Raw genomic sequence first — 111,384 nt, forward strand, 5'->3', positions numbered from 1 at the left:
GCCTGCAGGTCGGTGCGCATGTCGGCGATCGCGAAGAGGATCGACTGCTTCTCCGCCAGCGGCTCCCCGAACGCGACGCGCTCGTGCACGTACTGCACGGCCTTGTCGAGCGCTGCCTGCGCACCGCCGATCGAGCACGCCGCGATGTTGAGGCGTCCGCCGTTGAGCGCCGACATCGCGATCGCGAAGCCGCGGCCCTCGTCGCCGAGCATCGCGGACGCCGGCACCCGCACGCCGTCCATGATCACGGGACGGGTGGGCTGCGCGTGCCACCCCATCTTCTTCTCCGGGGCGCCGAAGCTCAGGTTCTCCGCGTCGCCGGGGACGAGGAAGGCGCTGATGCCCCGGGCTCCCGGCTCGCCGGTCCGCGCCATGACGACGTATACCGCGGCCTCACCGGCTCCGGAGATGAACTGCTTCACCCCGGTCAGCACGTACTCGTCGCCCTCGCGGACGGCGCTGGTCGCGATGTTCGCCGCGTCGGATCCGGCTCCCGGCTCCGTGAGGCAGTAGCCGCCGAACTCCTGCATGGCGGTCAGCGACGGTAGCCAGCGCGACCGCTGCTCGTCGTCGCCGTAGGTGTCGATCATCCACACCACCATGTTGTGGATGGAGATGTAGGCGGCCACGGCGGGGTCGGCCTTGGCGAGCTCCTCGAAGATGGCGACGGTGTCGACGCGGGTGAGCCCCGTGCCGCCGAACTCCTCGCTCACGTAGATCCCGCCGAGGCCGAGTTCGCCACCGCGCTGGAGCGACTCCCGCGGGAACAGGTGCTTCTCGTCGCGTTCGGCGGCGAACGGAGCGAGCTCCGCATCGGCGAACTCCCGCACGGCGTCGAGGATCGCCTCGCGCTCCTCGTCGGTGGTGGTGACAGTGGTCATGGTCATCGCGTGTCCTTAGTGCATGGTGGGGATCACGAAGCTCGCGCCCTCGCGGATCCCCGACGGCCAGCGGCTCGTCACGGTCTTGGTCTTCGTGTAGAAGCGGAAGGCGTCGGCGCCGTGCTGGTTGAGGTCGCCGAAGCCGCTGCGCTTCCAGCCGCCGAACGTGTAGTAGGCGATCGGCACCGGGATGGGCACGTTCACGCCCACCATCCCGACCTCCACCCGAGCGGCGAAGTCGCGGGCGGCATCGCCGTCGCGCGTGAAGATGGCGACGCCGTTGCCGTATTCGTGCACGGAGGCCATGCGCAGCGCCTCCTCGTAGTCGGCGGCGCGGGCGATCACGAGCACCGGGCCGAAGATCTCCTCACGGTAGATCGCCATGTCGGTGGTCACGTGGTCGAACAGGGTCGGTCCGAGGTAGAAGCCCTCCTCGTGACCGGGGACCGTGAACCCGCGGCCGTCCGCGAGCACTGTCGCCCCTTCGTCGATCCCCTGCTGGATGTAGCCCTCGACCCGCTCGACCGCGGCACTCGTGACGAGGGGGCCGTAGTCGACGTCCTCCGCCTGGGACGGCCCGACGCGCAGCTGGGCGACACGTTCGGTGAGCTTGGCGGCGAGGGCGTCCGCCGTCTCCTCGCCGACCGGGACCGCGACGGAGATGGCCATGCACCGTTCCCCCGCGGAGCCGTAGCCGGCACCGATGAGGGCGTCGACGGCCTGGTCGAGGTCGGCGTCGGGCATCACGATCATGTGGTTCTTCGCGCCGCCGAAGCACTGCGCCCGCTTGCCGTGAGCGGCCGCGGTGGCGTAGATGTACTCGGCGATGGGCGTGGAGCCCACGAAGCCGACCGCACGGATCCGGTCGTCGGTGAGCAGCGTGTCCACCGCCTCCTTGTCTCCGTGCACGACGTTGAGGACACCGGCGGGCAGGCCCGCCTCGAGGAACAGCTCGGCGAGGCGCACGGGCACGGAGGGATCGCGCTCGCTCGGCTTGAGCACCACGGCGTTGCCGGCGGCGAGGGCGGGGCCGGCCTTCCACAGCGGGATCATGGCGGGGAAGTTGAAGGGCGTGATCGCCGCGACGACCCCGAGCGGCTGCCGCATCGAGTACACGTCGATGCCCGCCCCGGCCCCGGTGGAGTACTCGCCCTTGAGCAGGTGCGGAGCCCCGGCGGAGAACTCGATGACCTCGAGACCCCGCTGGATGTCACCCTTGGCGTCGTCGACGGTCTTGCCGTGCTCGCTCGCGAGGAGTTCGGCGAGCGAGGTCATCTCCTGCTGCACGAGGTCGAGGAACCGCAGGAGGACGCGGGCGCGCTTCTGCGGGTTGGTCGCCGCCCACGCGGCCTGGGCCTGCTCGGCGTTCCCGATGACGCGGCGCACCTCCTCCGCGGATGCGAGCGGCACCCGGGCCTGCACGGCGCCGGTGCTCGGATCGAAGACGTCGGCGAAGCGGCCGTCTTCCGGGGTGACATGCGTTCCGCCCACGAAGTGCGGGATAGTACGGGTCATTGTGCGACATCCCTCCGTGCCCTCTTTGGCACATCGGCGAGTTTACTCCGACGACCGTGAAAATACGAGGACGTCCTTGTATCTCTCGTCGTCGGGCAGACGAGTGGCCGCACGGCGCCGTTCGCCCCTCGTTCACCCGCTGGCCACCTGGGCCGATTACAACTGCAGATGCACGGCACAGACTCAGACCGGATCGGGTAGTCGCGTCTCCCGTGCACACGGTGAGCACTCTCGCTCCCGAGACCCCCGCCGAATCGGGTCGGCGGGGGTCTTCTTCTTCCCTTCGAACCCAGCCCGACAGCAGCGGTGGGAGCGTGGGGGCATGGGACGACGACACGAGCTTCCGGCCCGCTTCGGGGTGGACTTCGCGGTACGGACGGCGCGGCTGCACGGCGTGAGCCGCGGTCGATTGCGCGGATCCGACCGGACACTTCTTCAGCCACGAGACCGCGGCCTCGATCTGGGGAGGCCCGCTACCGCTCGCCTTCGACGACCGCGGGAGCGTCGCGACGGCGGACGACCTCGCCCTCCACGTCAGCGCGTCCGGCGGGATCCCGATCCCTCGCGCCCGCGGCGTGACCGGACACCGCACGCTGTCCAGCCTCACCTCGATCCGTTATCGGGACGGCCTCCGGGTGACCTCCCCCGCCGCGACCTGGGTCTCCCTCGGCACGCTGCCGCTCGCGGACCTGGTGGCGCTCGGCGACTACTTCTGCCGACGCTGGAGGCCGGGGGTCGGGCGGCCGGATGTCGCGAGGCAGCCCTGGGCGACGATCGATGAGCTGCGGGAGATGCTGGCGGCATCCGGCCCGGATCTGGAGCCAATCGCGCGACTCGAAGGCGAACTAGAATCGACCAGGCGCCGCGACCCTGGCGCCGTCGCCCCGCGTCCGCACCCCGACGCCGCTCACCCCGAGGACCGCACCATGTCCGCATCCGCCCCTGTGTCCGAACCCGTCACCGTCTCCATCCGCCGCGAGGTCGACCCGGAGCGCATCGCCGAGGCCACCGCGTGGGTGCAGACCGGGGTGAACCTCGCGACGAAGTACCCGGGCTTCCTCGGCTCCGGCTGGGTCCGTGCCGGCGAGGACTCCCAGGTCTGGCACATGCTCTACCGCTTCGCGAGCGAGGACGCGCTCACCGCGTGGGAGCAGTCCGGAGAACGCGCCTGGTGGCTGTCGATGGGCCAGGGCTTCGTCCGCAGCGAGAGGTCCAAGCGCCGCTCGGGTATCGAGGGCTGGTTCGACGAGCCGTCCACCGGCTCCATCCCCGTCGTCGACCCGGACGGCACGACCAGCACCGTGACCGTCGCCCCCGCGCCGCCGCGGTGGAAGCAGGCCGTCTCGATCTGGCTCGGCTTCTTCCCCGTGAACCTCGCGTTCACCTACGCCATGAGCCCGGTGCCGGGATGGGACGTCGTTCCGCTGTGGCTCCGCGTGCTCATCACCACCCTCGTGCTCACGCCGATCATGACGTACTGGGTTCTGCCGTTCGTCACGCGCTCCCTGCGGAACTGGCTCGCCCGCTAGCGGAACCGCCTTCTCAGGAGCCGGACTCCGACCCCGGGGTGACGCCCTTCTTCGCCGGTGCCACGAGCGAGAGCGGATCGGCGATGTCCTCCAGTGACTTCCCGGCCGCACTGACGCCGAAGACACCACACACGACGCCGCCGAACATCATGATCGCCGCACCGAGCACGTACCCCCAGAACAGCGGACCGCGGTCGCCCGACTCCGCGCTCGCACCGATCAGCGCGCCGTAGAGCACCGGAGCGACCGCGCCGACGAGCTGCCCGATGGAGAAGACGTAGGAGATCACCTGGCTGCGCAGCTCGAGCGGGAAGATCTCGCTCACGGTCAGGTACGCGGCCGATGCTCCGGCCGAGGCGAAGAAGAACGACGCGCACCAGAACGCCGTGTGCGTGCCCGCATTCAGCACACCCGCGTTGAAGAGGAAGGCGCTGACGAGCAGGATCAGACCCGCGAGCACATAGGTGCCGAACAGCATCCGCCGACGACCCCACGTGTCGAAGAAGTGGCCGAGGATGAGGGCGCCCGCGAGGTTGCCGACCGCGAAGACGATGAAGTACTGCGATGCGGACGCCGGCGGGGTGTCGTAGAAGTTCTCCAGCACGAGCGCGTACGTGAAGAAGATCGCGTTGTAGAGGAAGGACTGCGTCACCATCATCGTGATGCCGACGAGCGTGCGCCGCGGGTACTTCTTGAACAGCACCTTCGCGATCACGAGGAGCGGGACGCTGCCGTACTCCTTGACCGTGATGGCTTTGCTCTCGTCCACGGGCTCGATCGACTTGCCCTCCTTGCGGATGCGCTCCTCGATCTCGTCGACGTTGCGCTCCGCCTCCTCCTCGCGGCCGTGCGTCATCTGCCAGCGGGGGCTCTCCGGGATGTGCCGCCGCAGCCAGATGATGAGGATGCCGAGGATCGGACCGACGAAGAAGCTCAGCCGCCAGCCGATGTCGGCGGGGAGGAGGTCGGTGTTGAGGAAGAACATGTTGGCCACGGCACCGAGCGCCGCGCCACCCCAGTAGGTGCCGTTGATGGCGATGTCGACGCGGCCGCGGTACTTCGCGGGGATGATCTCGTCGATGGCCGAGTTGATCGCCGCGTACTCACCGCCGATGCCCGCGCCGGCGACGAAGCGCCAGATGTAGAAGAACCAGGGGGCGAACGCGAGACCGGCGACGGCCGACCCGACGAGGTACACCCCGAGCGAGAGCAGGAAGAGGTTCTTGCGGCCGAGGCGGTCGGCGAGGCGGCCGAACACGAGGGCGCCGAACACCTGGCCGAGCAGGTAGCAGGTGCCGGCGAGGCCGACCTCGGCGGGACCCATCCCCAGCGTCTGCGCGTAGCCGTTGGCCGCGACGATCTGCACCTCGAGGCCGTCGAGGATCCAGGAGAACCCGAGTCCGACGACGATCATCCAGTGGAAGCGCGACCAGGGGAGCCGGTCCATGCGCGCGGGGACGAGCGACCGGACCTCCTTGACGGTGACGTCGGACGCGGACATGGGGCCTCCTTCTCGCGGGACATGCTTTCGTCCCGGATCCGGTTTACTCCTCCCGGGAATCCGCTGCATCCGCTTGACCCGGGGGCCGTCGGCACGCTACTGCTCCGAATCGCGCGAATGGCTCCATCCCGCGGTGAGATGGAGCCATTCAGGCGATTCGAACGGAGGGGTCAGCCGGCCACGTGCCGCTCCTCGGGGCCGTCGTAGTGGGACAGCGGACGGATCAGGGCGTTCGCGCCGGCCTGCTCGATGACGTGGGCCGTCCATCCCGTCACCCGCGCCGCGACGAACAGCGGCGTGAAGGTGAGCGTGTCGAAGCCGATGAGGCTGTACGCGGGGCCGGACGGGTAGTCGAGGTTCGGGTGGATGCCCTTGCGCTCGACGAACTGCGACTCCAGCGCGTCGTACAGCTCGGCGACGTCCTCCCGGCCGTAGTGCGCGACGAGGGTGTCCAGCGCGGCCTTCATGGTCGGCACCCGCGAGTCGCCGTTCTTGTAGACGCGGTGTCCGAAGCCCATGATCTTGCGCTTCTCCGCGAGAGCCTTGTCGAGCCAGGTCTCGACGGCGTCCGCCGATCCGATCTCCTTGAAGATGTGCAGCACGGCCTCGTTCGCCCCGCCGTGCAGCGGGCCCTTGAGCGCACCGATGGCCCCGACCACAGCCGAGTAGATGTCGCTGAGGGTCGAGGTGATGACCCGGGCGGTGAAGGTCGAGGCGTTGAAGGAGTGCTCGGCGTAGAGGATCATCGACCGGTTGAAGGCGTCGACCACGACGTCGTCGGCCTCTTCCCCGAACGTCATCCAGAGGAAGTTCGCCGAGTAGTCGAGGTCGTCGCGCGGAGGGATGAGCTCCTGGCCACGACGGCGACGCTGACCGTAGGCGACGATGGCCGGCAGCGCCGCGAACAGGCGGATGCTGCGCGCCAGGTTCTGCTCCGGGCTGCCACCGGCGTCGAGCACCGAGCCGCCGGCCTCGGGGTCCGATGTGCCGATCAGGCTGACCGCGGTGCGCACCTCGTCCATCGGATGCGCCTCGAGCGGCACGAGATCGATCGCGGCCTTGACGTTGTCGGCCAGGGCGCGGTGCTTGCGCTCCTCCAGCCGGAACGCGGCGAGCTCGTCGCCCGTCGGCAGCTCCCCGTTCCACAGCAGGTACGCCACCGCCTCGAAGGACTGCGTGTCTGCGAGCTCCTGCACGGGATAGCCGCGGTAGAGCAGGCTGTTCGTCTCGGGGTTGACCTTCGAGATCGCGGTCGTGTCGACGACGACGCCCGCGAGGCCCTTCTTGATGTCCGGCTCGGTCATGGTCACTCCTTCGTAACGGTGAAGTTGAAGACGCCGGAGTCGAAACGGTTGTACGACTCGTAGTCGATCAGCTCGTAGAGGTCGGCGCGGTGCTGCATCTCGCCGAGCTTCGAGGTCAGGTGCCCCTCGTCGTTCAGCGTATCGAGCGCACGGCCCGCGGCCCCCATCGAGATGCGCAGCAGCGACACCGGCCAGATCACCATCCGCACCCCGGCGTCGCGGAGACTGTCGACGGAGAACAGCTCGCTCTTGCCGAACTCGGTCATGTTCGCGAGGATCGGCACGTCCAGCGCCGCGGCCATGGCCTCGAACTCGCCGATCGTGCGCATCGCCTCGGGGAAGATCGCATCGGCTCCCGCGTCGACGAGCGCCTGGGCCCGGTCGATCGCCACGTCCAGCCCCTCGATCGCCCGGATGTCGGTGCGCGCCATGATCAGGAAGTTCTCGTCACGGCGGGCGTCGGCGGCTGCGCGGATGCGCTTGATCGCGGTGTCCTCGTCGACCACGGCCTTGCCGTCGAGGTGTCCGCAGCGCTTGGGGTTGATCTGGTCCTCGATGTGAGTGCCGGCGAGACCGGCGTCCTCGAGCTCCTGGATCGTGCGGGCGACGTTCATCGGCTCGCCGAAACCGGTGTCGGCGTCGACGATCGCGGGGAGGTCGGTCATCCGGGCGATCTGCTTCGCGCGCCCGGCGACCTCGGTCAGCGTGGTGAGGCCGATGTCGGGCAGGCCGAGGTCGGCGGCGAGCACGGCGCCCGAGATGTAGACACCCTCGAACCCCTTCTGCTCGATCAGTCGGGCGCTCAGGGGGTTGAACGCGCCGGGGAAGCGCAGCAGCTCCCCGGAGGCGAGCCGGTCCCGGAACAGGCGCCGCTTCTCGGCCGGCGTCGTGGTGGAGTACAGCATCAGTTGCTCCCCTTCGATCGGTGTTCACAACTCAGGAGACCGGCGGGGGAAAGTGCCGTGTAGGCGGTCAGCCGACGCGTTCCGCGCCGATTCTCCTGAGTTATGAACGGCGTGGGCATCAGAACAGACCGGCGGGCGCCGCGGCGTCGTCGAGCAGACCCGGCTTCGCGACGATCGAGAGCTCGGCGACCTCGGCGGCCGTGAGCTCGGGCAGGCGCTGCACGAGCTCCAGGAACCGCTCGATCTCAGCGGCCTCGAGCACGGGCTCCGCGAGCAGGCGGAACTTGGCGATGTAGTTCTCCCGTGCGAACGGGCGCGCACCGAGCGGGTGGGCGTCGGCGACGGCGATCTCGTCCACCACGGTCGAGCCGTCGGTGAGGCGGATCTCGACGCGGCCGCCGAAGGCCTTCTCGTCCGGGTCCTCCGAGTGGTAGCGGCGCGTCCACTCCGCGTCCTCGGCCGTGGTGATCTTGTGCCACAGGGCGACCGTGTCGGCCCGGCCGGCGCGCTCCGGCGTGTAGGAGTCGACGTGGTGCCAGCCGCCGTCCTGCAGCGCCACCGCGAAGATGTACGGGATCGAGTGGTCGAGCGTCTCGCGGGAGGCCGTCGGGTCGTACTTCTGCGGGTCGTTCGCACCCGAGCCGATCACGTAGTGCGTGTGGTGGCTGGTGTGCAGCACGATCGAGGCGATGTTCGCGGGGTCGCGGAGCGCCGGGTTCGCCGTGCCGAGCTTGCGGGCGAGGTCGATCCACGCCTGCGCCTGATACTCCGCGGAGTGCTCCTTCGTGTACGAGTCGAGGATCGCGCGCTTGGGTTCGCCCGCAGCGGGCAGCGGCACCTCGTAGGCGGCGTCCTTGCCGTCGAGCATCCAGGCGATCACGCCGTCCTCACCTTCGTAGATCGGCGCGGGGCTGGTCTGTCCGCGCATCGCCCGGTCGACCGCCTCGACGGCCATCTTCCCGGCGAAGGCCGGGGCGTGCGCCTTCCACGTGGAGATCTCGCCCTTGCGGCTCTGCCGGGTGGCGGTCGTGGTGTGCAGCGCCTGGCCGACCGCCTGGTAGATCGTCTCGACGTCGAGGCCGAGGAGGGTGCCGATGCCGGCGGCGGCGGACGGGCCGAGGTGCGCGACGTGGTCGATCTTGTGCTTGTGCAGGCAGATCGCGCGCACCAGGTCCATCTGGATCTCGTAGCCGGTGGCGATGCCGCGCACGAGCGCGCTGCCGTCCTTGCCGGTGTGCTGCGCGACCGCGAGGATCGGCGGGATGTTGTCGCCCGGGTGCGAGTACTCGGCGGCGAGGAACGTGTCGTGGTAGTCGAGCTCGCGCACGGCCACGCCGTTCGCCCAGGCCGCCCACTCCGGGCTGGTGCGGCGGTCGAGCGGTGTTCCGAAGAGGTTGGCGCCGGCACCACCGGTGGACACGGGGTGGCTGAACGCCTGCGCGCGGGCTGCGACGATCGGCGCACGGGCGAGGGAGGCCGCGGCGACGGACGCGTTGTCGATGATGCGGTTGATGATCATGTCGACGACGGGCTGCTCGACCTCGACCTGGTCGACCGCGACCTCGGCGATCTTCCAGGCGAGCTGGTCCTCACGGACGAGGTTCTCGGAGCTGGCGTGCACGCGGACGTGGTGGGTGACGGTCATGAGTGTCCTTCGCTGTCGGGGAGGGAGTCGAGGATGCCGGTGAGCGCGTTGTGCAGGTGCACATGCGTGGCATGGGCGGCGAGGTCGCCGTCGCGGGCGGCGAGCGCCTCGGCGATCGCGCGGTGCTCGGCCGCGGAGGCGGCGAGCCGCGCGGGCTTGTCACGGGCCATGCGCCGCACGCGCACGAGGTGGGTGCGGACGGTGCGCAGCGCCGCGGCGATGTAGTCGTTGGCGACGGCGTCGTCGAGGGCCGCATCGAACCGCGCGATCAGCGCGTAGTAGGCGTCGCGGCCCTCCGCCCTGGTGAGATCCACGTGCGCGAACTCCGCGGCGAGCGCGGCGAACCGGTCGGCGTCGCCCCGGACGGCCGCGAGGCGGGCGGAGGTCTCCTCCAGCGCGCGGCGGATCTCGAACAGGGACCGGATGTCGTCGGCGTCGAGGTCGGCGACCACGGTGACGCGGGGCGACTGCTGCACGACCAGGCCGTCGGCGGCCAGGCGACGCAGCGCCTCCCGCAGCGGGGTCCGGCTCACGCCGAGGCGCTCGGCCTGCTCCACCTCGCCGAGCACGAAACCGGCCGGCAGCTCCCCGGACTGGATGCCGTCCAGGAGCGCCGCATAGGCGCGATCACCCATGGACGTGCGCTCGACCGGGAGGACCATATCGCCAGTGTATACATAAATGGCCCCCAGCAGGCTACCTGTCTCATTCAGGCGGTGCATTCGTATACATAATCTCCGCCCAGCCGTTCCCCCATCCGGGCACAGCTTCGGAGACCGCCGGGGACACGCCGCACGGCGGGGCCGCGGGGCGGCGTGTCGGCCCTGGAGTCCGAAGTTGTGCCCGCGGAGACGCCGCTCAGGCCGCGGGGCGGGGCTCGCCGAGCTTGACCACGACCACGCCGGCGAGCACGAGCACGCCACCGACGGCCTGCAGCGGGCCGGGGAGCTGGCCGAGCAGAAGCCAGCCGAAGAGGAGGGCGGCCACGACCTCCGCGAGCGCGACGAACGAGGCGAGCCGCGAGCCGAGCATCCGTGTCGAGACGATGCCGAGCACGTACGCGAGGGCCGTCGCGATCACGCCGATCGCAAGGACCGGCACGAACCACGGCACCGCGCCGAAGCGGTAGTCGACGTCGGAGGTCGTCCACGCGAAGGGCAGCACCCCGACGAGCGCGGCGAGACTCAGGCCGACGGCACCGAGCAGCAACCCGCTCCCCGCGAGCGCGATCGGCGGTATGCCGGTGTCGGCCCGGGCGGACAGCACGAAGTAGCTCGCGGCCCCCACCATCGCACCGAGCGCCCAGAGCACCCCGGGCACGTTCACCTGCGCGCCGGTGACGATGTCGAGCATGAGGACGAGTCCGACGAAGGCGATGGCCGCACCGAGGATGCTGCGCCGCGTGGGACGCTCTCCCCGACGCAGCCAGAGCCAGAGGAGCACCGCGACCGGGGCGGTGTACTCGATGAGCAGAGCGATCCCGACGTCCATCACCGCGACAGCCTGGAAGTAGCAGAGCTGGGTGGCTGCGACGGCGAGCAGGCCATAGGCGGCGACCATCCCCGCGTTCTGCCGGAGCGCACGCCACCGTCCCCGCAGCGCGAGAAGAGTGGGGACGAGCAGCACGAGCGCCGCGACCCACACCCGCACGGTGACGGCGGCACCCGGCGTCCACCCCGCATCGATGAGTCCGCGCGCCCAGGCCCCGGAGGACCCGAACGCGAAAGCGGCGGCGATCGCGAGCGGGAGGCCGAGACGCACACTCGCCCGTGTGCTTATCGTGTCATCAGCCACGGTGCTCATGGGAGATGACGGTACGCCGACGGGAGTAAGCTGTCAACATGGTCTTCACCGATGACACCGAGGACGCACTCCGAGCGGCGGTCTGGCTCGCGAACTCGTCGGAAGAACCGGACACCCTCGTGGACATCGACGACGAGAAGGCCTTCCTGAAGGTGTTTCCGTACACGGGGCGGGTCGACAGGGACACGGTGGAACTCGACGACCTCCGCGCTCTGCGCCCGCGGCTCCGTGCCATGCTGCTGGCTCCGCGCGACGAGATGGCCGCGCACGTGAACGCCGCTCTCGCGGAGGTGCGTCTGACCCCGCGGCTCATCCGTCACGACGCGCTGGACTGGCACCTGCACGGCCTCGCCGATGAGCGCCCGCTGGCCGAACGCGTGCTCGTGGAGACGGCGATGGCTCTGATCGACGTCATCCGCACGGACGAGGGCTCTCGCCTCACCGTCTGCGCGGACGAGACCTGCCAGGCGATCGCGCTCGACCTCTCCCGCAACCGCTCCAAACGGTACTGCTCCACGAGCTGCGCCAACCGGAATGCCGTGGCCGCCTACCGCGCCCGTCGCGCCGCCCGCTGACCGCGGCACCCACCACGCTCGGAGGCCGCCCTCTCCGAGCGGGATCTGATGCCGCCCGCTCTTCACAAACGATTATCGATTAGTGTAATGTCGCGAGCGGCCCTCCCTCATGCATCAGGAAAGGATCAACGATGATCAAGGCCCGAGTCCTCCCCCTCGCCGGCATCGCGGCGGTATCCGCCCTCGCCATCGCCGGCTGCTCGACCACCGCCGGTGACGACGGCGGCGATGCCGGCGGCGACGTCACCGTCCGCATGCTCGTGAACGTCACCCCGAACCTGACCGAGGAGTTCTGGAACGACCTCGTCGCCCCGTTCGAGGACGCCAACCCGAACATCGACGTCGTCATCCAGAACCCGGGTGCCGAGGGGGTCGAAGCCGCCGTGCCGCGTCTGCTGGCCGCCGGTGACGCTCCCGACGTCGTGCAGTCCATCGCCCCGACGACCAAGCTCGCTCCCGAGCTCGTCGACCTCTCGCAGTACGAATGGGCGTCGTCCGGTCCGCTCGCCGACCAGTACTCGATCGACGGCAAGAACTACATGGCCGGCATCGGCGTGCAGCTGCAGAGCCTCTTCTTCTACAACAAGACCGCCTTCGAGGAGGCCGGGATCACGGAGCTGCCGACGACCGTCGACGAGCTCACGGACGCCCTCGGGAAGCTCAAGGACGCAGGGTGGACCCCCGTCCAGACCGGCGGTGACTGGATGACCAGCCACACGCTGCAGGCGCTCGGACTGCCGACCATCATCGCCGACGACCCGGAGTGGTTCCAGGACATCTCGACGGGCGACGTCACGTTCAGCGAGACCTACGGCGACGCGGTCGAGACCTACGCGGACTGGGTGTCCGAGGGGTACATCCCCGGCGACGCCCTGGGCATCAAGTACCCGGATGCCGAGCAGGCCTTCCTCTCCGGCAAGACCGCGGTGTACTCGATGGGCAGCTGGTTCGCCGGCACCCAGGCGAAGGCGACGGACTCGGCCGACATCGGCGTCTTCCGCGCCCCCGCGATGAGCGCCGACGAGCAGCCCGCTATGGGCGCCAACATCGCCAGTCCCTACTCGATCCTCAAGGCGAGCAAGAACCAGGATGCTGCGGCGAAGCTCATCGAGTTCCTCACCACCGACCAGACCGCCGTGAGCGACCAGCTCGCTGTCGACGGCAACTTCCGCGACGGCTACGAGTACGACATGACGCCGCTCGGCGAGGAGCTGCTGCAGATCGTCGCCGACACCCCCGCCGAGGCCTACACGCCCACCGGCGGTGGCTACGGCGAGCGCACCCTCCCCGACGGTTACGCAGGCGAGATCAACACCCAGACCCAGGCCCTCCTCGGCGGCGCGCCCGCCGACCAGGTGCTGCAGGCCATGGACGACTGGTTCGCCGCGAACGCCGGCTGACCCTCGAGGAGCCGGGGACACATCGTCCCCGGCTCCTCCCCGGCGCTGCTCCAGCGCCCTCCCCGCTTACGCGCCACCGAGAACGAGAGTGCCGCCATGACCCCGCCCACCACGACCGCGCCGCCCCCGGCCGCGGCCACCTCCCCGACAGGACCATCGACGCCGATGAGCTCGACCCCCGCCCCGCGCCGCCGCACCGCGCTGCAGCAGTGGCGGAACCGGATCCCCGGCATCCTCATGGGAGGCCCGGCGGTCGCCGTGTTCCTGGCGATGTTCGTCATACCGATGATCCTCGCGGCGGTGCTCAGCTTCACCGACTGGAACGGGTACAGCCTCAATTTCACCTTCGTCGGCTGGGACAACTACATCAAGGCGTTCCGCAGCCCGCGCTCGATACAGGCCGCGATCTTCACGGGCATCATCGCCGTGGTCGGCACGATCCTCTGCAACGCCATCGGCCTCGCGATCGCCGCCCTCATCTCCGGGCCCGGCCACTCGAACACGATCCTGCGGACGGTCTTCTTCTACCCGTACGTGATCAGCGCCCTCATCATCGGCTTCCTGTGGTCGGCGATGCTCTCCCCCACCGGCGCCGTCAACGGTCTGCTCAGCACGCTCGGCCTCCCGGCGATGCCGTTCCTCACCGACCCGACCTTCGCCAAGGCGAGCGTGATCTTCACGATCGTGTGGTCGCACTTCGGCTTCAACATGATCCTGTTCCTCGCCGGCATCAAGTCGGTCCCGGCGGAGTACTACGAGGCGGCGACGGTGGACGGCGCCACGCGGTGGCAGCAGTTCCGCTCCATCACGCTGCCGCTCATCGCCCCCGTCTTCACCGTGAACCTCGTGCTCACGCTCGTCGGGCTCCTCAAGGCGTATGACGTGGTGCTGTCGCTCACCGACGGCGGGCCTGCCGGCTCGACGCAGACCATCGTCTACCAGATCCTCAAGGACTCCTTCGCGAACTCGGCCCTCGGCTTCGGCGCCGCGCAGTCCATGATCCTCCTCATCGTCACCGCGGTCGTCGGCCTCGCCGTCACCCTGGTGCGACGCCGCGCCGAGCAGAAGGCGACCGACTGATGAAGCAGACCCGCAACCGCCCGGCCCTCGCCGTCAGCGCGATCCGGTGGATCGTCCTCGGCGTCGTCGCGACCACGATGCTGATCCCGATGTACACGATGCTGATCAACGCCTTCAAACCGCAGGCCGACATCATCGAGAACCCCCTGCTGATCACTCCGCAGATGTTCACGTTCGACTACCTGTGGGCCGCGATCACGAGCAGCAAGTTCAACGTGATCGCCGCGTACGGCATCACGCTGCTGTTCGTCGTGCTGGTGAACCTGTGCTGCATCGCCCTCGCCGCGCCCGTCGCCTACGTGATCGCGCGCGGACGGTCGAAGTGGCACCTGGGACTCCTGCTGCTCTTCGTCTCCGGGCTCTTCATCCCGGGCCAGGTGACGCTGATCCCTGTGGTCTTCGTGCTGCGGGTGCTCGGGCTCATCAACACGATCCCCGGGTTCATCCTCTTCGAGACCGCGGCGACCCTGCCGGTGACGATCTTCCTGTTCACCGCCTACCTCCGTAGCGTGCCCCGCGACATCGACGAGGCGGCGTCCCTGGACGGCGCCGGTCCCATCCGCGCATTCTGGGCGTGCATCTTCCCGATCATGAAGCCCGTGGTCGCGACGGTCGTGGTGCTCAACTCGATCGGGGTGTGGAACGACTTCGTGAGTCCGCAGATCATCCTCGGGCCGAGCTCCGGGATCTACACGGTGACCACCGGGGTGTATGCGGCGGTCGGACAGTTCTCCACCGACTACACGCAGGTGTTCCCGACCCTCCTGCTGGCCGTGCTGCCCGCGATGGTGTTCTTCATCGTGATGCAGCGCCACATCATCGGCGGCCTGGTCGCCGGAGCGACGAAGGGATGACCGTGCCGGAGACCCCGCTCACCCGTCCGCTGCGCACGATCCCGGCATGGGCCGTGCTGCAGCGCCGGCTCTTCGCCGAGGTCGAGGAGGCCCGCCGCCTCTTCCGCGACCGCTACACGCTGCCGGACGGCCGCCTCCGCGGCGTCGCCGAGTTCATCGACCGCGACGGCGTGGACGACCTGTACGAGCCGTTCTTCAACTGGCCCGCGTTCTACCTGCTCGGCGGCCCCGACGAGGTCCTCGCCGACGCCAAGCGGCACTGGGAGGGCGTGACCGTGCAGCTGGCCGAGGCGGGCATGCTCGCCGAGGAGTACGACAACGGCTACGACTGGTTCCACCAGGGCGAGTCGCTGCTCTTCCTCGCCGGCATCTGCGCCGCCGACCCGGCCGACACCGCGTTCGCCGCGCGCGCCGCCCGGTTCGCGGCCCTCTTCACCGACCCCGCGAAGGGCAACTACGACGCCGAGCGCAACATGATCCGCTCACCGCACAATGGTGCCCTCGGGGCCCGCGAGGGGCTCGACGAGAAGATCGTGCCGTACACGGCCGACCGGGACGAGATGCGCCCCTACGGCCTGCCGCTGCACGGTGTGGACGGGATCGCCTCGTGGGAAGACCTCGCCGATCCCGCGCACGCCCAGCGCATGGCGGAGGAGATGCAGCGCCGCGCGGCCGGTGACATCGCCGTGAACCTCGCCGCGACCTCCCTCGCCGCGAACCGCTGGCTCTACGACGGCCACGAGGAGGCGGCCGCGTGGATCCGCCGGTACGTCGACGGCTGGCGCGCGCGGGCGGACGGCGGGCTGCTCCCCGACAACGTCGGCCCGGACGGCACCGTCGGCTCCCTCCACGACGGCCGCTGGTGGGGCGGGCACTACGGCTGGGCCTGGCCGCACGGGCTGCACTCGGTCGGCATGAGCGCCCTGATCGGTGCCCTCAACCACGCGCTCGTCACAGGCGACGACGCCGCCCTCGACCTCGTGCGCACCATGCTCGACACGGTGCTCGCCGAGGCGCGCAGCGGCAGCGTCGCGGAGTCCACCTACAGCCTGCGCGGCGGGTGGATGGCCCGGCTCGGCGCCGCCGCCACCGAGCCGGCTCTGCTCGTCCCCTACCGCCACGGCGCGGACGGCTGGTTCGACTACGGGCCCCTGCAACTCGACCTCCCGCTGTGGCTCTGGTGGTGGTCGCGACGGGCGTCTGACCGGGAGCGGCTGGAGACGGCGATCGCCGGTCTCCCCGACTCCACCGACCTCGTCGCGCCGTTCCGCGACAAGGAGGAGGCGGGCCACGAGGCCGGCTGGTTCGCGTATCTCTCCGGCGACCTCCCGGAGTACCCGGTGCGGGCATTGGAGATGGCGCTCGGCCAGGTGGCGCGCCGTGCCGCGATGATGCTCGCCGACGACCGCGACCCCGACGCCGCGCACCTGCACTTCTGGCAGCGCGTGAACCCCGTCGTGACCGAGGTGCTGACCCAGCTCGTCGGCGGAGCGCCGCAGGTGCTCTACAACGGCGGACTCGGTTTCACGGCTCTGCGCTACGAGGATGTGGACCGCGCGCGACCCGGGCTCCCGGAGGACGTCGCCGCGCTCGTGCACCGCCTCGACGACCACGGCATCGGCGTGCAGCTCGTGAACACCTCCGCCGTGCACACCCGCACCGTGCGGCTGCGCGGCGGGCGCTTCGGGCTCGACCGGATCGTCCAGGTGACCGCCACCGGGGAGGAGCCCGGCTTCTGGCCCGGAGCGTCGGGCACCTACACGGCCCCGGACGCCCCGCTCGTCACGACGACCCTCGATGTCGACGACGACCTCGTGGTGACCCTGCCCCCGGCGCACACCGCCGACCTCGACCTCACCATCGCGCGTGCGACCGGCTCGCCGCGCCACCTGTTCCCTGAAGGAGACGCATGAGCGCCGATCTGATCCGACCCGACTTCGCCCTGCCCGTCCGGGGTGGGGCCTACGAGCGGCCCTCGCGCGAGGTGGTCGACTCCTTCGGCGCGATCTCCTCCGCCACCGCGTGCGCCAAGCTGCACGGGCTCGGGATCCGCCGCAGCTACATCGACGGGCCGGAGCCGCTGAGCCTCGGTCAGCGCGTGGTCGGCTCGGCGCTGACGCTGCAGTTCATGCCGCAGCGCGAGGACATGGCCTCCGGCGACGGTCAGGAGTACGCCGAGCGGCACACCGCCCTGTGGCACGTGCTCGAGGCCGTGCAGCCCGGCGACGTGCTGGTGATCCAGGCCTACGGCAGCCGCTTCTCCGGGTGCATCGGCGACATCCTGGCGCGTTACTTCGCACGCAAGGGCGGGGCGGGGATCGTCGTGGACGGCCGCATCCGCGACGCCGGCCGCATCCGCGAGCTCGGCATCCCGGTGTGGTCGACGGGCACGACCCCGCACTACGCCTCGCAGTCGGAGCTCGTGCCGTGGGCGTACGACGTGCCGGTCGCGGTGGGCGGTGCGCTGTGCATGCCGGGCGACCTCGTGGTCGCCGACGACGACGGCCCCGTCGTGGTGCCGCAGGCGATGGCGCCGCAGGTCGTGGACGACGCGCGCGATCATGAGGAGTGGGAGGTGTTCAGCCGCCGCCGCCTCGACGAGGGCGCGCGCCTGAGCGACTACTACCCGCTGACCCCCGACAGCCGCGAGGAGTACGAGGCATGGCGTTCCGTCCAGAGCTCCGTCCGCTGAACCCCGCCGTCGCCGCGCGCGACGACGTCGGACTCGGTTGCGCGCCGATCGGCAACCTCTTCGCCCCCGTGGCGGACGCCGACGCGGTGGCCACCGTGCATGCGGCGCTCGCCCGGGACGTGCGGTTCTTCGACACCGCGCCCCTGTACGGGTCGGGTGAGAGCGAACGGAAGCTCGGCCTCGCCCTCCGCGACGTCCCGCGCGACGACTACGTGATCGCGACGAAGGTCGGCCGGGTGCTCGTCGATGCGGACGGCCGGCCGGTCTCGGGAGCCGCGAGCGGGCACGACTCGGTCGTCGATCTCAGCAGGGACGGCGTGCGGAGGAGCCTCGACGGCAGCCTCGCCCGGCTGGGCGTCGATCGCGTGGACGTGCTCCATCTGCACGACCCCCTGGACGTGGAGGCGGCGTTCGCGACAGCACTCCCGGCGCTCGTCGAGTTGCGCGACGAAGGAGTGGTGCGCGCGATCAGTGTGGGCCTCGGGCGACTCGACCCCCTGGAGCGCTACGTCGCCGAGGCGCCGCTCGACGTGGTGATGGAGGCCGGACGACTCACTCTGCTCGACCGCACCGCCCTGGACCGGCTGCTGCCGACCGCGGCGGCCCGCGGCATCGGGGTGCTCGCGGCCGCCGTGTTCAACTCCGGCATCCTCGTCGACCCGGTCGGCTCCCCGTTCTTCGAGTACAAGCCCGCACCACCGGAGCTCCGGGAGCGGGCGCTGCGGTTGCAGGCCGTGTGCGCCTCGTACGACGTGCGCCTCGCGGATGCCGCGGTGCAGTTCCCGCTGCGGCACGGCGCGGACGCCGTGGTCGTCGGGGCACGGACGCCCGCGGAGGTGGACGCGTTCGTGGACGGCCTCGACGCCGAGCTGCCCGCCGCGCTGTGGGACACCCTCGACGCGGAGGCCGCGTGATCGCGCGGCGCAGGAGCTGACGTGCGGATCGTCGACACCCACGTGCACGTCTGGGACGCGGATGCCGTGCCGATCCCGTGGTTCCGCGACGATCTCGGCCTTCCCCGCCACGCCGCGGCCACAGACCTCGGGCGGGAGCTGACGGACGCCGGCGTCTCCTCCGCCATCGCCGTGCAAGCAGCGGACTCGGTGGCCGAGGCGGAATGGCTGACGGCGACGGCCGCCCGGGACCCGTACCTGCGGCGCGTGGTGCTGCAGTACACCCCCGCGCCGGGACGGGCCGCCGGCGCCACCGCAGTCGCGTTCTCCCCCGCCGTGGTCGGCGTGCGCGCCGCGGTGCCGCAGTACGCCGCTGACCTGTCCGATGTGGACGGCCTCGACGCCCTCGCGGAGCACCTGGGCGCGACCGCCCGCACCCTCGAACTGCTCATCCGCCCGGAGCAGCTTCCCGCCGTGGCCGCCCTCTCCCGACGGCACCCCGGCACCGCGGTCGTCCTCTGCCACCTCGGCCTCGGCGCCCGGACGGCCGATGCCGCGTGGCTCTCCGCCCTCGCCGAGGCCGCGTCGGCTCCGGGCGTGTCGGCGAAGGTGTCCGGGCTCGACCTCGCGGCGCGCGGGGCGGAGGAGTCGCGGGAACTGCTGCGCTCCGCATTCACCCTCTTCGGCCCGGACCGGCTGATGTTCGGCAGCGACTGGCCGATGTCCACGCGGACCACGACCTACGCAGAGGTGCTCGCCGCGACCCGGCGGGCCCTTCCTCCCCTGTCCCCTTCCGAGGCCCGAGCGTTCTGGTCCGGCACTGCCGACCGCCTCTCCCCCTTCACGGCCTAGCCCCCCGTCGCAGATCCTCACCGCGTCGCAGGGACTCCGGTCACCCGTGCGGCCTCGGTGCGAAACTGCGACCCCGCGCAGGGACTCCGCAGCCCCGTCGCGGATCCTCACCGTGTCGCAGGGGCTCCGGCCAGCCGTGCGACCCCGGTGCGAAACTGCGAACTCGCGCGGGGGTCAGTCGAGGAGGGTGCCGGCGGCGTGGGCGCGGAACAGGGAGGACGCGGCCTCTTCGTCACCGGCGTCCAGCGTGTCGAGCAGGCCCTTGTGCCAGTCCGCGACCTCGTGCCAGTCCCCCGTGAAGGTGGGGTCGCCGAGCACGTGCATGACGCGCAGGCTCGGCTCCAGGAGGTCCCACATGCGGGGGAGGTACACGTTGCCGCTGGCCTCGATCACCGCACGGTGGAAGGTGAAGTCGAGCTCGCGGAACCGGGCGAGGTCCTCCGCCTCGGCCGCCTCGTGCATCTGTGCGATGAGGCCGACGAGCTCGGCCCGGCGAGCCGGGTCGAGCGCTCCGCAGGCCAGCCGTCCGGCCAGCCCCTCCAGCTCGACGCGCGCGACCTTGGCCTGCGCCGCCTCCTCCGCGGAGTAGCTCGCGACGAAGTTGCCCTGATGGCGCACGTGCGACACGAGACCCTCGTGGGCGAGCCGCTTGAGGGCGTCGCGCACGGGCGCCTGGCTCACCTGCATCTGCCGGGCGAGCTGCGACTCCACGAGCTGCTCTCCGGGAGCCAGCGTGGAGTCCTTGATCATCGCCTTGATGAGCGCGTAGATCTGATCAGACAGCAGTCCGCGCTGCAGTCCGGCCGTGCCGAGAGCATCCGTCATGACCATCAGTCTACGTCCATTATCGACTATCGCTAATGGACGCGGCCGTGCGCCAGGCATCCGCGATGAGGGCGGATCCGCGGGGCGTCGGGTGCACCCCGTCCGGCGCGAGCTCGACGACCGGATGCTCCTCCGCGGCCGCCGTGAAGACATCGTGAAGGGGCACGAACGCCGCCCCGTGTTCCGCGGCGAGAGCCCGCACGGCCGCCCGTTTCCCGTCGAGGTCGTCGAGCCACGCGCGCTGTTCCTCCGTCACCGGGAGGAAGTACGGCTCCATGAGGATCAGTCGCGGGGCGTGCGTCGCCACCGCTCGGGCGAGGAGGTCGCCGAGCGTCGCTTCGAAGTCCTCGGCTGGGGTCGGGTCGTCGCTGTCGAAGCGTCGCCACATGTCGTTCACGCCGACGTACACGGTCAGCAGCTCCGGCGCCGTCGGCAGCAGCTCCGCGTCCCACCGGGCGGCGATGTCGCGGGCGCGGTCCCCGGCGATCCCGAGGTTGCGGACCGTGGCTCCCGCCGCCTGCAGCTCGGGCGCGAGGAGCGACACGTAGCCATCGCCGAAGGACCCGGGGTCGGAGCGATCGCGCCCCGCGTCGGTGATCGAGTCTCCGATGAAGGTCACCCGCATCGTGGCACGTCCTGTTCGTCGTTCTTGAGCTTGGGTCGCACCGAGATCGGGAGCTCGACGCTCGCGCCAGCGTACGTCACGGTGAGCGTGTGGTGCGGGCGCACCTTGCTGCTGTCGAAGCCGCTGACCATGTCCGCCGTCACCTGCTGCGTGGTGCGGGAGCCGTCGCTCCAGTCCACCCCCAGCAGCATTCCGGTCACGTCGAGCTCCTCGCCGCGCACGTAGCGGGTCTTCGGGTCTGCCTCGGGGGCCCAGCAGATGCCGGTCACCGTCGCGGGCGGCGGCGTCGGCCGCACGGCCAGGGTGTTCGTCTTGCCGTAGTGGTAGACGTTGAAGAAGCCGTCGGCACCGATGCGGAGGTTCTCCCTGGCGTCGACCATGTTCCACACGGTCACGTCGTCCACCCGGAGCACGATGCGGGTGCCACCGTCCTCGGCGACGGTCCCGAACTCGATGCGGTGCGTGGATCCCGGCTCGATGACCGTGTTGGGGATGCTGTCGAGCATGGTCTGGCCCGGGGTCCAGCTCTGGAACTCGATCACGTCCTCCTTGATCACCGCGAGGTAGCCGGTGTTGGAGTTCTGCCAGGCGGGGAGCCCGGTCTGATCGGAGCGCGCCTGGAAGCCGTACCAGCCGCCGTCGAAGGCACCGAACTCCGCCTCGAACTGCAGCAGGGTGTCGCCGAAGCGCTCGGCCTCGTAGCCGTGCACGCCCTGGCCGCTGATCACGACGCCGGTGTCGTCCACGGCGATGTGGTCGGACTGACTCCAGTTCGCCCCGTCCTTCAGCTGGCCGTCGAGGCGGGTGGTCGGGTACTCGGCATCGTCCACCGTGATGGTGACCGTGTCGCTGAGGCTCGGGTCGGCGACCGAGGTCGCGGTGATCGTCGCGGTTCCGGCCGTGACCCCCGCGATCCGGCCGCCGGAGACCGTGGCGACCTCCGGCGCATCGGTCGTCCAGGTGACCCGGGCGTCGCTGGCGTCCTCCGGGGCGACCGTGGCCGCGACGGACCGCCGCTCCCCCACGGTCAGTCCCACGGCGTCGGCATCCAGGCTCACGCCCGTGACCGGAACACCGGAGAGCGAGAACCCGATGTCGTCGAAGTCGAGCGAGGCGTAGTTCTCCACGTAGAACCCGACCCGACCGGCCTTGCCGGGCCCGGGGTCGGCGCCTTCCAGCGCGATCGCCCCGTTCACGGAGATCCGGATCTGCCCGTCCTGCACCGCGATGCGGACGTGCGACGTCTCCCCGGGGGTCAGGCCCTGCGCCGCCGGCACGACCTTCTCGGCGACGACCTTCCAGGCGTCGTCGAAGATCGTCCAGGTCGGACCGGCCGCGGCCTGACGGAAGCGGATGTAGCCGCCGCCCTTGCCGTTGCGGTCGTAGACGATCAGTCCCGCGTTGGCGGGGGTCGTCGCCGGGGCCGTGACGTCGAAGTCGAGCACGAACTCCGTGAAGTCCCGCGGCAGGATGCTGTTGGCGCCCTTGAGGATGCGGTACACCTTGTCGCCCGATGCATCCACCTGAATGGAGCGGTTCGGGTCGGTCGGCCAGCCGTTCGCCCCCGACTCGAAGTCGGTGAAGTGCAGCACGCCGTCGCCCTCCTCGACGATCACCTCGATGGTCGCGGTCTTGGTGGCATCGGCCTTCGCCGTCGCCGTGACCGTGGTCGTGCCGGGGCCCATGCCGAGCACCACGCCCTTGTCGTTCACGGTGGCGACGGCGGCATCGGCCGAGGCGTAGGTCACCGCGGCGTCGTCGGCGTTCCACGGCAGCGGCACGGCGCGCACGCGCACCTCGTCGCCCGCGTCGATCGTGAGCGTGTCGCTGTCGAACGCGATGCCCTCGAGCGGGATGGTCTGCGGCTGCTGCGTCTGCCCGATCGCGCCGTCGACCCCGATCTCGCCGAAGGCGATGGCCTCGAAGCCGGGGATCTGGTCGAACACGGCCGCATCGGCCTTCAGCGTGTAGTCGCCGTTCGCGGCGTCCACGAAGCCGGGGTCGGCGTCGGCCACCCAGTTGTCCTCGTAGTTCAGGAGGTTCTTCCCGTCCTTCGCGCCGTGTTCGTTGACGCCGGCCATCCGGGCCCGGTTCGGGTTCCACACGACGTTCTCGGCGAAGGTGCTGTGGTTCGGGAAGTGGTGGTCGTCCTCGAAGAAGTGCGCGAGCTCGGGATACTTGGTCAGGTACGGCGTGCCCACGAAGTCGTTGTTGTCGGCGAACACCTTCTCCCAGGCCGGCATGTAGTCGCGGTCGACGACGTTGCCCTCCTGGTCGCCCATCCACTGCTCGTAGTTGTCGTACGGGGCGTACGCGTCGACGAAGACGTTGTTGCGCGCCTCGATGTAGTCGGCCGAGCCGCTCTTGATCGCGCCGTTGCCCATGTTCACGAACACGTTCTTCTCGATCGTGAGGTCCCACGTGAAGTTGTCGGCGTAGATGCCCTCGACGCCCGCCATGCCGACGCCGATGTCGTGGAAGTAGTTCTCACGGAACACGTGGCCGCGCTGCTGCGGGGTCTTACCGGAGTTCATGTAGATCGCACCGAGGTCGTGGAACTGCTTGCAGACGTCGTACACCTCGTTGCGCTCGAACAGGTGGTCGTTGCCGTGCACGATGATCCCGGGGTGGGGAGCGTCGTGGATCTCGTTGTCCCTGGCGATGTTGCCGACGCCGTCGAACATCACACCGGGGTTGTAGGCCTTGTGGTAGTAGGCGAAGTCGGCGATCTCGGAATTCTCGACCCGGTTGCGGCCGGGTTCGAGCGTCGTCTTGTCGCCGCCCTGGAGCACCACGCCGACGCCGCCGACGTGCGTGAGCCGGCTGTCGGTGACGGCGTGGTCGCGGCCGCCGCGGTTCACCGGGATGCCGTCGTAGGTGTAGCGCCCCGGCGAGTTGATGAGCACGCCGCCGTCGGTGAAGTTGCGGATGTCGCTGTGCGAGATCGTCACGTGCGAGCCGCCGAGGATCACGGCGGCCGTCGCGCGTCCGTACTCCATCACGAGGTCGTCGAAGTTCACATATGAGGCGCCGTCGGCGCGCAGCATCGGCTCGTCGAGGGTCGTCACCGTCACGGCGCCGCGACCCGACGTGAACGCGGCGTTGGGGATGAGGTACAGCTTCCCGGCGTCGCGGTCGATGTAGTACTCGCCGGGGGCGTCGAGCTCCTCCAGCAGGTTCTGCGCGAAGTGGAAGTCGGGGAACCAGCTCTTCATGATCCCGGACATCTCGCCGTAGCGGAGGGTGATGGTCTTCGCGTCGGTGTCGATGCTCTCGATCTTGTTGTACGACCACTCCCAGCTGTAGCCGAAGATGCCGTCCAGCCACACGTCCTCGGCCTGGGTCCAGTACTTCGGGCGGTCGTAGCCGTAGCTGAACGTGCCGCCGCGCTCCTGCAGGTCGGCGTCGTTGCGGTCGGGCCCGGCGTCGACGATGTCGCCCATCTGCACGGTCGGGGTGGCCGCGTCGGCGTTGGGCCACCGCGCGAGCGTCATGCCCTGGCCGTCGATGAACAGCTCCATGGGCGGCGTGGTGCTGACGTCGTTGGCCTTCCAGTAGCCGTGGCGGCTGAGCTGGCCGTAGTCGGTGATGCCGAGGTCGGCGAGGTCGATCCCGACCACGCGATCGCGGGCAGCCGGGTCGATGATGCGGTCGGTCACCGCCGCGTCGTCGACCGCGGCGAACTGGTCGCGCGGCAGCTCGCGACCGCCGGTGAGGGTGGCAGTCTCCCCCGGGTACGAGCGGTAGGTGATGGGGGCGTCGGCAGTGCCCGAGTCCTGCGCGCCGATCTCGAACGACGCCGAGCGGGGGTACGTGCCCTCCCGGAGGTACACCGTGAGGCCGTCGTTCGGGAGCGCGGAATCCGCCTTCAGCGCGCGGATCCGGTCGCGGGCGCCTTCCAGCGTCGCGAGGGGGTCGTCGATCGTGCCGGAGGCCGCGTCGTCACCTCCCGGCGCGAGGTAGAGGGCGTCATCGTCCGCGGCCGCAGCCGCCGACGGGATCGCCGCGCCGAGGGCGGATCCGAACACCGCCGCCAGGGTCAGGCTTGCCAGTACACGCTTCATCGCGTCTCCGAACTGTCGCTTCCCGCACGGCCGATGCGCGCGGCGCCGCGGGAGCGGCTGCTCCGACCGTAGCCAATCGATAATCGACTAGCAAGGATCGATACTGATCGTTTCGGATCGGCGATGTGTCAGAACGCCCGCCCCACACTGAGCAGTACGCCTAGTGATCCCGAGCCGCGAGGAGGGAGGTCGGGATGTGCCCGACCGCGAGGACGACCGCGGCCAGCGCGATCCACGGATTCTGCAGCCAAGCCGCTGTGCCGAGGAAGGCGGCCACCGGCGCGAGGGCCATCGGGACCGGGATGCCGAGGACGGTGTCGAACAGCGCCGACGCGGGCCGGCCGCGACGCAGGTAGCGGATCCAGAGGGCCCCGTACGCGAGCACCGCCAGCGCCACCGGCACCGCCCACCCCCACGCGATTGCGCCGGTCGCCGTGATCGCCGGGACCGTCATGCAGAGCGCCTGCCCTGCCCTCTCGAACACGAGGAGCACACGGGGCACCGCCGGGCTTTCGAGCTTCGGCCTCGGCGGGAAGGGGATCAGCAGCAGGTTCGGCAGGAAGATCGCGAGACTCACCGCCAGGCCGAGCAGTGAGAACCCCATGTCGTGATCGTACCGAGGGCTCCCTCCGAAGGAGTCAGTTCACAAAACAAACACTTTCCACCACTTTCTGACTATTGCGCTCTCCAGTTGACGTCGCTGTAATCTGCCGGAAATACTGAGGAAGCCCGAGACCGCACCGCGAGAGTGCGGACACATCACCCCAGGCCAAGGATGACCTAGATGACAGAACAGACCATTTCCTCACAGATAGGAACAGGTCGCCGGCCCCGTCGCCTCTCGGACGGGATGTTCGCGCTCCTCCTCACGGCTCCCGGCCTCGCGCTCCTCGCCGCCGTCGTCGTGTACCCGCTGATCACGGCCCTCATCACCGCGTTCTACAAGCAGAGCCTCGTCGAGCCCGGCCGCGAGTTCGTCGGCTTCCAGAACATCGTCGACGTGCTCACCGGTGAGTTCTTCCCGCTCCTCACCCAGACGCTCGTCTTCACCCTCGGCACGACCATCGCGCCGTTCGTGATCGGCTTCGGCCTCGCCCTCGCCCTGAACACGCGCATCCGCGGCGCCAAGGTGCTCCGCGGCCTCATGCTCATCCCGTGGCTGATCCCCGGCGTGGTCGTGTCGTTCCTCTGGATGTGGATCTTCAACGCCAACTACGGCGTGCTCAACGCGGCCCTGGAGACCGTGGGCCTCATCGACTCCCCGCAGGCGTGGCTCGCGAACCCCACCACCGCCATGATCGCCGTGATCGTCGCGAAGACCTGGCAGTCGTTCCCCTGGATGATGGTCATGCTCCTCGCGGGCCTGCAGACCGTGCCGATCGAGCTGCACGAGGCCGCCGAGATCGACGGCGCCGGCACCATCCGCCGCTTCTTCTCCATCACGGTCCCGCAGATGAGCGGCATCATCGGCCTCGTGATCCTGCTGGAGTTCATCTGGAACTTCCAGCACTTCGACATCATCTACGTCCTCACCGGCGGCGGTCCCGCCGGCTCCACCCAGACGTTCGCGACCGCCGTGTACGAGACCGCGTTCGACGGTTTCGACCTCGGCCACGCCGGGGCGATCGGCCTGCTCTGGATGATCCTGCTGATGGCGCTCGTCGTCGTCTACGTCCGCCTGTCCGAGAAGGGAGAGAAGCGATGACCGCCGTGCTGACCGAAGAGACGGTGGCCGCCGTCTCCGCCCCACCCGCCGCGCCCCGCCGTCGGCGCCACCGCGCCGACCGCCGCGCCTCCACCGTGAGCGCCTGGATCGCCGTCGTCGTCTTCGGCGGGTTCGCCCTGCTACCCGTGTACTGGCTGCTCGCGACCTCGCTCACCCCCCGCACGGAGGTGTTCAGCTACCCGCCGAAGCTGTTCCCCACCGAGATCACGTTCGAGGCCTACGCCGCCCTCGCGAACAACCCGGCCCTGTTCGGCTACCTCCGCAACAGCATCGTCGTCTCCGTCATCACCGCGATCCTCTCGGTCCTCGTGTCGGCGTACATGGGCTACGCGTTCTCGAAGTTCCGCTATCGCGGCCGCCGCAGCCTCATGTACTTCGTGCTGGCGTCGCAGATGTTCCCGCAGGCGCTGCTGCTCATCACCCTCTATGCGGTGTTCTCGGCATACGGCCTGCTCAACACCTACACGGCGCTCGTGCTGTCGTTCACGACGTTCACGCTGCCGCTGTGCGTGTGGATGCTGAAAGGCTTCTTCGACACGATCCCGGACGAGCTCATCGAGGCCGCCCGCGTCGACGGCGCCTCCCGCATGCGCATCATCCACTCGATCGTGCTGCCCCTGGCCGCGCCCGGGCTCATCGCCGCGGGGTTGTTCGCGTTCGTCCGCGGCTGGAACGACTTCATCTTCGCCCTCACGCTCGCCGGCCCCGACAAGCAGACCCTGCCGCCGGGACTCGTCAACACGTTCATCGGCGAGGCGTCCACCGCCTGGCCGGAACTCATGGCGGCTTCGCTGGTGGTCTCGCTCCCCGTGGCCATCGCGTTCATCGCCCTGCAGCGCTTCCTCGTCGGCGGGCTCACCGCCGGCGCGGTCAAGGGCTGACCCGCACCACCCCTCATCCGCAGTCCCTCGAAGAAGAGAGAGCACCCCCATGTCCGAGAACACCACCGTCTCCCGTCGCCAGCTCCTGCAGTTCGCCGGGCTCGGCGCCGCCGGCCTCCTCCTCGCCGGTTGCATGCCGAGCGGCGGCGGCAACGGCAGTCCGTCCTCCTCCCCCGGCGCCGGGCTCGGCACCGGCGACTTCACCGCCACCGACTTCTCCTTCTCCAGCTGGTCGCTGACCGAGGAGGCCGCCGCCCCGGCGACCCGCGCGCTGCTCGACGGCTACAAGAAGACCAACGACGTCGGCATCACCGAGGTCTCCTTCCCCTACAACGAGTACTTCAAGCAGCTCATGCTGCAGGTGCGCGGCGGGCAGTTCACCGGCGCCGCGCACGTCGACGTCGCCTGGCTCGCCTCGCTGGCCGCGCTCGGCAAGCTGGAGGACGTCTCGGCACTCACGAAGGGCCGCGGCTACACCGCGTCGAGCCTGGAGGCCACGCAGCTCGACGGGAAGCAGTACGCGTTCCCGTGGACCATCGGCGCGATCGGGCTCATCACCAACTCCGAGCTCCTGAAGAAGGCGGGGATCTCCACGTTCCCGACCACCGTCGACGACTTCGAGGCGGCGCTGAAGAAGCTCAAGGCCCTCGGCGGCGGCCTCATCCCCTACGCCGCCTCGACCAAGGCCGCCCAGCTCAAGGACGTTCTCATCTGGATGCAGACGTTCGGCAGCGACCTCGTCAAGGACGGCAAGGTGACGATCGGCGACGACGCGAGCATCGAAGCGGTCACCTGGTACAAGTCGCTGTACGACCAGGGGCTCATCGCCGCCGACGTCGACCGCTTCGACGCCCGCTCGCTGTTCTCCCAGGGCCGCGCCGCCATCTACGACGACGCCCCCGTGGGCCGCGCGTCCGTCACGAAGGACTCGCCGGATCCGGACCTCGCCTCCAAGCTCGTGCCCGAGTCCCGCCCCGTGCTGAAGAAGGGCGACACCCCGCGCGCCCTCGTCTGGGGCGGCGCGATCGCCATCGTCGGCGGCGGAGCTGGCGACAGCACGCGCACGGCCGCGGACTTCGGCCAGTGGGCCACGAGCGACCTGAAGGCGGTGCTCGGCGACTACGAGCTGCGCGGACTGCCGCCCGTGACCGAGGAGGCGCAGGCCTCGAAGGAAGTGGCGTCCGACGCGTTCGGCTCGCGCTTCGCCGAGAAGATCACGGCGACCGCGACCACCAACCCGTTCTGGCAGTACCCGCAGTACGCCCAGATCGAGACCGTGATCGCCGACCGCGTGCAGGCCGTCCTCGTGGGACAGCAGAGCGCGAAGGACGCGATGGCGCAGGCCGGCGACCAGGCGCAGAAGCTGCTGGGCTGAGGAGCATCGCCATGACCCTCCGCTGGAAGGCCGGCGCCACCGCTGCCGCCGCCCTCACCGCACTCGTCCTCGCCGCGCCGGCTCCGGCCGCCGCCGCGACCCCCGACGTCGAGACCGTGCCCGTCACGGTCGACAGCTCCAACCAGTCCGGCTGGTGGAACCCGCTCGTCGTCGACGGCGACGAGACGTACTTCGCCTACAACGTGCCCGGTTCGGTGGCGACGAAGCACCAGGTGAACCTGGCCGTCCGCGCCGCCGACGGCACGTGGACATCGGGCTGCCTGCGCCTGGCGACCGGGGCCTGCGCGGAGTATGCGGACGACAACGGCCACAACCAGCCGTCGATCGCGATCGACGGCGACGGGTACATCCACGCGTTCGTCTCCATGCACCACGAGCCGTGGAAGTACTTCCGCTCCACCGTGCCCTACGACGCGACCTCGCTCGTCGACGTGAGCGCCGAGATGCCCGACGCCGGCGCCGCGATCTCCTACCCGGTCACCGCGCAGGGCGCCGACGGCGACATCTGGCTCATGGTGCGGGTGGGCGCCGACCCGCAGGCCCGCCGCGACGGGGTGCTGTACCACTACGACCCCGCCGCCGGGACGTGGAGCCGGGAGACCACGATCGCCGCGGCCGTGAACCACTCCTTCTACCCGGACGACCTCGAGGTCGACGCGGACGGCAAGGTGCACGTGCTGTGGGAGTGGGGTCCGTGGCCCGCCGATCCCTACCGTCACCTCGGTTCGTACGCGGTTTACGACCCGGCCACGGGCGGCTTCCGCGACGTCGCCGGGCAGGCGCTGCCGACCCCGATCCGCCCGGACACCCCCGGCGCCGTCGTGTGGCGCGGCTACGAGCCCGGCGAGACCATCGGCGACGCCGTGCCGGCAGTGCAGACCGCGAAGATGGCCTTCGCCGACGGCGAGCTCGTGGGCGTGACCTACCGGTACGCGGATGAGACGGAGAACGCCTTCGACGTGCGATGGGCGACCTGGACCGGCTCGGCCTGGACGAGTGAGACCCTCGTGGACACGGACGCCCTGGGTGGCGGCGTGCAGACCATCGCCGCCCTCGACACGACGACCGCGGGCGGTGAGACCCGCGTCTACGCCGTGGTGTCGGTGCAGGACTGCGGCATCACCCGCAGTCAGACGGTGCTGCTGACCGCCGGAGCTTCCGGATGGACCGCCGACACCGTGGGCGACCCCGTCGTGGGCCAGCAGCGGCTCCGCGCGGCGACCCGCGCCGACGGCACCGACGTCGTCTACCTCAGCGCCCCCACTGTTCCCGGCGGCGGGACGCTGCGGCACGCCGAGATCCCGCGCGACGGCCAGGCCGGCACCACCAGCCTCTCCGCCATCGTCGCCTCCCTCCGCGGCGATGCCGGCGGCGAGAACCTGGCGCTCGGCGGCACCGCGACCGCCTCGTCCCAGCTCCGCGCCGACACCGGCCCGGAGAAGGCCATTGACGGCGGGTGCACGGATGCGAGCCGGTGGATCTCGGCGGCCTCCGACACCCAGCCGACCATCACGGTCGCGTGGGACGAGGCCGCGCCGCTCGACGTCGTCCGGGTGCGCAGCGGCTACACCGTCGGGCCGCCGCAGACGTCGGTGCTGCGCGACTTCACCGTGCAGGTCCGGACCGCCGGCGGCTGGGTCACTGTCGGCACCATCACCGGCAACACGAAGACGACGGTCGTCGTCGACGCCCAGGGACGGACCGCCGACGCCGTGCGACTCCTCATCACCGACCCGTCCGACTCCGCCACCGACGTCGTCCGCGTCTACGAGATCGAAGCGATCGCCGCGCGCTGAGCGGCACCACCACCCCTCCCGAAAGGAACCCATCCCCATGCGCACCCAGACCGTCGAAGCCGACATCATCGTCGTCGGCGGCGGCCTCGCCGGAGTGAGCGCCGCCGTCGCGGCCGCCCGCCTCGGCCGACGTACCGTGCTGATCAACAACCGGCCGGTACTCGGCGGCAACTCCTCGTCGGAGGTGAGGGTCTGGGTGTGCGGAGCGACCGCCCACGGCAACCAGCGGTGGGCGCGGGAGACCGGGATCATCGGCGAGATGTACCGGGAGAACCAGTTCCGCAACCCCGAGGGCAACCCCGTGTACTGGGACGACGTGGTGCTCGACATCGTGCGCCGCGAGCCCAACCTCACGCTGTTCCTCAACACGGAGGTGCTCGAGGCCGAGGCCACCGGACCCGACGACGCCCGTCGGGTCCGGTCGGTCACCGGCTGGACGATGGGCTCCGAGATCCGCACGGTCTTCCGCGGGCCCCTGTTCCTGGACTGCACGGGCGACGGGCTGGTCGGCCGTCTCGTCGGCGCCCGGCACCGGCTGGGCAAGGAGAGCCGCAGCGAGTTCGGTGAGGACTGGGCGCCCGAGCAGCCCGTGCGCGAGTTCCTCGGCTCGACGCTCCTCTTCTATACGAAGGATCTCGGGCACCCGGTGAAGTACGTCGCGCCGGAGAGCGCGAAGGACATCTCGACCACCCCGATCCCCTCGTCGCGCATCATCCGCAGCGGCGACAGCGGCGCGCACTACTGGTGGATCGAGTGGGGCGGCACGCTCGACATCGTCGACGACAACGAGGCGATCCGTGATGAGCTGCGGGCAGTGATCCTCGGCATCTGGGACCACATCAAGAACTCCGGCGAGTTCGACGCCGACAACCTGACGCTGGAATGGATCGGCAACATCCCCGGCAAGCGCGAGTACCGCCGCTTCATCGGCGACTACACGCTGCGCCAGCAGGACATCCTGGAGCAGACGTCGTTCGACGACGGCATCGCGTTCGGCGGCTGGTCCATCGACCTGCATCCCGCCGAGGGCATGTACGCGACGGGGGCGGGCGCGGTGCAGCGCTTCTCGGACGGCGTCTTCGAGATCCCGTTCCGCTCGCTCTACTCCGTCAACGTCGACAACCTGCTGATGGCGGGCCGCGACATCTCGGCCACGCACATCGCGTTCGGCGCTGCCAGGGTGATGGCGACATGCGCCGCGATGGGCGAGGCCGCGGGCACCGCCGCCGCCCTCTGCTACGCCCACGACGCCACGCCCCGGGCGCTGTACGAGAACCACCGTGCGGAACTCCGGCAGACGCTGCTGCGCGCCGACGCCTCCCTCATCGGCGTGGCGAACGAGGATCCCTCCGACCTCGCCCGCACCGCCGCCGTCACCGCGTCCAGCACCCTGCGCACGATCGGCACCCCGGAGAGCACCGTGGCCGCGGCGACCCCGCACACCCTGACGGACGACCTCGGCATCGTCGTCCCCGTGCACCCGCGCCTCGACACGACCGAGCTGCTGCTCGGCGCCGAGTCCGACACGCAGGTCACGGTGGAGGTCTGGTCCACGGGCCGTCCGCAGAACATCGTGCCCGCGGTGCTCGAGCACCGCACCGTGATCGACGTCCCCGCCGGTGGTCCGTCCTGGGTGCGGGCGGAGACGCCTTTCGCCCCCAAGGACCCGCAGAACGCGATCATCGTGCTCCGCGCGAACCCGCAGGTGCAGGTGCAGCTCGCCGACGAGCTCCCGCCCGGAGTGCTCACCCTCGTGCACCGGGTCGACAACGACGACCGGAACGTGCAGGTCGACCGCGACGGTCTCCTCGTGCAGTGGCCGACCAAGCCGCTGCGCGGACGGGTGCCCGCGTTCCGCACGAGCCCGGACTCCGAGGCGGTCGCGCCGGAGCGCGCCGTCTCCGGCTACAACCGTCCGTTCGGTGGACCGCACCTGTGGGCGTCCGCTCCGGAGGCGAAGGGCCCGCAGTGGCTGCGCCTGGACTGGGAGCAGCCGATCACGGCATCCGAGATCCGTCTCGTGTTCGACGACGACGTGGACCTGGAGCTCAACACCCTGCATCACCACCGCAGCCCCGACGAGGTGCTGCCCCAGCTCGTGCGCGACTATCGCGTCGAGGTGCAGCCGGAGGGCTCGGACGAGTGGCGCACCGTGGCCGAGGAGCGCGACAACCGCCATCGCCTGCGGGTGCATCCGCTGCCGGCGGACCTCGGCGCCTTCACGGCCGCCCGCCTCGTGGTGGAGCGGACGAACGGCGTCGCGGAGGCACGCGTGATCGCGTTCCGAGTGCAATCGTGACGGAGCGCGCTAACGTGAAGGGCATCCGTCGTCCCGGCGGAGACCGTCGTCCCTCCAGGAGGCCGCAGGTGACCACCTCGCCCGGCGGCCGCGTGCTCCCCGTCGCGCGGGCCACCCGCACGGGGCTCATCGCGCTCGCGGTGCCGCATCTGGAGGAGCCGTACTTCGCGGAGCTCGGCTCGCGCATCGTCCGCGGTGCCGACGACCGGGGCCTGGCGGTGCTCATCGTGCAGACCGAGGGCGACCACGGCCGCGAGATCGACGTCGCCAACGGCGTCGGCCTGCCACCGATCGACGGGCTCATCCACATCCCGCGCTCGCTCACGGTCGCCGACCTCACCCGCCGCACCTCCCCCGGGCCGCTCGTGCTGCTCGGCGAGCACATCCAGGTGAGCCCGTTCACGCACGTGACGATCGACAACCGGGCCGCCGCCTACACGGCCACCGAGCACCTGCTCGCGGTCGGCTGCCGCCGCATCGGATTCGTCGGACGCCGCGACGCCCGCCCCTCGGATGCCGCCGACCGTCGGCACGCCGGGTACCTGGAGGCCCTGGCCGCCGCCGGCATCCCGGCCGACCCCGCCCTCACCGCGCAGGTCGACGCCTTCACGGCGGAGGAGGGTGAGCGCGTCGCCGGGGCGATGGCCGCCGCGGTCCCCGACCTCGACGGCATCGTCTGCTCGAACGACTCCGTCGCCCTCGGTGCGCTGGCCGCCCTTCAGGCCCAGGGACGGAGCGTGCCGGGTGACGTCGCCGTCGTCGGCATCGACGACATCCGGGCCGCGCGCTTCGCCGTCCCCGCCCTCAGCACCATCGCTCCCGACCACGCCCGCCTCGTGGACGCCGCGTTCACGGAGCTCGAACGGCAGATCGCCGCGCCGCCGGGAGCGGATCTCCCGGTGCGGCACGTGACGGTCGGCGCCCGGCTCATCCCGCGGGCGAGCACGGCCCGATGACGGCGGCGGACTCAGTCCGCAAGGGCCGTCGCGAGCGCACGCTCGTCGCCGCCGTCGCGCGGCGCGACGTGCAGGGTGCCGACGTGCGCGGCGAGCAGCTCCCGCGCGCCGTCGTCGAGGCCGTCGTCGGTGACGAGGCGGTCGATGTCGCTGAGGTCGGCCACGGTCGTGAGCCCGACCACGCCCCAGCGGGTGTGCTCCGCGAGGACGACGACCTCCCGGCCCGCGGCCATGAGCGCCCGGTTGGTCTCGGCCTCCAGCAGGTTCATGGTCGTGATGCCGGCCTGCTCGTCGAGCCCGTGGGCGTCGAGGAACACGAGGTCGCAGTGCAGGTGCTCGAGGGCGCGGACGGCGACCGGCCCGACGAGCGCCTGGGAGGGCGTGCGCACGCCCCCGGTGAGCACGACCGTCTGCGTGTACGGAGCGTCGGCGCGGTCCGGCGGCGAGAACAGGTCGGAGACCGGCAGAGCGTTCGTGACGATCGTGAGCTCCGGGACGCGCACGAGCTCCCTCGCGAGCGCCAGGGCCGTGGGTCCGCCGGAGATGCCGACCGCCATGCCCGGCTCGACGAGGCCCGCGGCCGCCGCGACGATCGCCCGCCGTTCCGCCGAGGCCGCCGGAGCCGGAACCAGACGCTGGAGGCCCCGCGCCCGCACGCCGCCACGGATGCGCTCGACCGCGCCCTCCTCGGCCAGCTGATCGACGTCGCGCCGCACCGTCATCTCGCTCACCTGCAGCGTGGCCGCGAGCTCGCCGATGGACGCAGTGCCGCGATCGCGGGTCAGGGCGAGGATGCGCTCGCGTCGTTCCGTGACCAGCACGCGGTCTCCTTCCGATGGAGCCTCCAGTCTGCCACGCACCCCCGCCCGCCCCACTCCCGGAACAGGATCCCTCAGCCCGCATGACCTTCCCCGAGCCTTACGCCACCTGGTTCCCCGATGCCGCGTTCGACGGCAGCTACGGCCGCACCGAAGCCGACCTCCGCGCCGTCCGCCCCGTGCCCGCGCCGCCCGGTTTCGCCGACCGCTGGCGGCGCTGGCGGCGCGAGGCCGCCGCGGTGGACGCGGCCCCCGTGGTCCTCTCCACCTCCGAGGAGCAGGGCCGTCGGGTGTCCGTCGTCGAGCATGCCGGCGTCGACGGCGTGCGACTGCGGGCCTGGGTGGTCGAGCCCCTCGACGGCCCTCCCCGCGCGGGCGTCGTGCACGGCCACGGCTACGGGGGTCGCGACGCGGTCGATCTCGCCCGGGTGCCGGACGACGTCGCGGCGATCTATCCCGTGGCCCGCGGGCTCGGCGTGCTGAACGCGGGGATCGGAGCGCCCGAGCCCACCCCCGAGCACGTGCTCGCGGGCATCGACGATCCGGAGCGCTACGTGCTCGGCCTCTGCGCCCGTGACCTGTGGCTGGCGGCGGACGTCCTCGTCTCGGTCGTCGGCGCGCTTCCTCTCTACTACGTCGGGGAGAGCTTCGGCGGCGGCATCGGCGCGCTCGCCCTGCCGTGGGACGACCGGTTCGTGGGGGCCACCCTCATCGTGCCGAGCTTCGGCCAGTACGACGAACGGCTGGCGGTGCCGTGCCTGGGGAGCGGGGAGACCGTGCGTCAGCACGTCCTGCGGCATCCCGAGGCCCGCGAGGTGCTGCGCTGGTTCGACTCCTCGACCGCGATCGGCTTCACGGAGGTGCCGGTCCGGGTGGAGGCGGCCCTGTGGGACCAGTACGTGCCGCCGCAGGGGCAGTTCGCGGTCGCCGCCGGGGCGCGCGACCTCGACCTCGCGGTCCTTCCCGCCGGTCACGCCGAGTACCCGGGGTCGGCGGACGTGACGGCGGGCGCCATCCGCGGCGGGCGCGAGCAGCTGGAACGGGTGCTCGGCGGCTGACGGCCATCGCGCGCGCGGCCTGCTCCGCGCAGGAGAGCACTGGACGCAACCTGTCATAACAGGTACAGTGAGCTTGTCATTACAGGTTGCGCGACGACGCAGCACCCGTTTCGAGGAGCATGGATGCCCGAGTACCAGACCCCGCCGATCTCCCCGAGGGCGATCGCCTTCGACGCCGAGAAGCTCACCCTCTCCCCCGAAGGCCCCACGCTGACCCGGCGGATGTCCGACCTCGAGGGCCTGTTCCGCGACCGCGACGCCTGGGCGGCCGCCGCCGCGGGCGAGGACCCGATCGTCTACACGGTCGTCAGCTCCCCGGTCCCCGAGATCGAGCGCGAGCTGCCCCAGTCGATCACCACGATCATGCCCGGCGACACGGGCGGCGAGCTCTGGATGACCAAGGGTCACCAGCACCCCGACCACCAGGGCGAGATCTACCTCGCGCTGCACGGCCGCGGCGGACTGCTCATGTTCGACGGCGAGCGCACCGAGTGGCTCGACATGCTCCCGGGCACCATCGGCTACATCCCGCCGGGCTGGGCGCACCGCTCCGTGAACACCGGGGACGAGCCCTACTCCTTCCTCGCCGTGTACCCCGGGGGCGCCGGCCACGACTACGGCTGGGTGCTGGAGCACGGCATGGGCTCGCGGGCGTACCGCGCGGAGTCCGGCGTCGACCTCCGCCCCTACGCGGAATAGGCTCCGGCCATGATCATCGCCCACGACCTCGGCACCACCGGGAACAAGGCGTCCCTGCACCACGACGACGGTCGCCTGATCGCCGCGGTCACCGTGCCGTACCCGGCCCACTTCGCGGCCGGCGGGGTCGCTGAGCAGAACCCGGCGGACTGGTGGCACGCGGTCGTCACGGCGACCCGCGATCTGCTCGCGCGCACCGGTACCGCCGCCGCCGACGTCGCCGGGCTCGTGGTCAGCGGGCAGATGATGGGCGCCGTGCTCCTCGATGCCGACGGAGAGCCCGCGCGGCCGGCGATCATCTGGGCCGACACCCGCGCCGGCGCCCAGCAGCGCGAGCTCGAGGCGGCGGTCGGCGCCGAGCGCGCGTACGGCATCCTCGGTCATCGCCTCAACCCCACCTATTCGATCGAGAAGGTCATGTGGGTCCGGGACAACGAACCCGAGGTGTGGGAGCGCGTGCGCCGGGTGTGCGTGGCCAAGGACTTCATCGTGCTGCGGCTGACCGGGCGGTTGGCCACCGACCGTTCGGACGCCTCCGGCACGAACGCGTACGACCAGGTCGCCGGCACGTGGTCCCCCGAGGTCCTCGCCGCCGCGCGGCTCGATCCCGCCCTGTTCCCCGAGATCCTGGAGTCGACGCAGATCGCGGGCCCGCTCACGGCCGCCGCGGCCGAAGCGCTCGGGCTGCACACCGGCGTCCGGGTCGTCATGGGCGGCGGCGACGGACCGCTCGCCGCGGTCGGCTCCGGAATCGTGGCGCCCGAGGACGGCGCCTATGTCTGCCTCGGCACCTCGTCGTGGATCTCCTTCGCGGCGGACGCCCCGCTGCACGACGCCGCGATGCGGACCTTCACCTTCGACAACGTCGTCCCGGGCTCGTTCGTGCCGACCGCGACCATGCAGGCCGGCGGCGCCTCCGTGCAGTGGATCGCCGAAGCCCTCTCCGTCGACCCCGCGCACCCGGAGACGGGGCGCCTCGTCGCCGAGGCCGCGAGCGATGTCGACACCGACGATCTCTACTTCCTTCCCTACCTGCTCGGCGAGCGCTCCCCGCTGTGGGATCCCGACGCGCGCGGCGCGTTCGTCGGTCTCGCCCGCCACCACGGGCGCGCCCACCTCGTGCGCGCCGTGCTGGAGGGGACGGCGTTCAACCTCCTCACCTGCATCCAGGCGTTCCGCGACGCCGGGGCGACGATCGACCGCATCGACGCGGTCGGCGGCGGGGCGCAGAGCGACGTCTACCTCGCCGTCCTCGCCGACGTCTGGGGAGTGCCGGTTCGTCGCCGCACCATCGTGGAGGAGGCGAACAGCCTCGGTGCCGCGGTCACGGGAGCCGTCGGTCTCGGCCTCACCGACTTTTCCGCCGCCCGAGCGCTCAGCGAGGTCACCGCCGAGTTCACGCCCGACCCCTCCCGGCATGCGGTCTACGCCGAGCGCCACGCGCGTTTCACCGACGCCTACACGGCCCTCGCGCCGTGGTTCGCCGGAAGGCCGCACTGATGGGCGTCATCCTCGTCACGAGCCGCTCCTTCTCGGACGGCGACCTCGACCTGGTCGGGCGCGCCGCGCAGGCCGGACACCGTATCCTCCGCGGACCCGCGCATCACGACCTCGACGAGCTGCGGGTGCTGCTGCACGGCGCCGACGCCTGGATCGCCGGCACCGGACCGGTCACCGACGCGCACCTCGCCGCCGGCCCGAAGCTCAAGGTCGTGGCGCGCTACGGGGTCGGCACCGAGGCGGTGGACCTCGCGGCGGCGCGCGAGCGCGGCATCCCGGTCACGAACACCCCCGGCGCGAACGCCGACGCGGTCGCCGACCACGCGGTCGGCCTCATGCTCGCCGCCCTGCGCACCATCCCGGACGGCGACCGCCGCGTGCGGACCGGCGACTGGACCGTGCGCCGCGGCCGGGAGCTCGGCGCCGCGACGGTCGGCATCGTCGGCTTCGGGCGGATCGGCCAGGGGGTCGCGCGGCGGCTGGGCGGATTCGGTCCGCGACTGCTCGCCTCCGACCCGTTCCTGCCCGCCGACCTCGTGCGGGACCGCGGCGCCGAACCCGTCACCCTCGACGACCTGTTCCGCACCGCCGATGTGATCACCCTGCACGCCCCCGGCGGGCAACAGCTCGTCGACGCCGACCGCCTCGCCGGGATGCGACCGGGCACCGTGCTCGTCAACACCGCCCGCGGCGACCTCGTGGACGAGCAGGCCGTGGCCGACGCCCTCCGCGACGGCATCCTCGCCGGGTACGCGGCGGACACCCTCGACGGCGACACGGCCGCGCACGACAGCCCCCTGCTCGACCCGGCGCTCGCCGACCGCGTCATCGTCACCCCGCACCTCGGTGCCCAGACCACCCAGGCCGTCGACAACATGGGGGCGCTGTCCCTCGACGACGTGATCGCGGTCCTCCGTGGCGCCGACCCCGCCCACCCCGTCCCCGTCCCCGCGTCCGCCCCCCAGGAGAACCGATGACCACCGCCGCGACGCCCTCCGCACCGCCCGCCACCGCCGACTACATGGGCTTCGTGGGCGTCACCACCGCCTCGTCGTCGATCATGAAGGTGTTCCCGCTGTGGGCCGACATCCTCGGCCTCCCCACCCGGACCCTCGTCGGCCACGACCTGCCGATGGATGCCGACCCCGCGCAGTACCGCGCCATGGTCGAACAGATCCGCGACGACCCGCACCACCGCGGCGCGCTCGTCACCACGCACAAGATGAACGTGTACGCGGCGGCGTCCGACCTGTTCGACGAGCTCGATCCGTTCGCGGTGTCCTGCGCCGAGATCTCGAGCATCGCCAAGCGCGGCTCCACGCTGTCCGGCCGCGCGAAGGACCCGATCACGGTCGACCTGGCGCTGCGCGACTTCCTGCCCGCCGATCACTTCGCGCGCACCGGTGCCGAGGTCGTCATCCTCGGGGCCGGTGGTTCCGGCACCGCCCTGAGCTGGGCCCTCGCCGAGCGGGACGACGCCCCCGCGCTCATCACCGTCACCGCGCGCACCCAGGACAAGCTCGACCACCTCCGCGAGGTGCACCGCCAGCACGGCACCCCCGAGGGACTCCTCCGCTACGTCGTCACCGAGACGCCGGAGGAGGCCGACGCCCTGGTCGCCGCTGCGCCCGCGGGATCGCTCATCGCGAACGCCACCGGGCTCGGCAAGGACCGCCCCGGCTCCCCGCTGACCGACGCCGTCGTGTTCCCCGAGGGCGCGTATGTGTGGGAGTTCAACTACCGCGGCTCGCTGGAGTTCCTGCACCAGGCCGAGGCACAGGAGGACGATCGCGCGCTGCACGTGGTCGACGGCTGGCGGTACTTCATCCACGGCTGGTCGCAGGTCGTGGCGGACGTATTCGACCTCGACCTCACGCCCGAGACCGTCGAGCGCCTCGCGGAGGCTGCGGAGTCGGTGCGCTGATGCCCGCCGTGCGGACCGTCCTCGGCGACATCGACCCGTCGCAACTCGGGCGCGTGGACTACCACGAGCACCTGTTCCAGGCGTCGCCGCTGCTGGTCGGGGACGAGCTCGACGACGAGGACGCGTCCGGCGAGGAGGCCGGTCTGCTGCGGGCGAGCGGCTTCGAGGCCATGGTCGACGCCACGCCGTTCGGCCTGGGCCGCGACCCCGCCGCCGTCGCCCGCATCAGCGCCGCGACCGGGCTGCATGTCGTCGCGACGACCGGTCGACACCGTGAGGCCCACTACGGCCCCGACCACCCGATGCAGGTGTGGGGCGCCGACCGCCTGGCCGCCCTGTTCGTGTCCGACCTCACGCGCGGGATGCCGGCGGATGACGCCGCGGTGTTCGAGACGCCAGACGTGCCCCTCGCCGCGGGCCCTGGAGGGGAGCCCGTGCGCGCCGGGATGCTGAAGGGCGGCGCCGACTACTGGCGCATCAGCCCGTTCGAGCGGACGACCCTGGTCGCCGTCGCCCGGGCGCACCGGGAGACGGGAGCGCCCGTCATGGTGCATCTGGAGTTCGGCACCGCGGCCCACGAGGTCCTCGATCTCCTGGAGGCCGAGGGGGTGGCAGCGGATCGCGTCGTCCTGGCCCACGCCGACCGTGACCCCGACCCCGGTCTGCACGTCTCGCTCGCCGAGCGCGGTGCCCACCTCGGCTACGACGGCTTCGCCAGGCCGCGCACCCGGTCCGACGCGGAGCTGCTGGCGCTCACGGTCGCCGTGGTCGAGCGCGGGGCCGGCGACCGGATCCTGCTCGGGGGCGACGTCGCCCGTCGCACCCGGTACATCGCCTACGGCGGCATGCCGGGTCTCGCCTACCTCGGCGACCGCTACCTCCCGCGACTCCGCGAAGCCGTCGGCGATGACGCGGTGCACCGGATGCTCGTCACGACGCCGGCGCGCTTCCTGACCCTCCGCCCCTGACCACCCGAACCCGAGGAGTCGTCATGCCCGAACCCACCGTCCTCCACGCCGTCTTCACCGCGCAGCCCGGGGCCGCCGACCGCGTCGCGGCACTGCTGCGGGACTTCGCCGAGGTCGTCCGCGCCGAGGAGGGCAACATCGTCTTCGAGGCCCACCGTCTCGTCGACGACCCCGACCGCTTCTTCGTCTACGAGGTCTACCGCGACGAGGACGCCTTCCAGGCCCATCTCCACGCACCCGCCGGCGTCCCCTTCAACGCCGCACTCCAGGAACTCATCGTCGAGCCCACCTCGATCCTCACGTTCCTCCGCCCCCTCTGACCCCGTCTGACCCCTCTCCGTCTCCCCTCTCCGTCTCCCTGTTTCACCTGCACGACCTCGCCACGCCCGCACGCCCGTTCCGGCCCCCTCGTCGTGCCCCCGTCACCCCGTCGTGCATCCGCCCCTCGTCGTGCCCACGTCCGTCCTTCTGGCTGACCGTCCCTCGTGCCACACGGCTCCGCTCGGCCCTCCGGTTTCACCTGCACACCCCTGCCACGACTGCACGACCGAACCGCCCACCCGGTCACACATCGGTCCCCGCGTCGTGCATCCGCACCTTCGGCTGACCGTCCCACGGCCGAACGGCTCCACTCGGCCATCCGGTTTCACCTGCACACCCCTGTCACGACGGCACGACCGAACCGCCCACCCGGTCACACATCGGTCCCCACGTCGTGCATCCGTCCCACCCTCGGTCCCATCCCAGGCCCGACCCAGATCCAGTCCCCAGACCCAAGACCCAGACCCCAGACCCCAGACCCCAGACCCCAGACCCATCCCAGACCCAGACCCCAGACCCCAGGCCGACCCGACCCGCCCCCGGACCCTGTTCATCTGCACGACCCCGACACGGGCGCACGAGGAAACCGGGGGTCCGATCGTGCCTCCGCCCCAGGGTCGTGCAATGGGACCGCCGATCGCCCACGGACCACCAATCACGGACCCACGGATCACGGACCACGGATCACGGACCCGGAACACCACTGAACACGACGAAGCCCCCCGCCCGAAGGCGAGGGGCTCCGTCGTGCGGGTCACTCGTAGAGGACCGCGGCGATCTTGTCGTCGTCGATGTTGTTCTTGTCGTACCAGTAGGAACCGGTGTCGTAGAACTCCTCGACGTCGTCGCCGTTGGCCGCGTCGTAGGCCGCCTGCACGACCTGGGCGCCGATGCCGATCGGGTCCTGCGTGATGGCGCCGGCCATCGTGCCGTCCTTGATGGCGTTGATCTGGGCTGCACCGGAGTCGAAGCCGACGATGGTGATCTTGCCCTTCTCCAGGCCGAGCTCGTTCACGGCGTTCACGACGCCGATGGCCGAGCCCTCGTTGGTGCCGTAGATGCCCTTGAGGTCGGGGTGCGCCGCGATGAGCGTCTTGGCGATGTCGGCCGACTTCAGGTGGTCGCCGTCACCGTACTGGATGTCGACGATCTCGATGTCGGGGTAGTCCGCCTCGATCTTCTCGACGAAGCCGTCGCGACGCTCGACACCCGTCGAGTTGATCTGCGAGTGACCGACGATGGCGACCTCGCCCTCGCCGCCGATCAGCTCGGCCATGTGCTCGGCCGCCAGCGCGCCGGCGACCTTGCTGTCCGTCGCGGAGAGGCTGAGTCCGACGTCGCCGTTGCACGGGGCGTCGAAGTAGACGACGGGGATGTCCTTCGACTTCGCCTGCTCGAGCGGGGCGACGCACGCCTCGGGGTCGAGGGCGGCGTAGGCGATGGCGTCCGGGTTCTTGTCGATCGCGGCGGTCAGCATCTCGAGCTGCTGCGCGATCTCGGTCTCGGCGGCCGGGCCCTCGAAGGTGATCTTGACGCCCAGCTCCTGGGCCTTCTCCTCCGCACCCTTCTTGACGGCCTGCCAGAACTGGTGCTGGAAGCCCTTCGAGACCATGGCGATGTACATCTCGCCGTCGCTGCTGCCGGTGTCGCCGCCCGAGCCCTCTTCGATCACGTCGCCGCCGCCGGCACAGCCGGCGAACACGAGCGCGGATGCGGCCACGAGTGCCGCGAATGCGGTCTTCTTGCCGAATTTCATGGAAACTCCGTTGTTCTGTGTGGGTGCCGGCCAGGACCGGCGGGTGGACATTCGTGGTGCCTGTGCGGAGGGTTCCGCGGGGTCCGGCCGGAGCCGGGGACGGCGGCGGGCACGGGTTTCGCCGCCGCCGTGTCTCAGGTCCGCTGGCGGTTGCGCAGCGAGTCGAGGAAGACGGCCAGCAGGACGACGACGCCGACGACGATGTTCTGCCACTCCGGCTGGATCGACATGATCCGGAGGCCGTTGACCAGGACGCTCATGATGAGCGCACCGATCACGGTGCCGAGGATCGAGCCGCGGCCGCCGAGCAGCGAGGTGCCGCCGATGATCACGGCCGCGATGGCCTGCAGCTCGTAGCCCGTGCCGATCTGCGGCTGGGCCGAGTCGAGGCGGGCGGCGATCACGATGCCGGCGATGCCGGTGAAGGCGCCGGCGAACATGTAGATGAGGATCGTCCAGCGGCGCGTGTTGACGCCGGAGAGGCGCGTGGCCTCCTCGTTCGATCCGATCGCGAACGTGTACCGCCCGAGGAGCGTCTTCGACAGCACGAGCCAGGCGACGATCGCGAGGGCCGCGGTGATGAGCACCGCGTTCGGGATGCCGGGGATGAGCACGCCGAGCGCGATCTTCTTGAAGTCGGGAGCCGAGGTCGAGAAGTAGATCGGCGCGACGTTCGAGATGACGAGGGCGAGGCCGCCGGCGATCATCATCATGGCCAGCGTCGCGATGAACGGCGGCAACCGCAGGAAGGTGATGTTGACGCCGTTCACCAGACCCATGAGCACACCGGTCGCGATGCCGCCGAGTACGCCGACCCACACGGGCAGGCCCAGGTTGGTGATGAGCACACCCGTCATCACGGCGCAGAGCGCCATGCCGGTGCCGATCGACAGATCGATGCCGCCGGTGATGATGACGAACGTCGTGCCGAGGGCGAGGATGCCGATGACCGCGGTGGACAGCAGCACCGTGGCGATGTTGCTGAAGGTGAAGAAGTTCGGGCTGGCGATCGAGAAGAAGATGACCAGGACGATCAGGGTGCCGAACGCGAGCGACTGCTGGAACTGCCGCTTGAGGAACCCGGCGACGTCGCGCTTGTCGGTGTCCTCGTTGACGGCCGTCTGGATGATCGTCGTCGTCGACGATCCGGACTGCTGTGGGGTGCTCATCAGTCTTCCTCCCCGTGGGCTGCGAGTTGCATGATCTTCTCCTGGCTGGCTTCCTCGTTGCGGAGCGTCCCGGTGATGCGGCCGTTCGCGAACACAGCGATGCGGTTCGCGACCCGGAGGATCTCGGGGAGCTCCGACGAGATGACGATGATGGACTTGCCCGCGTCGGCGAGCTGCTGCATGAGGCGGTAGATCTCCTCCTTCGCACCGACGTCGATGCCTCGCGTCGGCTCGTCGAAGATGAGGATGTCGCAGTCGCGCATCAGCCACCGGGCGATGACGACCTTCTGCTGGTTCCCTCCGGAGAGGAGCTTGACGACCTGGTTGACCGAGGGGGTCTTCACCCGCAGCTGCTGGACGTATTCCTTGGTGCGGTTCTTCGCCTTGCTGTCGCCCATCCAGCCGATGCCGTTGGCGTAGGAGCCGAGCGACGCGAGCACGGTGTTGAAGGTCACGTCCTGCTCGAGCATGAGGCCGAGCAGCTTGCGATCCTCGGAGAGGTAGCCGACGCCGTGCTTGACCGCGTCCGCGGGCTGCGCGATGCGGACGGTGCGCCCGCCGATCGTGATCGTGCCGCCGTCGCGGTGGTCGGCGCCGATCACGGCCCGTGCGGTCTCGGTGCGTCCGGCGCCCATGAGGCCGGCGAATCCGAGGATCTCGCCCTTGTGCAGCTGGAACGACACGTCCTTGAGGAGCTTCCGCGTGGAGAGCCCCTGCACGTCGAGCACGATGGGGTCGTTGAGATGCTCCCGCGCCTGCGGACGCGTGCCCTCGTCGATCACGCGGCCGACCATCATCTCGATGATCGTCGGAATCGTGATCTCGGACTTGTCGAGTGATCCGATGTATGTGCCGTCGCGGAGCACGGTCACGCGGTCGGCGAGGCGGCGCAACTCGTCCATGCGGTGCGAGATGTAGACGATGCCGGTGCCCCGCGCCTTGAGCTGCTCGATGAGGACGAAGAGGGTCTCGACCTCGCTGTCGGTGAGGGCCGACGTCGGCTCGTCCATGATGAGGACCTTGGCGTTGAAGGACAGCGCCTTGGCGATCTCGACCATCTGCTGCTCGGCCACCGTCAGCTCTCCCACGCGCTGGCGGGGGTCGAGGTGGATGTCCAAACGCTGCAGCAGCTCGGCCGTCTGCCGGTTGAGCTTCCGCTCCGACAGGAACGGGCCCGTCGTGGGCTCGCGGCCGACGTAGATGTTCTGCGCGACCGTGAGGTCGGGCATCAGGTTGAGCTCCTGGTGGATGATCGTGATCCCCAGCTCCTGCGCCTGCAGCGGGCTGGTGAGCTCGACCTCCTGCCCCTCGAACGTGATCGTGCCCTCGTCCTTGGTGTAGATCCCGGAGAGGATCTTCATCAGGGTGGATTTGCCGGCACCGTTCTCACCCACGAGGACGAGCACCTCGCCGGCGCGCACCTCGAGATGCACGTCCTTCAGCGCCTGGACACCGGGGAATCCCTTGCTGATCCCCTCGACCCTCAGGATGGGTCCACTCATGCGCTCACCTGCTTCCTTGAAGGTTCTGTCGCGATTTCGGCGGACCGTTCCGCCGTAAACATCGGATCAATTCTGCGTCCTGCACCCGGGTCAGTGCAAGTTGTATCTAAATGTATCTAACGATCGGCGGCGGGGGAAGACCTGTAATAACATCTTGATCTCGAAGCGCCCGCGGGTCTCAGTGGAGACGGATGGAATCGACCGCCACGAGCTTGTCGCGGATGTAGGCGTTCGCGTGCGCCCCGAGTTCGTCGTTGTCCGTCCAGAGGTTGCGCCAGATGCCGAGCATGCGGCTGAGGTCAGGCGCGACCACGGCCGAGGAGAACGACTCGAACACGATGGGGCCGTCGTAGCCGATGCGTCCGAGCGCCTTGAAGAACGTGTCGAAGTCGACCGTCCCGGTGCCGAGATAGCCGCGGTGGCTCTCGCCGATGTGCACGTACCGCAGGGCCGGGGCCGCATCGAGCACCGGCCCGAACATATCCGACTCCTCGATGTTCATGTGGTACGTGTCCAGGTGGATGCCGAGGTTCGGACGGTCGACCTCAGCGAGGTACGCCAGCGCCTGCCGCGCGGTGTTCAGCACGTTGGTCTCGTAGCGGTTGACGACCTCGAGGGAGACGGAGACTCCCCGGTCGGCGGCGTGGTCCGCCACTCGGGCGATCGTCCGACGGCTCGAGGCGAGACCCTCGGGCGTGACCGGATCCATGTACTTCTTCATCGCGCTGTAGATCACGCCGCAGAAGTGCGTGCCCCCGAGCTCGGCGAGCACGTCGACCGCGCGGAGCAGGAGCGCCTCGCCCGCGGCCACCACGGCGGGGTCACCGCTGGTGATGTCGGTCTCGTCGGAGAGCCCGAGCGAGGCGCTGACCGCGAGTCCATGCTCCGCGAGGGCGGCCTTCGCGGCGGCGACGTCGAACGAGAACGGATCCATCAGCGGGAACTCGATGAGGTCGAAGCCCGCCTGCTTCGTCTTCTCGACCGCGAGCCGGATGCCGTCCGCGTCGAAGGTCCCCGTCCAGACGAGTCCGTGGCAGCCGATGTTCATGAGCGCTCCTCCGGCGGGTGTCCGGCACCGTCGCCGCGCGGACTTGGCACGTTACAAGTCCGGTGTGCGAGTCACGTTACGTCGCCGTCGACCGGGGTGTCAAGAACTTTCTTGGCACGTTACAAGTCCTCCGCTAGCCTGGGCCTCATCCGGCCGCACACCGACGGCCCCACCGTCGAAGGAGACCCATGTCCGCGAGCGTGAAGGACGTCGCGGCTCTCGCGGGGGTCTCGGCATCGACCGTGTCGAACTACCTCAATCACCCGCACGTCCTCGGCGCCGCCAGCCGCGAGCGGGTGCGCGCCGCGATCGCCGAGCTCGGCTTCGTGCCGAACGAGTCGGCTCGCCAGCTCCGCGCGGGATCGAGCAAGGCCCTCGCCCTCATCCTCCTCGACGCCTGGCTGCCGTACTTCAACGACCTCTCCCGCGGCGTCGACGACGTGGCGCGGGAGGGCGGCTGGTCGCTCTTCTTCAGCGACAGCGCCCGCGACGTCGCCCGCGAGGAGCAGAACATCGACATGTTCGAGGCCCACCGGGTGCAGGGCATCATCATCTATCCGCGCGGCGATGTCGTGCCGCGGCTGGAACAGCTCGCGACTCGCGGGATCCGCTCGGTGGTCGTCGGCCCCATCCGGGATTCGCCCTCCGTCGCCGCGGTCACCTTCGACGACCGCGGCGGCGGACGGCTGGCCGGCGAGCACCTGCTCTCCCTCGGCCGTCGCCGCATCCTGTTCCTCGGAGCCCCGACGGTGAGCCAGTCGAACGATCGTCTCGCCGGGCTGCGCGACGCGGTGGCGGGGACCGACGCCCGCATTTCCGTCCTCGACGTCGAACACCTCACGACCGAAGACGGCCTCCGGGCCGGGGCGCACCTGACGGATCTCCCGGCGCAAGAGCGCCCCGACGCGGTCTTCGCCGCGAACGACGGAGTGGCCCTCGGTGTGCTCACGCCGCTGCTCCGCCACGGCATCCGCGTGCCGGAGGAGATCGCGCTCGTCGGGTTCGACGACATCGCCGCCGCGCACCAGGGCGTGGTGCCGCTGACGAGCGTCCGGCAGCCCGGCTACGAGATCGGCCGCGCCGCCGGGGCCGCGCTGCTGCAGCTCCTCGCCGATCCGACCGCCGCGCCTCCGGCGCCGACGCCGTTCCCGGCCGAGCTCATCGTGCGGGAGTCCACCGTCGGGCGGTGAACCCGGCGTTCACAACTCAGGAGAAGAGCGCGGCTCCGCGTCGGAACGGCCCGTCCAGCCGCTTTCGCCGACGCAGCTCCTGAGTTGTGAACGGAGTCAGGCCGAGGGGTGGCCGACCACGCCCTTCCGGAGCAGTGCGTTGCCGTACTTGCGCGTCTCCCCCGTGCGCACCATCAGGTACGCCTCCTTCGCGACCTCGTAGTACGCGAAGCGCTCGACGAAGCGCGTGGTGTCGAGCTCCGTACCCGCCGCGGCCATGAGCTCGCGTTGCACATCCAGCACCTCGCCGTCGGCCGAGGTCATCAGGTCGATGCCGGGCGCGTCGTCGAGTGGCAGCACGCTGCGGATCGCGGCCACGACCTCCGGCGTCGTGGTCCCGGGAAGGTCGACCACCCGTGCGCCCAGTCCCCACGCCGGGAAGTGCGCGTCGGCGACGACCACCGCGTCGGAGTGCCCCATCCGGTCGAGATGCAGCAGCAGCTCCCCGGTCAGCAGCGGGTGGATTCCTTCGAGCACGGCGGCTCCTCTCGATCGGGGGGTCAGGACGCGGGGATCAGGCCCTCGGCGGCGAGGTTCTCCCACAGCGCGGAGGGGATCTGCAGCGAAGCGTACTCGGCGTTCTGCCTGAGCTGGGCCGGACGGCTGCCCCCGACGACCACCGAGCGCACCACGTCAGACTGCAGCGGGAACCGGATCGCCGCGGCCGGCAGGGGCACATCGTGATCGGCGCACACCGCGGCGATGCGCACGAGGCGGTCCCACAGCTCGTCGGGGAGCTGCCCGTACTCGTAGCGGCCATCGCGTCGCGGCTCGTTCGAGGCGAGCAGGCCGGAGTTGAACACCGACGCCGCGACGATCCCGGTCCCGGTCTCGCGGCACGCGGGCAGCACGTCGACCGCGGCGGGCTGCTCCAGCAGCGTGTACCGACCGGCCACCATCACGAGGTCGAGGTCGGCCGAACGCACCGATGCCGCGAGGGCGTCCGACACCATCGAGCCGATGCCGATCGCGGTCACCTCATCGTCGGCGCGCAACTGCTCCAGGGCGGGAAGGGCCTCGGCGAGCGCGAGGTCGAGGTCGTGCCGCTCCGGGTCGTGCAGGTAGAGGAGGTCGATGCGCTCGATGCCCAGGCGCTCGCGCGACTCCTCCAGGCTCGCCCGGATGCCGTCCGCCGAGAAGTCCCACACGCGCTGGAGGTCGTCCGGCACGTGGAAGTCGTTCGCGGTGTCGAGGCCGCCGGCGTGGTCGGGGTTCGGGCGCAGCAGACGGCCGACCTTGGTCGAGAGCACGTACTCGTCGCGCGGCTTGGTCTGCAGGAAGGCTCCGAGTCGGCGCTCGGACAGCCCGAGGCCGTAGTGCGGAGCGGTGTCGTAGAAGCGGATGCCGCTCTCCCACGCCGCGTCCAGCACCGCCCACGCGTCGTCGTCGGACAGCTCACGGAAGAGGTTGCCGACGTTCGCGGCACCGTAGCCGAGGGTCGGGACGGTCAGGCGCTCAGGCGTGGACATGCGCACCCGTCCAGGTGTACTCCGCGATGCTGTCGGCCTTCATCTCCATGCCCGTACCCGGCGCGGTCGGAGCCATGTAGGAGCCGCCCTGGATGTCGGTCGGCACGACGAAGTGCTCGTGCAGGTGGTCGACGAACTCGATCAGGCGGCCCTCGCGGGTCCCGGAGACGGCGACGAAGTCGAACATCGACAGGTGCTGCACGGCCTCGCACAGCCCCACGCCGCCGGCGTGCGGGCACACCGGCACGTCGAACTTCGCCGCGAGCAGCAGGTTGGCGATGTTCTCGTTCACTCCCGCGACGCGGACGGCGTCGATCTGCATGACCGAGATCGCGTCGGCCTGCAGGAGCTGCTTGAAGATCATCCGGTTCTGTGCGTGCTCCCCCGTGGCGACGCGGATGGGAGCGACGCCGCGGGCGATCTCGGCGTGCCCGAGGATGTCGTCGGGGCTGGTGGGCTCCTCGATCCATGCGGGGTGGAACTCGGCGAGCGCGTTCACCCACTCGATCGCCTCGGAGACCTCCCAGCGCTGGTTCGCGTCGATCGCGATGGGGAAGTCCGGGCCGCACACCTCCCGGGCCTTCCGGAAGCGGCGGATGTCGTCGTCGAGGTCGGCGCCGACCTTGAGCTTGATCTGCGTGAACCCGTCGGCCATGGCCTCGCGGGCGAGGCGCTCGAGCTTCTCGTCGGAGTAGCCCAGCCAGCCGGGGCTGGTCGTGTAGCCGGGGTAGCCGGTGGCGAGGAGCTGCTGCTCGCGCTCGGCCCGCCCGGGCTCCGCCGCGCGCAGGATCTCCAGCGCCTCCTCGCGGGTGAGGGCGTTGGTGAGGTAGCGGAAGTCGACGAGGTCGACGAGCTCCTCCGGGGCCATCCGGGCGAGGAGCTGCCAGAGCGGCAGGCCCGCGCGCTTGGCCTTGATGTCCCACAGCGCGTTGATGACGGCGCCGATGGCCATGTGCATGACGCCCTTCTCCGGCCCCAGCCAGCGGAGCTGCGAGTCGCCGATGATCTCGCGGAACGTGCCGCCCATGTCATCGAGCAGCGGTTCGATCTCCCGCCCGACGAGGTGTCCGGCGAGCGCGTCGATGGCCGCGACCTGCACGTCGTTGCCGCGGCCGATCGTGAAGACGAAGGCGTGCCCCTCGATGCCGTCGCCGGCGTCCGTGCGGACGATGACGTACGCGGCGGAGTAGTCGGGGTCCGGGTTCATCGCGTCGGAGCCGTCGAGGCTCAGCGACGTGGGGAAGCGGATGTCGGTGGTGTCGAGGGCGACGATACGGCTCACGGGGTTCCTCTCCATGCGCGGGTCGTTCTTCCGCGCGGATCTCTTGGAGTGTAAACATCCGATGTCTATACTGTCAACGAGACCGGCCGCTGAGCAGCGGCCTCCCGAACGATCAGGAGAATCATGAAGTTCGCGCGGCTCGGCACCCCGGGGGCGGAGATCCCCGTCCTCCTGGAGGGTGACCGCTACCTCGACCTCCGCCCGGTGACATCCGATGTCAACGGCGACTTCCTTGCGGGAGACTTCGTCGCCCGCGTCGCCGCCGCCCGCGACGCCGGGGAGCTCCCCGAGCTGCCGGACGCCGCGACGATGCGCATCGGCGCCCCGATCGCCCGCCCGAGCGCGGTGATCTGCATCGGGATGAACTACGCCGCGCACGCCGCGGAGTCGGGGTCGGAGCCGCCGACCATCCCCATCATCTTCCTCAAGACGCCCAACACGGTCGTCGGCCCCAACGACGCGGTGACGATCCCGCGCGGGAGCGAGAAGACCGACTGGGAGGTCGAGCTCGGCATCGTCATCGGCGCCCGCACCGCCTACCTCGACTCCCCGGAGGAGTCGATGGCGCACGTGGCCGGCTTCGTCGCCGCGAACGACGTGTCGGAACGGGACTTCCAGATGGCGGTGTCCGGCGGGCAGTGGTCGAAGGGCAAGATCGCCTTCGGCTTCAATCCCACGGGTCCCTGGCTGGTCACCCCGGACGAGGTGGACCATCAGGCGCTCGGCCTCCGCAGCTTCGTGAACGGCGAGCCGCGGCAGGACTCGAACACGAGCGACATGATCTTCACGGTCGAGCAGATCGTGCACCACCTGTCGCAGTACGTGACGCTCGAGCCCGGTGACCTGATCCTCACCGGCACCCCGCAGGGCGTGGCCCTGTCCGGCACGTACCCCTACCTGGCCGCGGGCGACGTGGTGGAGATCGAGATCGACAGCCTCGGACGCCAGCGCCAGGACTTCATCGCATGGGAGGCAGAGAAGTGACCCTTCGAACTCAGGGAACCGACGCGGAAGGCCTCGTGGCCATCGTCACCGGAGGAGCCTCCGGCATCGGCGCGGCGATCGCCGACCGTCTGCACGAGGACGGCGTCATCGTCGCGGTCCTCGATCGTGACACCACGCACGCCGACGAGCGGTTCGCCGCGTTCACCGCCGACGTCTCCGACCGCGCGAGCGTGGACGCCGCCGTCGCCGCCGTCGCCGAGCGCTTCGGCCGCATCGACATCGTCGTCAACAACGCCGGCGTCGGCGCACAGGGCGACATCGCCGCGAACGACGACGACGAGTGGGCCCGCGTCCTCTCCATCAACGTCACGGGCATCGCTCGGGTGACCTCGGCGGCGCTCCCCTGGTTGCGGACGTCCCCCGCCGCCGCCGTATGCAACACGGCCTCGATCGCCTCGACCACCGGACTCCCGCAGCGGGCGCTGTACTCCGCATCGAAGGGAGCCGTGTCGGCGCTGACCCGCGCGATGGCCGCCGATCATCTGCGCGAGGGCATCCGCGTCAATGCGGTCAACCCCGGCACGGCGGACACCCCCTGGGTCGGACGACTGCTCGACTCCGCGGCCGACCCCGCCGCCGAGCGGGCCGCGTTGGAGGCACGGCAGCCCCACGGACGACTCGTGAGCCCCGACGAGGTCGCCGCCGCGGTGGCCTACCTCGTGAGCCCCGCCGCGGGCTCCACCACGGGCACCTTCATCGAGGTCGACGGGGGGATGGCGCAGCTCCGCCTCCGCCCCGAGTGACTCGGTCTTCTCCGACGGCCCGGTGTCTCCCCGCGAGGCCCCGGGCCGTTCTCGTCCCGTCCCGCCCCGTCCTGCCCCGCCGTTCGGGATCAGAACCGCCCCCCGATCCCGCCCCGCACGCCCCTTTCTCATCCTGCACGCCGCCTCGCCGCGCGGGCGGGATCAGAATCGCCCCCCGACGCCGCGGCCGCGGACCGTTTCCCATCCCGCACGCCACGAGGCGCCCGGAGGGACGAGCGTGAGCGGTACGGTACCCATCCGGCCGGGATCAAAAGCGGGCCTGGACGGGGCTCCGAAGGTGGCATATTGCACTCGCCCCGCGTAAGGGGGGGGAGGGGGACTAGAGGGAGTAGAAGGAGGTGGCGGTGGCGTGGAAGAGGGCGTCGTGATCGATGCCGCGGGACGTGGCCCAGGCCGCCACGGCGTCGGCCCAGCGGCTGCGTGCGGACGGCTGATACACCGGAGAGCCGTCGGCGGAAGCGCGGGGATCGTCCGGCACCGCGGGGCCGACCGCCGACACGGGCCAGTCGCTCCCCCACATCAGGCGCTCGGGACCGAAGACGTCGGCCGCGATGTCGAGGAAGGGTTCGAGCTGCGCGAGGCTCCAGTCCCCTCCGGCCTCCGCGGGCAGTCCGGACACCTTGCAGAACACCCCGGGGTGTCGCGCCAGCTCGGCGAGGTCGCGCTCCCACTCCACAGAGGGCGTGCGCGGAGCAGAAGCCGTCCCGACCTCCGGCTTGCCGAGGTGATCGAGCACGATCCGCAGCTCGGGGATCGCGCCGGACAGTCGTGCGACGTCGGGGAGCTGCGCGGCACGCACGCACGCGTCGAAGGTCCACCCGTGCGCCGCGACCTCGCGGGCCCCGGAGATGAAGGCCGACGAGAGCATCATGCCGTCCGGCTCCCCCTGCAGCAGATGACGCACGCCGACCACGAGGGGCTCCGCGGTGAGGCTCTCCAGGTGCACCGTGGTGTCGGTGCCGCGATCGAGCCGAGCGCCGGCGACGATGCCGACCACCCCGAGTCGTTCCGCCTGCCCTGCCACCCACCGCACCTCCGCGAGGAAGTCGTCCTCGGCGGTCTCGGCCTGCACGAACACGGCCCGCTCCTCCGTGGCCCGCTCCACCCGCGCATGCTCGAACTCGCCGGCAGCGAAGCGCCGCGCGAGCGGTCCCTCGAGCCACGTGTACCCGAGGGCCTCCGGGTCCCACAGGTGCAGGTGCGAGTCGAGGATGCGCATGCCCCCATCCTGCCGCAGACATCGGATGTTGTGCGAGGATGAGCGCCATGGCAGTGACGGACGAGGCGATCGAGAAGATCAAGGCGATGATCGTGTCGGGCGAACTGGCCCCCGGCGATCGCCTGCCCCCGGAGAAGGAGCTCTCCGAGCGCCTCGGCCTCTCCCGCAACTCGATGCGCGAAGCGGTCAAGGCGCTGGAGGTCATCCGCGTGCTCGACGTCCGTCGTGGTGACGGCACCTATGTCACGAGCCTGGAGCCGCACCTGCTGCTGGAGGCGATCGCGTTCGTCGTGGACATGCACGACGACGACTCGATGCTGGAGATGTTCGCCGTCCGCCGGATGCTCGAATCGCAGGCCACCGGGCTCGCGGCGACCCTGGGCACGGACGAGGCGATCGCGGCCCTGCAGGACGAGGTGGAGGCCGTCGACGCCTCCGTCGGCATCGAGGAGCTCGTCGACCACGACATCCGCTTCCACCGCGAGATCGTGGGCATGGCGGGCAACGCCTACCTCGCGAGCCTCATCGAGCACCTGAGCAGCCAGACGGTCCGGGCCCGGGTGTGGCGGGGGCTCACGGAGGGCGGCGCCGTGGAGCGCACCCTGTCGGAGCACCGCGCCATCGCCGACGCCATCGCCCAGCGCGACTCGGCACTGGCCACCTCCCTCGCCACGGCCCACATCGCGGGTGTCGAGCGGTGGTTGCGGCAGGCCGCCTCGGCCTGACCCGTCAGGCGCCGAGACGCTCCATCGCGGCGTCGAACTCGGCCGCCGAGCTGTCGCTGACCTCGTGGAACAGCACCTGGTCGAGCACGCCGGGCGCGGCGGTGAAGTAGGGGACGCCGGCAGCGCGCAGCCCGGTGATGTCATCGGCCGTCCGCAGCGACGCGGCGAGGACGTTGGAGGCGCTGCCCGCGCACATCTCCTGCATCCGGGCGATGAGGGCGTCGCCGTCCATGCCCGCGTCGCGCATGCGCCCGAGGTAGGGCGCGATGTACTGGGCACCGATCGAAGCGCACGCGAGCGCCTGCGCGACGGAGTAGACCGCCGTGACGAGGACCGTGGCCCCGTCACGGATGAGGGCGGAAGCGGCGGCGAACCCGGCTGCGGTCGCGGGCACCTTCACCGCGACGCGGTCGCCGAGCGCGCGGATGCCCTCCGCGTTCCGGAGGAAGGAGGCGGTGTCACCACCCCACGTCTGGAAGAACACCTCCCGAGCGCCCTCCTCGACCCAGCGGGCGTAGAGGTCGGGGATCTCCCCAGCCGTCCGCCCGCCACGCTCGAGGATCGTGGGGTTCGTCGTGACACCGTGCACGACCCCCGCGGAGAGCAGCCGCGCGACACGGTCGGTGTCGGCGCTGTCGACGTACAGGCGGGGCGCGATCGCGGTCATCGGGGTCTCCTCGCGGGCAACCTGTCGTTACAGGTGGGGCTTCGGCTAATGTAATGACAGCTCCCGAACCTTGTCAAAGACCGGGAGTCCCGCGCTGTCGAGGAGGATCAGGAGCGAGATGACACCCGCACACCCCGGCGACCGCTCCGGCGTCGTCATCGTCGGCAGCGTGACGGCCGACGTCACGACCTTCTCCCAGCGGCTCCCGGCCCGCGGCGAGACCATCCTCGGCGACGAGTTCACGCTGATGCTCGGCGGCAAGGGCGCGAACCAGGCCGTCGCGGCGGGACGCTCCGGCGCCCGCACGAGCTTCGTCGGCTGCGTCGGCGACGACCTGTTCCACGACCTCGTGGTGGACGGTCTCACCGCCGCCGGCGTCGACCTCGCGCACCTGCGCACCGTCCCGGGCCCCACCGGAATCGCGCACATCCGCGTCGACGCCTCCGCGCAGAACGACATCGTCATGGTGCCGCTCGCGAACGCCGCTCTGAGCACCGAGCAGATCGACGAGGCCCTCGCAGCGCTCGCCCCCACGACCTCGGTGCTGCTCACCCAGCTCGAGACCCCGTCCGCCCTGACCGCCCACATCACCGCGCGGGGACGCGAGCACGGCATGACCGTGATCCTCGATCCGGCACCGGCGGCGGAGCTGGCAGCGGAGATCTGGCGGAGCATCGACATCGTCACCCCGAACGAGACCGAGGCATCGCTCATCAGCGGCATCCAGGTGACCGACGCCGCCTCCGCCGAACGCGCCGGACACTGGTTCCTGGAGCAGGGTGTGGGCGCCGCGGTCATCACGTTGGCCGGACAGGGGTCGTGCGTCGTCACCGCCGAGGGCGCCACCGTCGTCCCGCCGTTCCCCGTGGAGGCCGTCGACACCACCGCCGCGGGCGACGCCTATGCCGGCTACCTCGGCGCCGCGCTCGCGAGCGGAGCGGCCCTCACCGATGCGGTGCGGCTGGCGACCGCCGCGGGCGCCCTCACCGTCACGAAGCAGGGGGCCTCGCCCAGCCTCCCCCACCGCGCCGACGTCGAGGCCTTCCTCGCCGCGCGCACCGCGGCCCCCGTCGCGAACTGAACCAGGAGCACACGATGCGCAAGACCTCGACCACGATCAACCCCGCGCTCTCCCGCGTCATCAGCGAGACCGGGCACACCGATCTGATCGTCGTGACCGATGCCGGGCTGCCGATCCCGCCGGGCGCCGAGCGCATCGACCTCGCCTACCGTCCCGGCGCCCCCGCCTTCCTCGACGTGCTCGACACGGTGCTCGCGGAGCTCGTCGTCGAGGGCGCGACGGTGTCGGCCGAGGTCGCCGAGAAGAGCCCGGAGGTGCTCGACGCCCTGCGCGAGCGCTTCGCCGATGCGGGGTTCGAGATCGAGCTGGTCCCGCACGTCGAGTTCAAGCGGCGCACGCACGCCGCCCGCGCCTTCGTGCGCTCCGGGGAGTTCACCCCGTACGCGAACGTGATCCTGCACGCGGGGGTGGCGTACTGATGTCCCTCATCGAGGACGCCATCGACCGCCACAGCGCGGCGCCCATGTACGACCAGCTCCGGCAGCTCATCATCGACGGCATCGCCCGCGACGGTCTGCAGCCGGGCGATCCTCTTCCCGGCGAGCACCGGCTGTGCGAGCGCTACGGCATCTCCCGCACGGTCGTTCGGCAGGCGCTGGCGCAGCTCGAGCACGAGGGACTCGTCGAGCGCGTGAAGGGCAAGGGCACGTTCGTCTCCCGCCCGCGCACGAGCGAGAGTCTCGTGCACACACTCGTCGGGCTGTACGACGACGTCGAGCGGCGCGGTGGCCATGTGCACAGCGACGTCCTCCGCCACGAGCAGACCGTCGCGGACGAGGAGGTCGCCCTGGCCCTGGAGGTGCCGGTCGGATCGCCGGTGATCGTGCTGGAGCGGCTGCGACACGTGGACGGCGAGCCCTGGTCGCTCTCGACCACGTGGATGCCCGAGGCGGTGGGGGCGGTGACGCTCGGCGCGGATCTCACCGAGGCGTCGCTGTACCGGCTGCTCGCCGACCACGGCATTATCGCCACGCACGGCGTCCGCTCGGCCGAGGCGACCGTCGCCACGCACGAGCAGGCTCAGCACCTCGGTGTGAGCGCCGGCTCCGCCCTCCTCCGTCTGCGCAGCATCAGCCGCAGTGAGGACGGCGTGCCGATCGAGTACTTCATCGCGTACCACCGCGGAGACCGCTCGCGCTTCGAGTTCCAGCTCCAGCAGGAGCAGTCCCAGGCCTCGTTGATGCACGTGGACGGATCGGGCGGCGCCTCCCCCGCGGGCACGGTGGGCTGACAGCGGCCCCGGTACGCTCGAGGCATGAGCGACTGGACCAGCACCGCGATCGCCCTGCTGGAAGCCGATGCCAACCGCAGCGCCGACACACACCTGCACCTGTTCCCGCTGCCGCCGGAGTGGGGCATCGACCTCTACCTCAAGGACGAGTCGGTGCACCCGACCGGCTCGCTCAAGCACCGCCTCGCGCGCTCCCTCCTCCTCTACGGGCTCGTCAACGGGCGCATCCGTGAGGACACGACCCTCGTGGAGTCCTCGAGCGGATCGACCGCGGTGTCGGAGGCCTACTTCGCCCGCATGCTGGGGCTGAAGTTCATCACCGTCGTGCCCCGGTCGACGGTGCAGGAGAAGATCGACCTCATCGAGTTCTACGGCGGAACCTGCCACTTCGTCGACCGCCCGGAGGACATGTCGTCGGAGGCCCAGCGCCTGGCGGCGGACTGCACCGGGCACTACCTCGACCAGTTCACGTTCGCGGAGCGCGCGACCGACTGGCGCGGCAACAACAACATCGCCGAGAGCGTGTTCAGCCAGCTCGCCCAGGAGCGGCATCCGATCCCCCGCTGGATCGTCACGGGCGCCGGCACCGGCGGCACCAGCGCGACGTTCGGCCGCTATGTGAAGTACCGCCGCCATGACACCCGGATCGCGGTCGTCGACCCCGAGGGCTCGGCCTTCTACGACGGCTGGGCGGGGACGGTCGACCCGCCGGCCGGGCGGCCCAGCCGCATCGAGGGCATCGGGCGGCCGCGGGTGGAGGCCTCGTTCGTGCCGTCCGTGATCGACGAGATGATCCAGGTGCCGGACGCGGGCTCCATCGCCGCGATCCGCCTCCTCCGCGAGCGCACCCTGCACTGGGCGGGCGGCTCCACCGGCACGAACCTCTACGGCGCGTTCCAGCTCATCGCCCGGATGCGTGCCGCCGGCGAGACCGGCAGCGTCGTGACCCTCATCTGCGACAGCGGTGTGCGCTACGCCGGCACGTACTACTCCGACGAGTGGGTGGCGCAGCAGGGGTGGGACCTCGCCCCGCACCGTGCGCGGCTGGAGCGGTTCCTGGAGACCGGGGTCTGGGCGGAGTGATCCCCGGGTTACGCTGACCCCATGACCACGCTCATCCTCACCGTCGCGGGTGCCGATCGTCCTGGCCTCGTGGCCGCCGTCGCCGATGTCGTCGATGCCCACGGCGGCAACTGGGAGAACAGCTCCCTCGCCGAGCTCGCCGGCACGTTCGCGGGTGTCATCGAGGTGTCCGTGCCGACGGAGCGCACCGGGGAGCTCGAGACCGCGCTCCGGGCGATCCAGGGCCAGGGGCTGCTCACGCTGTCGGTGCTCACCGGCACGCCGGGGCCGTCGGAGGACGAGGAGCAGCTGATCGTGATGCAGGTGCTCGGCAACGACCGCCCCGGCATCGTGCGGGAGGTGTCGGCGGTGCTGAACGCGCACGCCCTGAGCATCGAGGAGCTCACGACCGAGACCCGGGAGGCCGCGATGGCCGGCGGGCGACTGTTCGAGGCCTCGGTGATCGCGAAGGTCCCGCCGACGGTCGACCTCGACGCCCTGCGCGCCGACCTCGAGCGCCTCGCGTCGGAGATCCAGGTCGACATCACCCTCGGCTGACCCCGTTCGAATCGCCTGAATGGCTCTATCCGGCCGCCGGATGCGATCGCGCGATTCGAACGCAGTCAGAGGCCGGAGTATCGCCGCACCCAGTACTCGGTGTAGGCGACGTGGGCGGACGCGGCGGCGGAGGCTGCCACCGGATCCGCAGCGGCGAGGCCGCGCAGGATCGCGCGGTGACCGGCATCGGAGTGGATCTTGAGCTCCGCGGCGTCCTCCGGGTCGGATATCCGGTAGGCCCGGGAACGGGAGCGCAGCACGTCGATCAGGCTGGTCAGGGCCTCGTTGCCCGCGACCGATGAGATCGCCATGTGGAACTCGTGGTCGAGGCGGGACTGCGCCTCGAAGTCCGTCGTCGACTCGATCTCCGTGAGCACCTCGTCGAGCGCGGCCACCGTGTCGTCGTCGATACGGGCCGCGGCGAGCGCCGCCGCATGGGGCTCGAGCACCCGTCGGAGCTCCGTCAGTTCCAGCACCCCGGCCATCGGCAGCAGTCCGACCGTGAGGGACAGGCTGCCGATGAGGTCGGCGGCGCGGAGCTCGCTGACGTAGCTCCCGGAGCCGTGCCGCGTCTCCAGCACGCCCAGTGCGGCGAGGGTGCGGATGGCTTCGCGGAGCGATCCCCGTGAGACGCCGAGCCGTTCGCACAGCTCTCCCTCGCTCGGCAGCCGGTCGCCGGGGCGCAGAGCGCCGTCGGCGATGAGGGCCCGCAGCCCGTGCAGCGCCGTGTCGAGTGCGCTCATCGTCATCCTCTCCGCCACTACCCCACCCCTCGTGAAGTCTGTCGGACACACCGGCGGCCGCAAACTCGTATGACAACTATGTTTCATCTTCGCGCTTTCGTAGCCAAAACCGAAGGCGTGTGGCAAAGTTGTGCAACAACTCGCCCCCACTCACCGATGAGGTCCGATGCCCGCTCCGCAGTTCCCCGCTCCGCTCACGCTGAACTCCGGCCTGCGGGCGCGCGACGCCTGGCCGCTCGACCCGATCGTGATCCACCTCAACCACGGGTCCTTCGGGGCGGTGCCGTCGGTGGTGGTCGCCCATCAGGACGCCCTGCGCCGCCGCGCCGACCTGAGCCCCGTCGAGTGGTTCCCGCGCATCGCGGAGCGGGTGCAGGAGGCGAGGCAGCGGACGGCTCCGTTCGTCGGCGCCCGCGCGGAGGACAGCGTGTTCGTGCCCAACGCCTCCGCCGCGGCCACCGTCATCTACAACGCCCTCCAGCTCGAGAGCGGCGACGAGATCCTCGTCACCGACCAGGGCTACGGGGCCATCACCATGGGAGCCGAGCGCCTCGCCCGCCGGTTCGGCGCCGCCGTCCGCACGGTCGCCCTGCCCCTGCTCGCCGATGACGACGAGATCGTGCAGCTGTTCGCCGACGCCCTCACCCCGCGCACGCGGCTGCTCGTCGTCGACCAGATCACCTCGCCCACGGCTCGCCTGCTGCCGACCCGCCGCATCGCCGACCTCGCGGCCGAGCGCGGCGTGCGCACCCTGGTCGACGGCGCCCACGCCCCCGGCCTCATCCCGGACGCGGCGGCCGTCGCCGGCGGCGACTGGTGGTTCGGCAACCTGCACAAGTGGCCCTGCGCCCCGCGCGGCTCCGCCCTCCTGGTCACCACCGCCCCCGACCGCGACGAGCTCTGGCCGCTGATCGACTCCTGGGCCGCGCGCGAGCCGTACCCCGAGCGCTTCGACACGCAAGGCACGATCGACGCCACGACGTACCTCGCCACCCCCACCGCGATCGAGTTCATCGAGGCCGAGTTCGGATGGGCGGCCGCCCGCGAAGCCATGGCAGCGCGCGCCGACGCGGGGGCCGAGCTCATCGCCGAGGCCCTGCGCCCGTTCGGCGACGAGGACCCGCTGACCCCGCTCCCCTCCCCGGTGCCGTCCATGCGCCTCATCCGGCTGCCGCTCGGCCTCGGCGCCACCCGCGAGGAGGCCGACGCGCTGCGCATGGACCTCCTCGACGAGGTCGGCGTGGAGACCGCGTTCACGAGCTTCCGCGGCGTCGGCTACTTCCGCCTCTCCGCGCACCTGTACACCGAGGCCGCCGACGTCGAGGCGTTCGTCGAGCGCTGCGTCCCGGCGATCCTGCACCGCGCGGGCATCCGCCCCGCCGACGCCCTCATCCTCCCCTGACCCGCATCACCTCCCGCACGACCCACCCGAACACCCACCCACCCCCACCGAGAGGCACATCGTGAAGAACAAGATCTTGACGACCGCAGCCGGAGTCGGCACCGTCGCCGTCCTCGCACTCACCGGATGCTCCGGAGGCTCCGGCTCGTCCGGCGGCGACGGCAGCGTCACACTCCAGATGGTCGAGAGCCTGACGAACCCGGCGCGCACCGAGCTCCTGCGCGGACTGCTCGACGAGTTCGAGAAGGACAACCCCGACATCACCGTCACCCTGGTCTCCCCGCCCACCGAGCAGGCCGACCAGAAGATCCAGCAGATGCTGCAGTCCGGCAAGGGCGTCGACGTGCTCGAGGTGCGCGACATCACCGTCGGGCCGTTCGCGAACAACGGCTGGCTGTACGACCTGGGCGACGATCTGAAGGAGTGGGACGGCTGGGACGCCCTGACCGAGAACGCGCAGTCGGCATCGGTCGCGGAGGACGGCAAGAGCTACTTCGTCCCCTACGGCTTCTACGGCCTGTCGCTGTTCTACCGCACGGACCTCGTCGAGCAGGCCGGCTTCGACGGCCCGCCGCACAGCTGGAAGGACCTGCTGGAGCAGGCGTCCGCCATCCAGGACCCGTCGAACAACATCTACGGCTACGCCTTCCGCGGCGGGCAGAACGCCAACAGCAACGTCGTCGCGGCGATCGAGGCCTACACGATCGACGGCCTCGACACGGAGGACGCGTTCCTCATGGAGGACGGCTCGACGATCTTCGCCGCGCCCGAGGCCCAGGAGGCCGTCGACGACTACTTCGACCTCTTCAAGGAGGCCTCGCCGCCGTCCGCCGTCTCGTGGGGCTACCCCGAGATGGTCGCCGGGTTCACCAACGGCACCACCGCGTTCCTGCTGCAGGACCCCGAGGTCATCGCGACGGTGCAGGACTCCTCGCTGACCGAAGACCAGTGGGACACCGCCCCGCTGCTCGTCGGCCCGTCCGGCAAGGCCGCGCAGCCCCTCGCCGTCGCCGGCTGGGGTGTCGCGGAGAACAGCGAGCACAAGGAGGCGGCGGTCAAGCTCGTCGAGTTCCTGTCGTCGGCCGAGCCCGCCACCGAGTTCGCGCAGGCGAACAGCCTCGTCCCGATCATCGCGGCCGCCGCGGACGACGAGTTCTACTCGACCGGCCCCTGGACGAGCTACGTCACCATGACCGAGGACCCGGAGACCTACGTCAACGTGCGTCAGCCGCGCGGGGTGAGCTGGTGGACCGAGTGGATCCAGAAGTCCGACCAGGACGTGCAGAGCGTGCTGCTCGGCAACATGTCCACGAAGGACCTCCTCGCCTCGTGGGACGCGTTCTGGACCGAGAAGTACGCCGCGGAGAAGGGTTGATCCGTGGCCCGCACCATCCGTGAAGGGGGCTCCGTCGGCACCGCCGGCGGGGCCTCCCCGGCATCGCGTCGTCGCCCCTTCCGGAGTCGCACTGCGCTCACCCTGCTGGCGTTCCTCGCGCCGGCGATCGTCTTCGTCTGCTGGTTCACGTACTGGCCGATGCTGCAGGGCGCCCGCATGGCGTTCCACGACTGGAACCTGTGGGACCTCACGTCGACCCCGTTCGTCGGCATCGACAACTTCCTCGCCGTCTTCCGGGACCCGGCGTTCCCGACCGTGGCGTGGAACTCCGTGCTCTGGGTGGTCGGCTCGCTCGTGCCGCAGCTCGTGATCGGCTTCCTCATCGCTCTCGCCCTGCGCAAGCGATTCCGCTTCCGCGGGCTCTACCAGGCGCTGGTGTTCTTCCCGTGGGCGGTGTCCGGCTTCCTGATCGGCATGCTGTTCCGCTGGATGTTCAACGCCGAGTTCGGCGTCGTCAACGACCTGCTCATGAAGGCGGGTCTGATCGACGCGCCGCTGCCGTGGCTGGCCGATCCGAAGCTCGCGATGTTCGCCGTGATCGTCGCGAACATCTGGTACGGCGTGACCTTCTTCGCGATCATGATCCTCGCGGCCCTGCAGTCGGTGCCGGACGAGATGCTGGAGGCGGCGAGCCTCGACGGCGCCGGCAAGGTGCGGCAGCTGTTCTCGATCATCATCCCGTACATCTCGATGACGTTGCTGCTGACGATCCTGCTGCGCGTGATCTGGATCTTCAACTTCCCCGACATCATCTACGCGATGACGAACGGCGGCCCGGCCAACCAGACCCACATCATCACGACGTGGATGATCAACTACACGCAGCAGGGCAACTACGGCATCGCGAGCGCCATCGGGCTCATCGTCGTGGCCTTCCTCATGGTGTTCTGCGCGTTCTACCTGATGGCGATGCGGAGAGTGCAGCGATGACCATCACCTCATCCGTCCGGACCGGCTCCTCGGTCACCGAGACGCGCCGCATCACGGTGCCCGACCCGAAGGCCGCCCCGCACCCGAAGCCCCGGGTGACGGTGGGCGGCGTGGTGCGTGTCGTCGGCCTGGGGCTGTGGCTGCTCATCACGCTGTTCCCGCTGTACTGGATCACGCTCACCGCGTTCAAGTCGCCGGGCACGATCAACCGCTTCCCGATCGAGTACTGGCCGAGCGAGCCCTCGCTCGACAACTTCACGAGCCTGTTCGAGAAGAGCTCGTTCGGGACGTTCCTGGCCAACTCGGCCATCGTGGCGGTGTCGGCCGGCGCGGTGGCGACGCTCATCGCCCTGCTCAGTGCGTACGTGCTGGCGCGGTTCGAGTTCCGCGGCAAGGGGGCGGTGCTCATCGCGTTCCTGCTGACGCAGATGATCCCGGCGTTCATCGCCCTGGGACCGCTGTACTCGATGATGACCGACCTGGGACTCGTCGACACCAAGCCGGGGCTCATCCTCGTCTACATCGCGATCTGCATCCCGTTCTCCACGGTCATGCTGCGGGGCTTCTTCGAGAACGTCCCCGACGCGCTGGAGGAGGCGGCGATGATCGACGGCTGCTCGCGCCTTGGTGCCCTGTTCCGGGTGCTCGTGCCGGTGATGACGCCCGGCATCATCGCGGCGTTCATCTTCAACTTCGTGAACTGCTGGAACGAGCTGTTCCTGTCGGTCGTGCTGATGAACACCGACGCGAACCGCACCGTCCCATCGGCGCTGAACGGCTTCATCTCCACGTTCAACATCGACTGGGGCTCCATGAGCGCCGCGGCCGTGCTGACCATCCTCCCGACGATGGTGATGTTCGCCCTCGCCAGCCGCTGGATCGTCCAGGGCCTCACGGCCGGGGCCGTCAAGGAGTAACCCGCCCGAATCGCGCACATGGTCCCATTCCGCGACGGAATGGGACCATTTGCGCTCTTCGAAGGCTTAGACGAGCCGGGACTTCGGCGACACCGAGTACGTGTGCTCGGCGTCGCGGTTGACCGTGTCGCCGAGAGCCTCGTCGATCGCGGTCATCGTGTCGGCGTCGAGCTTCACGCCGGAGGCCTTGACCGTGTCGGCGAGCTGCTCCGGGCGGGAGGCGCCGACGAGGGCCGCCGCGACGTTCGGGTTCTGCAGTACCCACGCGATCGCGAGCTGCGGCATCGAGAGCCCCGCCTGCTCGGCGATCGGCTTGAGGCGCTGCACCGCGGTGAGGATGTCGTCCCGCAGGAAGCTCTTGATGAAGCCCGCGCCCGAGTTCTGGTCGGTCGCCCGCGAGCCCTCCGGCACCGGCTGCCCCGGCAGGTACTTGCCGCTGAGCACGCCCTGCGCCATCGGCGACCAGACGATCTGCGAGATGCCGAGCTCCTCCGACGCGGGGACGACCTTGCCCTCGATGACCCGCCACAGCATCGAGTACTGCGGCTGGTTCGAGATGAGCTGGATGCCGAGCTGCTTCGCCAGCGCGTGCCCGTCGCGGAGCTGCTCCGCGGTCCACTCCGAGACGCCGATGTAGAGCGCCTTGCCCTGCCGCACGATGTCGGCGAAGGCCTGGAACGTCTCCTCCAGCGGGGTCTCGTGGTCGAAGCGGTGCGCCTGGTACAGGTCGACGTAGTCGGTGCCGAGACGCTGCAGCGAGCCGTTGATCGACTCCATGATGTGCTTGCGGCTCAGGCCGGTGTCGTTCGGACCCTTGGGACCGGTCGGGAAGTAGACCTTCGTGAAGATCTCGAGGCTCTCGCGACGCTGACCCTCCAAGGCCTTGCCGAGCACGACCTCGGCGGCCGTGTTGGCGTACGTGTCCGCGGTGTCGAACGTGGTGATGCCGGCATCCAGGGCGGCGTGCACGGTCTTGACCGCGGCGTCGTCCTCGACCTGCGAGGCGTGCGTGACCCAGTTGCCGTAGGTGATCTCCGAGACCTTGAGACCGCTGTTGCCGAGATAGCGATAGTTGACCATGGACCAACGCTAGTCCCGCCAGGGGGACCGGCGGGCCGGATCGGCCGCGATCATCAGGCAGTGGCGGGCGAAGGTTCGCGGCGGCGGGACGTGACCGCGGCCCCGACCAGCACCCCGACCGCGGAGAGCGCGCTGACCGCGTACAGGGGCAGCGCCCACGGGGAGGCATCGGCGCCGCTGATGCCGAAGGTGTCGGCGAGCCCCATGCCGGGGCCGAACGACGCGACGAAGTAGGCCGGCGCCCCGCCCATGAGCAGCGCGAGGAAGGTCATGCCGGCCACCACCGCCGGAGCCCGCGTGAGGAGGCAGACGACCGCCGTCCCGACTCCCAGGCACACACCCGCGCCGAGGATGCCGAGGACGGTCTGCGGCATGAGGCTCTCTCCGGCGTTCGACATCGCGGCCCTGACCTCATCGAGGGAGAGGCCGCCCGGCGCCGCGGCGAGCGGGTTCAGCACGAGGATCTGCACGGCGGCGAGCGCGGCATACGCGGTGACGGCGAGCACGCCCGCGACGCAGATCCAGAGGGTGGGGCGCGGCACCGGTGTCATGCGGTCACCCTAGGCAGGGCTGCTGAGAGTCTCCCGGTACTCGCGCCAGGCGTCGCCCAAGCGGCGCACCCCCTCGGTGAGCACGTCGTCCGGCGCGGTGAACGGCAGACGCACGTGGTCGTCCGGCGCGGCGGCCGAGACCGCGAAGGCCCCGGTGCCCGCGATCGAGACCCCGTGCGCGGCAGCGACGCGCGCGAGAGCCGCCGCAGAGCCCCGAGGCAGCCCCGCCCACAGCGAGAGTCCGCCCCGCGGAGCGTCGTAGGTCCAGTCGGGGAGGTGCGCGGCCATCAACTCCTGCAGCAGGAGGAGGCGTTCCCGGTGCACGCGACTGTTGGCGCGGCGGAGCTCCGTCGCATGGGCGATGAGGTCGAGGGCGAGGAGCTGGCCGGGCACGCTCGTGGACTGGTCGGCGAGCTGGCGCGCACCGCGCAGCCGTCGGACCAGGACGGGGTCGGCGCGCAGCCACCCGATCCGCAGCCCGGCCCAGGCCCACTTCGACACGGACTCGACGACGAGCACCGGGGCGTCCGGCCGTTCCGAGGCGAGCGTGGGCGGCACGATCCCGTCGAACGAGATGCCGGCGACGACGCGGTCCTCGATCACGGGCACCCCGTACTGCGCGGCGAGTTCGGCCACGCGATGCCGCGCCGCCCCGGGCAGACGCGTCCCCGTCGGGTTCTGGTGGTGCGGGTTGAGCGCGACGAGCACGGGACGCAGTCGGGCCATCGCCTGCTCCAGCGCATCGACGTCGAGGCCGTCCGCCCCCATCGGCACGCCGTGGACCGTCCCGCCGCGCAACCCCACGGAGTCGGTCACGCCCGGCCACGTGATCTCCTCCGCGAGGACGACGTCCCCCGGCTCCACGAGCGCGTTGACGACGAGGCTGATGGCCTGCTGCGCGCCGTGGGTCACGAGGATCTGCTCGGGCGTGGTCGGCGTCCCCTCGGCGCGGTACATGTCGGCGATGAGTTCGCGGAGGGCCGGGAGACCCGCGGGGTCGGTCTCCGGGAGCAGGGCGAGGTCGAGCCGCGGCTGGTGGTCGCGGATGAGCTGCACACCCAGATCCGGGATCTGCGGGACCGTGCGGAGCAGGTCGATCGCGTTGGGGAGTGCCGAGAACAGCGCCTCGCCACGTCCCGGACGGCGGTCGGCCGCGGGCGCCGTCCTCGCCCCCGACACCCTCGTCCCACTGCCCTGCCGGCGCTCCACGAGACCCTGCTCCGCGAGGGACGCATAGGCGGACACGACCGTGCCCCGCGAGACCGCGACCACCGCGGCGAGGGCGCGTTCGGCAGGCAGGCGGTCGGCGGGGCGCAGCTCACCACTGCCGATCAGGGCGGCGATCCCTGCAGCGAGTCGGGTGGAGAGGGTGCCGTCGCCATGGGCCCAGCGGCCGAGGCGTGCGGCGAGCGCGGCCGCGGAGACCTCCCCGCCCTGGACGAGAGGGCCGGGGGCCGATCCGTGGGCCACCGGCGTCGCATTGGCCCTGTCGAGGGTGTCCATGAGACCCGATTCTGGACCAATGACAGTTCCCACGACCAGCTTCGGGCTCGATCTCGGTCCAATCGACCGGGATTGGACCATGGGCGAACTCCTCGACTGGCTCGGCGACGACGCCCGCACCCACGACCCCACCCTCCTCGGACCGCTCGCTCTCATCGAGGCCGGCGTGACCGGCACCCCGTGGCAGACCACCCCGTCCACGGTCGCCCTGACGCGTTCTCTCGCGCTGGCGTCCCGGTCCGGGGACCTCTCCCGCGTTCGAATCGCCCACTTTGTCCCGAACCCGGCCGGGATGGAGCACAGTGAGCGATTCGAAAGGAGTCAGGTGGCCTGAGCCCCGGGGGTGGTGACGATGTCGGCGCGGTCGCGGAAGCCCTCCGCCGTCACCCTGTCCAGGGCGACCTGCTTGCGGATGGCCAGCGCCTTCTCGTAGAGGCTCGGGTCGCCGTAGCTCGTCAGCACCTTCACCAGCACCGGCAGTAGCTCGATCATGAAGAAGAGCGCCGCGATGAGGATGTGCGCCCACAGGATCGTGGGCTCCTTCTCGCTCAGGCGGTTGAGGCCGCTGATCTGGCTCAGCAGTCCCACCGCCCCGGCGTTGCCCTGCGCCACGGAGTCCGCCCGGGCGTTGTAAGCCGCGAGCGCTTGCTCATACGTGTCGCGCGCGGCGGGGAGCTCGTCCTGCGCCTGCTGACGGTTCTGCGACTCCGACGCCGTGGTGTTCTCCTTGGCGGCGCTTCCGGCAGCGGCGAGCTCCTCGTTGGCCGTGCGGAGCTGGGCGGCCAGTGCATCGTAGGTCTGCTGGGCCTCGGCGAGCTGGGCCTGCGCGGCCTGCGAGCTCGCACCCTCGCCGTTCACACCGGTGCAGCCGGGAACGGTGCCCGCGCCCTCGCCGGTGAGCTCGCACTGATACAGCGTCCGCGCCTGGTCGATCACCGCCTGCTGCTCCGTGAGCTTGGCCGTCAGATCGTCGACCGTGGACTGGGCGGCCGACTCCGTGGCCGATGACGACTCGGTCCCGGCGACGATGCCCGTCGCCGCCTGGTTCTCGAGCGCCGCGACGCGCTCGGACGCCGCGTCCAGCGCCTTCTTCTCCGGACCGGTCTCGAGCGCCTCCTGGTCGGACTGCGCCTGCACGATGTTGGTCGCGGCGACCTCCCGGGAGATGTCGTTGTGGAAGATCTGCAGCACGAGCGGCTCCGCGACGACGAACCCGATGATCGCCGCCATGATGACGCGGGGGATCGCGAGGCCGATGAGCTTCCAGACGTTGCGGGTCGACGTCATGGTCGAGGTGAGGAAGCGGTCGAGGTTGAAGATGATCAGTGCCCACACGATCGCGAGCGGGATGGCCAGCCAGACCGCCGCGCGCACCCCCGTCGTCAGGGCGAAGAGCATGGAGATCGCGCTGACCAAGGCGGTCCCGGCGAGCACGAAGAACATCTGCACGAAGCGCGGGGTCTCGCCGGGGACCCTGTCGAGGATCTCGCCCTCCGCCCCGCCGAGGATCGCGAGAGCACGGAGGCGTTCGGCGGCGGTGCGTCGGCGACGCGACTTCCGGACGCGCTGCGGGCGCGCCGGACGGTCGGGGGCGGGCTCCGCGTCGACCGGGGCGTCGGGCGCCGTCACCGGCTCGGACGTCGGGTCGTCGGACGCGACGTCGGGCTGCGCGGGTGTGTCGCCGGTCGGCTCGTACTCGCGCAGGAAGTCGAGGTCATCCGTCTCGGCGTTCGGGTCGCCGTCGATGATGATCCGACCCTGCGAGTCGAAGCGACCCGGGCGGTGGGCGGAATAGGGCATCCCGACAATCTACGAAACTCCGCCTGTGCATACCGTGGAAGACCGGGGCGAGAACCCTTCGAATCGCGCAGATCGCTCCATCTCGGCCGGGAATGGAGCAAGGTGCGCGACTCGAAAGAGTCAGCGGGTGAGAGAGGCCGCGTAGGCGGACAGGGCGTCGTCGAGCGTGAAGTGGCCGGCCGCGGCGAGGGTGCCCAGGCCGTGCATCAGCCCCCACAGCGACACGACGTCCGCCGGGCGGTCGAGCCCCGCCGCGGCGGCCGCCTCCGCGAGCACGCCCTCGAGCGCCTCGATCAGCGGGGCCATGGTCTCGGTAGGAGACCCCGGTACGCACACGGTGGGGTCGTAGACGGCATCGAACGCGTGGGGATGCTCGACGGCGAAGCGGATGTAGGCCGATCCTCCGGCGACGAGGGCGTCGTGCGGCGTCGCGGCACCCTGGGCCGCCACACGCACCTGCCGGAGAAGGTCGGCCATGCTCCGCTCGGCCAGGGCCTTGAGCAGCCCGAGGCGATCGGAGAAGTGGTGATAGGGGGCGTTGTGGCTGACGTTCGCCGCGCGCGCCACTTCGCGGAGGCTGATCTCGGCGGCCGGTCTCGTCTCGAGCAGCCGCATCGCGGCGTCCTCGAGCGCACGCGCCAGATCACCGTGGTGGTAGCCGTCCTTCGAACTTGACATAAGCAACATTGTTTCCTATGTTGACACTGTCCAACCAGGTTGACACTGTCCAGATAGGAACCGCATGTCCGCACTCGTCATCGACGGCCACCCCGACGCCCGCTCGCTCACCGCCGCCCTCGCCCGTCGTTACGCGGACGGCCACGGCGATGCGCGCCTGCTCGCGCTGCGCGACCTCGACTTCGACCCGAACCTGCGATTCGGCTACCGGGAGCGCATGACGCTCGAGCCCGACCTCGTCGACGCGCGGCGCGCGCTCCACGAAGCCGATGCGCTCGTGGTCACCACCCCGCTGTGGTGGGGCTCGGTGCCCGCACTGCTCAAAGGGTTCTTCGACCGCACCCTCCTCCCCCAGCAGGAGTACCGCTACACGAAGCGCGGACTCCCCCAGGGGCTCCTCCCGGCGCGGCACGGCCGGCTGCTCCTGCTCGCGGACACGCCCTGGTACGCCGTGCCGTTCACCGGAATGCCCGCGCACACCCAGGTCGCCCGCAACACTCTGCGCTTCTGCGGCATCCGCGCCGTCCGCACAACGCGGATGCTGGGCGTGAAGCACGCCCGCCCTGCGACCATCACCGGATGGCTCGACCGGGCCGAGCGACTCGGCGCCGCGGATGCGGCTCGCGACCGCGCGCGTCAGGCCAGGGCAGCGGCAGCAGCCTCGTCCTCGGTCGTCGCCACGAGCTGACCGCAGGCGCCGTCGATCTCCTTGCCACGGGTGTCGCGGAGGGTCGTCGGGATGCCGGCGTCGTTCAGCCGCCGCACGAACTCGTCCGTGACGTCCTTCTCCGACGACGTCCAGATCGAACCCGGCGTCGGGTTCAGCGGGATCGGGTTCACGTGCACCCACCCGCGACCGCGCTGGTTGAGCTTCTCCGCCAGCAGGTCGGCCCGCCACGCATGGTCGTTCATGTCCTTGATGAGTGCGTACTCGATGGACACCCGACGACCGGTCTTGGCGTAGTAGTCGTAGGCCGCATCGAGCGCCTCGTCGACCTTCCACCGCGAGTTCACGGGGATGAGCTCGTCGCGAAGGTGGTCGTCGGGGGCGTGCAGCGACAGGGCGAACGTGACGGGGATGTTCTCGTCGGCGAGCTTCCGGATCGCGGGCACGAGACCCACGGTGGACACCGTGATGCCACGCGCGCTCATACCGAGACCATCGGGCTGCGGGGCGACCATGGTGCGCACCGCGTCCATGACGCGCTTGTAGTTGGCGAGCGGCTCTCCCATCCCCATGAAGACGATGTTGGAGACGCGCTCCATGCTGTGGTCGTCGCGCTTCTTGCCGCCCAGCTCACCGTTGGCGATGGCCCGGTTGGCCCGGACGATCTGCTCGATGATCTCCGCGGTGGACATGTTGCGGGTCAGTCCCGCCTGCCCGGTGGCGCAGAACGGGCAGTTCATGCCACAGCCGGCCTGGCTCGACACGCAGAGCGTGATGCGGCCGGGATAGCGCATGAGGACGGACTCGACGAGAGCACCGTCATGCAGACGCCACAGGAACTTGATGGTGTCGCCGCGGTCGGTCTCCAGTCGTCGCACCTCGGTCATGAGGGGCGGAAGCATGCCGGCGACCAGCTCGTCGCGGATACCGGCGGGGAGGTCGGTCATCTCCGCGGGGTCGGACGTGTAGTGCCGGAAGTAGTGGGTGGCGAGCTGCTTGGCACGGAAGCCGGGGAGCCCGAGTTCCTTCACCTTCTCGATGCGCTCGGCCGGGGTGAGGTCGGCGAGGTGGACCGGCGGCTTGCCGCGCTTCGGGCTCGCGAACTGCAGCAGGGGGCGCCCTTCCGCGTCCTTCTTCTGGGTCCAGCCCTCGGTCGCGGGGCGCACCTGCGGGGTACGGGTCTCGCGGATCGCCCCCGAACGGGACGACGCGGGCGCTGTCGCGGAGCGCGTCTCGGGTGTGCGGGGGTTCTCGGCCATCCCTCCAGGGTACCGGGATGCGGGTGGGAGGCACCTGGGCACGACCCCTCTTCGCTCGCCGCTCCACGGCTACTTGTAATGACAAGTTGCGGTGCGGAAGAATGGGCCCGTCCCCTCGATCAAGGAGCAGTATGTCCGACCGTCTCGCCCGCGCCCGCACCACCGGCATCCTCGCCGTCCTCCGCGCCCCGTCGCCGGAACTGGCCCTGGAGGCCTCGGAGGCGATCATCCGCGGCGGCGTCTCCGGCATCGAGGTGACCTTCTCGACTCCGGACGCCCCGGCCGTGATCCGCGAACTCATCGCCCGTCACGGAGACGCCGCGTACATCGGCGCCGGCACCGTCACGACGTCGGAGCAGGCGACCCGGGCCGCCGACGCGGGTGCCGCGTTCCTCGTCAGCCCGGGAACCCTTCCCGATCTCACGCGCGCCATGCTCGACACCGACCGCGTCGTGATGACCGGCGCGATGACGCCGACCGAGGTCATGGGCGCACTCGAGCTCGGGGTCGACGTCGTGAAGATCTTCCCCGCCTCGCTCGGCGGCCCCGCCTACCTCGGGGCGCTGCGCGGACCGTTCCCCGACGCCCCGCTGATGCCCACGGGCGGCGTGAAGCCCGACAACCTCGCCGACTGGTTCGCGGCGGGCGCTGTCGCCGTGGGAGCCGGTGGAGACCTCGCGAACGGCACCGCCATCGCGAACGCGGACTGGGCCGACATCGAGCAGCGGGCCTCGCGGTTCGCGGCCGCCCTCGCTGCCACGCGAGGCTGAACCGCCCACCTCCGGGATCATTTGGTATACCGGATGCATGCGGATGCGACGGGTGGCGGCGGCTGTCGCGCTCGCGGGCGCGCTGCTGCTCGCCTCGGCCTGCACGGCCGCGCCGTCGCATCCCGCACCACCGACCCCGGAGGCTCCCATGACCGACGCCACATCCGACCTGCTCGCTGCGGCCGCCGCGGGCGACGCTGACGCGGTCCGCCGCGCGCTCGACGCGGGCGCCGACATCGAGGCCCGCGGCGACGGCGGCATGACTCCCCTGGTCGCGGCCACCAAGGCGAACCGCGTCGACGCGGCACGGCTCCTGATCGAGGCCGGCGCCGACGTGAACGCGAAGGACGACATCCAGGACTCCGCCTTTCTCTACGCCGGCGCCCGCGGGCATGACGAGATCCTGCGGATGACCCTGGCGCACGGGGCCGACCTTCGCAGCACGAACCGCTTCGGCGGCACGGCGCTGATCCCCGCGTCCGAACGCGGCCTGCTGCCGACGGTCGAGATCCTCCTGGAGGCGGGCGTCGATCCGGACCACATCAACAACCTCGGCTGGACCGCCCTGCACGAGGCGATCGTGCTCGGCGACGGCTCCGCCCGGTACGTCGAGGTGGTGCGCACTCTCCTCGACGGCGGCGCCGACGCGACCATCCGCGACGGCGACGGCGTGCTGCCGGTCGACCTCGCGGCCGCCCGCGGGTACGACGCCATCGTCGCCGAGCTCCGGCGGTGACAGCGCTCGATCCCTGGGCCTGGGCCGCTCTCGGCGTGGCCGCGGTCGTCATCGGGATCTCGAAGACCGCTCTTCCGGGCGGCAGCATCCTCGCGATCGCCCTGTTCGCCGCCGTGCTCCCGGCGCGGACCTCCACGGCGGCGACACTCCTGCTGCTCATGGTGGGCGACGTGTTCGCGTTGCTCGCCTATCGACGGCATGCGCACTGGCCCACGCTGCTCCGGCTCGCACCGGCGGTCGTGGCAGGACTCCTCTTCGGCTTCGCGTTCCTCGCGCTGACAGGAGACGGGGTCGTTCGCCGCGCCATCGGCGTGATCCTGCTGCTCATGATCGCCGTGACCCTGTGGCGCCGGTGGCGGCAGGCCAGGGCGGAGCAGGAGGCGGCGGCCAGGGGCGGTGCGGTGCTGGCCGGGGTCTACGGGACGCTGGGCGGCTTCACGACCATGGTGGCCAACGCGGGCGGGCCGGTGATGTCGATGTACTTCCTCGCCACCCGCACGCCCGTCCAGGTTTTCCTCGGCACCTCCGCCTGGTTCTTCGCGATCATCAACGTGATCAAAGTGCCGTTCCTCGCCGGGATCGGGCTGTTCACCGGCCCCGTGCTGCTCACCGATGCGATCCTCGCGCCGCTCGTGGTGCTCGGCGCGCTGCTCGGCCTGCGGGTGGCGCGGCGCCTGGACCAGCGGCTCTTCGACCGCATCGTGATCGTGCTGACGGTCCTCGGTGCCGTGTACCTGCTGCTCTAGCCCTTCGACGGGCTCAGCGACCTTCGACGGGCTCAGGGACCCACCCCTTCGACAGGCTCGGGGACCCAGCGGTGGGTCGCCGAGCCTGTCGAAGCGCGTCAGTCGAGGAAGATGTCGGGGAACAGCGCGCTGTCCGGAGTGCCGGGGACGGCGGCGTAGCCCGAGAAGTCGGTGACGCCGTTCGCCTCGAGCACATCCTCCACGATCAGCGACTGCCCCGTGTACGTGCGCGCCGGCTGGGTGAGCACGGCATAGGCGGCGTCGGCGTAGATGTCCGCCGTCCGGCTCGCGGCCATCACCTTGTCCCCGCCGAGGAGGTTCTGCACCGCGGCCGTCGCGATCGTCGTGCGCGGCCAGAGCGTGTTGGCGGCGATGCCGTCGGCCGCGAACTCCGCCGCGAGTCCGAGCGTGACCATCGTCATGCCGTACTTCGCCAGCGTGTACCCGGTGTGGGCGCCGAGCCACTTCGGGGTGGGGTTCAGCGGCGGCGAGAGCGAGAGGATGTGCGGGTTCTCGGCGTCCTTGAGGATGGGCACCGCGGCCCGGGAGAGCATGAAGGTGCCGCGGACGTTCACGTCCTGCATCAGGTCGTACTTCTTCGCGGAGAGGTCGAGCGACCGGGAGAGGTCGATGACGCTGGCGTTGTTGAGGACGATGTCGATCCCGCCGAACTCGCCCTGCGTCTTCATGACGGCCTCGGTGATGTGGTCGTCGTCCCGCACGTCGCCCACGATCGGCAGCGCCTGGCCGCCGGCGGCGCGGATCTGCTCGGCAGCGCTGTGCACGGTGCCCTCGAGCTTCGGGTGCGGGGAGTCGGTCTTGGCGAGCATCGCGATGTTCGCGCCGTCCGCGGCCGCGCGCAGGGCGATCGCGAGGCCGATCCCGCGGCTTCCGCCCGACATGAGGATGGTCTTTCCGGCGAGTGTGCTCATGGTTCTCGTTTCGAATCGCGTGATTGGCTGGATTTCCGGCTCGAATCGGGTCATTCAGGCGATTCGAACGCCGGGAGGGGTCACCGCGGGGCCATGCGGATGGCACCGTCGAGGCGGATGGTCTCGCCGTTGAGGTAGCCGTTCTCGACGATCTGCTGCACGAGGGCGGCGTACTCGTCGGGGCGTCCGAGGCGAGCGGGGAACGGCACCTGCTGGCCGAGCGAGTCCTGCGCCTCCTGCGGCAGCCCCATGAGCATCGGCGTCTCCATGATCCCGGGGGCGATGGTGCACACCCGGATGGCGTGGCGGGCGAGCTCGCGGGCGATCGGCAGGGTCATCGCGTGCACCCCGCCCTTGGAGGCCGAGTACGCCGGCTGCCCGATCTGCCCGTCGAACGCGGCGACGCTCGCCGTGTTCACGACCACGCCCCGCTCCTCGTCGTGCAGCTCGTTCGCGGCGATGACGGCGGCGGCCTGGGAGATCACGTTGAACGTGCCGACGAGGTTGATCCGGACGATCCGCTCGAAGTCGGCGAGGACGGCGGGGGTGCCGTCCCGGTCGAGCACCTTGGCGGGCGGGGCGATGCCGGCGCAGTTCACGACGACCCGTAGCGGTGCGGCGGCCTGTGCGGCGGCGACGGCGGCCTTGACCTCGTCGACGCTCGTCACGTCGGCGGGGACGAAGAGACCGCCGAGCTCCGCCGCGACCTCCTCCCCCTTCGACGAGGCGAGGTCGATGATGGTGACGTGCGCGCCCGCGGCCGTGAGCCGACGGGCGGTGGCCAGTCCGAGTCCGGAGGCGCCGCCGGTGACGAGGGCCCCCTGTCCGCTGATCTGCATCTGATGTTCTCCTTCGAACGTCGTCGTGCGACATGCATGGAACGCAGTCCCAGCCTATGCGGTTCTTGGTGTCACCGCAGGCCTGCCGCGTCGCCCCCGAGCCTACGACACCGGCGTTCCGGCAGGATGGACGGGTGAGCATCCCCGCAGCGTCCGTCGAGGTCCCCGCCCGGGTGCGCGAACTCGCCGCCGGGGCCGCACTGACCCCCGCGTGGCGCAACGCGCTCGGCGGCCTGACCTTCCGCACCGATGACGGCCGCTACATCAAATGGGGTCCCCTCGATCCCGAGGCGAACATGCGTGACGAGGCCGAGCGGATGCGCTGGGCCCGCACCTGGACCACCGTGCCCGAGGTGATCTCCCAGGGCCAGGACGAGGCGTACGAGTGGCTCGTGACGACAGCCCTCCCCGGCAGCAGTGCGGTGGATCCGCGCTGGGCGTCGTCTCCGGAGACCGCCGTGCGCGCGGTCGGGGTCGGTCTGCGCCTCCTGCACGACGCCCTCCCCGTCGCGGAGTGCCCGTGGACGTGGAGCCCTACGGAGCGCATCGCGAACGCCGCCGCCCGCGGGACGACGGTGCCGACGGACCTGCACGAGCCCCCGCCGGTCGATCGGCTCGTGGTCTGCCACGGCGACGCGTGCCTTCCCAACACCCTGCTCGACGACGACGGCCGTCCGGTCGCCCACGTCGACCTCGCCGCGCTCGGGGTCGCCGACCGGTGGGCCGACATCGCCGTGGCCGCCATGAGCACGCTGTGGAACTTCGGTCCCGGGTGGGAGGACACGCTCATCGCGGCCTACGGCGTCGACCCCGACCGCCCGAGGCTGGAGTACTACCGACGACTCTGGAACGAGTCCTGAGCCGGGCTCACGCCTCCGGGTGGGCGTCGCTGAGGAGGCTCCCGTCGGCCGGGCGCCGGTCCCACGACGGTTTCCGCAGCGCGTAGAACAGCAACGGCGGAGCGCCGAGCACGACGATCACGACACCGACGATCCACGGGTACGCGGCGGCCGGGAACGCGGTGAAGCCGTCGGGCGGGATGAAGGCGAGCAGGAACGCCGCGAGGCAGGCGAAGAACCCGACGCCGGCGACGAACGGGAGAGCCTTCACCCGGTAGGCACGGGGGACGTCCGGCGCCTTCCGCCGCAGCACCATCGCCGAGGCGAACATGAGCATGTACATGATGAGGTACAGCGCGGCGGCCATGTCGATGAGCGCCACGAAGGCGGCGCTGACGTTGGGCACGATGATGAAGATCGCCGCGAGGATCGTGACGATGGTTCCCTGGAGCATCAGGATGCCGGACTGCACACCGGCCTTGTTCCGCTTCTGCAGCAGCGGCGGGAGCAGTCCCGTCTCCGCGGCCGCCAGCACGCCCTTGGAGGGACCGGCGACCCAGGTCACGACCGAGGCGAGAGCACCGGCGGCGATGAGCGCGGACACGACGGCCGTCGCCCATCCCATGTCCCAGTGGTCGAAGTACTCCCCGAACGCGAGCATGATGCCGTTCGTCAGCCCGAGCTCCTTCTTCGGCACCGCGACCGCGATCGCGATGGTGGGCAGGATGAAGACGAGCAGGATGAGGCCGGCGGCGAGGAACACCGAGCGCGGGTAGCCCTTGCCGGGATCCTTCATCTGATTCACGTGGACCGCGTTCACCTCCATGCCGGCGTAGGCCAGCACGTTCGAGACGATCAGCACGATGGACGCGAGACCCGTGAACGGCGGGATCACCGCCGAGGCCTCGAGCGGCACCTGGCTCTTCTCCCCGCTGAAGACCCACACCGCCCCGAACACGATGAGCAGCACCGCCGGGAACAGCGTGCCGATGATGCCGCCCCACGAGCCCAGCTTGGCGAAGAGGTCGCCGCCGCGGAGCGTGACGAGCGTGGCGCCCCAGTAGCAGACGATGATGATGACGGCCGTGAAGAAGCCGGAGCTGGACAGCGAGGGGTCGAGGAAGACGAAGGCGAGGGCGCCGGCCACGAACGCGAGCTGCGTGGGGAACCAGACGACGTTCTGGATCCACTGCAGCCACACCGCGGTGAATCCCCAGCGGTTGCCGAGGGCCTCCCGCACCCAGACGTACACCCCGCCCTTCCACCCCGTCGCCAGCTCCGCGGCGACGAGGGCGGTGGGGACGAGGAACAGCACCGCGGGGATGAGGTACAGCGTGATGCTGCCGAGGCCGTAGATCGCCATCGCGGGCAGCGACCGCAGGCTCGCCACGACGACGAGGGTGAGCAGGGCGAGCTGGCCGATGCCGAGGACGGCGACGGCGGGACGGGAGACGCGCGGCGCGGGCGCGGCGCCGGTCGGACCGGACTGCGGAGCAGACATCTCGGCCCCCTAGTGGTGGAACGCCGAGTCGGGGTGGTCGGACGGCATGGGGGCCGTGAGCGCGTCGAGGTGGGCCACCTCGGCGGTGATGGCGTCGAGCAGTTCGGCGGCCAGGTCCATGCTGAGCCCGTTGCGCACGACGATGCGCTGCACTGTGAGGTCCTCCAGATCGGCGGGCATCGGGTACGCGGGGACGAGCCAGCCGCGCATCCGGAGCCGATCCTGCAGGTGGTAGAGCGTCCACTTGTCGGTGTGCCCGTCCTTCAGGCGCCAGGCGAACACCGGGATGTCGCTGCCGTCGTTCCACAACTCGAACGCGTCGAGCTTCGCGATGCCCGCGGAGAGGAACTTCGCCACGTCCTGCGAGGCCTGCTGCACCGCGCGGTAGCCCTCGAACCCGAGGCGGAGGAACAGGTAGTACTGCAGCAGCACCTGAGCACCGGGGCGGGAAAAGTTCAGGGCGAAGGTAGGCATCTCCCCGCCGAGGTAGCTCACCTGGAAGATGAGATCCTCCGGCAGCCACTGCGCGTCGCGCCAGACCACCCAGCCGAGGCCGGGGTAGACGAGACCGTACTTGTGTCCCGAGGTGCTGATCGAGTGCACACGCTCCAGCCGGAAGTCCCACACGAGGTCCGGCTGGAGGAACGGAGCGATCATGGCACCGGAGGCGCCGTCCACGTGGATCGGGATGTCGAGGCCGGTCTTCTCCTGGATCGCGTCGAGCGCCGCGGCGATCTCCGCCACCGGCTCGTACATGCCGGTGTAGGTGACGCCCATGATGGCGACGACCCCGATGGTGTTCTCGTCCACGTACTTCTCGAGATCGTGGCCGTCGAGCGTCTTGTGCTCCTCGCTGATGGGCACGTAGCGCGGCTCGACGTCGAAGTAGTTGCAGAACTTCTCCCAGCACACCTGCACCGCGCTCGACATCACGAGGTTCGGCGTGGAGGCGTCCTTGCCGGCGGCACGGCGGGCCTGCTGCCAGCGACGCTTGAACGCGAGACCGCCGAGCATGCACGCCTCGGAGGAGCCGATCGTCGACGTGCCGATGCTGCGCGCCGCATCCGGGGCCTTCCACAGGTTCGCGAGCATGTGCCAGCAGTTGTCCTCGATGGCGGCGGTCTGCGGATACTCGTCCTTGTCGATCATGTTCTTGTCGAAGGAGGCCATGTAGACCTGCTTCGCCTCGTCGTCCATCCAGGTGCTGACGAAGGTCGCGAGGTTGAGGCGTGCGTTGCCGTCGAGGATCGTCTCGTCTTCGACGATCTGCTTCGCCGTCGCGGGGAGCGACTCGGTGTCGGGGATGACGTGTCGTGGTGCGACGGTGGCCTCGCCCGGCCGCGTGAAGAGCGGCTGGTCGTCGGCGGAGGAGATGCTCATGGGACGTCCCTTTCGGTCGGTGTCGATGGCACTGTCTCCTGCGGACGCTAGCCCCGCCTCTGACCGACCTCCAGGGACCCTCGTCCGAAAGGGGTGAGGGTCAGGACGGCCCGAGGATGAAGTTCCAGGCTCCGGTCGCGACCGCGGCGGCGATCGCCGTCGCGGAGATCGCCGCCCCGACGGCGAGCAGGATCCACTCGGGCGCGCCGAAGCGCGACTCCCGCGCCCAGGTGCGACGGCCGGGGGCGCCGAAGCCCCGCGCCTCCATCGCTGTCGCGAGCTTCGCGCCCCGGCGGATCGACAGCACGAGCAGGGCGAAGGCCATGCCGAGGAAGCGCCGGATGCGCCCGCGGTCGGCCACGCCGCGCGCGCGACGGGCGAGTTCGAGAGCACGCCAGTCGTCGAGGAACAGTCCCACCATGCGCAGGCCGGCGAGCGCGCCGAGGACGAATCGGGCCGGAAGCCGCAGGATCTGCCCGAGGCCGTCGGCGAGATCCGTGGGATCGACCGTGATGAACAGGACCACGGAGGGCAGGGCGATCGCGAGCACGCGCAGCATCGTGGCGACGGCGAGCGCGAGCGACCCCTCGCTGATGCGCAGCACGAACCAGTCGACGTAGACGGTGCCGCTCGTCTCGCCGTAGAGGGCGATGGTGAGACCGGTCAGCGGCGCCGCGAGCCAGACCGGCCACGTGCGCACCCAGAACTCCCGCCAGCCGATGCCCGCGAAGAGGAACAGCACCGCTTCGAGTGCCAGGGCGACGGCCGCCGACACCGGGTCGAGCGTGAGGACCAGAGGCACGGCGATGAGCGCGCTCACGCCCAGCTTGGCGACCGGATTGATGCGGGCGACGACGCCGGTGCGGGTGGGGGCGGGGGCGAGCGCCGTCATGCCGGTGCCCCCAGGACGAACCGGGTGGCGTGCAGAGCGCGCGCCACATCGAGATCGTGGGTGATGGTGACGATCGCCGATCCCTCGTCCCGGAGGGTGGCGAGCATCGCCACGAGCTCGGCCCAGGTCCGGGCGTCCTGGCCGAAGGTCGGCTCGTCGAGGATCAGCACCCGGGGTCTCGTGGCGATCGCGGCCGCGACCGTCAGGCGGCGCTTCTCCCCGCCCGAGAGCGTGTACGGATTCGCCGCACCCAGGTGCGCGAGCCGCAGGCGGGTGAGCAGCTCGTCGACGCGGGCAGACACCTCGTCATCGGGGACGCCCAGGGCGCGGGGACCGACCGCGAGCTCGTCGCGCACGGTCTGGGCGAGGAGCTGGTGCTCCGGTTCCTGGAACACCATCCCGATCCGTGTGAGGAGCTCGCGAGACGCCCACCGGATCGGAGACGGATTGGCCCCCTGCGCGAGTGACGGCGCCGCGATCACGGCTCCCCCTGCGGGAGGGAGGAGCCCCGCGAGGGTCAGGGCCAGCGTGGACTTGCCCGCGCCGTTCGGCCCGGTGATCGCGAGGGCCTCGCCGGCACGCACGTCCAGGTCGATGTCGTGCGCCACCGGACGCCCCTTCACCCGTGCGACAGCCAGCCCGTGCGCCGAGAGCAGCACGTCCCCGGGCGCCGCGCGTGGTGCGGGGGGCTCGGCCGGCGGGCGGCCGGGTACCCACACGCCGTCCGCCGCCAGGCGCTCCCCCTCCGTGCCGAGCACCTCCGCGGGAGTGCCGTCCGCGACGACCCCGCCGGCGCCGAGCACGATGACCCGCGTGAGGAGGGGCAGCCACACCTCGAGGCGATGCTCCACGACCACGAGGGTGGCGGGACGCGCGGCGAGCATCCGCTCCACCGCATCCCTCACCTCGCGCACGCCCTCGGGATCGAGATTCGCCGTCGGCTCGTCCAGCAGCACGAGTCCGGGGCGCATCGCGAGCATGCCGGCCAGGGCGAGGCGCTGCTTCTGGCCGCCCGAGAGCGCCGCGGTCGGATGGTCGAGCGGCACGTCGAGGCCGACGGCCGCCATGGCCGCCTCGACACGAGGCCAGATCTCCGCCCGCGGCACCCCGAGGTTCTCACAGCCGAAGGCCACATCGTCGCCGGCGCGGGCGAGGATCACCTGCGAGTCGGGATCCTGGAGGACGAGCCCGGCCCGACCGCGGGTGGCCACGGCGGGGCCGCCGTCGATGAGCAGCTCCCCCTCGCTCTCCCCCTCCTCCTCGCCGCCGAGCACACCGGCGAGGCCGTGCAGCAGTGTGGATTTGCCCGCGCCAGAGGCCCCGAGCACGAGAACCCGCTCGCCGGGCTCGACGCGGAACGAGACATCGCGCAGCGCCCAGGCGAGGCGACTCGCGTGTCGCCACCCCCACCCCCGGGCCTCGACGCCGGCGGGAGCGACCTGCTCGGACGACATCAGACGCGCACGCGCGCCTCGCGCCCGGAGCCGAAACGGTCGAGAGCCCCCGTCGCCGCGATGCCGCGCGCGAGCACCCAGGACAGCGCACCGGCGATGACCGCCCCGGAGATCACGGTGCTCACGAGATAGATCGCGGTGAAGGCGGGACCGGAGCCGGCGTACCAGAGGACGAGGTTGTTGATGCCGCCCGCGAGCGCAGCGCCGGCACCGGCGAGGATCGCGACGGGCAGCGACCAGCGGCGGTAGAAGAACAGCAGGAAGATCAGCTCGGCACCGAGTCCCTGCACGAGGCCTGCCTCGAGCGTGAGGAAGCCGCCCCACTGGTTGCCGATGAGCGCCGAGACGACGGCGGCCAGCAGCTCGACGTAGATCGCGGCGCCCGCCTTGCGGATGATGAGCCCGCCGAGCACGCCCGCGAAGAGCCACGGGCCGTCGAGGAGCCCTTGGAGGCCGGGAAGCAACGGCTCGAGCAGGGCCTTCGGCCCCAGGTATCCGACGTTCCAGGCCAGGAAGATCAGACCGGCGGCGACGCCGAGGACGCTGGCGACGACGATGTCGACGACGCGCCAGCGCAGATAGCCGCGCGCCGGAACGGCCGTGCTCTTCGCAGACGCGGATGCGGACGTGGACGTACTCATGTGAACTCCTCCCTGCGCTGGCATGACCCAGATCAGGTTCGACGGTCGAAGCGCGATTCGCTCCCTCTCAGCCCGGCTCGCCGGACTCCCGTGGTTGTGCTGTCGATCCTACCCCGTTCCGCCCGCGCGTCCCGAGCCGCGCACGGCGGATTCCGGGCGGTATTCGGTACCGTAAGCGAGTGACCGCTTCCGATCCCCCTGAAGAGGCGTCCGGCGGCGTCGACGTCGACGCGCGGCCCGAAGACTCCGCACCCGTGTCCGCCGAGCCCGCGCTCGACCCTCCGGTCACGGAAGCGGTGTCGTGGGCCGATGCGTCGGCTCCGGCGACCGCGCTGACCTGGGTGGACCCGTCGCTCGTCGCCGCGGAGTCGTCGACGCCCGAGTTCGACGCCTCGGCCGGCACGGAGGACGAGACGGGATTGCTGCGCGACGCGAAACTGCGACCCGCGATCGCCGGCCCCGGACTGCTCGTCCCGCTCGGTGTGCTCGTCGGCCTCGTCGCCTCCTACGCCGGCACCACGCTGCTCTGGCCGCTGCACGAGGTCGCCCCGACCGTCCAGGCCGTCGAGTTCACCCCGGTCGCCGCCCCCACCGCCGCGCTCGCCTGGCCCGCGGTCGGCGACGGCGCTGTCGGGATCGCCGGGATGACGACCGCGGCGTCCACCACCGCTCCGGTGAGCATCGCGAGCATCACGAAGGTCGTCAGCAGCCTCATGGTGCTGGATCGTCTGCCGCTGGCCCCCGGGGAGCAGGGTCCGGAGTTCGCCTTCTCGTACGCCGACAGCATCCGCTACTGGGACTACCGGATCGCCAATCAGTCCGCACTCGATGTCCCCGTGGGTGGAGTGCTGACCGAGTACCAGCTTCTCCAGGGCACCCTGCTCGGCTCGGCCAACAACTACATCGACCGGCTGGCGTCGGAGATCTGGGGGTCCGACGGGGAGTTCGCGGCCGCGGCCGAGGTCTGGCTCGGCGAACGCGGGCTCTCCGGCATCACGGTGGTGACGCCGTCGGGATTCGATGAACGCAACGTCGCCACCCCCGAGGCCCTCGTGGCCCTGGGCGAGATGGCCATGCGCAACCCGGTGTTCGCCGAGATCGTGGGAACCCGGTCTGTCGACCTGCCCGGGGCAGGCAAGGTCGAGAACACGAACGGGATGCTCGCCGATCCGGGTGTCGTCGGCATCAAGACGGGCACCCTCGTCGGGTGGAATCTGCTGACCGCCAAGGACGTCGCCGTCGGCGACTCGACGGTCCGGCTCTACGCCGCGGCGCTGAACCAGGAGGACGACGAGGCGCGTCTCGCCCTCACCCGTGCGCTGTTCGCCCAGACGGAGGCGGCGTTGCAGGCCCAGGGCCCGGCCGTCCCGGCGGGCACGGTGGTCGGGCGCGTGGTCACCGCCTGGGGTGAGCGCGTCGACGTGGTCGCGGGCGAGGACGCCGACGTCGTGCTGTGGAACGGGGCGAGCGCGACCGCATCGACGGTGTTCGACCTCGGGGAGGAACGGGAGGCGGACGGGACGGTCGGCACCCTGACCACGACCGGCCCTGTCGACAGCACGGAGACCGCGCTCGTCCTCGACGAGGACCTGGACGGTCCGAGCCCGTGGTGGCGGCTCACCCACCCGCTCGAGCTCTTCGGCATCTCCGGGGACGACTGAGTCCTGACGACGATGCCCCACTCCGGATCCGGAGTGGGGCATCGTGCGTGAAGCGGGTCAGGCGCGGGGCGTGGAGCCGTCCGCGCCGTCGTCGAGAAGCGCCTGCGCTGCTGCGGACTCGGCCGCCGGAACCTGGGCGCCGACGGCTGCTCCCGCCACGGCGTCCGCCGCCTGCTCCTCGGCACTGGCTTCCGCGTCCGCCTCGCCGGTCACGACCACCGGAGACGAGCCGGTGAGAGCCGCTTCCGCATCGAGGTCAGTCGCCGCCTGCTCGAACTGCGACTGGTACAGCCGCCAGTACGCGCCCTGCGCCGCGATGAGCTCGTCATGCGTGCCCTTCTCCACGATGTCGCCGTGCTCCATCACGAGGATGAGATCGGCGTCGCGGATGGTCGACAGACGGTGCGCGATGACGAACGAGGTCCGTCCGTGCCGGAGCGCCGCCATCGCGTTCTGCAGCAGCAGCTCGGTGCGGGTGTCGACCGCCGAGGTGGCCTCGTCCAGGATGAGGATCGACGGCTGCGCCACGAATGCCCGCGCGATCGTGATGAGCTGGCGCTCACCGGCCGAGACGTTCGACGCGTCCTCGTCGAGCACGGTGTCGTACCCGTCCGGAAGCGCGTGCACGAAGCGGTCGACGTAGGTCGCCTTCGCCGCGGCCAGCACCTCCTCGTCCGTCGCGGTCGAACGGCCGTAGCGGATGTTCTCGCGGATGCTCCCGGCGAACAGCCAGGGGTCCTGGAGCACCATGCCGGTGCGGGAGCGCAGTTCGTCCCGGGTGATGGTCGAGATGTCCTGACCGTCGAGCATGATCCGGCCGCCGCTGAGCTCGTAGAACCGCATGATGAGGTTCACGAGCGTCGTCTTACCCGCACCCGTGGGGCCGACGATCGCGACGGTCTGCCCCGGTTCCACCCGGAAGGACAGATCGGTGATGAGGGGACGCTCGGGCGAGTACGAGAAGGAGACGTTCTCGAACTCGATCACGCCCTCGCCCTCGCGGAGCGCGGGGGCGTCGGGGGCATCGGCCTCCTGCTCGTCGGAGTCGAGCAGATCGAACACCCGCTCCGCCGACGCCGTGCCGGACTGCACGACCGCAGCCATGCCGCCCAGCTCGGACAGCGGCTGCGTGAACTGCTGCGAGTACTGGATGAACGCCTGCACGTCGCCGAGGCGCAGCTGCCCGCTCGCGACCATGAGGCCGCCGAGCACCGCGATGCCGACATAGGTGAGGCTGCCGACGAAGGTCATCGCGGGCATGATGATGCCCGAGAGGAACTGCGCCTTGAAGCTCGCCTGGAACAGCTCCTCGTTCTCGGCCTTGAACTTGTCCAGGGCGTCCTGCTCGCGGCCGAACACCTTGACCAGGGCATGCCCGGAGAAGGCCTCCTCGACCCGGGCGTTGAGCCGCCCGACCTTGCGCCACTGCGTGCCGAAGGCCTTCTGCGACCGCGGACCGATGACGCCGAAGATCACTCCCATGAGCGGAAGCGCCACGAGTGCCACGAGCGCGAGCTGCCACGAGATCGAGAACATCATCACGAGCACGCCGACCACCGTCAGCACGGCGGTCAGGGCACCAGACAGCGACTGCTGCATGGTCTGCGTGATGTTGTCGATGTCGTTCGTCACGCGGGAGATCAGCTCGCCGCGCTGCACCTTGTCGAAGTACGCCAGCGGCAGCCGGTTGATCTTCGCCTCGACGGCCTCACGCAGGCGCCACATGGTGCGGACCATGATGACGTTGATGACGTACCCCTGCAGCCAGCTGAGGAACGCGGCCACGACGTAGATCGCGAGGACTGCCGCGATGACCCAGCGCAGGGCGTCGAAGTCGATGCCGTCGCCGACCCGGAAGTCGCCCAGCGCTCCCACCTGGTTCGCGAAGTCGGTCTGTCCGGCATCACGCAGCGCGTCGACCACCACGTCCTGCGGCGTCCCCGCGGGGAATCCGGGGAAGTCGCCGCTCGGCTGGCCGAGCTGGATGGAGATGAAGCCGCGGTAGACGATGTTCGTCGCCTCGGCGAGCACCTTCGGCGCGGCGACGGTCAGCACGACCCCGATCGCTCCGAGGATCGACACGAAGACGAACCAGACGGCAGAGGGCTTGAGCAGCCCGATCATCCGGGCGAAGCTCTTGCCGAAGTTGTCGGCCTTGCCCGGTGCGACGCTGTCCCAGTCGCCGGAGTGCTGCCGAGCCTGCTCGGCGAGCTCCGCCTCGTACTGCTCCTCGGCGGTGAGCTCCCGCTCGGCCGTGGGCGCGGCGGCCGCGCCCCGTCCGCGACGGCGCCGGCCTCGGGTCCCTGACCCTGCCCCCTGGGTCCCTGAGCCCGTCGAAGGGCCCGCACCCTGGGTCCCTGAGCGTGTCGAAGGGTCCTGCTCGCTCATGCGTCCACCCCCAGCTGCGACTCGACGATCTCCCGGTAGGTCTCGCTGGTCTCCAGCAGCTCCTCGTGGGTGCCGACTCCGACCATCGTGCCGCCCTCGAGCACCACGATGCGGTCGGCGTCGGTGATCGTGGAGACGCGCTGCGCGACCACGATCTTCGTCACGTGCGGAAGCTCCCGCCACAATGCCTGCCGCAGACGGGCGTCCGTCGTGAGGTCGAGTGCGGAGAAGGAGTCGTCGAACACGAGTACCTGCGGCCGGTGCACGATGGCCCGCGCGATCGCGAGGCGCTGTCGCTGACCGCCGGACACGTTCGTTCCGCCCTGGGCGATGCGGGAGTTCAGGCCGTCCGGCATCTCCTCGACGAAGTCACGACCCTGAGCGATCTCGAGAGCGTGCCAGAGCTCCTCGTCCGTCGCGTCCTCGCGGCCGTAGCGCAGGTTGGAGGCCACGGTGCCGGTGAAGAGGAAGGGCCGCTGCGGCACGAGGCCGATGCTGTCCCACAGCGCTTCGACGTCGGCGTTCCGCACGTCCGTGCCGCCGACGTGCACGGAGCCGCCGGAGACGTCGAACAGGCGCGGGATGAGCGAGACGAGCGTGGTCTTGCCCGACCCGGTGGAGCCCACGACGGCGACGGTCTCGCCCGGCTCCGCGGCGAAGCTGATGCCGGTGAGGACCGGGGCGTCGGCACCGGGGTAGGTGAACGACACGTCGTCGAAGGCGACGGCACCCGGCGTCGGGAAGACGGTGACGCCGTCCGCCGGACGGGTCATCGTCGACTCGGTGTTCAGAACCTCGCCGATGCGCTCGGCCGAGACGGCGGCGCGCGGGATCATCATGGCCATGAAGCTCGCCATGATGACGCCGCCCATGATCTGACCGATGTACTGCATGAAGGCGAACAGCGTGCCCACCTGCACGGTGCCGTTGTTGACCTCGATGCCGCCGAACCAGATGACGGCGACCACGGTCACGTTGAGGATGAGCATGAAGAGCGGGAACAGCAGCACGAACAGCGAGCCGACCTTGCGGCCGACGACCATGATGTCGGTGTTCGCGCCGCGGAAGCGCTCTTCCTCGATGCGCTCGCGGACGAAGGCCCGCACCACGCGCACGCCGGTGAGCTGCTCGCGCATGATGCGGTTCACGTTGTCGAGCTTGCCCTGGTAGCTGCGGAACAGCGGGACCATGCGGCCGATGACGAGCGCCGCGAGGAGGAGCAGCACCGGGACGGAGACGGCGATCAGCCAGCTCAGCCCGGCGTTGGTCTGCACGGCGAAGATGATGCCGCCGATCGCGAGCAGCGGCGCGGTGACGAGCATCGTCGCGCCCATCATCGCCAGCATCTGCACCTGCTGCACGTCGTTCGTGTTGCGGGTGATGAGGGAACCGGCGCCGAACTGCGAGACCTCGCGCTCGGAGAAGCCGCTGACCTTGCCGAACACGTCGGCACGGATGTCACGACCCGCCCCCATCGCGGCGCGGGCGGCGAAGAAGGTCGCGATGACCGAGGCCACGATCTGGCCGAGCGACACGGCCAGCATGAACAGGCCGGTGCGCCAGATGTACGCGGTGTCGCCCTGGGCGACGCCCTTGTCGATGATGTCGGCGTTGAGGCGGGGCAGGTAGAGGGTCGCGGCCGCGCTGGCGAACTGGAAGACCAGCACGGCGACGAGGAGCCACTTGTAGCGAGACAGATATCGGAGGAGGAGTTTTCCCAGCACAGGCGGACTTTCTAGGAAGGAGGAGGCGGCGGGTCTCCCGGCAGACGGATGCCGACCGACGACCGGCCATAGGACAGGGTGCCACGAAGCGGCGACATTCGGATCCCCCTCCGGGAGGACCTTCGCTCACAGCGAACCACTCCCCCGTCTCGCCGCCCATTTCTGCACGCGGGCGATCAAGGACTTCCCGGTCGTGACCGGGGCCGTGATCGTCAGAACAGCGCGGGCTGCGGAACGTAGTCCCGCGCGGCCGCCCCGGCGTCGGGGCCGAGCTCGGCGAGGGAGGCCGGCTGCCACTTCGGGTTGCGGTCCTTGTCGACCACCTGCGCCCGGATGCCCTCCACCAGGTCGGGGTGCTCGTTCACGAACCACAGCACCCGGCGGTACTCGCCTTCGAGCGCGGCACGAAGCCCACTCATCCCCCGCGCCTCCCGCACGGCGTCGAGGGTCACGACGAGGCCGGTCGGGGCCAGTCCGTCGAGCAGGTCGGCGACGGCGGCCGCTTCATCGGAGCCGAGCGCACGCAGCCGCTCCAGGATCTCGGGCACGGTCGAGGCGGCGAAGACCTCGTCGATCCACTCCCGCGCGTCGGGGAGCGCGGACGGCTCCGGCGTCTCGTCGAAGAGCAGGACGATCTCGCTCGGGCTCGTCGGATCGGCGCGGTACGCCAGAGCCTCGCGCAGCGCGTCGAGGCGGTCGGAGGGGACGAAGTGGTCGGCGAAGCCCGCGTACACGGCGTCGGCACCGTTCATCGTGGCCCCGGTGAGACCGAGGTATTCGCCGAGCCGTCCCGGCGCCCGCCCCAGCAGCCACGTGCCGCCGACGTCGGGCGTGAAGCCGATCCGGGTCTCCGGCATGGCGAGCTTCGAGCGCTCGGTGACCACGCGGATCGCGGCGTGCCCCGCGAGACCGATGCCGCCGCCCATGGTGATGCCGTCGGCGAGCGCGACCACGGGCTTCGGGTACTCCGCGATCATGGCGTTCATCGCGTACTCCCGGCGGAAGAACTCTGCGGACTGCTCCGGATGACCCGACGTGATCTGGCTGTGCAGGCGGCGCACGTCGCCGCCCGCGCACATGCCGCGCTCACCCTCACCGTCGATGAGGACGATCTGCACGTCGGAATCGTCGCGCCACGCGACGAGCGCCGTCGTGATGGCCGCGATCATGTCCTCGTCGAGCGCATTGATCGCCTCAGGGCGGTTGAGCGTGAGCCGCCCGAGCGCTCCTTCGGTGCGGATGAGGACACGGGGCGCGGCGGGGGTATCGGTCACGCGTGCCAGGCTACCCCGTCGCATGCGGCCGGATTCCGCACGAAATGCGGGTTCCGGGGCGGTTTTCCGGCAGGATAGGAGGAACTGTTCATCGCAACGAGAGGTCCCGGATGCCCGAAGGACAGGTGCTCGAGTTCACGAATGTGACGAAGCGCTTCAACGAGGTGACGGCCGTCTCGGACTTCTCCGCACGGGTCGAGCCCGGCGCGGTCACCGCTTTCCTCGGCCCCAACGGCGCGGGCAAGACGACGACCCTGCGCATCCTGCTCGGCCAGGTGCGCCCCACGTCCGGCACCGCCACGATCGGCGGCGTCGCATACGCCGAACTGCGCCAGCCGCTGCGCACCATCGGCGCGGTCCTGGAGGAGACGGCCTACCGGCCGCGCCGCACCGCGAGTCGTCAGCTCACCATCGCCGCGAAGGCCAACGGCATCCGCCTCGCCCGCGTCGACGAGGTGATCTCCCTGGTCGGCCTGGAGGGCGAAGCGGACACGCGCATCGGCGGGTTCTCGCTCGGCATGCGCCAGCGCCTCAGCGTCGCCCACGCGCTGCTCGGCGACCCCGGAGCGCTCGTGTTCGACGAGCCGGCGAACGGTCTCGACCCCGAGGGCATCCGCTGGATGCGTCTGCTGATGCGTCGCCTCGCCGACGAAGGCCGCACGGTGCTGGTCTCGTCCCACGTGCTCAGCGAGATCGAGCAGGTCGCCGACCACGTCCTCGTGCTCTCCAAGGGACGCCTCGTGCTGTCGAGCGGCATCGAGACCCTCGCCGATCCGGCCGGCGGCTCGGTGGTCGTCGACTCCGTCGATCGCCCGGGCCTCACGACCGCACTGGTCGCCGCCGGGTTCGACATCGAGGTGCTCCGCTCCGGCCTGACCGTGCGCGGCACCGACGCGAGCCGAGTGGGTGCCGTGGCTGCGGACGCCGGTATCGCTCTGAGCACGCTCGTGCAGCGCGGCCCGACGCTGGAGGACGTCTTCATCGACCTCATGCGCGGCGGCCGGTTCGACACCGCTCCGGCGCTCGAACCGTCGGAAGACGCTTCGACCGGGACCGAGACCGCCACGACAGGCGATGCGGCCGCCGGTGCCGCCGCCTCCGCTCTCGCGGCCGGCGGTGCCGCGGCTCTCGCCGATGACCTCAGCACGGAGATCCCCGGCGATGCCGCGGCCACCGGGTCCGGCGACGATGACGAGACGGCGGGAGCCGAGGGCCCGGTCGACGACGAGACCACCCAGCTCGTGACCGTGGTCGAGACCGCTGCGGGCGACGAGACCGTCCAGGTCATCCCCGTGGTCGAGGAGACCGCGGCGCTGACGTTGAGCGATGCCGAGGAGGAGACGGATGCGGAGTCGGACTCCGCGTCCGACGCGGAGTCCGACTCCTCGCGTTCGTTCGACGACATCCTCTTCGGCGCTCCCGCGCCGGTGCCCGCGACCGAGTCCCCGCGACGCTCTTTCGCCGCCCTGTTCGCGGCATCCTCCGCCGAGATGGCGGACGAAGACACGGCGGAGGCGCGCACATCGCCCGAGCAGTCGGCGGGACAGGACGCTCCCGCCCCAGGGGAGTCGGACGAGACGACACCCGACGCGTCCGTCCCCGCAGCGGGCGCCGAGATCGAGGGCCCCGAGGCTCCGTCTGACATCGACGCCGCCGACGACACGACCGACGCAGAGGACGCGGAGTCCGCGGCCGACGAAGCGGAGCCCGCCGGCGTGGAGTTCTTCTCCGAGCTCGACGCCGCGTCCGCCGCGAACGACGAGACCGCGACCGCCGACACGACGCAGCCGGCAGAGGCATCCGATCCCGCGACCGACGACGAGGACCCGCGATCCGCGGCCGTGAGCTCCATGCTCGCCGCCGCCGCCCGCGCTTACTACGAGGACGAGCCCCGGGACTACCCGCTCGCGTCCGCGGAGGGCGACGCCCCCGCCGAGGCCACCCCGTCCGAGGAGCAGCCATCCGCGGACGACGAGTCCTCGGAGGAGCCCGGTGCGCACGCTCCGGGTCAGGAGCAGGCGCCCGACGCGCAGGCGGACGACGACCACGGCGCGCACTCCGACGAGAACCACGGCTGAACCGCACACACGAACGCCCTCCCGATCGGGAGGGCGTTCTGCGTCTGAGGTCAGGCCGGACGGGGCCGGATGACGGGCCGACGACTGCCCTTCGAGACGGGAGTCGGGGCCGTGGCGACGATCTCCTCGACCGTCGCGGGCTCCTCTGACACGGGGAGGCGGAGAGCCTGCGTGAGCGCGAGGCCGTGCCGGGTGGTGAGGATCAGCCGGTTGTACTGCGGGTCGCCCTCGAGGTCGACGACCACGCTGGGGCGACGGCGACGGATCAGCACGAAGTCGAGGCTGCCCGCGGCCTTCCAGCTCCCCGCCGCCAGCACGCCCGGAATGTGGGTGCCCGGGTTCGGGACGCCGCGGAGCCAGGTCCAGGCGTCATCGGTCAGTTGGACCTTGGTGATCGTGTCGCGCACGATGCGGACGTTCTCACGGTGGAAGGTGGCGGCACGTTCGATGGGCGAGAGCACGACCTCGAGTTGCGTCTGGTCCAGCAACAACGTCACCATGTCCCCAGTCTGCCAGCGCCGCCCTCCCGGTTGGCTGGAAGTTGCTCACAGGAACGCAACGATCCCTTGTCGGAATCACCCACACCCCCACCCGCAGCAACCACCTCCCGCGAGGACAGGCGCTCACGCCGGAACAGGCCGCTACCGGGAGCGCAAGCCTGACTCCGCGCGAGCGCCTGATCTCGCCGACCTCGCGACCGCCGCTCCCTGGGCAGGCATCCGCGCGACCTCAGGCAGCAGGGTCCAGGGGCCCCTGTTCCCGCGCGGGCGCCTGTCTTCGCGCGAGCGAGCGGCGGCGGAAGTCAGGGACGCGCGGTGAGGGCGGCCCGGGCGGCGTGCGGCAGGGCTTCCTCGATGCGCTGGAGCTCGTCCTCGCCGTGCGCGGCGGTGAGGAACCAGGCCTCGAAGACGCTCGGCGGCAGCGCGACCCCGTGCTCGCGCATCGCGTGGAAGAACGCGGCGTACCGGAAAGACTCCTGCGCCTGCGCCTCGGCGTAGTCGCGCGGAGCGGAGGCCCGGAAAGACGCGCTGAAGAGGTTGCCGGCGGACGCCAGAGCGTGGGTGACCCCGGCCTCGCCGAGCGCGCGGTCCAGCGCCGACGACACCCGAGCGGCTGCGGCGTCGACGGTCGCGTAGACCTCGGGCGTCGCGAGTCGCAGCGTGGCCAGGCCCGCGGCCACCGACAGCGGGTTCCCGGAGAGCGTGCCCGCCTGGTAGACCGGGCCGAGCGGCGCCAGAAGGTCCATGACCTCGGCACGACCGCCGAGGGCCGCCAGCGGCATACCGCCGCCGACGACCTTCCCGAAGGTGAGGATGTCGGGCAGGTAGTCCTCCCCCGCCTCCGCCTGGAGTCCCCAGAAGCCCGCCGGGTGCACCCGGAATCCGGTGAGGACCTCGTCGAGGATCATGAGGGCGCCGTGCGCGTGGGCGGTCTCCGCGATGAGGCGGTTGAAGCCCGGCAGCGGAGGGACGACGCCCATGTTCGCCGCCGAGGCCTCGACGATGACGGCCGCGATCCGCGGGCCGTGCTCGGCGAAGACGGCGGCGAGCGCCTCCGGGTCGTTGTAGCGGATCACGAGCGTCTGCGCAGCGATCGGCGCGGGCACGCCTGCCGAGCCGGGCAGCGCGAGGGTGGCGACCCCGGAGCCGGCCTCGGCGAGCAGGCCGTCGGAGTGGCCGTGATAATGGCCGGCGAACTTCACGAGCAGATCGCGGCCGGTCGCGCCGCGAGCGAGGCGGATGGCGGTCATGGTGGCCTCGGTGCCGGTCGAGACCAACCGGACACGCTCGACGGGACGGATCTCGCCGAAGCGGACGCGGTCTGCGATGAGCGCGGCGAGCTCGACCTCCCCCTCGGTGGGAGCGCCGAACGAGAGCCCGCGGGTGGCGGCTTCCTGCACCGCGGCGACGACCTCGGGCTGTGCGTGGCCGAGCAGCGCGGGGCCCCACGACGCGACGAGGTCGACGTACTCGTTGCCCGCGGCATCGGTCACGGTCGCTCCCCGCGCCGAGGCGAGGAACCGCGGCGTCCCGCCGACCGACCCGTAGGCGCGCACCGGAGAGTTCACCCCGCCGGGGATCACCGCACGGGCGGCAGAGAAAAGGTCGTCATTGCGGTCGGTCATCGAGGCTCCTCCGTGATGCACGGAGCTCTCCCGGCATCCCTTCCAGGCTAACCCGCCGCCTGCCCTTCGAAGGCCGTCTGCGGACAGGAGGGAGGCTCAGCCGCGCAGCCAGCGGGCGGCTTCCGTGGCCCAGTAGGTCAGCACCGCGTCGGCACCCGCGCGACGGATCGAGAGCAGCGACTCGAGCACCGCGGCACGCCGATCGATCCACCCGTTCGCCGCGGCGGCCTCGATCATCGCGTACTCGCCCGACACCTGGTACGCCCAGACCGGGACGGTCGCGGCGTCGCGCACCTCGCGGAGCACGTCCAGGAAGGCCATCGCCGGCTTCACCATGACGATGTCCGCGCCCTCGTCCTCGTCGACCAGGGCCTCCCGCACGCCCTCGCGGCGGTTGCCGGGGTCGAGCTGGTACGTTCGGCGGTCGCCCTGGAGCTGCGAGTCGACGGCTTCGCGGAACGGGCCGTAGAACGCGCTCGCGTACTTCGCGGCATACGCCAGGATCAGCGTGTCCGTGAACCCCTCGGCGTCGAGCGCCTGACGGATCACGGCGACCTGGCCGTCCATCATCCCGGACAGCCCGAGCAGCTGGGACCCTGCGCGCGCCTGGGCCAGGGCCATCGAGGCGTACCGCTCCAGGGTCGCGTCGTTGTCCACGGAGCCGTCGGCGGCGAGGACGCCGCAGTGACCGTGGTCGGTGAACTCGTCGAGACAGAGGTCGGTCTGCACGACGAGGGCGTCGCCGACCTCGGCCGCGAGCGCTTCGGTGGCGACGTTCAGGATGCCTTGCGGGTCGTCCGCGCCGGAGCCCCGGGCGTCGCGCACCGCGGGAACGCCGAACAGCATGACGCCGCCGACCCCGGCCTCCGCGGCCTCCACGGCCGCAGCGCGCAGCGAGTCGATCGAGTGCTGGGCGACACCGGGCATCGAACCGATGGCGACCGGTTCGCTCAGGCCCTCGCGGACGAAGAGCGGGAGCACGAGCTGCCGCGGCTCGAGAGAGGTCTCGCGCACGAGGTCGCGGACGGCGCGCGACTGGCGAAGTCGGCGCAGGCGGATGTCGGGGAAGCTCACGGCGCGAACTCGTCTGCCGCGTGCGGAAGGGTGAACTGCGAGACGGCTTCGATCAGCGCATCGATGGTCTGCCGGTCGGCGACCACCGAGACGGGGAGACCGGCGCGCTCGGCGTCCTTCGCCGTGCGGGGACCGATCGCCGCGAGCAGCGTCTCGTCCGGGATCTCGGGGAACTGCTCCCGCACCTGCTCGGCCACCGAACCGCTGGTGATGAGGATCGCGTTGATCCGGCCGTTCTCGACATCGCGGCGGATGCGCTCCGTCACCGGGACACCGACCGTGCGATAGGCGACGACGCCGTGCACGTCGTGCCCCGCGTCGGAAAGGAGGAGGCTGAGGACGGGCTTGGCGATCTCGCTGCGCAGCGCCAGGATCCGGCGCGGCTCGTGCTCCAGGGCGATGAGCTGCTGCGCCATGCCCTGCGCGGAGTTGTCCTGTTCCGGCACCAGGGCGACCTCGTAGCCCACGGCCTGCAGCGCCGTGGCCGTCGTCTCGCCGACGGCCGCGATCTTCGTGGTCTTCGGCACGACGGCGCGGTGGGCGAACAGCACGTCCACCGTGGTCGCGCTCGTGACGGTCAGCCAATCGAACTCACCGGCCGCGAGCTGCTCCAGCGCCCGGTCGAGCGTCGCCTGGTCCGTCGTGGGCGCGAAGTTGATGAGCGGGGCGACGACGGGAACGGCCCCGAGGTTCCGGAGACTCGCGGCGACGCTGTCGCCCCAGGGTCCGCCACGGGGCACGAGGATGCGCCAGCCGTCCAGCGGTCGGTCCTGCTTGCTTTCAGAAGTGGTCATGACAATTCGGATTGCTCTTGAGGGACGAGGTCGGCCGCCCCTTGATCGAGCAGCCGACGGGCAACAGCGAGCCCGAACTCACGCGCTGCGTGCATCGGGTCTGCACCATCGGCAGCATCCGCACCATTGCCACTGCCGTTCCGATGAATATACTCCCCGTTCAGGGCTTCCGTGACGTCCAGACCGATCCGGCGACCCCCGTCCGGGGCGTAGACCACTGTCCTGACGCGGATCTCGGCCCCCTGGACGACGGCGTGCGCCGCCATGGGGGCTTGACAACCGGCGTCCAGGCCCTCCAGGATGGCCCGCTCGACCGTGATCGCGAGCCGCGTCTCGCGGTGGTCCAGCGCCGACAGCGCCGCGCGCAGCTCCTCCGGGGCATCCGCCCGCGTCTCGACTGCCAGCGACCCCTGGCCCGGCGCCGTCGGCCATTCCGCGAGACCGAGCTCCTCGCGATGCAGGGGCGAATCGGTGCCCAGCCGCGAGAGCCCGGCGGCGGCGAGGATCACGGCGTCCAACTCGCCGGACGCGACGCGGGAGAGCCGGGAGTCGATGTTGCCGCGGATGTCCACGACGTGAGCGCGGGGCGCACGACGGTGGACCTGCGCGATGCGGCGGGGCGACCCGGTGCCCACCGCGCTCCCGGCCGGCAGCTCATGCAGCGGGATGCCGTGTCGGGTGAGCACCACGTCGCGGGCATCCTCCCGTCGGGGCGTCGCGGCGATGACGAGCGACTCCGGCACCGCGGTCGGGAGATCCTTGAGGGAGTGCACGAGGAAGTCGCACTCGCCGGCGAGGAGGGCCTCACGGAGACGGGTGGCGAAGATGCCGAGGCCGCCGATCTCCGACAACGAGGCGCGATTGGTGTCGCCCTCGCTGGTGATCGGGACGAGCTCGACGCGCCGGCCGGTGACCTTCTCGAGCGCTGCGGCGACGTGGCCCGACTGCGCCTGCGCGAGCGCGCTGCGACGGGTGCCGAGACGGATGGGGGTGCTCATGGCGCTTACTGCAGCACGTCCGCGATCTCGTCGAAGCGCAGGCGGCGCCCCGTGTAGAAGGGCACCTCCTCCTTCACGAACATGCGGGCGTCGGTGTAGCGGAGGTCGCGCATCATGTCGACGAGATCCGTGAGTTCATCCGCCTCCATCGGGAGCAGCCACTCGTAGTCGCCCAGCGCGAAGGCTGCGACGGTGTTCGCGATGACACCGGTGAACGCGGCGCCCTTGCGACCGTGGTCGGCGAGCATCGTGCGGCGCTCCCCCTCCGGTGCGAGGTACCACTCCGGGGTGCGGACGAACGGGTAGAGGACGAGCCAGTCCTTGGGCTCGATGCCTCGGAGGAACCCGGGGACGTGCGCGCGGTTGAACTCGGCGTCGCGGTGGACGCCCATGGCGTTCCACACCGGCAGGAGCGAGCGCAGCATCTCGGTGCGGCGCAGGCGACGGAGCGCCCGCTGCAGCTCCTCGGCCGTGGCACCGTGCAGCCACACCATGAGGTCGGCGTCGGCCTTGAGTCCGGAGACGTCGTAGAAGCCGCGGACGGTGACGCCCGAGTCCTCGATGTGCGAGACGATCGACTCGACCTCGGTCGCGTCGATCTCGGTGACGGGAGCATCGGGGTTGCGTCGCCAGACGGCCCAGAGGGTGTAACCGGACGGGTTCTCTTCACGCAGGTCGGACATGATCCCAGTCTGCCCCCTTTGCGGAGGAGCCGCTAATCAGGGGAATACTGCCCCCAGGCGAGGGCGGTACGGGGGTCGATCAGCGGGCGATGGCGCGGGCGATGGCCCACACCGCCCCGCCGACGGCGGCGGCGATGCCCACGGTCGCGGCGATCGCTGCGGCGGGGTTGCGATCGGCGAACGCGCGCGCCTTCACGGCCGCCCGCGCCGATGCCTTCTCCACGCGCCGGGGGATGTTCCCCTTGACCTCGATGGCGGCCAGGGCCGCCTTCAACTCCGCCCGCGCCGAGGCGACGGGATCGACGATCCCCGCGGGGACCGCGGTGCGCGGCAGCGACTCAGGGGTGCTCATCGCCGGCCTCCTTCACGATTCGGATGTCCTCGGCCACGGCCTGTGCCGGGTTCTGGCGACGGAGCACCTTGCGGAACTTCAGGATGCCGAGCAGCGCGAACAGCAGCACGGCGACGATGAGGATGCCGAACACCGCCAGCGCGGACAGCCATACCGGCCACCACGACGACAGCCCCGCGATCGCGAACACGAGGATCACGGGCACGGCCCAGAACAGGAAGAACAGCGCGACGAGGAACCAGACGGAGCCGACGCCCGCATCCTTCGCCGTGCGCGACACCCACGCCTTGGCCGCGTCGATCTCGGCCTTGACGAGGGTGGTGACGAGCTCCGGCAGGTCGCCGAGCAGCGTCAGCAGACTGTCGTCGGCGCGATCCCGATATCCGCGGGGCATGTCAGTCGTCGGACTTCCGCGGGGTGGGCTTGCTCGCGGCGGGCTTCGACGCCGCGGGCTTCTGGGCCTCGGCCGCGCGCTCCTTGACCTCGTCGACCGCGTCCTCCGCGGCGTCCGAGATCTCTTCCGCGGCGTCCTTGCCGGAGGCGATGACCGCGTCGAGCTTCTGGCCGGGCGTGCCGTCGCCCTTGACCGACTTGACGATCTTGACGGCGCCGGTCCAGACCGCGCCGGGAACCGCGGCGGCCTTGTCGCCGACGAAGCCCTTGACCTTGTCGACGCGCTCCTGCACCGGGTCCGTGTTCCAGACCTTCAGCCACTGCGTCTTGATCTGCTCGTAACGCTCGCGTCCTGCGCGGGTGCCGAGCACATAGCCGACGCCGAGTCCGACGACGAGTCCGATCTTCCCCTTCATGGGGTCTCCTCACGTTGTTCCGGCTGTGGTCCGTCCCGGGGGACGCCCGATCGCCCGCGTCTCCGCCGCGATCAGGTACCCAGCGTAACGCCGTATGCCGATTTCGGCATCAATCGATGAGAGGGTTGACACGGAGCCCCGGAGCGCACTCGCGTACGCCCCGCGCGCACTCAGTCCCAGAGGAGGGCGCGACGCAGGCGCTCGGCTTCCTCCGCGGCGTCCGGCACGACCTGCGCGAGCCCGGTGCCGGCCAGCCAGGCCCCCACCGCGGCCAGACCGGGAACCGCCTGCACGGCCTGACGCGCCGCCGCGCGCCGCTCTCCCGACCCGATGATCGATGCCGGCTGCGCCTGCACGAAGCGCCCCCGGTGGCCTGCCACGACCTGGTCGGCCGTCAGGGGAACCCCCAGGAGGGCCGAGGCCTCCCGGCGGGCGAGGTCGACCGCGGCCTCGTCGTCCAGCGCCGCCGTCGCCGCCGGCTCCCCCTGGGCACCGAACGAGACGCGGACGACCTCCCGGTCGCCGGCGGCCGCCCGCACCCAGGACCACTTCGCCGTGGAATGCGTGAGTGCCTTCGCCGTGTGGCTGTGCGGCACCGTGAGCACGCCGGTGCCCCGGGGCGGGGTGCGCAGCGCGGGCGCGTCGAGCAGCAGACTGATGATCTCGATCTCGGGGGCCGGTGCCGCGTCGGCGGCCGCGAGGGCGGGAACGACGCCCGCGAGCAGCTCCCGCGCCCCGTGCTCGGAGGTCGCGACGATCACCGCGTCGGCGACGAGTTCCTCCTCCTGCGTCGCCTCCTCGCCCTCGATCGGCTTCTCCGCGGCGGGCTCCTCGACGACGACGCGCCAGGTGGTGCCGTCGGTCGCGAGGCGGCGGACTCGGACGCGGGTGCGCACGGTCGCACCGAGTTCATCGAGGTCGGCCGCGAGGGCGTCGACGAGCACGCTCATCCCGCCGACGAGCCCCTCGACCGCGGCACCCGGAGTCTTCGCACCGCGCGACGCCGCCTCACCGCGGAGCGCCAGGACCGCCCCGGAGAGGGATCCGACGCGGGTCAGGGCGGCGTTGAGTCCGGGGGCGGCGACGTCGATGTCCACGTCGTCCGGGGAAGCGGAGTAGACACCCGTGGTGACGGGGGCGACGAGGCGGTCGCGCACCTTCTCCCCCATGCGCGAGGCGACGAGGCGTCCGAGGCTGAGCTGATGCCCGATCGTGAGCGGCGGGCGCACGCGGTCGAGATAGGCCCGCCAGGCGCCCGACCAGCCGATGATGCGGCGGACGTCGTCCTGGAAGGGGTTGCCGGGGATGCCGAGGATGCCGCCGGCCGGAAGCGGAGCCGCGCCGCCGCCGGGGAGTCCGGCGAGCCACGCGCCTCCCGCCTGCGGCGTCACGACGCGGTCGGAGAGACCGAGGTCGTTCACGAGAGCCCGGACGTGCCCGCCCTTCGTCGCGTAGCTCTCCGCGCCCGCGTCGACGACGACACCGTCCAGCGCGACTCTGCGGATCACGCCACCCAGGGACTCGGACCCTTCGAGCAGCGTGACCTGCATGCCGACCTTCGCGCACTCCCGCGCGGCCACGAGTCCGCCGACGCCGCCGCCCACCACGACGACGTGCTTCCGTGCGGCACGGGCCGCCAGGTCGGCCGGTTCAGCGGGTGCGGGGTGCTCGGGGCTCATGCCTCCATCCTTTCACCGCCCCTGCGCTTCGAATCGCCCGATTGGCCGGATAATCGCCGCGGATGCCGCCAGGTGCGCGATCCGAACGGAGGTCAGGCCCGACCGCGCTTGCGCACCTCGCGGAGGACGATCTGCTCGGGACAGACCGTGGAGAGGAAGTCGCCGACGGAGAGGGCGAGGCGTTCACCGACGAGCGAGTAGAAGATGCGGTTGGCATCGCGACGTTCGGAGACGAGGCCTGCCTGCCGCAGCACGCTCAGGTGCCGGGAGATGGTCGGGCCGCTCGCGGAGAAGCGGGACGCGATCTCCCCGGCCGCGAGCTCCCCCTCCTTGAGGTCCTGCAGGATCTGCCTCCGGGTGGGATGGGCGAGCGCCGCGAAGATGTCGGATGCGCTGTCGGCCATGCTTGCAATATAGCACCTTCGCTAGATACAGTTTCGCCAGATAGCTAATTAGCGAAGGAGAACACCATGAAGGTCGCCATCACCGGAGGCAGTGGATTCGTCGGCCGCGCCCTCGCCGATCGCCTGGAGGAGCCCGTGGCGATCTCCCGACGCTCCGGCACGGACATCACCGACGTCGACGCGCTGACCGCCGCCTTCGCCGGATGCGACGCCGTCGCCCACTGCGCCGGGATCAACCGGGAGATCGGCGACCAGACCTTCCGCCGCGTGCACGTCGAGGGCACGGCCGCCGTCGTCGAGGCCGCTCGCCGCGCCGGCGTCCGGCGGCTCGTCATGGTGAGCTTCCTCCGCGCCCGGCCCGACTGCGGCTCCGCTTACCACGAGTCGAAGTGGGAGGCCGAGGAGATCATCCGCGGCTCCGGGCTCCCGCACACGATCCTGAAGTCCGGGATGATCTACGGCCCCGGCGATCACATGGTCGACCATGTGACCCGTGCCGTCCGCACCCTCCCCTTCTTCTGGACGGTCGGCTACCGCGAACGCACCGCCCGCCCGGTCCCCGTCGAGGATGCCGCGGACGTGCTGGTGGCCGCGCTCGAGGGCCGCATCCCGGAGCCGACGGTCGCCGTGATGGGGGCGGACGAGGTCACGCTCGGGGAGGCCATCCGCCGGATCGCCCGCGTCGCCGGACGTCGTCCCGCGTTCCTCCCCGTTCCGGCCTGGGTCGTGCGGGTGCTCGCGCAGCTCACCGAGTGGACCATGGTCGTGCCCCTGGTCGCGAAGGCGCAGGCGCGGATGCTCGCGGAGGGCGTCAGCGAGCCGGCACCGTGGGCGCCGGAGCCGCCGGAGGGGATCCGTCCGTCGCGGCCGTTCGACGACGACCGCATCCGCGCGGCGCTGCCCACCGGGCGCTTCGGTCTTTCGGATCTGCGGCTGGTGCGGGCGCTTCGAATCGCCTGAACGGCTGCATCTGGGCCGCAGATGCCGCAAAGCAGGCGATTCGAACGGAGGTCAGCCGGCGTGCACCAGCTCGACGATACGGGTGAGCTGGTCGGGGTCGGTCTCCGGGGGCACACCATGGCCGAGGTTGAGGATGTGCCCGCGGGCCGCGCGACCGCGTTCGAGCACGTCGCGGACATGCGCCTCGAGCACCGGCCACGGCGCGCCGAGGAACGCGGGGTCGATGTTCCCCTGCACCGAGACGTCGGGGCCGAGGATCGCGGCGGCCTCGTCGAGGGGCAGCCGCCAGTCGACCCCCACGCCGTCGGCGATGCCGTCCAGCCGCATGTCGCCGAGGAAGGGGCCGGTGCCGACGCCGAAGTGGATCGTCGGGACGCCGATGCCGTCCAGAGCGGTCCGTGAGTGCGGCGCCACGAAGGTGCGGTAGTCGGCGGGGCTGAGGGAACCCGCCCAGCTGTCGAAGAGCTGCACGACCGCGGCGCCGGCATCGCGCTGCGTCTCCAGGAACCGCCGCGAGATCTGCGCCAGCCAGCCCGCGAGACGGTGCCAGGCCTCGGGCTCCGCGTGCATCATGCCGCGCGCACGCAGGTGCTCCTTGGACGGACCGCCCTCGACGAGATACGCCGCGAGCGTGAAGGGGGCTCCCGCGAAGCCGATGACCGGGGTGTCGCCGAGCTCGGCGGCGACGATGCCGACGGCTTCCGCGATCGCGCTGCCGTCGAGGCTGTCCGGATCGATCGCCGTGATGCGGTCGACGTCGGCCAGCGTCCGCACCGGGTTCGCGAAGACCGGGCCGCGGCCGGGCTCGATCTCCACGTCCACGCCGGCGAGACGCAGCGGGATGACGATGTCGCTGAAGAACACCGCCGCGTCGACGCCGTGCCGTCGCACGGGCTGGAGGGTGATCTCGGCGGCGAGGTCGGGGGTGAGGCAGGCGTCGAGCATGCGCGTGCCGACCCGCAGCTCCCGGTACTCGGGCAGGGATCGGCCCGCCTGGCGCATGAACCAGACCGGAGCGGTGGCGGGGCGGTCGCCGGTGAGGGCGCGCAGCAGCGGGGCGTCGGAGAGTGCCATGCCCCCATCCTCCCATCCGGCGCCTAGGGAGCCGCCGAGTCCCGGCTCCGTACGCTCGGGTACAATTGAAGGGTGCTGCTGTGTGTGACGGCGAGTCACAAGACCGCCTCCTTCGAACTGCTCGAACGCCTGAGCCGCACCCCCGACGACGTCGCTCCCACCATCGTGGGCATGGCGCCGTGCGTGCAGGGTGCCGTGGTCCTGGCGACGTGCAACCGCTTCGAGGCGTACGTGGAAATGGACGAGCCCGTGACCGCGGCCGGCGCCATCGGCGTCGAAGCCGTGATCGAGGCCGTCGAGTCCGCGACCGGCATTCCCGCCGCCGACCTCGACGGTGCCTACGCCGTGCATTCCGGTCGCCGCGTCGCCGAGCACCTCTTCTCCGTGGCCTCCGGTCTCGAGTCCGTCGTCTCCGGCGAGGGCGAGATCGCCGGCCAGGTGCGGCGTGCCCTGAAGTCCGCCCGCAAGGACGGCACCACCTCCCCCGAGCTCGAGCGCCTGTTCCAGCGCGCGAGCCAGGCGCAGCGCAAGGTCAAGAACGTCACCGCCCTCGGCCGCGCCGGTCGATCTCTCGTGCGTCTCGCACTGGAACTCGCCGACAGCCGCATCGCCGACTGGTCCGCCGAGCGCGTGCTGCTGGTCGGCACCGGAGCCTACGCCGCCGTCACCCTCGCGACTCTGCGCGAGCGCGGCGCCGTCGACATCTCCGTCTACTCCCCCTCGGGCCGCGCCGAGATCTTCGCGGCCAAGCACGACATCCGCCCGGTGCCGGCCGAGGAGTATGCCCGCACGGCGGCGCACTCCACGCTGCTGATCACCTGCACCACCGCGACCGAGCCCGTGCTCGGCCCGGAGCACCTGCAGCTCCCGGTCGGCCTCGCGGCCGCGGGCTGCCCCGTCAGCGCGACCAGCGGCACCACCGGGGTCCCGAGCCGGCTGGTGGTCGACCTCGGCATGCCGCGCAACGTCGACCCTGCCGTGGCCGCACTGGAGGGCGTCGCGCTGCTGGACCTGGAGACCATCCGCCTGCACGCCCCGCTCGAGGAGCTGCAGGCGACGGACGCCGCCCGGAGCGTCGTCCGCGAGGCTGCGGAGACCTTCCACGTCGTCGGTGCCCGCCAGAGCGTGACCCCGTCGGTCGTCGCGTTCCGGTCGCACATCTTCGAGCTGCTGGAGCGCGAGATCGACCGTGCGCGCGCCCGCGGCGACGAGGACGGCAAGGTCGAGCAGGCCCTCCGGCACCTCTCCGGCGTGCTGCTGCACACGCCGACCGTGCGGGCTCATGAGCTCGCCGCCGCCGGTCGCGCGGACGAGTTCGCCGCCGCGCTCGCGACGCTGTACGGGATCGCCCCTGCCGCGGACACGGTCGAAGACGCCGCCACAGCCTGATCCCGTGTGGGCGAGATGGGAGGCGCGGCCCTCCACATCACCGGAGACACCGCCGCCGACGCTGCGGAACGAGAGCCGTGTGCTGCGCGTCGACATGCTGATGGACCAGAGGGCGGGAGCCATGGGCTGCGCGAGGATCCGCGCTGTGAGAGCGTGGGGCACGAGGAGGCGCGAATGACCCAGGATCTGTACTCGGACGCGAGGCTGTACGACCTCCTGTTTCCGACGAGCGAGGCAGCCGTGGACTTCTACCGTGCCGAAGCCGACAGCGTGGGCGGTCGCGTGCTCGAGCTCGGATGCGGAACCGGTCAGAAGCTGATCCCGATCGCGGCCGACGGGCACCCGAGCGTCGGACTCGACCTGTCGCTCGACATGCTGGCTGTGGCACGTCAGAAGGCTGAGGAGCGCGGTGTGTCTGTCGAGTGGCAGCACGGCGACATGCGCGACCTCGACCTGGGCGACGAGTTCGACCTCATCTTCATCGCGGGCAACGCTCTGCTGCACCTGCACGAGGCTGACGACATCGTGCAGTGCTTCCGCGCGGCACGGCGGCACCTCGCGCCCGGCGGACGGTTCGCTTTCGACGTCTTCCATCCCGACGTGCGGCTCCTGGCTGACGCCGACGGCGTCCGGCGCCCGCGCACGACATTCGCCGATCCCGACCGCGGCGACGTCCGCGTCGACGTCGCGGACGCCTATGATGCCGCCGCACAGGTGACGCGCGGCACCTGGTACTTCTCGACGGACTCCGAGCCCGACTTCCAGACGGTGTCCATCGAGGTGCGGAGCATCTTCCCCCAGGAACTGCCGGTGCTCCTTGCGCATGCCGGACTCCGACTGGTCAAGCGCTTCGGCGGCTGGGACGGCAGCCTCTTCGGGGCGGGCTCCTCGACCCAGCTCTGCATCTGCGAATCCGCCGCCCCGTAGTGAGAGAGGATGGGAGGCATGGCCCTTCACATCACCGGAGACACCGCCGCCGACGCCCTGCTGACCGAGAATCCGACGGCTCTGCTGATCGGCATGCTGCTGGACCAGCAGATCCCCATGGAGACCGCGTTCTCCGGTCCGCTCAAGATCGAGCAGCGCACCGGCGCCGCGGATGCCGCGGCGATCGCGGGCATGGCACCGGAGGAGTTCCTGGAGGCCTTCCGGCAGACCCCCGCCGTGCACCGGTTCCCCGGATCCATGGCGACGCGGGTGCAGACCCTGTGCCAGGCGCTCGTCGACGACTGGGACGGGGACGCCGCCGCCCTCTGGACGCGCCCGTCGACAGGCTCAGGCCCGTCGACAGGCTCAGGGACCCAACCGAGCGGCGCCGAGGTGCTCAAGAGACTCAAGGCTCTTCCCGGCTTCGGTGAGCAGAAGGCGAAGATCTTCCTCGCCCTCCTCGGCAAGCAGTACGGGTTCACCGGCGAGGGCTGGCGGGAGGCCTCCGCTCCCTACGGCGAGGACGGTTCGTACCGCAGCGTCGCCGACATCGTGTCGCCGGAGTCGCTGACGAAGGTGCGCGAGTACAAGAAGGCGATGAAGGCCGCGGCGAAGGCGGCGACGTAGTGCAGCCGACCGGGGACGACGTCGCCGGGCTGATCGCCCGTTCCTCCCCGGCCGTGCGTCGCCGTGACGCGGAGACGCTGACCGCTCTCCTGCGGGACATCTCCGGACGCGAACCGCAGACCTGGGGCTCGATCATCGGGTTCGGCTCCTGCCACTACCGCTACCCCACCGGGACGGAGGGCGACAGCGGCATTCTGAGCTTCGCCCCCCGGAAGGCCGCGACGACGATCTACCTCCTCGACGGCGTGGACGCCCACGCGGAGGCTCTCGGCGCGCTCGGCCCGCACACGACAGGGGTGGGCTGCCTTTACATCAAGGACCTCGACCAGGTCGACCTCGACGTGCTGCGCGGGATCCTCGAGCGTTCGCGCGCCTGGGTCGAGTCCGGCGGCGACGCGCGTATGCACCTGACGATCACGTCGTAACTCCCCCTCCTGTCGCCGAGACCCCGGGTTCCCGCCGAGACCCCGGGGTGGGGACGTGTGGGGCCCGGGGTCTCGGCGGGAGGGCGGGGTCTCAGGTGGTGGCCACCCCCTCCTCGACCTGCACGCGCCGCGCGTGCTCCGCGTGACGCCGCCACCGGCGGTCGTGCGTCACTGTGACGACGGCGGCGGGGTGATCGACGAGGGCGTCCTCGAGCTGCTCCACGAGCTCGGGGTCGAGATGGTTCGTCGGCTCATCGAGCAGCAGCAGGTCGAACCGCGACGCCAGGGCGACCGCGAGATCCAGCCGGCGACGCTGCCCGACCGAGAGTGTCCGCACGTCGCGGTCCGCCTCCGGCCCGCGGAAGAGTCCATGAGCCAGGAGAGCGTCGTGCGCATCCGCCGGCGGCGTCCCCGTCGGCGCCGCGAAGACCTCGATGGCCGTGCCTCGCAAACGGGTATCGACCTCCTGCCGGAGGAACGCGATCCGCAGCCCGTCCGCGTGGCGGATCGTCCCGGACGCGGGGATCAGCTCGCCGACGAGGAGGCGGAGGAGCGTCGTCTTCCCGGCGCCGTTCGGCCCGGTCACGAGCCACCGCGAACCGGCCTCGATCGTCCACTGCGACACGTCGAGCCGTCGTCCCGGTTCACGGAACGAGACGGCATCGAGGGTCAGGAGTGGGTCGTCGAGCGGTGCCCGATCCTCTGCTGCGACCACGAACCGCAGGGGCTCGGGCGGCGCCGGGCACGGGTTCTCCCGCAGCCGCGACAACCTCTCCTTCGCCATGCGGATGCGTCCGACGGCACCGTGGTCGCGGCTCCGCGCCCGGAACGCGCCATGACCGAAGCCGTCGAGCTCGAGCTTCCGCGGGATCGCCTGCAGCCGGAACGCGTTGGCGGCGAGCAGCGACTCGGCCCGGGCGACCTCGGCCTTCCACTCCTCGTGGCGCGCGACCGCCGCACGTCTCTCGGCCTCGCGCGCTCGCAGGAACCCGGCGTAACCATCGCCGTAGCGGCGGATCCGACCGTCCTCCACCTGCACGACAGCCGTCGCGAAACGGTCCAGGAAGTCGCGGTCGTGGGTCACGACCACCAGCGCTCCGCGGTGCGCCGCGAGACGGTCCTCGAGCCAGGTCAGCGCCCGATCGTCGAGGTCGTTCGTGGGCTCGTCGAGGAGCAGCATCTCGGCTCCGGAAGAGAGGGCGACCGCGAGAGCGAGCCGCGCCCGCTCTCCGCCCGACAGCGCGGCCACCGGTCGCGCGCGGTCCACTCCGCCCAGCCCGAGCTGTTCCAGGGCGGTGTCGATGCGACGGTCGACGTCGTATCCCTCGCGGGACTCGAAACGGTCCTGCAACAGGGCCACAGCGGCCATCTGCTGCGCACGCTCGGCGGAGCCCCCGGCGGCGAGGAGCTCGTACGCGTGGCCGAGGTCGCGCTCCAGCACGCGGAGGTCGCCGAGGAGATCGTCGATGGCATCGGCCATCGTCGCTCCATCCGCGAACACGGGGTTCTGCCGGGCATGAGCGATCCCGCCGGGGAGGTCGAGCCGCACCTCCCCGGATGTCGGTGCGAGAACACCGGCGAGCAGATCGAGCAGCGTCGACTTCCCGGCGCCGTTGTCGCCGATGACGGCGAGGCGGTCGGCGGGTCCGACGGCGAGATCGATGCGGTTCAGCACGAGACGGTCGGCGAACCGGACGGAGGCGGCCTGCAGCGCGCACTCGCGATGAACGCGGGCCGGAGTGTCGGAAGGGGGCGAGGGTACAGGGAACATGAGGGGTCCTCTCCGGCGGCGCACGCGCACCGCCGGGATCTGCGTCGATGACGCGGGGAACAGGAACCTCGACCGCACCCTGCTCGGGTGCGGGTCGCTCAGGACCCACCGCGGAGAAGAGCTCTCGACGCGGCGTCCCGATCTAGCGAATCAGAGTACCCACGAGGAGCGACCATAGCAGGGTCACTCCGCGCCCGCCAGACCCCGCTTTCTCGGCGAGACCCCGACCTACCCCCACACGCAGCCCGGGGTCTCGGCGGGAACCCGGGGGCTCAGCGGGAGCGGAGGCGGGAGGAGAGGCGGGCGTGGGCGGCGGGGACGGCGAAGAGGAGGATGATCGCGAGGACGATGCCGCGGACGATCCAGAGTCCGGGCTCCCAGATCACCTCGTAGTTCCCGGGAAGACCGAGGAACGCGGCGATGATCGATCCCCACGACGCGCGGCCGCTGCTGTCCGTGTCGATCGAGAGTCCGCCCACGATGCTCAGCACCCCGAGGCTCAGCAGCACGATCGGCATGATGAGGGCGCCGGGCTTCGCCTCCCCGCGGGCGATCAAGCGGATCACCGTCACGAGCGACACGAGGGGGAACACGAAGAAGAACCAGACGAGGGCGCCGAGCAGCAGCCCCACGACGATGAAGATCGGCACCCAGATCAGCATCCAGGGGCCTTCGTCCGCGATGAAGTAGTCCGGGTCGCGGAGGATCGCGACGACGAAGCCCGCAAGGGTCCCCAGCGGCAGCACCGCGAGCACCCACCAGAACACGGCCTTCGGCACCCGCTTGCGCTCCCCCAGCCGCGCCATCACGATCTGGATGATGACCGCCGCCGCGAGCGCCGGGATGCCGAACATCGCGATGATCGGGCCTGCGCCGTCGTTCTCGCGCAGGTCGAGCACCGTGAGGATCATCCACGACACGGCGAGCGCGCCGAGCACGATGGCCGCGACCGGACGCACGGGCGAGGATTCCACCCGCGCGTCGGCTCCCCCCGGTGCCGTCATGTCAGGCGCCGCGGAGGCGCTCCGCCAGGTAGGCGTGCAGCTCGTCGATCGGGACGCGCTCCTGTGCCATCGTGTCCCGGTCGCGCACCGTCACGGCGCGGTCGTCGAGTGAGTCGAAGTCGACCGTGACGCAGAACGGCGTGCCGATCTCGTCCTGGCGGCGGTAGCGCCGGCCGATCGCACCGGCGTCGTCGAAGTCCACGGCCCACGAGCCGCGCAGCGTGTCGGCCACCTCGCGGGCGAGCGGCGACAGCTTCTCGTTGCGCGACAGCGGGAGCACGGCGGCCTTGACCGGAGCCAGGCGCGGGTCGAGCTTGAGCACGGTGCGCGTGTCGGTGCCGCCCTTGGCGTTGGGCACCTGCTCCTCGACGTACGCGTCGACGAGGAAGGCCATCATCGCGCGGGTGAGTCCGAACGAGGGCTCGATCACGTACGGGGTGTAGCGCTCGCCCGTGGCCTGGTCGAAGTACGTCAGGCTCTGGCCGGAGGCCTCGCTGTGGCTGGAGAGGTCGTAGTCGGTGCGGTTGGCGACGCCCATGAGCTCGCCCCACTCCTTGCCGGCGAAGCCGAAGCGGTACTCGACGTCGATGGTGCCGGCCGAGTAGTGCGCGCGGTCCTCCTCCGGCACGTCGAACTGCCGCATGTTCTCCGGGTCGATGCCGAGGTCGATGAACCAGTTCCAGCACGCCTCGACCCAGTGGTCGAACCACTGCGGCGCCTCGGCGGGCGGCGTGAAGAACTCGATCTCCATCTGCTCGAACTCGCGGGTGCGGAAGATGAAGTTGCCGGGGGTGATCTCGTTGCGGAACGCCTTGCCGACCTGGCCGATGCCGAACGGCGGCTTCTTGCGGCTCGCGGTGAGCACGTTCGCGAAGTTCACGAAGATGCCCTGCGCGGTCTCGGGGCGCAGATAGTAGAGGCCGGACTCGTCATCGACGACGCCGAGGTACGTCTTCACCAGACCGGAGAAGGCCTTCGGCTCGGTGTACTGCCCCTTGGTGCCGCAGTTCGGGCAGGGGATGTCGGCCAGACCGTTCTCGGCCTTCCGCCCCTTGCGCGCCTCGAAGTCCTCGATGAGGTTGTCGGCACGGAAGCGCTTGTGGCACTGCAGGCACTCGACCAGCGGGTCGGTGAAGGTCGCGACGTGGCCGGAGGCCTCCCACACGCGCTTCGGCAGGATGATGCTGGAGTCGAGGCCGACCATGTCACCGCGACCGCGCACGAAGGTCTGCCACCACTGGCGGCGGATGTTCTCCTTCAGCTCCGTGCCGAGGGGTCCGTAGTCCCAGGCCGACCGGGAACCGCCGTAGATCTCACCCGCCTGGAACACGAACCCGCGGTGGCGGGCGAGGGCGATGACCTTGTCAAGACGGGACTGTTCGGCCACGGTGGCTCCAATGGTCGGATGCGGAGAATGCCCGTGAGCACGGGCACCCCCAGTCTATCCGGGGCCGGAGCGCAACCCCTGGCCGCGGGACCCGCGGGAGGAGTACCGTCCCACGCATGAGCACCACCGCGCACCCGCCCGCCTCCCGCGACGAGGACACCCGCTTCTTCGGGCAGCCGTGGTCGCTCGTGCACATCTTCGGCGTGGAGATGTGGGAGCGGTTCAGCTTCTACGGCATGCAGGGCATCCTGCTCATCTACCTGTACTTTTCGGTGACCGACGGCGGCCTCGGGCTTCCGGAGGCGGTGGCGGGCGGGATCGTCGGCGCGTACGGCGGCTCCGTGTACCTGTCCACCATCCTCGGGGCGTGGCTCGCCGACCGGCTCTTCGGCTCCGAGCGGGTGCTGTTCGTCAGCGCCATCGTCATCGTCTCGGGCCACCTCGCCCTCGCGCTCCTCCCGGGGTTCGTCGGCGTCGGGGTCGGACTCGTGCTCGTGGCCCTGGGCTCGGGAGGCCTGAAGGCGAACGCCACGTCGGTCGTGGGGACGCTGTACCGTCCAGACGACGAACGACGCGACGCCGGGTTCTCGCTGTTCTACCTCGGCATCAACCTCGGCGCCTTCCTCGGACCGATCCTCACCGGGCTGCTCCAGTCGACCCTCGGCTTCCACTGGGGGTTCGGCCTCGCCGCCCTCGGCATGACGCTGGGTCTCGTGCAGTACTCGTTCGGCCGCCGCGGCCTGCCCGCCTCCTCGCGCGAGGTGCCGAACCCGCTCCCCCGCACGCGCTACCCGCTGGTCGCCGGCATCGCGGTCGGTGCGGTCGTCGTGATCGCGGTGCTCGTGCTGACCGGGGTCATCCAGGCCGACAACCTCGCCACGATCGTGATCGGGGTCACCGTGGTCGCCGCGGTCGCCTACTTCGCGGTGATCCTCGGCAGTCGCCGCATCGACGCCACCGAGCGCTCGCGGGTCTGGGGGTTCCTGCCGCTGTTCCTCACGAGCGTCGCGTTCTGGTCGCTGTACCAGCAGCAGTTCACGGTGCTGACGATCTACTCCGACAAGCGGCT

The 111,384-nt window shown here is 70.8% G+C and carries 103 protein-coding genes and 1 riboswitch (2 of these 104 only partly in view); of the genes, 49 read left to right on the forward strand and 54 right to left on the reverse strand.

Annotated features, from left to right (window positions below; translation table 11 throughout):
* Both AC3B5L_RS15255 and AC3B5L_RS15260 read right to left on the reverse strand, forming a co-directional pair.
* Positions 1-887, reverse strand: partial view of an acyl-CoA dehydrogenase family protein gene (locus AC3B5L_RS15255; protein WP_268777066.1) — the 5' portion only. It extends 295 nt beyond the left edge of the window; 887 of the gene's 1,182 nt are visible here — the first part of the coding sequence; the start codon lies at positions 885-887; the stop codon falls past the left edge of the window.
* Positions 888-896: 9 nt separating this feature from the next.
* Positions 897-2,396 (reverse strand): CoA-acylating methylmalonate-semialdehyde dehydrogenase, encoded by a 1,500-nt coding sequence (locus AC3B5L_RS15260; protein ID WP_490095942.1) that lies wholly within the window; start codon positions 2,394-2,396, stop codon positions 897-899.
* Between the two features lie 944 nt (positions 2,397-3,340).
* Between AC3B5L_RS15260 and AC3B5L_RS15265 the strand changes: the two genes are divergently transcribed.
* Positions 3,341-3,925 (forward strand): antibiotic biosynthesis monooxygenase, encoded by a 585-nt coding sequence (locus AC3B5L_RS15265; RefSeq protein WP_187664235.1) that lies wholly within the window; start codon positions 3,341-3,343, stop codon positions 3,923-3,925.
* A gap of 13 nt (positions 3,926-3,938) precedes the next feature.
* Here AC3B5L_RS15265 and AC3B5L_RS15270 read toward each other — a convergent pair whose 3' ends face one another.
* From AC3B5L_RS15270 to AC3B5L_RS15295, 6 genes are all read right to left on the reverse strand, one after another.
* Positions 3,939-5,426 carry an MFS transporter gene (locus tag AC3B5L_RS15270; RefSeq protein WP_490095943.1) on the reverse strand — a complete coding sequence of 496 codons (1,488 nt, stop codon included), beginning with the start codon at positions 5,424-5,426 and terminating at the stop codon, positions 3,939-3,941.
* A gap of 170 nt (positions 5,427-5,596) precedes the next feature.
* Positions 5,597-6,730, reverse strand: coding sequence for a bifunctional 2-methylcitrate synthase/citrate synthase (locus AC3B5L_RS15275; protein WP_490095944.1), 1,134 nt, complete (start codon positions 6,728-6,730; stop codon positions 5,597-5,599).
* Positions 6,731-6,732: 2 nt separating this feature from the next.
* Complete coding sequence (gene prpB / locus AC3B5L_RS15280) at positions 6,733-7,635, reverse strand: methylisocitrate lyase (protein ID WP_490095945.1); 903 nt, start codon at positions 7,633-7,635, stop codon at positions 6,733-6,735.
* A 118-nt stretch (positions 7,636-7,753) separates the two neighbouring features.
* Entirely contained in the window at positions 7,754-9,280 is a 1,527-nt protein-coding gene (locus tag AC3B5L_RS15285) for an MmgE/PrpD family protein (protein WP_490095946.1), read from the reverse strand.
* Positions 9,277-9,942, reverse strand: a complete 666-nt coding sequence (locus tag AC3B5L_RS15290) for a GntR family transcriptional regulator (RefSeq protein ID WP_490095947.1) — start codon at positions 9,940-9,942, stop codon at positions 9,277-9,279. Before AC3B5L_RS15290 ends, AC3B5L_RS15285 begins: the two co-directional genes overlap by 4 nt.
* Positions 9,943-10,138: 196 nt before the next feature.
* Positions 10,139-11,083: an EamA family transporter gene (locus AC3B5L_RS15295; RefSeq protein ID WP_490095948.1), complete on the reverse strand. Its 945-nt coding sequence runs from the start codon at positions 11,081-11,083 to the stop codon at positions 10,139-10,141.
* Positions 11,084-11,121: 38 nt separating this feature from the next.
* Here AC3B5L_RS15295 and AC3B5L_RS15300 point away from each other — a divergent pair, with 38 nt between their 5' ends.
* The 8 genes from AC3B5L_RS15300 to AC3B5L_RS15335 all read left to right on the forward strand — a co-directional run bounded on the left by AC3B5L_RS15300 (position 11,122) and on the right by AC3B5L_RS15335 (position 19,429).
* Positions 11,122-11,658 (forward strand): CGNR zinc finger domain-containing protein, encoded by a 537-nt coding sequence (locus AC3B5L_RS15300; RefSeq protein ID WP_490095949.1) that lies wholly within the window; start codon positions 11,122-11,124, stop codon positions 11,656-11,658.
* Between the two features lie 131 nt (positions 11,659-11,789).
* Positions 11,790-13,058 (forward strand): ABC transporter substrate-binding protein, encoded by a 1,269-nt coding sequence (locus tag AC3B5L_RS15305; RefSeq protein ID WP_259953326.1) that lies wholly within the window; start codon positions 11,790-11,792, stop codon positions 13,056-13,058.
* A 96-nt stretch (positions 13,059-13,154) separates the two neighbouring features.
* Entirely contained in the window at positions 13,155-14,138 is a 984-nt protein-coding gene (locus tag AC3B5L_RS15310) for a carbohydrate ABC transporter permease (RefSeq protein ID WP_490095950.1), read from the forward strand.
* A complete protein-coding gene (locus tag AC3B5L_RS15315) occupies positions 14,138-14,992 on the forward strand; it encodes a carbohydrate ABC transporter permease (protein WP_490095951.1) in 855 nt (284 codons plus the stop codon). Before AC3B5L_RS15310 ends, AC3B5L_RS15315 begins: the two co-directional genes overlap by 1 nt.
* A complete protein-coding gene (locus tag AC3B5L_RS15320; protein ID WP_259953318.1) occupies positions 14,989-16,905 on the forward strand; it encodes a DUF8034 domain-containing protein in 1,917 nt (638 codons plus the stop codon). Before AC3B5L_RS15315 ends, AC3B5L_RS15320 begins: the two co-directional genes overlap by 4 nt.
* Entirely contained in the window at positions 16,902-17,684 is a 783-nt protein-coding gene (locus AC3B5L_RS15325; RefSeq protein WP_490095952.1) for an RraA family protein, read from the forward strand. Before AC3B5L_RS15320 ends, AC3B5L_RS15325 begins: the two co-directional genes overlap by 4 nt.
* Positions 17,654-18,598: an aldo/keto reductase gene (locus AC3B5L_RS15330; protein WP_259953316.1), complete on the forward strand. Its 945-nt coding sequence runs from the start codon at positions 17,654-17,656 to the stop codon at positions 18,596-18,598. Before AC3B5L_RS15325 ends, AC3B5L_RS15330 begins: the two co-directional genes overlap by 31 nt.
* Positions 18,599-18,619: 21 nt before the next feature.
* The gene (locus AC3B5L_RS15335) at positions 18,620-19,429 is read left to right on the forward strand and encodes an amidohydrolase family protein (RefSeq protein ID WP_259953315.1); all 810 of its coding nucleotides are present in this window, start codon (positions 18,620-18,622) and stop codon (positions 19,427-19,429) included.
* Between the two features lie 174 nt (positions 19,430-19,603).
* Here AC3B5L_RS15335 and AC3B5L_RS15340 read toward each other — a convergent pair whose 3' ends face one another.
* The 4 genes from AC3B5L_RS15340 to AC3B5L_RS15355 all read right to left on the reverse strand — a co-directional run bounded on the left by AC3B5L_RS15340 (position 19,604) and on the right by AC3B5L_RS15355 (position 25,547).
* Positions 19,604-20,254 (reverse strand): GntR family transcriptional regulator, encoded by a 651-nt coding sequence (locus tag AC3B5L_RS15340; RefSeq protein WP_136051814.1) that lies wholly within the window; start codon positions 20,252-20,254, stop codon positions 19,604-19,606.
* 19 nt (positions 20,255-20,273) lie between these two features.
* Positions 20,274-20,879 carry an SGNH/GDSL hydrolase family protein gene (locus tag AC3B5L_RS15345; RefSeq protein ID WP_259953311.1) on the reverse strand — a complete coding sequence of 202 codons (606 nt, stop codon included), beginning with the start codon at positions 20,877-20,879 and terminating at the stop codon, positions 20,274-20,276.
* A complete protein-coding gene (locus AC3B5L_RS15350; RefSeq protein WP_259953309.1) occupies positions 20,870-24,943 on the reverse strand; it encodes an Ig-like domain-containing protein in 4,074 nt (1,357 codons plus the stop codon). Before AC3B5L_RS15350 ends, AC3B5L_RS15345 begins: the two co-directional genes overlap by 10 nt.
* A gap of 160 nt (positions 24,944-25,103) precedes the next feature.
* Entirely contained in the window at positions 25,104-25,547 is a 444-nt protein-coding gene (locus AC3B5L_RS15355; RefSeq protein ID WP_187662507.1) for a hypothetical protein, read from the reverse strand.
* A 246-nt stretch (positions 25,548-25,793) separates the two neighbouring features.
* Here AC3B5L_RS15355 and AC3B5L_RS15360 point away from each other — a divergent pair, with 246 nt between their 5' ends.
* The 6 genes from AC3B5L_RS15360 to AC3B5L_RS15385 all read left to right on the forward strand — a co-directional run bounded on the left by AC3B5L_RS15360 (position 25,794) and on the right by AC3B5L_RS15385 (position 33,997).
* Positions 25,794-26,648 carry a carbohydrate ABC transporter permease gene (locus AC3B5L_RS15360; protein WP_174235390.1) on the forward strand — a complete coding sequence of 285 codons (855 nt, stop codon included), beginning with the start codon at positions 25,794-25,796 and terminating at the stop codon, positions 26,646-26,648.
* Positions 26,645-27,550, forward strand: a complete 906-nt coding sequence (locus tag AC3B5L_RS15365) for a carbohydrate ABC transporter permease (protein ID WP_101848185.1) — start codon at positions 26,645-26,647, stop codon at positions 27,548-27,550. Before AC3B5L_RS15360 ends, AC3B5L_RS15365 begins: the two co-directional genes overlap by 4 nt.
* A gap of 49 nt (positions 27,551-27,599) precedes the next feature.
* Positions 27,600-28,925: an extracellular solute-binding protein gene (locus AC3B5L_RS15370; RefSeq protein WP_259953302.1), complete on the forward strand. Its 1,326-nt coding sequence runs from the start codon at positions 27,600-27,602 to the stop codon at positions 28,923-28,925.
* An 11-nt stretch (positions 28,926-28,936) separates the two neighbouring features.
* Positions 28,937-30,742 (forward strand): BNR-4 repeat-containing protein, encoded by a 1,806-nt coding sequence (locus tag AC3B5L_RS15375; protein WP_490095953.1) that lies wholly within the window; start codon positions 28,937-28,939, stop codon positions 30,740-30,742.
* A 37-nt stretch (positions 30,743-30,779) separates the two neighbouring features.
* Positions 30,780-33,041, forward strand: coding sequence for an FAD-dependent oxidoreductase (locus AC3B5L_RS15380; protein ID WP_490095954.1), 2,262 nt, complete (start codon positions 30,780-30,782; stop codon positions 33,039-33,041).
* Between the two features lie 68 nt (positions 33,042-33,109).
* Positions 33,110-33,997 carry a LacI family DNA-binding transcriptional regulator gene (locus tag AC3B5L_RS15385; RefSeq protein ID WP_231919662.1) on the forward strand — a complete coding sequence of 296 codons (888 nt, stop codon included), beginning with the start codon at positions 33,110-33,112 and terminating at the stop codon, positions 33,995-33,997.
* Positions 33,998-34,008: 11 nt separating this feature from the next.
* Here the strand turns inward: AC3B5L_RS15385 and AC3B5L_RS15390 are convergent, their stop codons facing one another.
* A complete protein-coding gene (locus AC3B5L_RS15390; protein ID WP_083370935.1) occupies positions 34,009-34,818 on the reverse strand; it encodes a DeoR/GlpR family DNA-binding transcription regulator in 810 nt (269 codons plus the stop codon).
* Between the two features lie 80 nt (positions 34,819-34,898).
* Between AC3B5L_RS15390 and AC3B5L_RS15395 the strand changes: the two genes are divergently transcribed.
* From AC3B5L_RS15395 to AC3B5L_RS15425, 7 genes are all read left to right on the forward strand, one after another.
* Positions 34,899-35,873: an acetylxylan esterase gene (locus AC3B5L_RS15395; RefSeq protein WP_259953293.1), complete on the forward strand. Its 975-nt coding sequence runs from the start codon at positions 34,899-34,901 to the stop codon at positions 35,871-35,873.
* A gap of 123 nt (positions 35,874-35,996) precedes the next feature.
* Entirely contained in the window at positions 35,997-36,572 is a 576-nt protein-coding gene (locus AC3B5L_RS15400) for a glucose-6-phosphate isomerase family protein (protein WP_259953291.1), read from the forward strand.
* A gap of 9 nt (positions 36,573-36,581) precedes the next feature.
* Complete coding sequence (gene xylB / locus AC3B5L_RS15405; RefSeq protein ID WP_259953290.1) at positions 36,582-38,072, forward strand: xylulokinase; 1,491 nt, start codon at positions 36,582-36,584, stop codon at positions 38,070-38,072.
* Entirely contained in the window at positions 38,072-39,049 is a 978-nt protein-coding gene (locus AC3B5L_RS15410; RefSeq protein WP_259953289.1) for a phosphoglycerate dehydrogenase, read from the forward strand. Before xylB ends, AC3B5L_RS15410 begins: the two co-directional genes overlap by 1 nt.
* Entirely contained in the window at positions 39,046-39,996 is a 951-nt protein-coding gene (locus AC3B5L_RS15415; protein WP_490095955.1) for a shikimate dehydrogenase family protein, read from the forward strand. Before AC3B5L_RS15410 ends, AC3B5L_RS15415 begins: the two co-directional genes overlap by 4 nt.
* The gene (locus AC3B5L_RS15420; protein ID WP_259953279.1) at positions 39,996-40,964 is read left to right on the forward strand and encodes a phosphotriesterase family protein; all 969 of its coding nucleotides are present in this window, start codon (positions 39,996-39,998) and stop codon (positions 40,962-40,964) included. The genes AC3B5L_RS15415 and AC3B5L_RS15420 overlap by 1 nt, the downstream gene beginning before the upstream one ends.
* A 23-nt stretch (positions 40,965-40,987) precedes the next feature.
* Positions 40,988-41,284, forward strand: a complete 297-nt coding sequence (locus AC3B5L_RS15425; protein ID WP_126894150.1) for a putative quinol monooxygenase — start codon at positions 40,988-40,990, stop codon at positions 41,282-41,284.
* Between the two features lie 755 nt (positions 41,285-42,039).
* On the opposite strand, the gene AC3B5L_RS15430 is transcribed toward AC3B5L_RS15425, so the two are convergent.
* From AC3B5L_RS15430 to AC3B5L_RS15445, 4 genes are all read right to left on the reverse strand, one after another.
* Positions 42,040-43,041 (reverse strand): ABC transporter substrate-binding protein, encoded by a 1,002-nt coding sequence (locus AC3B5L_RS15430; protein WP_071329175.1) that lies wholly within the window; start codon positions 43,039-43,041, stop codon positions 42,040-42,042.
* Positions 43,042-43,175: 134 nt separating this feature from the next.
* Positions 43,176-44,210 carry an ABC transporter permease gene (locus tag AC3B5L_RS15435; protein ID WP_025105378.1) on the reverse strand — a complete coding sequence of 345 codons (1,035 nt, stop codon included), beginning with the start codon at positions 44,208-44,210 and terminating at the stop codon, positions 43,176-43,178.
* On the reverse strand, positions 44,210-45,712 hold the full coding sequence (locus tag AC3B5L_RS15440; RefSeq protein WP_025105377.1) for a sugar ABC transporter ATP-binding protein: 1,503 nt from the start codon (positions 45,710-45,712) through the stop codon (positions 44,210-44,212). Before AC3B5L_RS15440 ends, AC3B5L_RS15435 begins: the two co-directional genes overlap by 1 nt.
* Positions 45,713-45,890: 178 nt before the next feature.
* A complete protein-coding gene (locus tag AC3B5L_RS15445) occupies positions 45,891-46,760 on the reverse strand; it encodes a sugar phosphate isomerase/epimerase family protein (protein ID WP_259954347.1) in 870 nt (289 codons plus the stop codon).
* Between the two features lie 188 nt (positions 46,761-46,948).
* Between AC3B5L_RS15445 and AC3B5L_RS15450 the strand changes: the two genes are divergently transcribed.
* Positions 46,949-47,950: a LacI family DNA-binding transcriptional regulator gene (locus tag AC3B5L_RS15450; protein ID WP_490095956.1), complete on the forward strand. Its 1,002-nt coding sequence runs from the start codon at positions 46,949-46,951 to the stop codon at positions 47,948-47,950.
* A gap of 96 nt (positions 47,951-48,046) precedes the next feature.
* On the opposite strand, the gene AC3B5L_RS15455 is transcribed toward AC3B5L_RS15450, so the two are convergent.
* From AC3B5L_RS15455 to AC3B5L_RS15465, 3 genes are read right to left on the reverse strand one after another with little or no spacing between them, the layout of a single operon-like run.
* Positions 48,047-48,466, reverse strand: coding sequence for an RbsD/FucU family protein (locus AC3B5L_RS15455; protein WP_025105374.1), 420 nt, complete (start codon positions 48,464-48,466; stop codon positions 48,047-48,049).
* Positions 48,467-48,489: 23 nt separating this feature from the next.
* Positions 48,490-49,458, reverse strand: a complete 969-nt coding sequence (locus AC3B5L_RS15460; RefSeq protein ID WP_259954349.1) for an aldo/keto reductase — start codon at positions 49,456-49,458, stop codon at positions 48,490-48,492.
* Positions 49,445-50,740: an L-fuconate dehydratase gene (locus tag AC3B5L_RS15465; protein WP_259954351.1), complete on the reverse strand. Its 1,296-nt coding sequence runs from the start codon at positions 50,738-50,740 to the stop codon at positions 49,445-49,447. Before AC3B5L_RS15465 ends, AC3B5L_RS15460 begins: the two co-directional genes overlap by 14 nt.
* 123 nt (positions 50,741-50,863) lie before the next feature.
* Between AC3B5L_RS15465 and AC3B5L_RS15470 the strand changes: the two genes are divergently transcribed.
* Both AC3B5L_RS15470 and AC3B5L_RS15475 read left to right on the forward strand, forming a co-directional pair.
* The gene (locus tag AC3B5L_RS15470) at positions 50,864-51,724 is read left to right on the forward strand and encodes a fumarylacetoacetate hydrolase family protein (RefSeq protein ID WP_187662524.1); all 861 of its coding nucleotides are present in this window, start codon (positions 50,864-50,866) and stop codon (positions 51,722-51,724) included.
* Positions 51,706-52,488 (forward strand): SDR family NAD(P)-dependent oxidoreductase, encoded by a 783-nt coding sequence (locus tag AC3B5L_RS15475; protein ID WP_259954354.1) that lies wholly within the window; start codon positions 51,706-51,708, stop codon positions 52,486-52,488. Before AC3B5L_RS15470 ends, AC3B5L_RS15475 begins: the two co-directional genes overlap by 19 nt.
* Before the next feature lie 340 nt (positions 52,489-52,828).
* Here AC3B5L_RS15475 and AC3B5L_RS15480 read toward each other — a convergent pair whose 3' ends face one another.
* Complete coding sequence (locus tag AC3B5L_RS15480; protein ID WP_292793399.1) at positions 52,829-53,728, reverse strand: amidohydrolase family protein; 900 nt, start codon at positions 53,726-53,728, stop codon at positions 52,829-52,831.
* A gap of 47 nt (positions 53,729-53,775) precedes the next feature.
* Between AC3B5L_RS15480 and AC3B5L_RS15485 the strand changes: the two genes are divergently transcribed.
* On the forward strand, positions 53,776-54,453 hold the full coding sequence (locus AC3B5L_RS15485) for a FadR/GntR family transcriptional regulator (RefSeq protein WP_187662527.1): 678 nt from the start codon (positions 53,776-53,778) through the stop codon (positions 54,451-54,453).
* 4 nt (positions 54,454-54,457) lie between these two features.
* Here AC3B5L_RS15485 and AC3B5L_RS15490 read toward each other — a convergent pair whose 3' ends face one another.
* On the reverse strand, positions 54,458-55,120 hold the full coding sequence (locus AC3B5L_RS15490) for a transaldolase family protein (RefSeq protein WP_259954358.1): 663 nt from the start codon (positions 55,118-55,120) through the stop codon (positions 54,458-54,460).
* Between the two features lie 118 nt (positions 55,121-55,238).
* Here AC3B5L_RS15490 and AC3B5L_RS15495 point away from each other — a divergent pair, with 118 nt between their 5' ends.
* From AC3B5L_RS15495 to AC3B5L_RS15515, 5 genes are read left to right on the forward strand one after another with little or no spacing between them, the layout of a single operon-like run.
* A complete protein-coding gene (locus tag AC3B5L_RS15495; protein ID WP_259954360.1) occupies positions 55,239-56,201 on the forward strand; it encodes a ribokinase in 963 nt (320 codons plus the stop codon).
* A gap of 14 nt (positions 56,202-56,215) precedes the next feature.
* Complete coding sequence (gene rbsD, locus AC3B5L_RS15500) at positions 56,216-56,620, forward strand: D-ribose pyranase (RefSeq protein ID WP_187662530.1); 405 nt, start codon at positions 56,216-56,218, stop codon at positions 56,618-56,620.
* The gene (locus tag AC3B5L_RS15505) at positions 56,620-57,432 is read left to right on the forward strand and encodes a GntR family transcriptional regulator (RefSeq protein WP_187662531.1); all 813 of its coding nucleotides are present in this window, start codon (positions 56,620-56,622) and stop codon (positions 57,430-57,432) included. Before rbsD ends, AC3B5L_RS15505 begins: the two co-directional genes overlap by 1 nt.
* Positions 57,433-57,456: 24 nt before the next feature.
* On the forward strand, positions 57,457-58,515 hold the full coding sequence (locus AC3B5L_RS15510) for a PLP-dependent cysteine synthase family protein (RefSeq protein WP_187662532.1): 1,059 nt from the start codon (positions 57,457-57,459) through the stop codon (positions 58,513-58,515).
* A gap of 21 nt (positions 58,516-58,536) precedes the next feature.
* Positions 58,537-59,052 (forward strand): glycine cleavage system transcriptional repressor, encoded by a 516-nt coding sequence (locus tag AC3B5L_RS15515; protein ID WP_187662533.1) that lies wholly within the window; start codon positions 58,537-58,539, stop codon positions 59,050-59,052.
* 65 nt (positions 59,053-59,117) lie between these two features.
* Here the strand turns inward: AC3B5L_RS15515 and AC3B5L_RS15520 are convergent, their stop codons facing one another.
* Positions 59,118-59,795, reverse strand: coding sequence for a FadR/GntR family transcriptional regulator (locus AC3B5L_RS15520; RefSeq protein ID WP_060922368.1), 678 nt, complete (start codon positions 59,793-59,795; stop codon positions 59,118-59,120).
* 166 nt (positions 59,796-59,961) lie between these two features.
* Between AC3B5L_RS15520 and AC3B5L_RS15525 the strand changes: the two genes are divergently transcribed.
* From AC3B5L_RS15525 to AC3B5L_RS15540, 4 genes are all read left to right on the forward strand, one after another.
* Positions 59,962-61,197, forward strand: coding sequence for an aminotransferase class V-fold PLP-dependent enzyme (locus AC3B5L_RS15525; protein ID WP_259954362.1), 1,236 nt, complete (start codon positions 59,962-59,964; stop codon positions 61,195-61,197).
* Positions 61,198-61,258: 61 nt separating this feature from the next.
* On the forward strand, positions 61,259-62,572 hold the full coding sequence (locus AC3B5L_RS15530; RefSeq protein WP_259954363.1) for an ABC transporter substrate-binding protein: 1,314 nt from the start codon (positions 61,259-61,261) through the stop codon (positions 62,570-62,572).
* A gap of 3 nt (positions 62,573-62,575) precedes the next feature.
* The gene (locus tag AC3B5L_RS15535) at positions 62,576-63,523 is read left to right on the forward strand and encodes a carbohydrate ABC transporter permease (protein WP_490095957.1); all 948 of its coding nucleotides are present in this window, start codon (positions 62,576-62,578) and stop codon (positions 63,521-63,523) included.
* A complete protein-coding gene (locus tag AC3B5L_RS15540; RefSeq protein WP_259954364.1) occupies positions 63,520-64,440 on the forward strand; it encodes a carbohydrate ABC transporter permease in 921 nt (306 codons plus the stop codon). The genes AC3B5L_RS15535 and AC3B5L_RS15540 overlap by 4 nt, the downstream gene beginning before the upstream one ends.
* 66 nt (positions 64,441-64,506) lie before the next feature.
* On the opposite strand, the gene AC3B5L_RS15545 is transcribed toward AC3B5L_RS15540, so the two are convergent.
* From AC3B5L_RS15545 to AC3B5L_RS15555, 3 genes are read right to left on the reverse strand one after another with little or no spacing between them, the layout of a single operon-like run.
* On the reverse strand, positions 64,507-65,520 hold the full coding sequence (locus AC3B5L_RS15545) for an aldo/keto reductase family protein (protein ID WP_259954365.1): 1,014 nt from the start codon (positions 65,518-65,520) through the stop codon (positions 64,507-64,509).
* A 53-nt stretch (positions 65,521-65,573) separates the two neighbouring features.
* The gene (locus AC3B5L_RS15550; protein WP_259954366.1) at positions 65,574-66,071 is read right to left on the reverse strand and encodes a hypothetical protein; all 498 of its coding nucleotides are present in this window, start codon (positions 66,069-66,071) and stop codon (positions 65,574-65,576) included.
* A 9-nt stretch (positions 66,072-66,080) separates the two neighbouring features.
* Positions 66,081-67,574 carry an aminotransferase-like domain-containing protein gene (locus AC3B5L_RS15555; RefSeq protein WP_259954367.1) on the reverse strand — a complete coding sequence of 498 codons (1,494 nt, stop codon included), beginning with the start codon at positions 67,572-67,574 and terminating at the stop codon, positions 66,081-66,083.
* A 19-nt stretch (positions 67,575-67,593) separates the two neighbouring features.
* Here AC3B5L_RS15555 and AC3B5L_RS15560 point away from each other — a divergent pair, with 19 nt between their 5' ends.
* Complete coding sequence (locus AC3B5L_RS15560) at positions 67,594-67,908, forward strand: hypothetical protein (protein ID WP_259954368.1); 315 nt, start codon at positions 67,594-67,596, stop codon at positions 67,906-67,908.
* Here AC3B5L_RS15560 and AC3B5L_RS15565 read toward each other — a convergent pair.
* Together AC3B5L_RS15565 and AC3B5L_RS15570 are read right to left on the reverse strand one after the other, a co-directional pair.
* Positions 67,896-69,374, reverse strand: a complete 1,479-nt coding sequence (locus AC3B5L_RS15565; protein WP_280569436.1) for a DUF4407 domain-containing protein — start codon at positions 69,372-69,374, stop codon at positions 67,896-67,898. The two genes, AC3B5L_RS15560 and AC3B5L_RS15565, sit on opposite strands and share 13 nt — an antisense overlap.
* Before the next feature lie 120 nt (positions 69,375-69,494).
* Positions 69,495-70,052 carry a TetR/AcrR family transcriptional regulator gene (locus tag AC3B5L_RS15570; protein WP_187662542.1) on the reverse strand — a complete coding sequence of 186 codons (558 nt, stop codon included), beginning with the start codon at positions 70,050-70,052 and terminating at the stop codon, positions 69,495-69,497.
* 64 nt (positions 70,053-70,116) lie between these two features.
* On the opposite strand from AC3B5L_RS15570, the gene AC3B5L_RS15575 reads away from it, so the two are divergent.
* Positions 70,117-70,740 (forward strand): NAD(P)H-dependent oxidoreductase, encoded by a 624-nt coding sequence (locus AC3B5L_RS15575; protein WP_187662543.1) that lies wholly within the window; start codon positions 70,117-70,119, stop codon positions 70,738-70,740.
* Here the strand turns inward: AC3B5L_RS15575 and rlmN are convergent.
* Entirely contained in the window at positions 70,689-71,978 is a 1,290-nt protein-coding gene (gene rlmN / locus AC3B5L_RS15580; protein WP_232089110.1) for a dual-specificity RNA methyltransferase RlmN, read from the reverse strand. The genes AC3B5L_RS15575 and rlmN overlap by 52 nt on opposite strands.
* A 131-nt stretch (positions 71,979-72,109) precedes the next feature.
* Between rlmN and AC3B5L_RS15585 the strand changes: the two genes are divergently transcribed.
* Genes AC3B5L_RS15585 through AC3B5L_RS15595 form a run of 3 tightly spaced genes read left to right on the forward strand, consistent with a single transcriptional unit; the run spans position 72,110 to position 74,230 of the window.
* Positions 72,110-72,748, forward strand: coding sequence for a bifunctional 4-hydroxy-2-oxoglutarate aldolase/2-dehydro-3-deoxy-phosphogluconate aldolase (locus tag AC3B5L_RS15585; protein WP_363446367.1), 639 nt, complete (start codon positions 72,110-72,112; stop codon positions 72,746-72,748).
* A 37-nt stretch (positions 72,749-72,785) separates the two neighbouring features.
* Positions 72,786-73,484 carry an ankyrin repeat domain-containing protein gene (locus tag AC3B5L_RS15590; protein ID WP_280569441.1) on the forward strand — a complete coding sequence of 233 codons (699 nt, stop codon included), beginning with the start codon at positions 72,786-72,788 and terminating at the stop codon, positions 73,482-73,484.
* Entirely contained in the window at positions 73,481-74,230 is a 750-nt protein-coding gene (locus AC3B5L_RS15595) for a sulfite exporter TauE/SafE family protein (protein ID WP_187662546.1), read from the forward strand. Before AC3B5L_RS15590 ends, AC3B5L_RS15595 begins: the two co-directional genes overlap by 4 nt.
* Before the next feature lie 98 nt (positions 74,231-74,328).
* Here AC3B5L_RS15595 and AC3B5L_RS15600 read toward each other — a convergent pair whose 3' ends face one another.
* Positions 74,329-75,162, reverse strand: a complete 834-nt coding sequence (locus AC3B5L_RS15600; RefSeq protein ID WP_025104853.1) for an SDR family oxidoreductase — start codon at positions 75,160-75,162, stop codon at positions 74,329-74,331.
* An 80-nt stretch (positions 75,163-75,242) separates the two neighbouring features.
* A complete protein-coding gene (locus AC3B5L_RS15605) occupies positions 75,243-76,001 on the reverse strand; it encodes an SDR family NAD(P)-dependent oxidoreductase (RefSeq protein WP_187662547.1) in 759 nt (252 codons plus the stop codon).
* Between the two features lie 134 nt (positions 76,002-76,135).
* Between AC3B5L_RS15605 and AC3B5L_RS15610 the strand changes: the two genes are divergently transcribed.
* Positions 76,136-76,861, forward strand: coding sequence for an aminoglycoside 3'-phosphotransferase (locus AC3B5L_RS15610; RefSeq protein WP_187662548.1), 726 nt, complete (start codon positions 76,136-76,138; stop codon positions 76,859-76,861).
* A gap of 7 nt (positions 76,862-76,868) precedes the next feature.
* Here the strand turns inward: AC3B5L_RS15610 and gadC are convergent, their stop codons facing one another.
* The 5 genes from gadC to AC3B5L_RS15635 all read right to left on the reverse strand — a co-directional run bounded on the left by gadC (position 76,869) and on the right by AC3B5L_RS15635 (position 82,708).
* Complete coding sequence (gene gadC / locus AC3B5L_RS15615) at positions 76,869-78,341, reverse strand: glutamate/gamma-aminobutyrate antiporter GadC (RefSeq protein ID WP_232089111.1); 1,473 nt, start codon at positions 78,339-78,341, stop codon at positions 76,869-76,871.
* Between the two features lie 9 nt (positions 78,342-78,350).
* Complete coding sequence (gene gad, locus AC3B5L_RS15620) at positions 78,351-79,721, reverse strand: glutamate decarboxylase (RefSeq protein ID WP_187662549.1); 1,371 nt, start codon at positions 79,719-79,721, stop codon at positions 78,351-78,353.
* A gap of 100 nt (positions 79,722-79,821) precedes the next feature.
* A complete protein-coding gene (locus tag AC3B5L_RS15625) occupies positions 79,822-80,613 on the reverse strand; it encodes an energy-coupling factor transporter transmembrane component T family protein (protein ID WP_187662550.1) in 792 nt (263 codons plus the stop codon).
* Positions 80,610-82,067 carry an ABC transporter ATP-binding protein gene (locus AC3B5L_RS15630; protein ID WP_313366523.1) on the reverse strand — a complete coding sequence of 486 codons (1,458 nt, stop codon included), beginning with the start codon at positions 82,065-82,067 and terminating at the stop codon, positions 80,610-80,612. The genes AC3B5L_RS15625 and AC3B5L_RS15630 overlap by 4 nt, the downstream gene beginning before the upstream one ends.
* On the reverse strand, positions 82,067-82,708 hold the full coding sequence (locus AC3B5L_RS15635) for an ECF transporter S component (protein WP_187662552.1): 642 nt from the start codon (positions 82,706-82,708) through the stop codon (positions 82,067-82,069). The genes AC3B5L_RS15630 and AC3B5L_RS15635 overlap by 1 nt, the downstream gene beginning before the upstream one ends.
* Positions 82,699-82,810: riboswitch (TPP riboswitch) on the reverse strand. Its footprint overlaps the gene before it by 10 nt.
* Before the next feature lie 77 nt (positions 82,811-82,887).
* Here AC3B5L_RS15635 and AC3B5L_RS15640 point away from each other — a divergent pair.
* A complete protein-coding gene (locus AC3B5L_RS15640; RefSeq protein WP_366237010.1) occupies positions 82,888-84,369 on the forward strand; it encodes a D-alanyl-D-alanine carboxypeptidase family protein in 1,482 nt (493 codons plus the stop codon).
* A gap of 57 nt (positions 84,370-84,426) precedes the next feature.
* On the opposite strand, the gene AC3B5L_RS15645 is transcribed toward AC3B5L_RS15640, so the two are convergent.
* The 3 genes from AC3B5L_RS15645 to AC3B5L_RS15655 form a co-directional block, all read right to left on the reverse strand.
* On the reverse strand, positions 84,427-86,757 hold the full coding sequence (locus tag AC3B5L_RS15645; RefSeq protein ID WP_490095958.1) for an ABC transporter ATP-binding protein: 2,331 nt from the start codon (positions 86,755-86,757) through the stop codon (positions 84,427-84,429).
* Positions 86,754-88,481, reverse strand: a complete 1,728-nt coding sequence (locus AC3B5L_RS15650; protein WP_187662555.1) for an ABC transporter ATP-binding protein — start codon at positions 88,479-88,481, stop codon at positions 86,754-86,756. Before AC3B5L_RS15650 ends, AC3B5L_RS15645 begins: the two co-directional genes overlap by 4 nt.
* A 212-nt stretch (positions 88,482-88,693) precedes the next feature.
* Complete coding sequence (locus AC3B5L_RS15655; RefSeq protein WP_268777014.1) at positions 88,694-89,755, reverse strand: enoyl-CoA hydratase/isomerase family protein; 1,062 nt, start codon at positions 89,753-89,755, stop codon at positions 88,694-88,696.
* Positions 89,756-89,865: 110 nt separating this feature from the next.
* Between AC3B5L_RS15655 and AC3B5L_RS15660 the strand changes: the two genes are divergently transcribed.
* Positions 89,866-91,833 carry an ATP-binding cassette domain-containing protein gene (locus AC3B5L_RS15660; protein ID WP_490095959.1) on the forward strand — a complete coding sequence of 656 codons (1,968 nt, stop codon included), beginning with the start codon at positions 89,866-89,868 and terminating at the stop codon, positions 91,831-91,833.
* 50 nt (positions 91,834-91,883) lie between these two features.
* On the opposite strand, the gene AC3B5L_RS15665 is transcribed toward AC3B5L_RS15660, so the two are convergent.
* The 11 genes from AC3B5L_RS15665 to AC3B5L_RS15715 form a co-directional block, all read right to left on the reverse strand.
* Positions 91,884-92,333, reverse strand: coding sequence for a hypothetical protein (locus AC3B5L_RS15665; RefSeq protein WP_136052962.1), 450 nt, complete (start codon positions 92,331-92,333; stop codon positions 91,884-91,886).
* Positions 92,334-92,635: 302 nt separating this feature from the next.
* On the reverse strand, positions 92,636-93,958 hold the full coding sequence (gene hemL / locus AC3B5L_RS15670) for a glutamate-1-semialdehyde 2,1-aminomutase (RefSeq protein ID WP_259954388.1): 1,323 nt from the start codon (positions 93,956-93,958) through the stop codon (positions 92,636-92,638).
* Between the two features lie 96 nt (positions 93,959-94,054).
* Positions 94,055-95,032, reverse strand: coding sequence for a porphobilinogen synthase (hemB, locus tag AC3B5L_RS15675; RefSeq protein WP_268777011.1), 978 nt, complete (start codon positions 95,030-95,032; stop codon positions 94,055-94,057).
* A complete protein-coding gene (locus AC3B5L_RS15680) occupies positions 95,029-95,826 on the reverse strand; it encodes a uroporphyrinogen-III synthase (protein ID WP_187662559.1) in 798 nt (265 codons plus the stop codon). The genes hemB and AC3B5L_RS15680 overlap by 4 nt, the downstream gene beginning before the upstream one ends.
* On the reverse strand, positions 95,823-96,824 hold the full coding sequence (hemC, locus tag AC3B5L_RS15685) for a hydroxymethylbilane synthase (protein WP_490095960.1): 1,002 nt from the start codon (positions 96,822-96,824) through the stop codon (positions 95,823-95,825). The genes AC3B5L_RS15680 and hemC overlap by 4 nt, the downstream gene beginning before the upstream one ends.
* A 5-nt stretch (positions 96,825-96,829) precedes the next feature.
* Positions 96,830-97,510 (reverse strand): hydrogen peroxide-dependent heme synthase, encoded by a 681-nt coding sequence (hemQ, locus tag AC3B5L_RS15690; protein ID WP_490096413.1) that lies wholly within the window; start codon positions 97,508-97,510, stop codon positions 96,830-96,832.
* A 76-nt stretch (positions 97,511-97,586) separates the two neighbouring features.
* Positions 97,587-97,859: a hypothetical protein gene (locus AC3B5L_RS15695; protein WP_025104872.1), complete on the reverse strand. Its 273-nt coding sequence runs from the start codon at positions 97,857-97,859 to the stop codon at positions 97,587-97,589.
* On the reverse strand, positions 97,846-98,253 hold the full coding sequence (locus AC3B5L_RS15700; protein ID WP_259954392.1) for a phage holin family protein: 408 nt from the start codon (positions 98,251-98,253) through the stop codon (positions 97,846-97,848). Before AC3B5L_RS15700 ends, AC3B5L_RS15695 begins: the two co-directional genes overlap by 14 nt.
* A gap of 1 nt (position 98,254) precedes the next feature.
* Positions 98,255-98,668: a hypothetical protein gene (locus AC3B5L_RS15705; protein ID WP_259954394.1), complete on the reverse strand. Its 414-nt coding sequence runs from the start codon at positions 98,666-98,668 to the stop codon at positions 98,255-98,257.
* A 170-nt stretch (positions 98,669-98,838) separates the two neighbouring features.
* Positions 98,839-100,347: a protoporphyrinogen/coproporphyrinogen oxidase gene (locus AC3B5L_RS15710; protein WP_490095961.1), complete on the reverse strand. Its 1,509-nt coding sequence runs from the start codon at positions 100,345-100,347 to the stop codon at positions 98,839-98,841.
* Positions 100,348-100,439: 92 nt separating this feature from the next.
* Positions 100,440-100,751 (reverse strand): metalloregulator ArsR/SmtB family transcription factor, encoded by a 312-nt coding sequence (locus AC3B5L_RS15715; RefSeq protein WP_060921528.1) that lies wholly within the window; start codon positions 100,749-100,751, stop codon positions 100,440-100,442.
* Between the two features lie 66 nt (positions 100,752-100,817).
* Here AC3B5L_RS15715 and AC3B5L_RS15720 point away from each other — a divergent pair, with 66 nt between their 5' ends.
* Positions 100,818-101,711 (forward strand): NAD(P)H-binding protein, encoded by an 894-nt coding sequence (locus AC3B5L_RS15720; protein ID WP_292797845.1) that lies wholly within the window; start codon positions 100,818-100,820, stop codon positions 101,709-101,711.
* Positions 101,712-101,762: 51 nt separating this feature from the next.
* Here the strand turns inward: AC3B5L_RS15720 and hemE are convergent, their stop codons facing one another.
* On the reverse strand, positions 101,763-102,785 hold the full coding sequence (hemE, locus tag AC3B5L_RS15725; RefSeq protein ID WP_187662565.1) for a uroporphyrinogen decarboxylase: 1,023 nt from the start codon (positions 102,783-102,785) through the stop codon (positions 101,763-101,765).
* A 72-nt stretch (positions 102,786-102,857) separates the two neighbouring features.
* Between hemE and AC3B5L_RS15730 the strand changes: the two genes are divergently transcribed.
* The 4 genes from AC3B5L_RS15730 to AC3B5L_RS15745 all read left to right on the forward strand — a co-directional run bounded on the left by AC3B5L_RS15730 (position 102,858) and on the right by AC3B5L_RS15745 (position 106,153).
* Positions 102,858-104,174, forward strand: a complete 1,317-nt coding sequence (locus AC3B5L_RS15730; RefSeq protein ID WP_370429001.1) for a glutamyl-tRNA reductase — start codon at positions 102,858-102,860, stop codon at positions 104,172-104,174.
* 174 nt (positions 104,175-104,348) lie between these two features.
* Positions 104,349-105,101 (forward strand): class I SAM-dependent methyltransferase, encoded by a 753-nt coding sequence (locus AC3B5L_RS15735; RefSeq protein WP_370429000.1) that lies wholly within the window; start codon positions 104,349-104,351, stop codon positions 105,099-105,101.
* A gap of 18 nt (positions 105,102-105,119) precedes the next feature.
* Positions 105,120-105,728, forward strand: coding sequence for an HhH-GPD-type base excision DNA repair protein (locus AC3B5L_RS15740; RefSeq protein WP_370428999.1), 609 nt, complete (start codon positions 105,120-105,122; stop codon positions 105,726-105,728).
* Positions 105,728-106,153, forward strand: a complete 426-nt coding sequence (locus AC3B5L_RS15745; protein WP_363446330.1) for a DUF1801 domain-containing protein — start codon at positions 105,728-105,730, stop codon at positions 106,151-106,153. The genes AC3B5L_RS15740 and AC3B5L_RS15745 overlap by 1 nt, the downstream gene beginning before the upstream one ends.
* 91 nt (positions 106,154-106,244) lie before the next feature.
* On the opposite strand, the gene AC3B5L_RS15750 is transcribed toward AC3B5L_RS15745, so the two are convergent.
* The 3 genes from AC3B5L_RS15750 to AC3B5L_RS15760 all read right to left on the reverse strand — a co-directional run bounded on the left by AC3B5L_RS15750 (position 106,245) and on the right by AC3B5L_RS15760 (position 110,315).
* Entirely contained in the window at positions 106,245-107,924 is a 1,680-nt protein-coding gene (locus tag AC3B5L_RS15750) for an ABC-F family ATP-binding cassette domain-containing protein (RefSeq protein ID WP_268777009.1), read from the reverse strand.
* A gap of 272 nt (positions 107,925-108,196) precedes the next feature.
* The gene (locus AC3B5L_RS15755) at positions 108,197-108,928 is read right to left on the reverse strand and encodes a hypothetical protein (protein WP_259953897.1); all 732 of its coding nucleotides are present in this window, start codon (positions 108,926-108,928) and stop codon (positions 108,197-108,199) included.
* Position 108,929: 1 nt separating this feature from the next.
* Entirely contained in the window at positions 108,930-110,315 is a 1,386-nt protein-coding gene (locus AC3B5L_RS15760) for a glycine--tRNA ligase (RefSeq protein WP_187662571.1), read from the reverse strand.
* A gap of 116 nt (positions 110,316-110,431) precedes the next feature.
* Here AC3B5L_RS15760 and AC3B5L_RS15765 point away from each other — a divergent pair, with 116 nt between their 5' ends.
* A protein-coding gene (locus AC3B5L_RS15765) for a peptide MFS transporter (protein ID WP_259953895.1) crosses the window boundary here: on the forward strand, positions 110,432-111,384 show its 5' portion. The gene runs 517 nt beyond the window's last position; 953 of the gene's 1,470 nt are visible here — the first part of the coding sequence; the start codon lies at positions 110,432-110,434; its stop codon lies off the right edge, out of view.

This window comes from Microbacterium sp. C-MGS6 (assembly GCF_058140415.1).

Bases quoted from the DNA above. Each gene is read 5' to 3' on its own strand.
- AC3B5L_RS15635 (WP_187662552.1), bottom strand. From the start codon at position 82,708: ATGAGTACGTCCACGTCCGCATCCGCGTCTGCGAAGAGCACGGCCGTT.
- AC3B5L_RS15540 (WP_259954364.1), top strand. From the start codon at position 63,520: ATGACCATCACCTCATCCGTCCGGACCGGCTCCTCGGTCACCGAGACG.
- AC3B5L_RS15370 (WP_259953302.1), top strand. From the start codon at position 27,600: ATGTCCGAGAACACCACCGTCTCCCGTCGCCAGCTCCTGCAGTTCGCC.
- AC3B5L_RS15490 (WP_259954358.1), bottom strand. From the start codon at position 55,120: ATGACCGCGATCGCGCCCCGCCTGTACGTCGACAGCGCCGACACCGAC.
- AC3B5L_RS15460 (WP_259954349.1), bottom strand. From the start codon at position 49,458: ATGTCCACGCCTGAGCGCCTGACCGTCCCGACCCTCGGCTACGGTGCC.
- AC3B5L_RS15415 (WP_490095955.1), top strand. From the start codon at position 39,046: ATGACCACCGCCGCGACGCCCTCCGCACCGCCCGCCACCGCCGACTAC.
- AC3B5L_RS15325 (WP_490095952.1), top strand. From the start codon at position 16,902: ATGAGCGCCGATCTGATCCGACCCGACTTCGCCCTGCCCGTCCGGGGT.
- AC3B5L_RS15425 (WP_126894150.1), top strand. From the start codon at position 40,988: ATGCCCGAACCCACCGTCCTCCACGCCGTCTTCACCGCGCAGCCCGGG.
- AC3B5L_RS15660 (WP_490095959.1), top strand. From the start codon at position 89,866: ATGCCCGAAGGACAGGTGCTCGAGTTCACGAATGTGACGAAGCGCTTC.
- AC3B5L_RS15705 (WP_259954394.1), bottom strand. From the start codon at position 98,668: ATGAAGGGGAAGATCGGACTCGTCGTCGGACTCGGCGTCGGCTATGTG.
- AC3B5L_RS15360 (WP_174235390.1), top strand. From the start codon at position 25,794: ATGTTCGCGCTCCTCCTCACGGCTCCCGGCCTCGCGCTCCTCGCCGCC.
- AC3B5L_RS15590 (WP_280569441.1), top strand. From the start codon at position 72,786: ATGCGGATGCGACGGGTGGCGGCGGCTGTCGCGCTCGCGGGCGCGCTG.
- AC3B5L_RS15545 (WP_259954365.1), bottom strand. From the start codon at position 65,520: ATGGTCAACTATCGCTATCTCGGCAACAGCGGTCTCAAGGTCTCGGAG.
- AC3B5L_RS15305 (WP_259953326.1), top strand. From the start codon at position 11,790: ATGATCAAGGCCCGAGTCCTCCCCCTCGCCGGCATCGCGGCGGTATCC.
- AC3B5L_RS15350 (WP_259953309.1), bottom strand. From the start codon at position 24,943: ATGAAGCGTGTACTGGCAAGCCTGACCCTGGCGGCGGTGTTCGGATCC.
- AC3B5L_RS15420 (WP_259953279.1), top strand. From the start codon at position 39,996: ATGCCCGCCGTGCGGACCGTCCTCGGCGACATCGACCCGTCGCAACTC.
- AC3B5L_RS15755 (WP_259953897.1), bottom strand. From the start codon at position 108,928: ATGACGGCACCGGGGGGAGCCGACGCGCGGGTGGAATCCTCGCCCGTG.
- AC3B5L_RS15270 (WP_490095943.1), bottom strand. From the start codon at position 5,426: ATGTCCGCGTCCGACGTCACCGTCAAGGAGGTCCGGTCGCTCGTCCCC.
- AC3B5L_RS15275 (WP_490095944.1), bottom strand. From the start codon at position 6,730: ATGACCGAGCCGGACATCAAGAAGGGCCTCGCGGGCGTCGTCGTCGAC.
- AC3B5L_RS15300 (WP_490095949.1), top strand. From the start codon at position 11,122: ATGGTCTTCACCGATGACACCGAGGACGCACTCCGAGCGGCGGTCTGG.
- AC3B5L_RS15700 (WP_259954392.1), bottom strand. From the start codon at position 98,253: ATGCCCCGCGGATATCGGGATCGCGCCGACGACAGTCTGCTGACGCTG.
- AC3B5L_RS15495 (WP_259954360.1), top strand. From the start codon at position 55,239: ATGACACCCGCACACCCCGGCGACCGCTCCGGCGTCGTCATCGTCGGC.
- AC3B5L_RS15570 (WP_187662542.1), bottom strand. From the start codon at position 70,052: ATGTCAAGTTCGAAGGACGGCTACCACCACGGTGATCTGGCGCGTGCG.
- AC3B5L_RS15375 (WP_490095953.1), top strand. From the start codon at position 28,937: ATGACCCTCCGCTGGAAGGCCGGCGCCACCGCTGCCGCCGCCCTCACC.
- AC3B5L_RS15750 (WP_268777009.1), bottom strand. From the start codon at position 107,924: ATGTTCCCTGTACCCTCGCCCCCTTCCGACACTCCGGCCCGCGTTCAT.
- AC3B5L_RS15475 (WP_259954354.1), top strand. From the start codon at position 51,706: ATGGGAGGCAGAGAAGTGACCCTTCGAACTCAGGGAACCGACGCGGAA.
- AC3B5L_RS15565 (WP_280569436.1), bottom strand. From the start codon at position 69,374: ATGCCCTATTCCGCCCACCGCCCGGGTCGCTTCGACTCGCAGGGTCGG.
- AC3B5L_RS15450 (WP_490095956.1), top strand. From the start codon at position 46,949: ATGTCCGCGAGCGTGAAGGACGTCGCGGCTCTCGCGGGGGTCTCGGCA.
- xylB (WP_259953290.1), top strand. From the start codon at position 36,582: ATGATCATCGCCCACGACCTCGGCACCACCGGGAACAAGGCGTCCCTG.
- AC3B5L_RS15290 (WP_490095947.1), bottom strand. From the start codon at position 9,942: ATGGTCCTCCCGGTCGAGCGCACGTCCATGGGTGATCGCGCCTATGCG.
- AC3B5L_RS15410 (WP_259953289.1), top strand. From the start codon at position 38,072: ATGGGCGTCATCCTCGTCACGAGCCGCTCCTTCTCGGACGGCGACCTC.
- AC3B5L_RS15680 (WP_187662559.1), bottom strand. From the start codon at position 95,826: ATGACCACTTCTGAAAGCAAGCAGGACCGACCGCTGGACGGCTGGCGC.
- AC3B5L_RS15710 (WP_490095961.1), bottom strand. From the start codon at position 100,347: ATGAGCCCCGAGCACCCCGCACCCGCTGAACCGGCCGACCTGGCGGCC.
- AC3B5L_RS15695 (WP_025104872.1), bottom strand. From the start codon at position 97,859: ATGAGCACCCCTGAGTCGCTGCCGCGCACCGCGGTCCCCGCGGGGATC.
- AC3B5L_RS15365 (WP_101848185.1), top strand. From the start codon at position 26,645: ATGACCGCCGTGCTGACCGAAGAGACGGTGGCCGCCGTCTCCGCCCCA.
- AC3B5L_RS15600 (WP_025104853.1), bottom strand. From the start codon at position 75,162: ATGAGCACACTCGCCGGAAAGACCATCCTCATGTCGGGCGGAAGCCGC.
- AC3B5L_RS15435 (WP_025105378.1), bottom strand. From the start codon at position 44,210: ATGAGCACCCCACAGCAGTCCGGATCGTCGACGACGACGATCATCCAG.
- AC3B5L_RS15740 (WP_370428999.1), top strand. From the start codon at position 105,120: ATGGCCCTTCACATCACCGGAGACACCGCCGCCGACGCCCTGCTGACC.
- AC3B5L_RS15395 (WP_259953293.1), top strand. From the start codon at position 34,899: ATGACCTTCCCCGAGCCTTACGCCACCTGGTTCCCCGATGCCGCGTTC.
- AC3B5L_RS15510 (WP_187662532.1), top strand. From the start codon at position 57,457: ATGAGCGACTGGACCAGCACCGCGATCGCCCTGCTGGAAGCCGATGCC.
- AC3B5L_RS15285 (WP_490095946.1), bottom strand. From the start codon at position 9,280: ATGACCGTCACCCACCACGTCCGCGTGCACGCCAGCTCCGAGAACCTC.
- AC3B5L_RS15625 (WP_187662550.1), bottom strand. From the start codon at position 80,613: ATGACGGCGCTCGCCCCCGCCCCCACCCGCACCGGCGTCGTCGCCCGC.
- AC3B5L_RS15505 (WP_187662531.1), top strand. From the start codon at position 56,620: ATGTCCCTCATCGAGGACGCCATCGACCGCCACAGCGCGGCGCCCATG.
- AC3B5L_RS15605 (WP_187662547.1), bottom strand. From the start codon at position 76,001: ATGCAGATCAGCGGACAGGGGGCCCTCGTCACCGGCGGCGCCTCCGGA.
- AC3B5L_RS15515 (WP_187662533.1), top strand. From the start codon at position 58,537: ATGACCACGCTCATCCTCACCGTCGCGGGTGCCGATCGTCCTGGCCTC.
- AC3B5L_RS15295 (WP_490095948.1), bottom strand. From the start codon at position 11,083: ATGAGCACCGTGGCTGATGACACGATAAGCACACGGGCGAGTGTGCGT.
- AC3B5L_RS15520 (WP_060922368.1), bottom strand. From the start codon at position 59,795: ATGAGCGCACTCGACACGGCGCTGCACGGGCTGCGGGCCCTCATCGCC.
- AC3B5L_RS15665 (WP_136052962.1), bottom strand. From the start codon at position 92,333: ATGGTGACGTTGTTGCTGGACCAGACGCAACTCGAGGTCGTGCTCTCG.
- AC3B5L_RS15645 (WP_490095958.1), bottom strand. From the start codon at position 86,757: ATGAGCGAGCAGGACCCTTCGACACGCTCAGGGACCCAGGGTGCGGGC.
- AC3B5L_RS15555 (WP_259954367.1), bottom strand. From the start codon at position 67,574: ATGGACACCCTCGACAGGGCCAATGCGACGCCGGTGGCCCACGGATCG.
- AC3B5L_RS15260 (WP_490095942.1), bottom strand. From the start codon at position 2,396: ATGACCCGTACTATCCCGCACTTCGTGGGCGGAACGCATGTCACCCCG.
- AC3B5L_RS15550 (WP_259954366.1), bottom strand. From the start codon at position 66,071: ATGACACCGGTGCCGCGCCCCACCCTCTGGATCTGCGTCGCGGGCGTG.
- AC3B5L_RS15525 (WP_259954362.1), top strand. From the start codon at position 59,962: ATGCCCGCTCCGCAGTTCCCCGCTCCGCTCACGCTGAACTCCGGCCTG.
- rlmN (WP_232089110.1), bottom strand. From the start codon at position 71,978: ATGGCCGAGAACCCCCGCACACCCGAGACGCGCTCCGCGACAGCGCCC.
- AC3B5L_RS15330 (WP_259953316.1), top strand. From the start codon at position 17,654: ATGGCGTTCCGTCCAGAGCTCCGTCCGCTGAACCCCGCCGTCGCCGCG.
- AC3B5L_RS15440 (WP_025105377.1), bottom strand. From the start codon at position 45,712: ATGAGTGGACCCATCCTGAGGGTCGAGGGGATCAGCAAGGGATTCCCC.
- AC3B5L_RS15320 (WP_259953318.1), top strand. From the start codon at position 14,989: ATGACCGTGCCGGAGACCCCGCTCACCCGTCCGCTGCGCACGATCCCG.
- AC3B5L_RS15720 (WP_292797845.1), top strand. From the start codon at position 100,818: ATGAAGGTCGCCATCACCGGAGGCAGTGGATTCGTCGGCCGCGCCCTC.
- AC3B5L_RS15315 (WP_490095951.1), top strand. From the start codon at position 14,138: ATGAAGCAGACCCGCAACCGCCCGGCCCTCGCCGTCAGCGCGATCCGG.
- AC3B5L_RS15735 (WP_370429000.1), top strand. From the start codon at position 104,349: ATGACCCAGGATCTGTACTCGGACGCGAGGCTGTACGACCTCCTGTTT.
- hemL (WP_259954388.1), bottom strand. From the start codon at position 93,958: ATGACCGACCGCAATGACGACCTTTTCTCTGCCGCCCGTGCGGTGATC.
- AC3B5L_RS15560 (WP_259954368.1), top strand. From the start codon at position 67,594: ATGACAGTTCCCACGACCAGCTTCGGGCTCGATCTCGGTCCAATCGAC.
- prpB (WP_490095945.1), bottom strand. From the start codon at position 7,635: ATGCTGTACTCCACCACGACGCCGGCCGAGAAGCGGCGCCTGTTCCGG.
- gadC (WP_232089111.1), bottom strand. From the start codon at position 78,341: ATGTCTGCTCCGCAGTCCGGTCCGACCGGCGCCGCGCCCGCGCCGCGC.
- AC3B5L_RS15355 (WP_187662507.1), bottom strand. From the start codon at position 25,547: ATGGGGTTCTCACTGCTCGGCCTGGCGGTGAGTCTCGCGATCTTCCTG.
- AC3B5L_RS15470 (WP_187662524.1), top strand. From the start codon at position 50,864: ATGAAGTTCGCGCGGCTCGGCACCCCGGGGGCGGAGATCCCCGTCCTC.
- AC3B5L_RS15380 (WP_490095954.1), top strand. From the start codon at position 30,780: ATGCGCACCCAGACCGTCGAAGCCGACATCATCGTCGTCGGCGGCGGC.
- gad (WP_187662549.1), bottom strand. From the start codon at position 79,721: ATGAGCATCTCCTCCGCCGACGACCAGCCGCTCTTCACGCGGCCGGGC.
- rbsD (WP_187662530.1), top strand. From the start codon at position 56,216: ATGCGCAAGACCTCGACCACGATCAACCCCGCGCTCTCCCGCGTCATC.
- AC3B5L_RS15345 (WP_259953311.1), bottom strand. From the start codon at position 20,879: ATGCGGGTGACCTTCATCGGAGACTCGATCACCGACGCGGGGCGCGAT.
- AC3B5L_RS15400 (WP_259953291.1), top strand. From the start codon at position 35,997: ATGCCCGAGTACCAGACCCCGCCGATCTCCCCGAGGGCGATCGCCTTC.
- AC3B5L_RS15340 (WP_136051814.1), bottom strand. From the start codon at position 20,254: ATGACGGATGCTCTCGGCACGGCCGGACTGCAGCGCGGACTGCTGTCT.
- hemE (WP_187662565.1), bottom strand. From the start codon at position 102,785: ATGGCACTCTCCGACGCCCCGCTGCTGCGCGCCCTCACCGGCGACCGC.
- AC3B5L_RS15445 (WP_259954347.1), bottom strand. From the start codon at position 46,760: ATGAACATCGGCTGCCACGGACTCGTCTGGACGGGGACCTTCGACGCG.
- AC3B5L_RS15575 (WP_187662543.1), top strand. From the start codon at position 70,117: ATGTCCGCACTCGTCATCGACGGCCACCCCGACGCCCGCTCGCTCACC.
- AC3B5L_RS15480 (WP_292793399.1), bottom strand. From the start codon at position 53,728: ATGCGCATCCTCGACTCGCACCTGCACCTGTGGGACCCGGAGGCCCTC.
- AC3B5L_RS15630 (WP_313366523.1), bottom strand. From the start codon at position 82,067: ATGTCGTCCGAGCAGGTCGCTCCCGCCGGCGTCGAGGCCCGGGGGTGG.
- AC3B5L_RS15310 (WP_490095950.1), top strand. From the start codon at position 13,155: ATGACCCCGCCCACCACGACCGCGCCGCCCCCGGCCGCGGCCACCTCC.
- AC3B5L_RS15715 (WP_060921528.1), bottom strand. From the start codon at position 100,751: ATGGCCGACAGCGCATCCGACATCTTCGCGGCGCTCGCCCATCCCACC.
- hemC (WP_490095960.1), bottom strand. From the start codon at position 96,824: ATGAGCACCCCCATCCGTCTCGGCACCCGTCGCAGCGCGCTCGCGCAG.
- AC3B5L_RS15585 (WP_363446367.1), top strand. From the start codon at position 72,110: ATGTCCGACCGTCTCGCCCGCGCCCGCACCACCGGCATCCTCGCCGTC.
- AC3B5L_RS15485 (WP_187662527.1), top strand. From the start codon at position 53,776: ATGGCAGTGACGGACGAGGCGATCGAGAAGATCAAGGCGATGATCGTG.
- AC3B5L_RS15430 (WP_071329175.1), bottom strand. From the start codon at position 43,041: ATGAAATTCGGCAAGAAGACCGCATTCGCGGCACTCGTGGCCGCATCC.